The organism is Pseudonocardia sp. Ae505_Ps2, from assembly GCF_001932425.1.
Taxonomy (GTDB): Bacteria; Actinomycetota; Actinomycetes; order Mycobacteriales; family Pseudonocardiaceae; genus Pseudonocardia.
In genome coordinates, this window is the sequence record NZ_MCIP01000001.1 from 513,925 (window position 1) to 624,008 (window position 110,084).

Here is a 110,084-nt window from a genome sequence, read left to right on the forward strand (position 1 = left end):
CCGCTATGGACCAGCGACGTGCGGCCGGGCCGCGAGCACGACACCCGCTGCGCCCGTACCCACCCCGGGCTGCTCGAGGGCCTGGCCGCGTTCACCGACGACACCCACGCCGCGCTGGGCGACCTCGGCTACGAAGGCGAAGCCGACCGGCTCACCGTGCCCATCAAACTCGCCCCCGGCCGCGGGCAGACGGTCAACCAGCGCACCGTCAACACCCTCCACTCAGCCCTTCGTGCTCTGGCCGAACGCGGAAACGCCCTGCTCAAGACCACCTTCGCCGCGTTGCGGCGAGTCACGCTATGTCCCTGGCGCACCGGCGCGATCACCGCAGCTGCGCTCGTACTACTCCACACCGAGTACGACCGCACGACATGATCAACCCGCTACTGAGAACACCTCAATGAGTTCTACGAGACAATCCGACTCGATGACCCCGACTTCCGGGTACTGGACGCTAACGACGTATACGAATCCCTAGTTGATCGACAAATCATCCATCCTTTTTACGATAACGATAGCTACATCGACCCGACAATAGTAGTGGCCGAGCATGGCGTCTATTCGGCCGCAATCGAGTTAGGTGAAGGCGCCCGCGCGGCTCGGGTCGTCCTCAGAGCCACAGGCTCTCTGAGCGTTCCCGAGTTAGTTCTTGACCTAGTTCGCGAAACCGAGTTTGCACGCGGCCTAGACGTTTCCGATTGGCATGTCGCTTCGACATCAGACCTGAAGCGCACAATCGAGACTCCTCCAGATGCCGAGGATTTCATCGCCGTGGTCGCAGGAAGTACGAACAACTTTGAGTATCAACTGCCCGCTTCACCTAAGTTCTTCGTGGGGAGACGCGAGGCCATACGACAGGCGGGTGAGGTCTTCGCCAAGTCGGGAAGTGTCATCGTTCTCAACGCACAATCTGGCTGGGGAAAAAGCTCCTTGGCGCTAAGACTTAAGAAGATGACAGAAGATTCAGGAGGTGCCGCGCTTGTCGTAGACACAAGAACCGTCGCTACGACCCGGTTCGTCAGCAGTGTGCTACGAAAGTTTGGCGAGCAGGCCGCTATCGACGGCTACGTAGAGCTACCTTCGAAGCCGTCGTGGGCGTCGCTTACCAGTAGCCTGCGGACGCTATCCGACAGCACCTGGCTTAACCGCGGGCCATTGTTCCTAATGTTCGACCAGTTCGAAAACGTCTTCCGAGATGAGGCCCTCGCCAGGCAATTCCGCGATCTCGCTCTCGGCGTACAAGAGCTAGACATTCCACTTACCGTTGGCTTCTCGTGGAAAACCGACTATGTTGGATGGACAGAAGGTTACCCGTATCAACTTCGTGATGAGATCCGCGGATCAGCGCACGTCATTACGCTCCCGACGTGGGGGCCACGAGACGTCGAGACGCTTCTCAGGAGACTAGAGAAGGAATCCGGTCAGCGACTAAGTCGCGAATTGCGTCAGCGCCTGCGCGAGTATTCGCAGGGCCTGCCCTGGCTGTTCAAGAAGCTCGCAGGACATCTCCTGCGAGAGATTGAGTCAGGCGTAACGCAGGAGCAACTATTGTCTGAAGCCCTAAATGTTCAAACCCTGTTCGAAGCCGACATGGCGGAGCTAAGCCCTCACGAACGCGAAGCCCTAAAGTATATCGCCCGCTTTGCTCCAGTCAATGTAACCGATGCAATGGATCGAGTTTCGGCAGATATCGTTCAGTCCCTAATCAATCGCCGCCTTATCGTGTCAGTTGGTGAACATCTAGATACCTATTGGGACATCTTCCGAGACTTCATCACAAGCGGTCGAGTACCAATTGAAGACTCCTACATCCTGCGACAGGCTCCCGTTTCAGTAGCCCGTCTCCTACGAGAGCTCGAAAAAGACGGGGGCGACAGCTACGTTGTTGAGGTCGCCGAACGATTCGGGACAAGCGAGAATGCAGTCTGGAATCTCGTACGAGAACTTCGCCTGATGGGCATTAGCTCCTACGAGCCCAACCGGGTGAGCTTCGTCGATAGCGTCCGAAACGCAAGCGACCGCGACTCAGCCATTCGGACGCTGGTCGGCCAAGCACTTCGGCGGCACCGCGCTTACACTACTTTCCTAGAGGCAGCTGAGCGCTCCGGCGGGCGACTCACATTTGAAGCCTTCGCCAGGAAACTTCAGGATGTATTCCCAGCGGTCGCTGTTTCTCGCGACACGTGGGTATCCTACGCGCGCGTGTTCACTTATTGGTTCGAGGTTGGCGGCCTGGCTGTAATTGAAGGCAAGTCGGCAAAAGTGCCCACTGATGGCCATGTGGCGCAAACTGAGCTTCTGAACCGTGTCAGCAAAATGAAGACACGTGGCTCGTTCCCAACCAGCAGCCCAGGACCTAGCGTAGCGCTCCTGAAGGCGCTTAAAGAAGCGCCTAGGCCCGTCACTCAGCTATCTAAGAGAGAATTGGTATCGCTGCGTGACCTACTCCGGCTCGGTGCGATAACCGAGGGACTTGATGGACTCCTTGAAGTGTCGCGCCCTGAGCTGATCGAGAACGGCAAGATTCATGAAGAGGCACTCCAGAACCTTCTTCGGCAAATGCCTGGCGGTGACGCAGCATGGATACATCTGGCAGACGACCCTGCGGCGACACCCCAATTGATCGGCGAACACATAAAGAAGGCGCTTGGCGCCGCGTGGTCGAGAGCAACGACCATCTCGGTTGGTAAACACTTTCGCGGCTGGGTCAGGTTTGCAGGTTTGGTGACGTCGACACGGCGTAAGCCTCAGGCGATTAACCCTGACCGAGAGGGACTCTTCTAGCGGAAACGCAACGCCTTCTCGCATAGTCCTGTCATCCCGCTGTCCTGGCCAGCACTTTGCGGGAGCGTGCGGTGTCAACCCGGAACCCTCGATCCCGCAAGTTGACCACTACACAACAGATGGCGGCGCAGGGGGCAACCACCGGCGGGATCGAGGCGCGCGGAGCGCGGGGTTGACGCCGTTCGTGCCCGTGAAGACGATTGCGGCCAGCGGGGACGACCACTCACACCGTCTCATTCCCACCCTGCCGGCGCGTAGCCGGCGGCCCCGAGGTCCGCTCCGCCCGGAGGCCGTCAGGCCGGAGGTCGCGGAGCGGTTGCCGTCCGGCCGAGTCCGGCCCCGCGCCCCGGTGGGGCGCGGCTTGAAGACGTATAGAAAGTTCTCACCACCCGCACACCGCACCCGCCCGACCAGGCCGAACCCGCCCCGCGCTCCCGCGCCGAGTCTCAGCTGATGCTTGACACCAACGCTGCCTGAGACCGGCTCAACCGGTAGCGTGTCGAGAGTCAGCAAGGACTCCTGCACGCTCTAGAATTGGTGTCAGTGGAATCGTCAGAATCGCCACCGCGCACGACCAAGCGTGGTGAGCGCACGGTCTATGACAGCGAATGGCTCCAAGTGAGCCTCGCTGATATCGAGCCGCCCGACGGACGACGATTCGAGCACCACGTCGTGCACATGAAGCCTGTCTCCATCGCCGTCCTCGTCGATGACTCGGACCGTGCCCTGATGCTGCACCGGCACCGTTGGGTCACCGACGAGATCGGGTACGAGTTCCTGGGTGGCCTGATCGAGCCCGGTGAGGACCCGGCCGACACTGCACGCCGCGAGGCCGAGGAGGAGGGCGGTTGGCGTCCCACCGGCCCCCCGCAGCACCTCGCCTCGTTCCAGCCGCTGCCCGGGATGGTCGACTCCCCCACCCACCTTTACCTGTGGCGCACCTTCGACCACATCGGAGAACCGTCCGACCTGGAAGAAGCCGGCCTCCTGGAGTGGGTCCCGCTGACCGAGCTGCCCGCTCTCGTGGCAGGGAACCGGCTCCTCGGTGCAGGCACGTTGATCGCCGCACTCCAGCTCCTCGCCCGGCAGGCCGGGGTGGAGTTCACGCCAGGAGCCGAGTGACCCGGTCGATCCTGCGGAGCTGCCGGATCGAGCCCGTCCGCCGCGCCAGGTCCCGCGCCACCCGTGCGTGCTCCAGGGACGACACCCGCTCTCCCCGCACCGCGTAGGACTGCGCAACGTCGCAGTGCAGGGACGCAGTCGCCCGCACCGACATCCCCGGCGTCCTCCCCAGCGCGCTCAACAGGGCGTCCAGCGCCCCGGAGTCACCGAGACCGGCCAGGACGTTGCCCCGCCACCTCGCGAGCTGCCAGTCGTCGAGGGACACGTACGGGACAGCGCTGTTGTCCGGCTCCGCCGGCATCGCCTGCTCGGCCAGCCTCAGCGCCTCTCGGCAGCCCACCTGATCACCCGTCGCGGCCAGGGCCTCCGCCTCGGCTGCGTGCAGCCACGCCCCCAGCAACCCCGGCACCTTCGACCCTGCGGCTGACCTCGCCGCCTGCACGAGCTGCAGAGCAAGCTCCGGACGCTCGACGTCGAGCAGGTCGTAGGCCTGTTCGCCCATCGCGTGCGAGAGCAGCGCAGGATCTCCGGACTCCCGGCCCGCGGTCTTGGCGAGATCGTGCAGCGTCCACGCCCCGCTGGTGTCGCCGGAGTTGAGCACCTGCCAGCCGTGCAGCGCCGCGACATCGGCCAGCACCCCGGCGAGCTGCTGCCGTTCGGCCTCGCTGATCACGTGGGACATCAGGTCACGCACCGTCGTGACCAGGGTGCCGGTCTGCTCGATCACCATCTGCGACCCGAGCTGCTGGTCGAGCCGACGCAGCCCGTCCACCTGCTGCTGGAGCCCGGACACGGTGACAACGTCGACGACCGCCGCCTGGTCCAGCATCAGTTCGAGCCCCTGGGCCGGGGCCACCGACAACGGCGCAGGCGCCGCATCCGGGAACCCGAGTTCATCGGCGGTCCGTCCGAACAGGTCGCAGAGAAGCTGCCGGTAGTGAGGTGTTCTCAGTAGCGGGGTGGCAGGTCGTGGCGACACGCCGAGGGTGGTGAGATGAGCGGGAACGGGGCAGGACCCCGGTAGATCGGTTCGGTCCAGCACAGATCGACACCGTCACCGAGGTCCTGCATGTCTGATCCTGTCACCTACACCGCTGTCCTCCCGATCGGGGAGCGCACCGTGGCCTATCTGGCGCGGCTCCTGGTCCTTCAACGCCGTCGACGTGGCACCCGGCGGCGGGCGTTGACCCCGTTCGCCCAGGCAGTGCTGGTGATCCGCTGGTTCTGTGATGCTACCCGGGTCCGATGTTCGGCCGGTGACAACGCGATCAGCACTGCAACGGCCTACCGTTACCTGCACGAAGGCATCGACGTCCTCGCCGCGGCCGCACCCGGCCTGCACGGAGCCCTGCTCGCCGCCCGCACAGCCGGGCACACCCACGTGAATCTCGACGGCACCCTGATCGCCACCGACCGGTGCCGCGCGCTCGGCCTCACCCCCGGGGTCGACCTGTGGTGGTCGGGCAAGCACCGCCGCCACGGCGGGAACATCCAGGTCCTCACCGCACCTGATGGATGGCCGCTATGGACCAGCGACGTGCGGCCGGGCCGCGAGCACGACACCCGCTGCGCCCGTACCCACCCCGGGCTGCTCGAGGGCCTGGCCGCGTTCACCGACGACACCCACGCCGCGCTGGGCGACCTCGGCTACGAAGGCGAAGCCGACCGGCTCACCGTGCCCATCAAACTCGCCCCCGGCCGCGGGCAGACGGTCAACCAGCGCACCGTCAACACCCTGCACTCAGCCCTTCGTGCTCTGGCCGAACGCGGAAACGCCCTGCTCAAGACCACCTTCGCCGCGTTGCGGCGAGTCACGCTATGTCCCTGGCGCACCGGCGCGATCACCGCAGCTGCGCTCGTACTACTCCACACCGAGTACGACCGCACGACATGATCAACCCGCTACTGAGAACACCTCAGTGCCCGGGCTTGCGCTTGCCGCGCTCCCAGTCCGACACCATCTGCTTCAAGCTCGCCCGGCTGACGCTCAACGCCGCCCCGCGCGACTCGGCCAGACGCAACAGACGTCCCGCGAGCTGGTCCTGTGTCCAGCCCTGGGCCTCACGCGCTCCCCGCAGCGCTGAGCTCATCACCGGTCTCCCTCGTCTTCGGGTTCCGCGCTTCTCATTGTGCCTGGTCAACGCGGTAAACGGAACGGTAAACACGAAGCTGTTTACTATCGTGAATTTACGGCCCTACGTGCTCGCTGGTGTTCTTGTCTGGCACACCCCGTCCGGGGTGAGCGAACTGCCAAGTTGATCCCCAGAAGGAGCACAGCAGTCATGCAGTTGATTCTCGACACCAATGCCATGCGTTTCCAGGCGTCCGGCGGATTCGAGCCGCGTCTGGACAAGGACGGTGTCCACCGTCGGGACAAGAGCGGTGGCACGAACCACCCCCTGTGGGCCGTCAAGCTCGTGGCCTGGAGTGACGGCGACGCGGAGACGATCCTGGTCACGGTGGCGGCCGACAACCCGCCCAAGGTCGATCAGGGTCAGTTCGTGTACGTGGACCGTCTGCAGGCGATGCCGTGGGTTCAGAACGGCAACTCGCGGGTGGCGTTCCGTGCCAAGTCCGTCCTTCCCGAGGGAAACACCGGCGCGTCCAAGTAGGCCGCGATTCCGGTCCCGATCTCTGCGGAAGGGATGAGTGAACGATGTCCGACAACAACGGCACCACGGTCACCGTGACTCCGATGGCGGAACGGCACGAGCCGTACCGCGCACCGGAAGCAAACATCTCGAAGGTGCACGACGCGATCTGCGGATCGCACTATTCCGTCGTGTTCGAGGCCGCTCACCAGGCCTCCAAGTTCGCCATCGAGGCGAACTCCTCGCAGGTCGACACGGCCACGAGGCTCGGGCACCTGGTCGACATGACCGAGTGCCTGGAGATCGCACTGACCCACGTCGGTCAGTGGAAGGCGGCGATGTCACACCGCCTGCACGTCGAGGACGAGCGCAACTCCGGCTCCGGCTTCTAGCCGGTCTACCCGGACTCGCCCGATGAAGGGCAGAGGTGGACACGGGACCGCCGAGGTTTCCCGACCACATACGCGGCCCCGCGTCCGCCTCTGTTCGCCCTTCCACCCCGGTTCAGCCAGAGCAGTCGGAAGGACTGATCGATGATGGCACGCACCTCACGTGCGCAAGGCCGCTCCGGCGGCCGGAACTCGTCCCGGACCTCGTACCGGAGCGGGACGATCGAGATCTTCACCCGCCCACACCAGAACCCGTACCTGCGGGTCGTGGGCTGGATCATCCGCTTCCGAGCGGAACTGACCTGCATCGCCGTGATCCTGACGATCACGTTGGTCCTGCGGGACCACATCGGCCCCGCGAACACCGCCCTCGCACTGGGCTTCGTCACCGTCATGGTGATCGGTATCCCGGCATCTCGCCGGTACATCACCGCCCGCTGCTGGGCCGTGACGACTCGCCATCGGATGCGGGCCTGCTTCGGCCAGACCCGGACCATGACCCACGACGGCAAGATGCCGCTGCTGCTGTGGTCACGGCCGTCCCCGGTCGGGGAACGCGTGCGAGTGTGGCTCCCGGCCGGGCTCTCGGTCAAGGACATCGACCAGGTCACCGACCGGATCTCCACCGCCTGCTGGGCCCGCACCACCCGGGTCACCCCGGTCCGCGCCCAAGCAGCACTCGTCGTCGTGGACGTCGTCCGCCGCGACCCGCTCACCGTCGGAGACATCGTTCCGACCGGTATCCACGACCTCGCCGACCTCGCTGCGGTCGACGCTGACGAGCACATCACGCCCGAGGACACCGGCAACGTCGTCGCCCTGCCCTCCCGCGACACCCTCACCGGCGCCCGCACCACGGCGCCCACCCCACCGGCCGAGAAGAAGCCGGGACGCACCAGCGGCAAGAACGCCACCGCGCGTCGGCCCGCCGACGACGAGGACGCCGACCCGAGCCTGTAGCGCTCACCTGACCCGCCGCCCGGCGGGCCGGACCTCGGCGACCACACCCGCACACGCACCGCGCATCCACGCCGAGTGAAGGACACCGCCATGACGATCCTCAACCGCCGGCGCACCCGCCGGAACCGACCTGGCGGCCCGCGCTCGATCTACGACCCGATCAGCTTCGGCATCGACGAGAACGGCGACCCGGTCGAGGTCACCCTGATGTACCGCAACCTGCTCGACGGCGGCGAACCCGGCTCCGGGAAGTCTTCGCTGCTCAACACCATCATCGGCCACGCGGCACTCTGCACCGACGCCCGGCTGTGGCTCTTCGACGGCAAGATCGTCGAACTCGGACTCTGGCGCCCGGTCGCCGACGTGTTCGTCGGCAACTCCATCGGCCTCGCACTCGACAAGCTCCGCGAACTCCAGTCCGAGATGGACATCCGATACACCCAGCTCGACGCCGCCGGACGACGCAAGATCGTCCAGACCGACGGCCTCGACGTCATCCTCTGCGTGATCGACGAACTCGCCTACTACTCGGTCACCATCGGCACCAAGGACGAGCAGGAAGAGTTCCGCACCCTCGTCCGCGACCTCGTCGCCCGGGGCCGCGCCGCCGGAATCATCGTCGTCGCCGCCACCCAACGCCCGTCCGCCGACATCATCCCGACCAGCCTGCGGGACCTGTTCGGCTACCGCGTCGCCTTCCGCTGCACCACCGATTCCAGCTCCGACATCATCCTGTCCGTCGGCTGGGCCAAGGAAGGCTTCTCCGCCAAGGACATCCGCCCCGAGGACCGGGGCGTGGGCTGGCTGCTCGCCGAAGGCGGAATCCCTCGCCGGTTCAAGGCCGCGTACCTCACCGATGCCCACATCCGCGCCGTCGTGAACGCCGCCCGTCGCCTCCGCGACAACGCGCCCGGCGATCCCGCCGCATAAGCGCGATCCCGCAATTCCACCCACCCGCCGAATAGCACCGCTATTCGTGACCCAGGAGAAGTGTGCCCAGATGAAGAACGACATCCGTCACCTGCTCATCGCCATTCCGTTCGTCGCCGCCACGACCGGCCTCGTCCTCGCCGCCCGCAACACCCTCGGCGAAGCCGCCCCGCTGGTCCTGCTGATCGGCTTCCTCATCACCCTGCCCGTCCTGCTGACCCTGGTCGCCCTGACCGACCGGCTCACCTCGTCGCACCGGACACGCATCGCCCTGAGCGACCGCCACGACACCGAGGCAAGCACCCGGGCCCCCTACGCCGGAGCCCTCCGGTGACCGCGCCGACCGTCAAGACCGGCTTGACACCCGAGCGCCCCACCCACCGCCCCGGCAGCCGCACCCGCCGGATCTGCGAGAACGACGACTACGCCGCCTTCACCCGCTGCATCGTCACCGCCCACGGCCGCCGCATCGGCCACGGCGACATCGAGGGACTCACCGACCTCGCCCGCCTCGCCGAGGACATCGACACCGCCATCCGCCACGCCGTCACCGGACTGCGCGCAGCCGGCTTCTCCTGGGCCGACATCGCCACCCGCCTCGGCACCACCCGACAGGCCGCCCACCAGCGCTACGGCACCGGAGGTGCACCGTGATCCGCGCCGTCACCTGCTACGCGATCACCTGCGACATCTGCTCGTCTGAGTACGACACCGACGGCATCGAGGAACGCCCGCTGCACTTCGAGACCGCCGAGCAGGCGATACAGCACATCACCACCGACGGCTGGACCGCCGACGACGGACGCCTCATCTGCCGGTCCTGCGTCCTGGGACGCAACCGCGCCCGCTGCGTCTTCGAGGGCCACATCTGGTGCCACTGGACCCCCTGCCACTGCCGGGGCCTCATCCCCGACCACGCCCTGTTCGGCTGCGACCTCTACCGCTCGTGCCTGCGTCCCGGATGCGACGCCCACGAGACCACCACCCTCGCCGCACTCCCGACCACCGACGACGCACCTGGTCGTTGACGGCGACCCCGCACCCCCGACCCGCCCGGCCGGGGGTGCCCGGTGACCGCCAACCACCCACCAGAGCAAGGAGAACCGCCATGACCGCCACCCTCGACACCCCGACCGACCGCCACGACGTCAGCACCGAGCAGCCGTTCCTGACCGCCGCCGAGTACGTCCTCACCGCCCGACAGCTCGTCCTCGCCCTGGCCGCACACCTCGCCCGCTACGGCGACACCCTCGCCGTCAAGGTCGTCGACCCGCTCTCCGCCATCGACGCCGTCATGCGGTTCGACGGTGGGGACCTCCACACCTGGACCACCAGCCGCACCCCCGACGACATCGCCGCCATCCGCGCCCGCGCCGAGCACATCGCCCGCGACTACTTCGGCCACGCCTTCCCGGCCGTCCCCTGGTAGCCGCCCATGACGACCACGACGACACCCCGACCACCAGGATTCACCACCACCCGCACCGCACTCCTGCGCCGTGCCGGATCCCGCGACCACCGACGCTGGCTCGACCACACCGCCGCCACCCGCGGATGCGTCCGCCCCGTCCGACTCACCGGCGAACTCCACGACGTCGACACCACCACCGGCGCCATCACCCGCACCCGCCACACCAACGAGCTGCCCGACGGAGTCATCTACGTCCCCTGCGGCGACCGCCGCGCCAGCGTCTGCCCACCGTGCGCCGAGACCTACCGCGCCGACACCTACCAGCTCATCCGCTCCGGCCTCGTCGGCGGCAAAGGCGTCCCCGACACCGTCGCCGGACACCCCGCCGTGTTCGCCACCCTCACCGCACCGTCCTTCGGCCCCGTCCACACCCGCGTGGTCAACCCCCGCACCGGACAGGTCCGCCCCTGCCGCCCGCGCCGCAACGCGACTCCCTGCCCTCACGGGCGCCTGCTGACCTGCACCCAGCGCCACACCGAGTCAGCGGCCTGTCTCGGCCGGCCGCTGTGCCTGGACTCCTACGACCACGCCCACCACGTCGTCTGGAACGGCTGGGCCGGCGAACTCTGGCGCCGCACCATGATCGCCCTCAACCGGGCGCTGCGGCCCCTCGCCAAGCCCCACGGCACGAAGCTGCGCGTCTCCTACGGCAAGGTCGCCGAGTACCAACGCCGCGGCGTCGTCCACTTCCACGCCCTCATCCGCCTCGACACCGTCGACCCAGACGACCCCGATGCGATACTCCCGCCGCCGGACACCATCACCCCGGCCCACCTCGCCGAGCTCGTCGCAGGCGCCACCCGGGCCACCGGCTTCGACACCCCGTCCTATGCCGACACCGGCCACACCTGGCCGATCACCTGGGGCCCACAGACCGACATCCGCGCCGTCACCCACGGACTCGACTCCGGCGCGATCACCTCCGACGCCGTCGCCGCGTACCTCGCCAAGTACGCCACCAAGGCCACCGAACCCGCCGGCCTCCCCATCACCGGACGGCTCACCGCCGACCTCGTCGAGCATTACGCCGACGCCCACACCCACCTCGGCCGCCTCATCGCCTACGCCCGCCAGCTCGGCACCCGACCCGCCGACTGGACCAGCGACGACGACCGCGCCACCTGGCACGACACCTACGGCCGGCTCGAGCGCTGGACCCACATGCTCGGCTTCGGCGGCCACTTCGCCACCAAGTCCCGGCGCTACTCCACCACCCACACCCGGCTGCGCGCCGAACGCCGGACCTGGCGCCGCACCAGCCGCACCGACCACTGGCGCCGCCACCACGGCGACGACGACCAGGACCTCGACGACACCACCCTCGTCGTCTGCCGCCTCACCCTCGCCGGGATCGGCTGGAACAGCACCGCTGACGCCCAGCTCGCCGCCGACGCCGCAGCACGCGCCCGCGAGCACCGCGCCCTGGCCCGCGAGGAACGCACCACCAGCAGGGAGAGCCACTAGCAACCACCAGGAGGACAACCGTGAACGACCAGCCCGAACCCATGTGGACGATCGAGGACGTCTCGCGCTACCTGCGCATCCCCGTCGAAACGCTGTACCAGTGGCGCCGCAAGAAGCAGGGCCCGCCGGCCTGCAAGATGGGCAAGCACCTGCGCTACGACCCAGCAGGTGTCCGCGACTGGTTCACCGCTCACGCGGCCTGACCCGTGGGGCACGTCCAGGACCGCTGGTACCGCCCGGAGGTCGACCCCACGACCGAGAAGGTCCGCAAGGTCAAGACCTCGATCCACGGCAAGGGCCAGCGCTACAAGGTCCGCTACATCGACCCGGATGGCGTCGAACGCTCGCGCACCTTCCCCGACCGCTGCAAGAAGGAGGCTGACGACTTCCTCGTCGAGGTCGAGTCGGCCAAGCGCGAGGGCAAGTACGTCAGCGTCAGCGCAGGAAAGATCAGCTTCAAAGCTCACGCCGAGAACTGGCTGAAGGGCCAGTCGACCGACCGGGCCACCCGGGGCGCGCTCCGCAGCCGTCTCGACGCCCGCATCTACCCGTTCTTCGAGAAACGCCCGCTCAACTCGATCACACCCGCGATCGTTCGGAACTGGCTCGGAGAACTCGACGACCGCGGCTACAGCGCCAACTACCGGACCGTGCTGTTCACGATCGTCTCGTCGGTGCTCGACTCCGCCGTCGAGGAACGACTGATCACCCACAACCCGTGCAAGGCGCAGACGATCAAACGCCCGACCTCGTCGGCGAGCAACATCGTCATCTGGCCTCGCACACGGCTCAACGCGATCGAGCAGCACATCAGCGACCGATTCCGGCTCGCCGTGATCATCGGAGCGGGTTGTGGTCTGCGCCAGGGCGAGATCCTGGGACTCAGCACCGAGGACATCGACCGCGACTCCATGGTCGTCCATGTCCGCCGTCAGATCCGGATGGTCGAACGACGAATCGTGTTCGCGCTTCCCAAGGGCGGAAAGACGCGTGTCGTCCCGCTGTCCGGCGCGGTCCTCGACCACATCACCGCGCACCTGGACGGCTTCCCGCCATCAACGATCACGTTGCCGTGGGATAACCCCGACGGGGAGCCGGTCACCACCGACCTACTGATCACCGGGGAAGACGGCCGTCTCTACAGCGGAGACCTCTTCAACAAGGTCGTCTGGCAGGGCGCCTTCCGGTCCGCCGGCCTCGTCTACCGCAAGCGTGCCGACGGGATGCACGCACTGCGCCACTTCTACGCCTCGACCCTGCTCTCGCAGGGCGTGTCCGTCAAAGAGCTGGCGGCCTACCTCGGCCACAGCGACCCTGGCTTCACACTGCGGACGTACACCCACCTCGTGCCGTCCAGCTACGAGCGCGCCCGTGCCGCCATCGACGGGGTCCTCGGTCGTTCGTCGTCGACCTCGGACGGCCCCGAGACGGCCTGATCATGGTCGCCCCGGGGTCCGCAGCAGGGCTCAGGGCCCCGTACACCTCACTTGAGCAGCGAACGCGCCATCACCATGCGCTGGATCTGGTTGGTGCCCTCGTAGATCTGCGTGATCTTCGCGTCGCGCATCATGCGCTCGGCCGGGAAGTCACGGGTGTAGCCCGCGCCGCCGAGCAGCTGGACGGCGTCGGTGGTCACCTGCATCGCGGTGTCGGAGGCGAAGCACTTGGCGGCCGAGGAGATGAAGCCGAGTCCGGGCTCGTCGCGCTCGGCGCGCGAGGCGGCGACGTAGCAGAGCTGGCGGGCGGCCTCGACCTTCATCGCCATGTCGGCGAGCATGAACTGCAGGCCCTGGAACTCGGCCAGGTGCTTGCCGAACTGCTTGCGCTCCTTCATATACTGCGTCGCGACGTCGAGCGCGCCCTGGGCGATGCCGACGGCCTGCGAGCCGATGGTCGGACGCGTGTGGTCCAGGGTGCGCAGCGCGGTCTTGAATCCGGTGCCCTCGGCACCGATGATCCGGTCCGCCGGGATGCGGGCGTCCTCGAAGTGGATCTCACGGGTGGGCGAGCCGTGGATGCCGAGCTTGCGCTCCTTGGTCCCGACGACGAAGCCCGGGTCGTCGGAGTGCACCACGAACGCCGAGATCCCGTTGGCCTTCTTCTCCGGGTCGGTCACCGCCATGACCGTGTACCAGGTCGACTCGCCGGCGTTGGAGATCCAGCACTTGGTGCCGTTGAGCACCCACTCGTCGCCGTCGCGGCGGGCGCGGGTCTTCATCGACGCGGCGTCGGAGCCGGCCTCGCGCTCGGACAGCGCGTAGCTCACCATGGCCTCGCCGGAGGCGACCGACGGGAGAACCTGCTTCTTCAGCTCGTCCGAGGCCGACAGCAGGATCGGGGTCAGCCCGAGCCCGTTGACCCCCGGGATCAGCGACGACGACGCGCAGACCCGCGCGACCTCCTCGATCACGATGCAGCCGGCGAGCTCGTCGGCGCCCTGGCCGCCGTACTCCTCGGGGATGATCACGGCCTGGAAACCGGCCTTGACCAGCGCGTCGCGCGCCTCGACGGGGTACCGGCCCTGCTCGTCGACCTCGGCGGCGTGCGGGGCGATCTCCTTCTCCGCCAGGTCCCGGACCGCCTCGCGGAGGGCCATGTGCTCGTCGCTGAGCCGGTAGCTGTCGAACTCGCTGTTCATACCGCCCATGCTAACGGCACTCCGTGCCACAGGCCAGGGGACCTTGCTACCCTCCGTGCCATGGCGACCAGCACGCGGCGCGGGCGTTCCCCCGAGGGGCGCGCCGAGGTGCGGAGGGACCTGGTCGCGGCGGCCGCGCGGCTGTTCACCGAACGCGGCTACGACGACACCACGGTGGACGACATCGCCGCCGCCGCGGGCGTCGGCCGCCGGACCTTCTTCCGCTACTTCCGCGGCAAGGAGGACGCGCTGTCCCCCGACCACGAGCGCGGGCTGGCCCGGATCAGCGAGGTGTTCGACGGCGCGCACCCCGACGAGCCGCTGCCGTCGCTGGCACTGCGTGCCGCGGAGACGGTGTTCGAGCTCTACACCGAGGACCCCGAGGTCGCCCGGCTGCGGTTCGCGCTGGTCGGCTCGGTGCCGGCGCTGCGCGACCGCGAGGCCGCGTCGGTGCACCACTACCGGCGGCTGTTCACCCGCGAGCTCACCGCGCGCCTCGGCGACCGCCCCGACGGCGAGCTGCGCGCCGCGGTGACGGCCGCGGCACTGGTCGCGGCGCACAACCAGGCGTTGCGCCGCTGGCTGGTCGACGGCGCGCGCGACGCCGACCTGCCCGGCGCCGTCGACCACTTCCGGCGGGTCGCGCCGATGCTGCCGCTGGAGGACGCGGACGAGCCGGCCGCGGCGCCCGACCTGGAGGACGTGACCCGGCGCCTGGAACGCGCGGCACGGACCCTGGAGCGGGAGTCGACCCGGCGGACGGGCTGAGCGGCCGCCGGGGCCCGCGATCGCGCGCCGGCCGGGAGTGCGCGGTCACCAGCACCCGCCCCGCAGTACCGCCACGTCGAGCACCACACCGGCGGCGCACGCCCCGGGGCATCGCCGTGGGGACCGGTCACGCCCGGACCAGGTCCGGACTCGGTGGTCCGACCCGCCGCCGGGCGTCCGCGACGACGGCCAGGGCGAGCCCGCCGGTCAGCACGGCCAGCAGTCCGACGGCACCCCAGGTGAGCCCGTCCGGGTGCACCAGCGGCTGCCCCCGCAACGCCTGCCACGTCGTGATCGCGAAGACACCGGTCACCCCGAGCACGGACACTCCCGTGAGTCGGGCCCGCACTCCCGGGTCCCGCAGCCAGACCACCCGGGCCGCCGCGAACCCCAGCGCCGACGCGAACAGCACCAGCACCTGGATCGCATGCAGGCCGACGAAGTGCGGCACCCGCAGGTCGCCCCCGGTGACGCTCCAGTTCGTCAGGGGCATGCCACCTCCGTCGGGCGTCCCCACCCCGTGCGCACCCGCGAGGGTGACCGGGCGGCCGTACGCGTCGGGCACCGTCCGGCTCGGACCGGCACCGGCGATCCCGAACGCGACCGCCATCCCGCCCGTCGCGAGCAGCAGCCCGGCCCGCAGCGCCCGGGTCAGCGCGACGTCGCCGACCCGCTGGAACAACAGCATCACCGCGATCACCAGGCTGACCCCGAACAGTCCGACGACACCGCTGGAGAAGACCTGTTGACCGATCGCGTTGACCGGGTCGGTGTTCTGGTTGAAGTGGCTGTAGGTGCCCCGCGCCGCGGCGAGGACGATGAACCCGACGTCGACGACGCCGGTGGCGGCGAACGCCGTACCGAGCCACCACATCGTGCGGCGGGCCCGCGGCAGCATCGGGACGAGTGCGCCGAGCGTCAGACCGTAGACGGCGAACGAGACGCCGAACTTCAGCGGCTTGGCCCAGACGGACTCAGCGAGCAGGGTGCGGTCGTCGACGACGAGGCCGACCGCGGCGACCGCGGCGACGGCGGCCATCAGAACGGACATGACGAGCAGTGGCCGGTGCCAGGACGGCGGTTGCGGCTCGGTGGTGTGGCGCACGGATCCCCCTCGGCCGGCACGGTGTGTGCCGTGTCACCGAGCGTGTCGGAGCCCGTAGCCGGTCTCATCGGGGACCACCCCGAACCCGGGCCGGGGTAGCCGATCCGGGACCCCGGGAGTGTCGATCCGGACGAACCCCGGACATGCGTGATCCCCGGGCCGCACCGGGAGTGCGTCGACCGAACCGGACAGCGTTCGGACCCGGGGATCACGGGTGACCGTCGGGAACTCGCCGGCACCACACCGGCTTCCACGACCGCCTCTCCGACGGGTTCTCCCCGCCGGAGCAGAACGTGGTGCTAGCTGACGGCCACCTCACGTGTCCTGCTGTAGCTCATCTGCTGGACCACCTCCTCTCCCGTGTGCCCACACCGTACGCACGGGGTCCAGCGGCCCGCCACCGCAATTTCAGCGGCTCTCGCGGGCGGTCACGCGCAGCGCCGCGTCCTTGTCCAGGACGCTGCGTTCGAGGTCGGCCTGGAACTCCACCATCGCCTGCCGGAGCCGCTCGTCGCCGGCGCCGAGGATGCGTACCGCGAGCAGCCCGGCGTTGCGCGCGTTGCCGACCGCGACGGTCGCCACCGGCACACCGGCGGGCATCTGCACGATCGACAGCAGCGAGTCCAGACCGTCGAGGTACTTCAGCGGCACGGGCACGCCGATGACCGGCAGCGGCGTCGCGGCGGCGACCATGCCGGGCAGGTGCGCGGCGCCGCCCGCCCCGGCGACGATCGCCTGCAGGCCGCGGTCGGCGGCCGAGGCGGCGTAGTCGAGCATCCGCTGCGGAGTGCGGTGCGCGGAGTAGACGCCCACCTCCCACGGCACGCCGAACTCGTCGAGCGCGGCGCCCGCGGCGCCCATCACCGGCCAGTCGGAGTCGCTGCCCATGATCACGCCCACGCGCGGGGAGCCGGTCTGCGTCATCGAGGTCCTTCCGGGGAGTGCGGGGAGCGGGGATCACCGGTGTGGGCGGACCAGCCGTCCGCCCACGTCGCGGTGGCGAGCCACCCCGCGGCGAGCTCCGCGCGGGTGCGCACGTCGCTCTCGTCGCGACCGAGGATCGTCACGTGGCCGATCTTGCGCGCCGGGCGGCCGTCCTTCGCGTAGAGGTGCACCTTCGCCTCGGGGAAGCGCGCGAAGCAGTGGTGCAGCCGCTCGTCCATGCCCATCGCGGGCTCCTGCGCCGCGCCGAGCACGTTCGCCATCACCGCGACCGGGGCGACCGAGGCGGTCGAGCCGAGCGGGTAGTCCAGCACCGCGCGCAGGTGCTGCTCGAACTGCGAGGTGACCGAGCCCTCGATCGTCCAGTGACCCGAGTTGTGCGGGCGCATCGCCAGCTCGTTCACGACGACCTCGCCGGGCGCGGTCTCGAACAGCTCGACCGTCATCAGCCCGACGACGCCGAGCTCGGCCGCGATCCGCAGTGCCAGCTCCTGGATCCGCGCGGCGTGGTCCGGGTCGAGCCCGGGGGCGGGCGAGGTGACCCGGGCGCACTGGCCGTCGACCTGCAGGGTCTCGACGACCGGCCACGCGGCGGCCTGGCCGAAGGGCGAGCGGGCGACGCTCGCGGCCAGCTCCCGGGTCATCGGGACCGCCGACTCGACGAGCAGCGGGGTGCCGGCGTCGAGCAGGTCGGCGACCAGCCGCTCGGTGTCGTCGCCACCGGCGCGCAGGAACCAGACCCCGCGGCCGTCGTAGCCGCCGCGGGTGGCCTTGAGCACGACCGGCCAGCCGTGTTCGGCCCCGAAGGCGGCGACGTCGCCGGGCGCGGCCACCTCGGCGAACGCCGGCACCGGCAGGCCCATCTCCGACAGCCGTCGGCGCATCACCAGCTTGTCCTGCGCGTGCACCAGCGCCGAGGGCGGCGGCCGCAGCGGCACCCCGGCCTCGGCGAGCGGGACCAGCACCTCCTGCGGGACGCCCTCGTGGTCGAACGTGACGGCCGAACAGCCCGTCGCGAGCTCCCGCAGCGCGGCGGCGTCGTCGGGGTCGCCGAGGACCACGTCCGGCGTCACCCGGGCCGCCGGGTCGGTCGGCGACCCGGCCAGCACCCGCAGCGTCTGCCCCAGCGCGACGGCGGCCTGGGCGGTCATCCGGGCCAGCTGGCCACCGCCGACCATGCCGACGACGGGCAGGGCGGTCTTCTGCGCGTCAACCCTCTCCACGAGACCGGGAGCCTAATCTGGCACGATCGATCCCGTGACGGTGGTGGAGGCGACGCTCGCCAGGATCCCCCAGCCGTACCGCGACAAGGCGATCAAACACCGTGAGCTGATCAAGTTCCTGATGGTCGGCGGCAGCACCTGGGTCATCGACACGGTGGTGTTCCTGGTGCTGAAGGCCACGGTGCTGGCCGACAAGCCGGTGACCGCCAAGGTGATCGCGGTGCTGGTGGCGACGATGGTGTCCTACGTGCTGAACCGCGAATGGTCCTTCCGGACCCGCGGCGGGCGGGAGCGGCACCACGAGGCCCTCCTGTTCTTCGTGATCAGCGGGATCGGGGTCGCGGTGTACTCGGCACCGCTGTGGGTCTCGCGCTACGTCTTCGAGCTGCAGGTGCCGTTCGTCTCGCTGGTCGCCCAGGAGTCCGCGGACTTCGTGGCCGGGCAGATCGTCGGCACCCTGGTCGGGATGGCCTTCCGCTGGTGGGCCTTCCGCCGGTTCGTGTGGCCGGACCAGTTCGTGCGGCGTCAGCCCCCGCCCGCCCCGGTGGACCAGGAGCCGCGCCCCTAACGGGGTCCGGTCCGGTCCGGGACCGGCGCGGCGGCGGCGACGTCGTCGGTGCGCGCCGCTGGCAGGTACAGCCGGAACACCGGCGGCCGGGCCCGCGACAGCTCCAGCCGCCCGCCGTCGGCCTCGACCAGCGTCCGGGCCAGCGCGAGCCCCAGACCGGTCGAGGACTGCGCGGAGATGCCGCGGTCGAACACGTGCGGGACCAGGTCCTCCGGGACCCCCGGGCCGGTGTCGGACACCTCGACCAGCAGCGCGTTCTCGCCCTCCCGGGCCGCGATCGTGACGGTGCCCTCACCGTGCTGCAGGGCGTTGTCGACCAGCACCCCGATCGCCTCGCGCAGCCGGGCCGCGGTGACCCGCGCGAGCAGCCCCTCGGGCACCCGCACCCTGAGCGACCGGCCGGCCGCGGTGAGCGGACCGCGCCACTCCCGCTCGGCGTCGGCGACGGCCTCGGCCAGGTCGACCGGCTCGGCCCCGACCGCCCGTGCGGCGCGGGCGGACTCCAGCAGGTCGTCGAGGACGGCGGTGAGCCGCTCGGTCTGCTCCAGTGCCGCGTTGGCCTCGCGGCGGGCGTCCGGGTCGGGGTGGCAGGCCAGCTCGTCGAGGCGCAGCTGCAGCGCGGTGATCCGGCTGCGCAGCTGGTGGGACACGTCCCCGACCAGCGACCGTTCGCGGTGCAGCAGCTGGGACAGCGCGGTCGCCGAGGAGTCCAGCACCTCCGAGACCCGGTCGAGCTCGGCGATGTCGTAGCGGGCCGGGGACCGGCGGAAGTCGCCCGCCCCGAGGCGGGCGGCACGGGCCGCGAGGTCACGCAGCGGGTCGGACAGCCGGCGGGCGGTGTACACCGCGACCCCGGTGCCGACGGTGACGGAGAACCCGACCAGCAGCACGACGACCGCCACCACCTGGGTCTGCTGGGAGCGCATCACCGAGGTCGGCTGGGACAGCTCCATGATCCCGCCGGGCCCGAACGGCAGCGACTCGGTCACCGGCTCGTCGACCCGGTCCACGCCGTAGACGATCGGGGCGGAGTCCGGCGGCACGACGACCAGCCGCGAGTTCGGCGGGATCGCCGCCTCCACCAGCTGTTGCGACTGCGGCCCGGTGCCGTACTCCTCGACGGTCTCGGTGACCTGCTCCAGGCGCTGGGTCAGCTCGGCACGGGTGAAGTCCTCGACGAGCTGCCAGGTCGCGAGCGCGAGCGGACCGCCCAGGAACAGCGCGGTCAGCGCCACCGTCAGCAGGGTGGAGATCAGGATCCGGCGGCGCACGGCGACCTCAGTCCGAGTTGTACCGGAAGCCGACGCCCCGGACGGTGGCGATCCGCTTCTCGCCGCCGATCTTGCGGCGCAGCCACGACATGTGCATGTCCAGCGTCTTCGACGACTTCATGTCCGCGTCGCCCCAGACCGCGTGCAGGATCTCCTCACGCGTCACGACCTGACCGGCGTGGATCATCAGCACCCGCAGCAGCTCGAACTCCTTGTTGGCCAGCGAGACCTCCTCGCCGTCGAGCAGGACACGGCGGCCGGACAGCTCCATCCGCAGCCCGTCCACCTCGACGACGTCCTGGGTGCGGCGGCGCAGCAGCGCCCGCACCCGGGCCAGCAGCTCGGCCAGCCGGAACGGCTTGGACACGTAGTCGTCGGCGCCGGCGTCGAGCCCCACGACGAAGTCGACCTCGTCGGTACGGGCGGTGAGCATGAGGACCGGCAGGTCCGGCAGGGTCGCGCGGACCCGCCGGCAGACCTCCAGGCCGTCCATCCCGGGCAGCCCGAGGTCGAGCACGAGCAGGTCGACCTGGGCACGCGTGACGCGGTCGACGGCGCCCACGCCGTCGGCGACGACGTCGACGTCGTACCCCTCGCGCTGCAGGGCCCGCGACAGCGGCTCGGCGATCGCCGCGTCGTCCTCGGCCAGAACCACTGTGGTCATTTCACCGAGCATAGGGCTCCGGGCCCCGGGCACGGTGGCGGTGCGAGCTGGCATGCTCGCCCAACGTGAACCCCGAGCGATGCGTGCCCGCCGAACCCGGTGACCTGGATCTCGCCCTGCGCCTGGCGGACCTCGCCGACGCGATCACGCTGCCCCGGTTCCGGGCCGCCGACCTGCGGGTGGAGCGCAAGCCGGACCGGACCCCGGTGACCGACGCCGACACCGCCGCCGAGGACGCGATCCGGGCCGCGCTGGGTCATGAGCGCCCGGGCGACGCGATCCTCGGCGAGGAGCGCGGCGGGTCCACCGACACCGCGCACGGCCGCGGCTGGGTGATCGACCCGATCGACGGGACGAAGAACTTCTCCCGCGGGGTGCCCGCGTGGGCGACCCTGATCGCGCTCGTCGTCGACGGCGTGCCGACGGTGGGTGTGGTGAGCGCGCCGGCGCTGCACCGCCGCTGGTGGGGCTCGGCGGGGGCCGGGGCCTGGGCGCGCGACCTGCCGTCGGGGACGCCGAAGCGGATCGCGGTGTCGGGGGTGGCCGACGTCGCCGACGCCTACGTGTCGACCACCAACACCGAGACCTTCCGCACCGACCCGTCCCCGGCGTCGCGGGAGGGTTGGATCGCGCTGACCGAGGCCTGCTGGGAGTCCCGTGCGTTCGGGGACTTCTGGCAGCACGTGCTCGTCGCCGAGGGGGTCGTCGACGTCGCGGTCGAGCCCGCGGCGAACCCGTGGGACCTGGCCGCGCCGGCAGCCGTCGTCGCCGAGGCCGGCGGGCGGCTGACCGACCTGGCCGGGAACCCGACCTGGTCCGGGGGGCACGGCCTGACCAGCAACGGGCTGCTGCACGACGCGGTGCTGGGAGTGCTGCGCGGCTGAGCCCGAGCGGGTGCCCGCGGTCAGGCCGACAGCGCCGTGACCACCCGCGACGGCGACGGCCGGCCCAGGTGCCCGGCCATCCACACGCTGGTGTCGACCAGCTTCGCCAGGTCGGCGCCGTGGTCGATGCCGAGCCCGTCGAGCATCCACACCAGGTCCTCGGTGGCGAGGTTGCCGGTCGCGGACCCGGCGTAGGGGCAGCCGCCCAGGCCGCCCGCGCTGGCGTCGACGGTGGTCACGCCGTGCCGCAGCGCGGCGAGGGTGTTGGCCAGCGCCTGGCCGTAGGTGTCGTGGAAGTGCACCGCGAGCCGTTCGACGCCGACCCCGCGGGCGATGCAGGCGTCGAGCACCGCGCCGACGTGCGCCGGGGTGGCGACGCCGATCGTGTCGCCGAGGGAGAGCTGGTCGCAGCCCATCTCCATCAGCCGGGCCCCGACGGCGGCGGCCTGGTCCGGGTCGACGCCGCCCTCCCACGGGTCGCCGAACACCATCGACACGTAGGCGCGCACCCGCAGGCCCTCGCGCACCGCGCGGGTGACGGTGGGCTCGAACATCGCGAACTGCTCGTCGAGCGTGCGGTTGAGGTTGCGCTTCGCGAACGTCTCGGTGGCCGAGGCGAACACCGCGACGTGGTCGCAGCCCGCCTCGATCGCACGGTCCAGGCCGCGCTCGTTCGGGGTGAGCACCGGGTAGTCGAGGCCGGCGCGGCGGTCGAGCACGGCCAGCAGGTCGGCGGCATCGGCGAGCTGGGGCACCCACCTCGGGTGCACGAAGCTGGTCGCCTCCAGCGTGCGCAGGCCCGCGTCGGCGAGCCGGTCGAGGAACTCGGCCTTCACCGCGACCGGGAGGACGGTCTTCTCGTTCTGCAGCCCGTCGCGGGGGCCGACCTCGTAGATCTCGACGCGTTCCGGGAGCGCAGGGTCGCGCACCGTCGTGGGTAGACCGTTGCTCACAGGGACGCCCTCTCTCGCTGCGGTGCGGGAGCCTCCATCCTGCCCCGCACGGCCGCGTCGGCGTGAGCGCGGCGGGCCGTGTGCTCGCTCGCCTTCTCGTGGCTGCGGCGCCGCTCGGCGAGCAGACCGATCTCGCGGTGCAGCCGGGCCTGGACCCGTTCCACGCCCGCGACGTCGGTGAACCGCAGCCGCTCCCCGGCGACGTCGAGCAGCAGGGTGCCGTGGCCGAACAGCCGTCCCGCGGCGCCGGTCCGGACGCGGACCGAGTCGATGCGGTCGATGGGCACGTCGAGACCGTCGCGGACGAGCAGCCCCTCCCGGACGAGGAACCGCCGGTCGGTGACGACCAGCAGGGTGGCGCGCCAGCGCGCGATCGGCAGCAGCGTCCAGCGCACCGCGACGAGCGCGGCGAGCACCCCGAGCACGAGCCAGGCCCACGGTGCCCACGGCTGCAGCCGGACAACGGCGGCGCCGAACCCGGCGGCGGCGCTCACCCCGACCAGCACCGCGGCCGGGCGCAGACCCAGCCGCCAGTGCGGGTGCCCGAGCAGCACGACGCGCTCGCCCTCGTCGAGAACCCGGTCCAGTGCCCGGTCCAGAGCGCTGTCGGGGGACGCCATGTCCCCACGGTAGGGCGAAGGGCGCCCGCCGCCACCGCGACGCGCGGGGGCTGCGTCGCAGGTCAGCGCAGTGGGTGACTCAGGGCTGGTCGGCCGCGCGCAGATGGACGATGTCCCCGGCCGCCACCGCGACGCGGGCTCCGCCGTCCGGGTGGACCAGCAGCCGGCCCTGCGGGTCGACGTCCTCGGCCGTCCCGACGAGATGGTCCCCGGCCGGGCGCTCCACCCGGACCCGCGAGCCGAGGCTGGCGCAGGCCGACCGGTAGTCGCGGCGCAGGCCGCAGACGTCGGCGTCGCCGTGGGCGTCCCGCCACTGCGCCTCGCGCCGGTACAGGTGCCCCAGCAACACGGTCGCGGTCTCGGCGCGGGTCGCGGTGAACCCGTGCGCGGCCAGCGAGGTCGCGCCCCACGGCAGGTCGGTGGCCGGGGTGGAGACGTTGAGCCCGATGCCCAGCACGATCCCCGGGCCGCCGCCGGAGACCGCGGTCATCTCGGCGAGGATCCCCGCGGCCTTGCCCCGCGTCGTCCCGACGAGCAGGTCGTTGGGCCACTTCAGGGCCACCGGCACGTCCGGGGCGAGCTCGGTGATCGCGTCGGCGAGCGCGACGCCCGCGAGCATCGGCAGCCAGCCCAGCCGGTCGGCGGGCACGCCCTCCGGGCGCCACAGCACCGAGAGCGTCAGCGCCGCCCCGGGCCGCGAGAGCCAGGTACGGTCGAGGCGGCCGCGGCCGCGCACCTGGTCCTCGGCGATCAGCACCGAGCGGTCCGGGGCACCGCGCACGGCCTCGGCCAGCAGGTCGGCGTTGGTGGATCCGGTGGAGGCGACGACGTCGAGCGCCGTCCAGCCCCCGGCGGGACGGAGCACGGCAGTCCGCAGGGCGTACGGGTCCAGCGGATCCCCGTCACCGTGATTCGTCCCGGTCGTCATCACCGCGCACCGTAACGGCACCGCGACCCGCCGGGGCCCGCGGAGGGTGCACGGATCGGTAACGGTGTCCGGGGACGGCCACCCGGTCGGCTGCGTCGGACGTCACGCCCGGACCGACGCTACTTGCGGGTTAGGCTCCGATCTCATGAGCGCCGCAACGGAGCCGATGGCGACCCCGGAAGACGGAAGCGCCGAGCCGGACGTCCACACCACGGCCGGCAAACTCGCCGACCTCTACCAGCGTTTCGAGGACGCGGTCCACGCCGGTTCGGCGTCCGCGGTCGAGAAGCAGCACGCGAAGGGGCGCCAGACCGCCCGTGAGCGGATCGACCAGCTGCTCGACCCCGGCTCCTTCGTCGAGCTGGACGCCCTGACCCGGCACCGGTCCACGAACTTCGGGATGGAGGCCAAGCGCCCGTTCGGCGACGGCGTCGTGACCGGCACGGGCACCATCGACGGCCGCCCGGTCGCAGTGTTCTCCCAGGACGCGACCGTCTTCGGCGGGGCGCTGGGCGAGGTCTACGGCGAGAAGATCGTCAAGGTCATGGACGTGGCCGCGAAGATCGGCTGCCCGGTCGTCGGCATCAACGACGGCGGCGGCGCCCGCATCCAGGAGGGCGTGGTCGCCCTCGGCCTCTACGGCGAGATCTTCACCCGCAACGTGTCGAGCTCCGGCGTGATCCCGCAGATCTCGCTGATCATGGGCCCGTGCGCGGGCGGCGCGGTGTACTCCCCCGCGATCACCGACTTCACGGTCATGGTCGACGAGACCAGCCACATGTTCATCACCGGACCGGACGTCATCAAGACCGTCACCGGCGAGGACGTCGACATGGAGGAGCTCGGCGGCGGCCGGGCCCACAACACCAAGTCCGGTGTGGCCCACTACCTGGCCGGCGACGAGGCCGACGCGCTCGACTACGTCAAGCAGCTGCTGAGCTTCCTGCCGTCGAACAACCTGTCCGAGCCGCCGTCGTTCCCGGCGAGCGAGCCCGTCGAGGGGTCGATCGAGGACGGGATCATCGACTCCGACCGCGAGCTCGACACCCTCATCCCGGACTCGGCGAACACCCCGTGCGACATCCGCGAGGTCATCAACCGGGTCGTCGACGACGAGGACTTCCTCGAGGTCCAGGAGCTCTGGGCGCCGAACATCGTGATCGGGTACGCCCGCGTAGAGGGCCGCAGCGTCGGCATCGTCGCGAACCAGCCGACCCAGTTCGCCGGCTGCCTCGACATCGACGCCTCGGAGAAGGCCGCGCGGTTCGTGCGGACCTGCGACGCGTTCAACATCCCGGTCCTGACCTTCGTCGACGTGCCGGGCTTCCTGCCGGGCACCGAGCAGGAGTGGAACGGCATCATCCGCCGCGGCGCGAAGCTGATCTACGCCTACGCCGAGGCGACCGTCCCCAAGGTCACCGTGATCACCCGCAAGGCCTACGGCGGCGCCTACGACGTCATGGGCTCCAAGCACCTCGGCGCCGACGTCAACATCGCCTGGCCGACCGCGCAGATCGCGGTCACCGGCGCGCAGGGCGCGGTGTCGATCCTCTACCGCAAGGAGCTCAAGGGCCTGGAGGGCGACGAGCTCGCCGCCAAGCGCGCGGAGCTGCAGCAGGACTACGAGGACACCCTCTGCAACCCCTACATCGCCGCCGACCGGGGCTACATCGACGCGGTCGTGCCGCCGTCGCACACCCGCGGCTACGTCGGCCGGGCGCTGCGGATGCTGTCCACCAAGCGGGAGCAGGGCCCGACCCGCAAGCACGGGAACATCCCGCTCTGATGGGCGAGCCGCAGGAGACGCAGGAATCGGCCGAGGCCACCCCGGAGGAGCGCCGCGCGCTGTTCCGGGTCGTACGGGGCACCCCGGACGCCCGCGAGCTCGCCGCGCTGACCGCCGTGGTCGCCGCGGCGGCGAGCGCCGGTGGGCCGCCCGCCCCGCCGCGGACGCCGGACCTGTGGTCGCACCCCGCGGTCCAGCTCCGCGCCCCGCTGCACGCGGGCCCCGGCGCGTGGCGCGCCTCCGGCCTCCCCCGCTGACCCACCTACGCACCACCGGCCGACGCCCGGTCCCCGGCACACCACGGTGCCCGGGGCCGGGCGCGGTCCACCCGGGGGTGGAGGGCGCGCGTCCACCCGGGATCGACCCCGGCGCCGACGCGACGACCGGCCCCGCGGAGAGATCGTTCTCCCCATGGACGCCACCTCCCTCGTCATCACGGTCGCGATCGTCGGCCTGGTCCTCTACAAGCAGTTCCGCGGGCAGTTCGTCGGCGGATCACGGGACGTGAAGCTCCCGCTCATCCTGGTCGGTATCGGGGTGCTCACCCTCGCCCAGGCCCGCCCCGAGGTCACCGCGGCCGGGGTGGGCCTGCTCGCCGCCGAGCTGGTGCTGACGGCCGGGCTCGGGGTGCTGCGCGGGTACGCCTTCCGTCTCGGCACCCGCGACGGCTGGGCGTACCGCAGCGGCTCGGCCGCGTTGCTGGTCGCCTGGGTGCTGACCATCGGGGTGCGGGTCGGTGCCGGGGTGCTCGGCGGGGCCGTCGGCGCCGGACTGTTGCTGTCGACGTCGTCGGCGCTGGTCTTCGGCGGGAGCCTGCTGGTCCAGAGCCTGGTCCTGCGTCACCGGGTGGACGCGGCCGGGCTGCCGGTCCGGCCGGCCGAGCCGCGCCGTGCCCGCACGGTGGCCTGACCGGCCCGCCTGGCCCGGCTGCTGTGTCAGAGTGAAACGGTGAGCACGCCCACCGCCCGCGCGGCCCGTCGCGTCGAGGCCGACCGGTCGCCGCTGTTCGGGGTCCCCCGACGGCTGCTGTCACTGGTGTGGCTGCCGATCGTGCTGTTCCTGCTGTACTGGTCGCCGGGCCAGCAGGTCTCGCCGCCCTGGCTCTACGCCGGGCTCGTCCCGGCCGTCGCCGGGTGGGTGGCCTTCGCCCTCTACCGGAACATGCCGCCGGTCGCGACGGTGCTGACCAGCGTCGCGCTCGGCGGAGGCGGGATCGCCCTGCTGGCCGGGTCCGACGGCTGGACCACCTCGGCGGCCTTCCCGATGCTGGCGGTGTTCGTGGCCGCGCTGCGGCTGCCCTACCGGACCGCGCTGTTCGTCGACGTGCCGCTCATCGCGGCCACCACGATCGCCGTCGGTCCCTACGACTCCCTCTGGGAGGCGCTGCTGGTGGTCACCGCGCTGACCGCGATGGTGCTGTTCGGGCTCGGCCGCCGCGACTCGACCCGGCGCCTCGAGGAGCACGAGCAGGCGCTCGTCGCCGATGCCAGGGCCCGCGAGGAGCACGCCCGCGCCGAGGCCATCGCCGACCGCGCCCGGGTCGCCCGCGACGTCCACGACGTGCTGGCGCACTCGCTGTCCGCGCTGGCCGTCCAGCTCCAGGGCGCCCGGCTGATGGCGCTGCGCGACGGCGCGGCGCCGGACACGGTCGCCCAGATCGAACGGGCCCAGCGGCTCGCCTCCGACGGGATCACCGAGGCCCGCCGCGCCGTGCGGGCGCTGCGCGAGGGACCGGCGCCGGTCGACGTCGCCGAGGAGCTGCGCGAGCTCGGCCGGGCGCACCCGGACGCGACCGTCGAGGTCGCCGAGGGGCTGCGGCTCGGCGCGCGGGAGGGCGAGACCGTGCTGCGCACCGCGCAGGAGGCGCTGTCCAACGCCCGCAAGCACGCCCCCGGCGCCCCCGTGACGGTGCACCTGCGCCGCGACGGCGACGGCGCCGAGCTGGAAGTCGTCGACGTCGCCGGGGCGCCGCCGGCGCCCGGTGACGGCGAGGGCTCCGGGCTGACCGGGATGGCCGAGCGCGCGGCGCTCGTCGGCGCCGAGCTGCAGACCGGCCCCACCCCCGACGGCTGGCGGGTCCGGCTCCGGCTGCCCGCCCGTTCCCCGGACCGCGAGAGGATCACGACGTGAGCGACCTGCGGGTGGTACTGGCAGACGACCAGCGGATCGTGCGCGACGGCCTCGCCACCGTCCTGGGCCTGCTCGACGGCATCGAGGTCGTCGGCACCGCCTCGGGCGGCGACGAGGCCCTCGCCCGGGTCGCCGAGCTGGCCCCGGACGTGCTGCTCACCGACCTGCGGATGCCCGCGGGCGACGGCGTCTCCGCGACCCGCCGGGTCCGCGACGAGCACCCGGGCACCGCCGTCGTCGTGCTCACCACCTACGTCGACGACGACGCCGTGGTCGACGCGATCGCCGCGGGCGCCTCGGGCTGGCTGTCCAAGGACGCCGACGCCGAGGCCATCGGCCGGGCCCTGCGCTCGGCCGCCGACGGCGTGTCCACCGTCGACGCCGGCGTGCTGTCCCGGCTGGTCGCCGCCCGCGCGACGACCGCACCGCCGGCGCCGGTCGACCCGCCCGACGGGCTCACCCCGCGCGAGGTCGAGGTGCTCGGGCTGATCGCCGACGGGCTGTCCAACACCGAGATCGCGAGGCGGCTCGTGGTCGGCGAGGCGACGGTGAAGACCCACGTCAACCACCTGTTCGCCAAGACCGGGCTGCGCGACCGCGCCCAGGCCGTCGGCTACGCCTACCGCCACGGCCTGACCGGCCGCTGACCCGGACACCCTCGTGTCCACACCCCCTGGCCGGTAGCCACACCCGTTGCAACGGGTGTGGCTACCGGCCAGGGGGTGTGGATGCCGACGGGGGTCGGGGTCAGTCGGAGGTGCCCGTGGTGGGGGGTGCGGGGGTGTGGCCGTGTCCGTGGCCATGTCCGTGGCCGTGGCCATGGGCCTGTTTGGCGACCACGCCGGCGCCGGGCATCGGGGCGGTACCCCCCAGCTGGATGTCACCGGCCCGCAGCGGGACGTCGTGGTACTTGCCCTCGTGCGCCAGGATCGGCCGCTGGTCCCCGGCGATCTCCGGGTACTTCTCCTCCAGCCGTCGCCGCTGGTCCCAGGTCCGGCGCATCGAGTCGATGTACTCGGAGTTGCCGTTGTAGACCCCGCGCCAGGTCTGGGGCATCTCGTCCTTGGACAGGCCGGGGCTGGCCTGACCGCCGAGCGCGAACCCGGCCGGGACCTTGCTCGTCGCGCCGTCGCCGCAGACCGGGCACGGCGGGGTGTGGGAGTCCGACATGGACGCGAGGTGCTCGAAGCGGGCTCCGCACCCGCACCGGAAGACGTAGATCGGCATCGTGCCGCCTTCGGATCGGCGTCCGCCGGCGGCCCCGCTCGGGAACCGCCGGCGGACGGGGGTCACCAGTTCTGGACGGACTTCGTGAGGATGTCGGCGATGTCGTCCTCGGTCGGGGTCCGCGGGCAGGTCGCGAGCAGCCGCTGCTGCTTCATCGTGCCGGGGACCAGGTCCGGGACGTCGGCCTCGGTGTACCCGACGCCGCCGATGCCGTTCGGGATGCCGATGTCGCGCATCAGCCGGGTCAGGACCCCGGGCAGCTGCTCCCGCGGGTCGTTCACCTTGTCCGCCCGCGGGTCCATCAGCTCCGCGGCCCGCAGGTGCCGCTGCGGCGCGGAGTCGAAGGAGAACCGGAACGCCTCCGGCGCCGTCAGCGACACCGACTCCCCGTGCGGCACCATCGCCTCGTCCTGCGGGTAACCCTGCGGCCGGTAGTCCTTGACCATGCCCGCGATGGGGTAGGCGTTGGCGTGCGGGATGTGCACCCCGGAGTTGCCGAAGCCCATGCCCGCGAACGTCGCGGCCATCATCATGTCCGAACGGGCCTCGACCTCCTCGGCGCCGCGCTGCACCGCCGCCCAGAACGACTTCGCCAGCAACGACATCGCCTTCTCGCACCACAGGTCCGAGACCGGGTTGGAGCCGCAGTAGGTGACCCGCTCCTCGGGCTTCTTCCGGTCGAAGGTCGTGTAGTACCGCGCCGTGTAGCTCTCCAGCGCGTGGCAGGTGATGTCCATCCCGGCGGCCGCGGTGACCTGCGGCGGCAGCGTCATCGTCAGCAGCGGGTCGATGACGGCCAGGGTCGGCCGCAGCCGCCAGTGGCTGATCCCGGTCTTGACCTTCATCGACAGGATGTCCAGCACGCACATCGCGGTGGACTCCGAGCCGGTGCCCGCCGTCGTCGGGATGGCGATCAGCGGCTTGAGCTGCCCCGGCGGCACCTTGGCGTTGCCGATCGGCTTGTTGATGTAGTCCATCAGCTCGCCGGGGTGGCTGGTCAGCAGGTTGATGGCCTTGGCGGTGTCGATCGCCGACCCGCCCCCGACGGCGACGAAGCCGTCCCACGGCCCCTGCGCGCGGGCGTACTCGGTCGCCTTGTTCATCGAGTCGTCGGTCGGCTCGACGTGCACGCCGTCGAAGATCTCGGACTCGATGCCGTAGCGGGCCAGGTTGTCGGCCAGCCGCTGCGGGGCGCCGAGCGCGTTCACGCCCGGGTCGGTCACGATCAGGACCCGCGACACGTCGTAGGCCGACAGCTCGAAGCCGACCTCGTCGATCGCGCCCGCGCCGAACTTCAGCGGCGGCGCGCCCCAGGTGAAGATCGTCTCCTCGGTGAACTCCGGAACCTCGAACGTCATCAGGTGTACGACCCCTCGGGCGCCTTGCGCAGCTGGTGGATCTGCTCGGCGTCGTGGCCGAACACCATCTGCGCGTTCGTCCGTTCCTGGATGCCGCGCAGCTTCTCCACCGAGGAGAACCAGTCCTCCAGGTTGTTCACGATCGCCGCGGGGGCGGCCGGCGGGCCGTAGCTCTCGCCCATGTAGACCGCGTCCGAGGTGAAGATCATCGTGCCGGTGTCGGGGAGGTCGACGCGCATCGACATGCACCCCGGGGTGTGCCCGGGGGTCTGGATCATGCTGACGCCGGGGAGCAGCTCGACGTCGCCGGAGACGATCTCCCAGTCGATGCCCTCGTAGTCGGCCTTGAGGTGGGCGCCGTTGAACGGGCCCTCGAAGCCGAGCGCGAACTCCTTCTCCTTGTCCGAGCAGATCATCTTCGCGTTGGTGTTCGTGAACATCTGGGCGTTGCCCGCGTGGTCGAAGTGCAGGTGCGAGAGCACCACGTAGTCGATCTCGTCGAGTCCGACGCCCATCTTGTGCAGCTGCTTGTCCAGGTACTCGTCGTCGGCGACCTGGTCGTAGGGGAAGAACTCCTGCAGACCGGTCGGCGCCCAGCGCGTCTCCCAGTCCGACGGACAGCTGGTGTCCCACAGCAGCTTGCCCTCGTCGGTCTCGACGAGGACGCAGTGCGTCGGCACCTCCACCCAGTCGATCGGGGAGTCCTTCTCGGACCGTGGCTTGATGCTGACACCGGGCTTGAGGAGCAGGAACGGGAGATTGGTGTGCATCGCCCCGCAGGGGATGACACTGAGCTTGTTCGCCGTGGCCATGAGGAGTCCCTTCGTCGATGGAGGGTTCTGGCAGTTCGTCGCCGGGCCAGTCTCGGGAAGCCGGGGTCGGGCGTCCATGGTCGTATGCGCCTGTCTTGATCGCAGGACATGGCGCGGACAGACATAGGGTCGGGCGCATGAAGCCGGCTCCGCCGTTCCCCGAGCCCAGCCAGGACGCGATCCTGCAGGCCGTCGGGCAGACGGCCGTGGACCTCGCGAACGTCGGCGACCGGGACGTCATGCTCGGCGCCGTCCTGCGCCGCACCCGGGCGCTGCTCGGCGCGGACATGGCCTACTTCAGCCTCAACGACCTGCACTCCGGTACGACCTACATCGAGCTGACCGACGGCGTCCGCACCCCGGAGTACCGCGCGATCCGGATGCCGTTCGGCACCGGGGTGCTCGGTCGCGCGGCGGCCGGCGCGGGCACCGTCGCGACCGCGGACTACCTGGCCGACCGGGCGCTCAACCACCTGTCCGGGATCGACACGATCGTGCGCGGCGAGGGTGTGCGGGCCATCGCGGGCGCCCCCATGCGCCTGGGCGGCCGGGTGGTCGGGGCGCTGCTGGTGGCCCACCGCGCGCCCCGCGTCCTCGGCCCGGCCGCGGAGGCGGCGCTGGAGCACATGGCCGTCCAGGCCGCCGTCGCACTGGAGCAGACCCGGCGCGGCGAGGAGATCCGCCGCCTGCGCACCACCCGCGACGACGGCTCCGCCCCCGGCGCCCGGCTGCGCCTGGAGCACCTCCTGCACCTCGACGAACGCCTGATGGGGGCGATGGCCGGCTCCACCGCCGAGGCGGCCGGGGTGTTCGCGGTGCTCGCCGAGTCGGTCGGGCACCCGCTCTCCCTGCACGACCCGTCCGGGGCGTTGCGCACGGGGCGGCGGCTGCTCACCCCCGAGGAGCTGGCCGGGTGGCGGCTGCGGGCGGCGGTCCGCACCTCCCAGCAGGCCGGCGGCGTCGCGATCGCGCACCTGCCCGGCGGCGGGACCTACGCGCTGCTCGCGATCACCACCGCGGGCGAGCACCTGGCGACGCTGGTCATGGAGGGCGCCGACGACGACGCCGTCGCCCGGCTGGCGCACGCCTCGGCGTTCATGACGGTCGCGCTGCTGGTCGAGCGGGCGCTGGCCCAGGCCGATGAGGCCGCCCAGACCACACTGGTCGAGGAGCTCGTCGACAGCCGGGTGCCGCCGCGGCCGACGCTGGGGAGCCGGCTCGCGCAGTACGGCATCTCCCCCGACGTCCCGGCGACGGTGCTGGTCGTCGACGTCGACCCGGCCGGTGCGGTGACCGCGGCGCGGGCGGTCCGGGGCCTGGACGGGGCGGGCCGCTGGCTGGTGTCGGTGCACGACGGGCACGTGTGCGTGATCGCCTCCGCCGGGACGACCGGTCCCGGCTGCGCGGGGACCGGGGCGGCCGCACTCGTCGCCGACGGGCTCGCCGCGGCCGGGACACCGGTGCTCGTCGGCGCCGCGCACAGCCCCTCGGGCGGGCCGTCGGACCTGCGCCGGGCGCACACCGAGGCCGCCGACGTCGCCGCCGCGGCCCGCGCCCTGGGCCGCACCACCGGGCACGCGGACTTCGCCTCGCTCGGCGCGGTCGGCGCGGTGATCCGGGACCGGACCGGCACCACGTCGCGGGAGATCGTCGGGCGCCACCTCGGGCCCGTCCTCGACTACGACCGGCGCCGGCGGACCCGGCTGGCCGACACGCTGTGGCACTGGTTCGCCGCGGGCGAGCTGCTCGCCCCGGCCGCCGACGCGCTGTCGGTGCACCCGAACACCGTGCGCCAGCGCCTCGAACGCGTCGACGACCTGCTGGGCCCGGACTGGCGCACCCCGGAGGGGCGGTTCCACCTGCACCTGGCGCTGCGCCTGCACCGGGTCGCCGGGCCGGACCGCAGCGCCGACCCGGCGACGGACCACGGCGCCGCGACGGCGGGCCGGTAGCGTCTGCCGGCGTGCGTCTGGTTCTGGCCTCCGCCTCCCCCGCCCGCCTGTCGGTCCTGCGCGCCGCCGGGGCCGACCCCGCCGTGGAGGTCTCCGACGTCGACGAGGACGCCCTGCTCGCCGCGCACCCCGACGCCGACCCCGCGGCCGTGGTGACGCTGCTGGCCGCGGCCAAGGCCGCCGCCGTCGCCGAGCGGCTGACCGGTGACTGCGTGGTCGTGGGCTGCGACTCGATGCTGCTCGTCGGCGGCGAGCTGGTCGGCAAGCCGCACGACCCGGAGACGGCGCGGCGGCGCTGGAAGGCCATGGCCGGGCGCACCGGGGAGCTGCTGACCGGGCACGCGGTGCTGCGCCTGGCCGGCGGCGCGGTCGCCCAGGAGGCCGAGGGACACGCCGGCACCGGGGTGCGCTTCGCCGAGCCGACCGACGCCGAGCTGGAGGCCTACCTCGCCACCGGCGAGCCGCTGGCGGTCGCGGGTGCGTTCACCCTCGATGGGCTGGGCGGCTGGTTCGTCGAGGGCATCGACGGCGACCCGTCCAACGTGATCGGGATCAGCCTGCCGCTGCTGCGCCGCCTGCTGGGCGCGGTCGGGGTGTCGGTCGTCGACCTCTGGGCGCCGCGCGGCTGACCCGTGTGTGGGTGTCGGGGCACGTGGTTACCCTGCGGCCATGACTGTCGGACACGACCCCGACCCGAAGCTCGCCGAGTACGCCCACCCCGAGCGCCTGGTCACCACCGCCTGGCTGGCGGAGCATCTGGACGACCCCGGGCTGGTGGTCGTGGAGTCGGACGAGGACGTCCTGCTCTACGACACCGGGCACATCCCCGGCGCGGTGAAGGTCGACTGGCACACCGAGCTCAACGACCCGGTCACCCGGGACTACGTCGACGGCACCCGCTACGCCGAGATCATGTCCGAGCGCGGCATCGGCCGGGACACCACGATCGTCGTCTACGGCGACCGGAACAACTGGTGGGCCGCCTACGCGCTGTGGGTGTTCTCCCTGTTCGGCCACGCCGACGTGCGACTGCTCGACGGCGGCCGGTCCACGTGGGTCGCCGAGGGCCGCGAGATGGTCACCGAGAAGCCCACCCCGGCCCGGGCCGACTACCCGGTCGTCGAGCGTGACGACTCCGGCATCCGCGCCTTCAAGGACGACGTCCTCGCCCACCTGGGCAAGCCGCTGGTCGACGTGCGGTCCCCGCAGGAGTACACCGGCGAGAAGCTGCACATGCCGGACTACCCGCAGGAGGGCGCGGTCCGCGGTGGGCACATCCCGGGCGCCGCGAGCGTCCCGTGGGCCCGCGCCGCCGCCGAGGACGGCTCGTTCCGCAGCCGTGCCGAGCTGTCGGCCATCTACGAGCAGGAGCAGGGGCTGTCGGCCACCGACGACGTCGTCGCCTACTGCCGGATCGGCGAGCGTTCCAGCCACACCTGGTTCGTGCTGACCCACCTGCTGGGCTTCGACCGGGTCCGCAACTACGACGGCAGCTGGACCGAGTGGGGCAACGCCGTGCGCGTGCCGATCGTGCAGGGACAGGAGCGCGGGTCCGCGTGAGCGGCGATCCCGGCACACTGCCCCCCGACCTGGCCGAGCTGGTCGAGGACTTCGCCGCGGTCGGCCCGAAGGACCGTCTCCAGCTGCTGCTGGAGCTGTCCCAGGAGCTGCCGGACCTGCCCGAGCGCTACGCCGACACCGCGGACACCATGGAGCAGGTCCACGAGTGCCAGTCGCCGCTGTTCCTCGCGGTCGAGGTGGCGGGCACCCCGGGCGACCCGCCCAGCGAGCGGCCGGTCCACCTGTTCTTCTCCGCGCCGAAGGAGGCGCCGACCACCCGCGGGTTCGCCTCGATCATGGTGACCGGGCTCGACGGGCAGCCCGCCGCGACGGTCCTGGCCGTCCCGGACGACTTCTACACCGACCTCGGCCTCGCCGAGGCCGTCAGCCCGCTGCGGCTGCGTGGCATCGCCGCGATGCTGGCGCGCATCAAGAACCAGGTGCGGGCCGCCACCGGCTGAGGCCCCACGAGCTCACTCCCGCGACAGCCGGGGTCACCGTCGGTGACCCCGGCTTTCCCCGTGCGCGGACCTTCCTCAAGTCCACCTCAAATCGATCACTCTCCAGGGGTGAGCGGGCGCACACTGCTTCGAACGACGAAGTGTCGCTCACCGCAGGGGGTGGTGGAGATGGGCACGAACCTCACCGGGGACACCTGGGGCATCCCGGGCCAGACCTTCCTGGTCCTCTACGTCGTCGCGCTGGTTCTGGTGTCCGGGATCGTGCTGCGCCGGCGGCGGGCGATCGCGCAGGGGGATCCGCGCGGCGCCGGCACCCTCGACAGCAGGCCCGAGGACGTCGCGTACCTCAACGGCGGGCCCGAGCTGGCCGTGTACGCGGCCCTGTCGGCCATGCACGTCGACGGCAGCCTGGTCACCTCCGGCCGCACCACGGGCCAGGTGCGGGCGGGCCGGGTCCCCGGGCACGGCGCGTCGGCGCTGCAGCGCGCGATCCACCGCTGCGCGCAGCGCCTGACCCCGGGCCGGATGCTGGGCACCCACGAGCCGGTCCGCACCGAGCTGACCCGGGCCGCCCAGCGGCTGGAGACCGCGGGGCTGCTGCTGTCCCCTGCCGACCGGGCCCGCTACCGGGCGACCGCCTGGCCGGTCGGGGCGCTCGCCCTCGTCGGTGCGGTCCGGATCGCCGCCGGGCTGGGCGGTGGGCGCCCGGTCGGGTTCCTGCTGGTGCTCGTCGCCGCCACCGCGGTGTTCGCGGCGGTCCTCGCGACGCAGGTGCCCGCCCGGACCCGGGCCGGGGACGCCGCGCTCGCCGCCGTGCGGTCCCGCCACGACGCGCTGTCGCCGTCGATGCGCCCGGACTGGACGGCCGTCGGGCCCGCCGCGGCCGCGCTGTCGGTCGGGGCGTTCGGAGTGGGCGCGATGCTGGCCGCCGAGCCTGCCTTCGCCGAGGAGCTCGCCGCGCAGAAGCTCGGCACGCTCGGCGGGGCGCCCGCCGCGACCGGGGGCAGCTCCTCCGACGGCGGGGGCGCCGGCGGCTGGTCCGGCAGCGACAGCGGCGGCGGGACCAGCTGCGGCGGAGGCGGGAGCAGCTGCGGCGGAGGCGGCGGCTGCGGCGGCTGAGCCTGCGACGGGGGAACCGGATCTGCCGTTCCCGCAGCTGCACCGTGGGGGGTGTGAAGCTGCGGGAACGGCTCGTACGGCGGAGGTGACCGGATGACGGGTGTCCCGGGCGGGACCGGGGTCGGCTGGCGCAGCGGCATCGCGGCCGTCCTCGACGACGTCGACGGCCTCGCCTTCCACGAGGTCGTCGCCGAGTCGCTGCACCCCGACGCGGTCCCGGCGTCGCTGCTGCGCAGGCCGGTCGTCGTGCACGGGGTGCGACTGTCGCCCGGCTCCCCCGAGGGCGTCGACCCGGGGCGGGTCGCCCACCTCGCGGCCTGCGCCGCCGCGACGGGTGCGGCACTGGTCAGCGAGCACATCGCGTTCACCCGGGCGGGCGGGGTCGAGGCCGGGCACCTGCTGCCGCTCCCCCGCACCCGGGAGGCGCTCGACGTGCTCGTCGCGAACGTGGCGGCGACCCGGCCGGAACTGGACGTCCCGCTGGCGCTGGAGCCGATCGCGGCGCTGTTCGACTGGCCCGACGACGAGTTCGACGAGGCGGAGTTCCTGCACCGGCTGCACGACAGGACCGGGGCGCCGCTGCTGCTCGACATCGCGAACACCTACGTCAACGCCCGCAACCGGGGCCGCGACCCACGGGCCGACGTCGACGCGCTGCTCACCGGGCTGCCACCGGGGGCGGTGGCCTACTGCCACGTCGCCGGGCACGCCGCCGACGCGACGGGGCTGCTGCACGACACCCACACCGACCCCGTCCCGGACGCGGTGCTGGCGCTGCTGACCCACACCGTGGCGCAGCTGCCGGTGCCGCCGCCGGTGATGCTGGAGCGCGACGGCCGCTACCCGCCCGCCGCGGAGCTGTGCGCGGAGCTGGACGCCGTGGCGGCCGCGGCCGGGCACGCGTCGCCGTGCCGGACGGGTGCGGACTCCGGCCACGGGGCCGGGACGGTGACCGCGCCCGCCGCGGACGGGACGGGCACGACGTGAGCGGGGACCTCGCGCAACGGCAGGCCGAGCTGGTGGCGGCGCTCGTCGCGGGCGGGGCGAACCCGGCCGGGTTCGACGAGGCGCGGCTGGCCGCGGCCCGGGCCGCCCTGCTGCGCAAGCGGGCCGGGCTCGTCGCCGCGGCGTGGCCGCTGCTCGCCGTCGACGCCGGGACGGACTGGCAGGCCCGGTTCGCCGCCCGCTTCGACGGCGTCGCCCCCTACGGCGCCCAGCGGGAGGGCTGGGACCTGGCCCGCGAGCTGGCGGCCGCCGGTCGGCTCGGTGCGGGCGCCCGACGTGAGCTGGCCGCGCGCGAGGCGGCGCTGCACTACGACGGCCGGACCGCCCCGCGGCCCCGCGGCCGGGTCGCACGGTGGTGGCACCGGTCACGCCTGGACCGATCACGAACGGGGTCTCGGGGCTCGGACGGGTGAGGGCGTTGCCATCACCACATTCCCCACCGGTAATTTCCCGGCCCGCGGCTCCTACACTCCCCGGTAACCCTGCGCCGGAGCATCGGGCCGGCGCCGTGACCGGAGGAGTTCGACCGTGCCCGCACTGCGCAAAGTGCTCGTCGCCAACCGGGGAGAGATCGCCGTACGCGTGATCCGAGCAGCGAAGGACGCGGGACTGGAGAGCGTCGCCGTCTACGCCGACCCGGACCGGGACGCGATGTTCGTGCGTCTCGCCGACGAGGCCTTCGCGCTGGGCGGCTCCACCGCCGCCGAGTCCTACCTCGACATCGAGAAGGTCATCGGTGCCGCGAAGCAGTCCGGCGCCGACGCGATCCACCCCGGCTACGGCTTCCTGTCGGAGAACGCCGACTTCGCCCAGGCCGTGATCGACGCCGGCCTCACCTGGATCGGCCCGTCGCCGCAGTCGATCCGCGACCTCGGCGACAAGGTGACCGCGCGGCACATCGCCCTGAAGGCCGGCGCCCCGCTGGTGCCCGGCACCAAGGACCCGGTCAAGGACGCGGACGAGGTCATCGCCTTCGCCGACGAGCACGGCCTGCCGGTCGCGATCAAGGCCGCCTTCGGCGGTGGCGGGCGCGGCATGAAGGTCGCCCGGGAGCGCTCCGAGATCGCCGAGCTGTACGAGTCCGCGGTCCGCGAGGCCACCGCCGCGTTCGGTCGCGGCGAGTGCTTCGTCGAGCGCTACCTGGACAAGCCGCGCCACGTCGAGACCCAGGTGCTGGCCGACCAGCACGGCAACGTGGTCGTCGTCGGGACGCGTGACTGCTCGCTGCAGCGCCGCTTCCAGAAGCTCGTCGAGGAGGCGCCCGCGCCGTTCCTGACCGACGAGCAGCGCACGACCCTGTACGAGGCCTCGAAGGCGATCTGCAAGGAGGCCGGCTACTACGGCGCCGGCACCGTCGAGTTCCTCATCGGCCAGGACGGCATGATCACCTTCCTGGAGGTGAACACCCGGCTGCAGGTCGAGCACCCGGTCTCGGAGGAGACCACCGGGATCGACCTGGTCCGCCAGATGTTCCGGATCGCCGAGGGCCAGGAGCTGGACTTCGACGGCGACCCGGAGCCGCGCGGGCACGCCATCGAGTTCCGCATCAACGGCGAGGACGCCGGGCGGAACTTCCTGCCGGCGCCGGGCACCGTCGAGCGGATCTGGTACCCGGCCGGGCCGGGCGTGCGGATGGACGCGGGCGTCGAGGACGGCTCGGTCATCGGCGGCCAGTTCGACTCGCTGCTGGCGAAGCTGATCGTGTGGGGCAGCGACCGGCAGCAGGCGCTGCAGCGGGCCCGGCGCGCACTCGCCGAGTTCAAGGTCGAGGGCATGGCGACCGTGCTCGAGTTCCACCGTCTCGTCGTCGAGGACCCGGCCTACGCCGCCGAGACCCTCGAGGACTTCACCGTGCACACCCGCTGGATCGAGACCGAGTGGAACAACACCGTTCCGCCGTTCGAGGGCGGTGCGGGCGCCGAGGACACCTCCGGCGAGCGGCAGACCGTCGTCGTCGAGGTCGGCGGGCGACGCCTGGAGGTCTCGCTGCCCGGCGACCTCGCCCTCGGCGGAGGCGGCAACGGCGGTAGCCCGGCCAAGGCGGCCCCGCGCAAGCGCGGCGGCAAGGGCGGCGGCGGGGCGAAGGCCTCGGGCGACGCCGTCACCGCGCCGATGCAGGGCACGATCATCAAGGTCGCGGTCTCCGAGGGCGACACCGTCGAGGTGGGGGACCTGATCGTCGTCCTCGAGGCGATGAAGATGGAGAACCCGGTCACCGCGACGAAGGCCGGTACCGTGACCGGCCTGGACGCGGAGCAGGGCTCCTCGGTCACCCAGGGCACCGTGATCTGCGAGATCAAGGACTGACGCGGTGCCCGTCCCGGTGCTCGACCCGGTGCTCGACCCGGTCGAGATCAACGCCGGGGCCTGGTACCTGCGCGGGCTGCGGCACGACGGCCGGGTGGACGACCGCCCGGCCGTCGCCGCGTCCTGCCGGGACCCGGAGATCCGGCGCTGGCGCAACCGGCCCGACCCCGCGGCCCCGGACTTCGACGCACGGGTGACCGCGCACGTCGCCGACCGGATCGACGGCTGGGCCCGCGGCACCCGCTGCGCCTGGGCCGTCGCCGAGCCGACGACCGGGGAGATGCTCGGCGAGATCACCCTGGAGCACCTCGACCTGGCCCACGGCACCGCGGAGCTGCGCTGCTGGACGCTGCCCGCCGCCCGCGGACGCGGCCTGGCCCGCACCGCGGCCGGGGCGGTCGTGCGCTTCGCCTTCGGCGGGCTCGGGCTGCACCGCGTCACCTGGTGCCACGCCGAGCCGAACCGGGCCTCCGCCGCCGTCGCCGCGGCGCTGGGGTTCGTGCCGGAGGGCCGGCTGCGGGAGGCGTGGACCGTCGACGGCGAGCGGGTCGACGTCGTCGTGCTGGGGCGGCTGGCGGACGAGGGCTGACCCGGTCCGGCACGCTCACCCTCCGCGGTCCGTGGCGACGGGGCCGTGGCGACGGGCGGTGCCGAGCGGGTCACGGCCCGTTGACCGGCACGCCCGGCCGTTCTAGCGTCCTCGGTGTGTCGCGCACGCCGTCCGGCGCCCGCGGCATGCACCGAGCAGTACCCACGACAACTCCACAGCCGACCCGTGTGCCCGATCCACGGGGCCCGGAACTACCGCCACGCGGAGTACCGCGCCGCGGATCCGCTCACCACGCAGGCCCTGCCGCGCCGTGAGCCGTCCCAGTTCGACCGAGACGTCACAGGATCCGTCATGCCCCCAGAGTTCGACCCCGCGTCGCCGACGTTCCACGTCACGACGCACGTCCACACCGACGGCCCGATCCCGGGCCCGCACTCCCTGCTCACCCTGACCTCCTCCGCGTACGGCGCGGGCGGGGTCCTGATCGGCACCTTCACCGCCAACCTCCGGGAGCTCCCGGGGGCCACCCTGCACCCGACCGCGCTGGCGACCTGGCGCACCCGGGCGGAGGACTGGCTCCTCACCCGGCGGGCCTCGCGCCCACCGGGCCAGGTCTCGAACGAGTACGCCGCCTGGGTCACCGACCTGGGCGGACGCGCGTTGTTCGTCACCGCCCCGGAGGACCCGGACCACCTGTTCGTCTACTGGTACCTGCAGCGTTTCGCAGGCCGGTGGCCGTTCGCGGGGACCGTTCCCGCCCACGACGGGACACCACGGCCCTGGGCCCCACCGCCGTGCCCGCTCCGCGGGTGCGCTCCGGTCGAGGTCCCGGCCCCGGCCGAGGTGACGGCGGCCTGACCGCGACGCACACCCCCGTCCGCACCGGTACCGACCGGCCGCGGACGGGGGTGTCGTCGTGTGCGGGCTTCGCGATCGCGACCGGTCCCCGCCGAACCCCCGCGGCGACGACCGGTGCCGGCCTAGCGTGTGCCCGTCCGTGATCCGCCCGTCCGCACCGGAGGCCGACGTGCCCAACATCTCCCCGGACCTGCGCGTCGACCCGGCGGCCCCGGCCGGGGCGGCGGAGGCTCTCGACCGGGCCGCGTCCCGGCTGGCCGCCGCGCTGCGCACCCTCGACGCCGACGCCCGCCGGGTCGAGCCCTGGCTCGGTGACCCGGCCAGCGCCGAGGCCGCCGCCCGCTACGCCGTCCACGCCGCGGACGGCCCGGACGCGGCGATCGGCCGGCTGCACACGGTGCACACGGAGCTGCTGCGGGCACGCGACGCGGCCGCCGCCACCGGTCGCGCCTACACCCGCACCGAGGAGTCGACGACGGACGCGCTGAACGGCAGCGCCCGGTGACCGCGCCGCGCTGGGCGGGGCTCGGCCACGCCGAGATCGCCGCGATGGTGGCGGCCGGTCCGGGCCCCTCGGCGTCGGCCGGGGCGGAACGGGCGTGGCGCGACGCCGCGGCCGCGCTCGCCGACGTCCACCGCGAGCTGTCCGGCCAGGTCCGCGGTCTGCCGGGGGGATGGTCCGGCACGGCCGCGGACGGCGTCACCGTGGCGCTCGGGACCCTCGACGGCTGGGTCGTCTCCGCCACCGCCGACGCCGAGCGCACCGCCGACGCACTCGCCACCCAGGCCGGGCTCGCCGCGGACCTGCGGGCCCGGATGCCGGCCGCCGCGGCCCCGACACCGCCGGAGACCGCACCCGTGGGCCCGGCCCTGCTCGACGACTGGGCGGCCGCCGACCTCGCCGCGGGCAACTCGGCCGGTCGGGCCGCGGAGCTCATGATCCGCTACGACGACGACACCCACGCCACCGGCGCACCGTGGACCGGCTGGGGCGCGGCCCCGGTCGTGACCCACGACGGCACCGCGGCCGCCTCCCCCGCCGTCCCGGCCCCGCCCCCCGGCGGGCCCCCGCACGGCACCGGCGGCGCCGGCGGCGACGCGGGTCCGGTCCCGGTGGACGGCGCGGGGTCGGGGACGACGGTGTTCGCGGGGATCGGCTTCGGCGGGCTCACGGCGGCGGTGCTGACCGGGAACGGACGGGCCGGGGTGCCCGGTGCGCGACCGATCGACGTCGGCGGGCCCTCCGCCGGGCGGGACCCCGCGGACGCCGCCGCGACCGACGACCCCCGCACCGGCGGCACCCCCGCACCGGACACCGCCCCCGGGACCGGTGACCCCGAGACCGGTGACTCCGGGGCCGCTCCGGCGTCCCCGGCGGGCGACGCCGGCACCCCGGGCGACCGCGGTGGCCCCGACGACGGCGGCACGGCCGTGACCGCCGCGGTGCTCGCGGGCGGGGCGCTCGGTGGCGCCGGGATCCTGATCGGCGCCACGATCCGTGGGGAGCGGCAGGCCCGGGACGGGCGGAGCCCCTCCGGCGACGGCGACACCACCGGCCGCGGGACGCCACCCGGTGACGGCACCCCACCACCCGGTGGCAGCACACCACCCGGTGGCGACACTCCGCCCGTTGGCGACGCACCACGTACGGGCGACACACCACACCCTGACGACGCCCGGGACCGACCGGGCGACACGACGCCCAGCGGAGCCGAGCACCGCCCGCCCTCCGGCGACGCGACGACCAGCGGCACCCGCGCCCCCAGCGGCGTGCCGGCCACGGGTGCCGCGGACGGGGTGCCGCCGTCGACGCACGACGGCCCCGTCCCGGACGCCACCGGCGATCCCGCCCCGCACGGCGCGACGCCCACCGGGCCCGACGACCCCACGGCCGGCGGCGGCGCGCCGGACCGGCCCACGACCGACGGCCCGACCCCCGGGAGCCCGGCGGGCGCCCAGCCCACCGGCCCCGACACCACCCACCCCCACGTCACCGAGCCCCACGTCACCGAGCCCCGCATCGCCGACCACGCCGTCGCCCCGCACTGCCCCACTCCCGCGGGGCCCCCGGGCCCGGCCCACCACGCCGTCACCACCGGCGACCTCGCCGTCCCCCACCTCGACGCCACGCACGGTGCCGCCACCCACGGCCGCTACGCCCTACCGCCGGTGCCGCCGCACGGCGACCCGGCCGGCGTGCCGGTGGGCGCGGTTCCGGCCGCCCCGCCGCCGGTCGCGGCTGCCGTAGGCGCGCCCGCCGACCTCCGGGTCCCGGCCTGGCGCCTCGTCGCCGACCGGCACGCCGTCCCCGACGACCCCCTGGAGCAGCCCGATGCCCGACCCGACCCCGGCGTCCTGCGTCCCGAGGCCCGGTGGCGGGGCCGTGGCTGAGCCCGCGCCCTGGATCCCGTCGGTGCCGTTCGTGCTCACCGGCACCGAGTTCGACGTCGTCTGGGAGCACCTGGGACTCGGCGCCACACCGGTGGCGCTGCGGCTCCCCTCCCCCGGGCGCACCCGCGAGGAGCGGCGCCGGGTCGTGGCGGCCGGCGTCGCCGGGCTGCGCGCCCGCGGCCTCGCCGGTCCGGCCGGACCCGACCCCGCGCTGGTGCGGCTGCTGACCCTGCTCACCCGCCCCGACCGTCACCTGGAGGTGCGCGGCCGGTTCGACGACGGCCCGCTGCGCGCGGTCGCCGCCGAACGCGACGGCGACGGCGTCCTCGCCGTCCACACCGGAACGGCCGTCACCGTGACCGCGGCGGGATCACCGGCGTTCGCCGCGGTGTCGGCCCTGCCCCGGCGCGCGCCGGGCCCCGGGCCCGCCGTGACCCTGCCCACCGCCGAGCTGGCCCGCGTCCTCGACGGGGACGCACGCACCGACCCCGGCACCGCCGGGGACGACGAGCAGCGGGCCCGGCTCGCCTCCCTGCTCGCCGGGCCCGCGCACCGTGCGCAGATCTGTGCCGTCCGGCACGACCACTGGGGCAGCCCGGCGCGGCTGCCGGGGCACGTCGCCGTCGTCGACACGCCGCGGGGTCGCTACCGGCTGACCCGCGGGACCGGCGCGCACGGCGGACCCGAGTGGTCCACCCTCGCCCCCGCGGGCGACGGCGAGCTGCGCGACCGGTTCGCCGAGCTGTTCAGTCCAGGTCGGAGTGCTGCATGAGCTGACGGCCCGCCTCGGTGATCGACCCGGACAGCGACGGGTACACCGAGAAGGTGTGGGCCAGGTCGTCCACGCCGAGCCCGTTCTGGACCGCCATCGCGATCGGCAGGATCAGCTCGCTCGCGACCGGCGCGACCACGACACCGCCGATGACCACACCGGACGCCGGACGGCAGAACAGCTTCACGAAGCCGCGGCGCAGTCCGCGCATCTTGGCGCGCGGGTTGGTCGACAACGGCAGCATCACGGTGCGGGCCGGGACCTCGCCGGAGTCGATCGCGTTCTGGCTGATCCCGACGGTCGCGATCTCGGGCCGGGTGAACACGTTCGCCGCGACGGTCCGCAGCCGGATCGGGGACACGCCCTCCCCGAGCGCGTGCCACATCGCGATCCGGCCCTGCATGGCCGCGACCGAGGCGAGCATGAGCACGCCGGTGCAGTCGCCCGCCGCGTACACACCCGGCTCGGAGGTGCGCGAGACCTTGTCGACCGGGACGAACCCGCCGCGGTCGGTCTCGACGCCGATCTTCTCCAGGCCGAGCTCGGCGGTGTTGGGGATCGACCCGACGGTCATCAGGGCGTGCGAACCCTCCACGACGCGACCGTCGGACAGGGTGACCCGGACGCCGTCGCCGGTGTTCTCGACGGAGTCGGCGCGCGCGTGGGCGAGGATCTCCACCCCCCGGTCGGCGAACACCTCCTCCAGCACCGCGGCGGCGTCGGCGTCCTCGTGCGGGAGGACCCGGTCGCGGCTGGAGACCAGGCTGACCCGGCAGCCGAGCTCGACGTAGGCCGAGCAGAACTCGGCGCCGGTCACGCCCGAGCCGACGACGATCAGGTGCTCGGGCAGCTCGTCGAGGTCGTAGAGCTGACGCCAGTCGAGGATCCGGTCGCCGTCCGGACGAGCCGAGTCCAGCACCCGCGGGGTGGCCCCGGTCGCGATGAGGACGACGTCGGCGACGAGGTCCTCGACGGTCCCGTCGGCGTGCGTGGCGGTCACCTCGTGCGCGGCGCGGGCCTCCGCGGGCCCAGCGAACCGCGCGGTGCCGGCGATGATCCGGACGCCCTCGTTCTCCAGCCGGGCCCGCACGTCGGCGGACTGGGCGAGGGCGAGGGACTTGACCCGCTCGTTGACCGCGGGCAGGTCGACCGCGGAGTTGCCGCGGTCCACCAGGACGCCGAGGTCCTCGGCACGGTGCAGGTCGACCCGGACGGCCGCGGAGGAGATGAAGGTCTTCGAGGGGACGCAGTCGTAGACGACGCAGGCGCCGCCCATCCCGTCCCGCTCGACGACGGTCACCTCGCTGCCGTGCTGTGCCGCGACGAGTGCGGCCTCGTAACCGGCCGGTCCGCCGCCCATGATGACGATGCGGGTCACGGGAGATCCCCCTGGAGAAGTCGGTGGTGGTGGACCGGCAGGCGGTCCCGCCCGCCAGCGTCGACGGGGCTCACAGTACGCGTGTCCCATCGTTACGACCGGGCGGGTCGAGGCCCCGTCGGGCTCCCCACTACCCTGCATGCGTGCCGCTGTATGCCGCGTACGGGTCGAACATGGACCCCGAGCAGATGAAGGAGCGCGCCCCGCACTCGCCGATGGCCGGGACCGGGTGGCTCCAGGGCTGGCGGCTGACGTTCGGCGGCGAGGACTACACCTGGGAGGGCGCGCTCGCCACCGTGGTGGAGGAGCCGGGCTCGCAGGTGTTCGTCGTGCTCTACGACGTCCCCGAGCACGACGAACGCCAGCTCGACCGCTGGGAGGGCGGCGAGCTGGGCATGCACAAGAAGCTCCGGCTGCGCGTCGCCACCCTCGACGGCAGCGTCCTCGCGTTCATCTACGTGCTGAACGCCTACGAGGGCGGGGAGCCCTCGGCCCGCTACCTGGGCGTGATCGCCGACGCCGCGGAGACCGCGGGCGCCCCGGACGACTACGTGAACGAGCTGCGCAGCAGGCCCAGCCGCAAGTCCTCGCCCGGCAACCACTCCTGACCGGGCCCACCGGCCGACGAGAACGGCCCGGCCTCCGCACGTGCGGAGGCCGGGCCGTCGTCGTTCACCGCGGGAGGCGGTGGGTCGGTGGGTGCGTCAGTGGCTCAGGAGGCCGCCTGTGCCAGCGCGGACAGCGCGGCCTGGACCAGCACCCGCGAGCCGAACGGCAGGGCCCGCTCGTCGAGGTCGAAGGTCGGCTGGTGGATGTCGCGCTGCTTGCCGGTGCCCGACCACACCCCGAGCCGCGCCATGGCGCCCGCGGAGTGCTCCAGGTACCAGGCGAAGTCCTCGCCGCCGGAGGACTGCTCGGTGGAGGCGTCGGCGGCCTCGCCGCCGACGGTCACCGCGGCGTCGCGCAGCATCCCGGTGGACACCTCGTCGTTGACGACCGGCGGGACACCGCGGACGTGGTCGAGCACGTAGCCGACACCGGTGGGGGCGAGCACGGCCGCCACGAGCGCCCGCAGCTTCTCCTCGAGCTCGGTCCAGGTCGCGTGGTCGGCGGTGCGCAGGGTGCCGCGCAGCAGCCCGGACTGCGGGATCGCGTTCGCCGCGTCCCCGGCGTGCACCGCACCCCAGGTCAGGACAGTGCCCGAGCGCGGGTCGACGTGGCGGGTCAGCAGCAGCGGCACCTGGGTGGCCAGCAGCCCGAGCGCCTGCACGAGGTCGGCGGTCAGGTGCGGGCGCGAGGTGTGCCCACCCGGTGAGGTCAGCCGGACCTCGATGAGGTCACAGGCCGAGGTGATCGGCCCGACCCGGGTGCCGAGCCGCCCGACCTCCAGACGCGGGTCGCAGTGCAGCGCGAAGATCCGCTGCACACCCTCCATCACGCCCTGGCCGACGGCGTCGAGCGCGCCGCCCGGCTGCACCTCCTCGGCCGGCTGGAACACCAGCCGGACCCGGCCGGGCAGCGACGGCGCGGACTGCAGCGCCAGGGCCGCACCCAGCAGCATCGCGGTGTGCGCGTCGTGCCCGCAGGCGTGCATGACACCGGGCACCTCGGAGGCGAACGGGAGACCGGTCTGCTCCTGCAGCGGCAGCGCGTCCATGTCCGCGCGCAGGGCGACCAGCGGCTCGCCGTACCCCACCTCGCAGACGACGCCGGTGCCGTCGGCGAGGGTGCGCGGCTCCAGGCCCGCCCGCACCAGGGTCTCCGCGACCCGCGCGGTCGTGAGGTGCTCGCGACGGGCCAGCTCGGGCTGGGCGTGGATGGCGCGGCGCCAGCCCACGATCTCGCCCTTGTGCGCCCGCATCCACGACTCCAGCCAGGCCGGACCCGTGCCGACGCCGAGATCGTCGACCGCGAGATCGGTGATCTCCGGGAGCTCGGTGCGGGTCTGCAGCGCAGTCACCTTGTCCTCCTCGTACTGGCCTCCGGCCGGAACGGCCCGCCTGCCCGCGGTCGACGCGGACGGCGATCGGTCGTGTCCCACCACTCATGATGGTGCTCACCCGTCCGGCGGTGTTCCAGTCGAAATCGTCCGTTCACGCCTCCGCGCGGCAAGGGGTCGACGGGGTGCTGCCAGCGGGTTCACCTCCCCAGGTGAACGGGCTCGGGCGACCGCTCCTCCCGTCGGCGAACGGGCGTCCTCGCCGTTCACCGGCGGTTCGGGCGCCCGTCACGGGACGCGTGGCCGACGACGACACCGGACCGCGGCCGGAACGCCACCGGACCGTGACCGTCGGCACGCCCGGCCCGCCGTGGCCGCCGTCCGCCGTCCGGACCGGCCGGCGCCGTCACCTACCGTCACTCCTGCGCACCGGCGGTGACGATCACGGCCGGAGGCGGTGTGCGGGGACGGGCCGCGCGGGCACGATGGAACAATCGGCGCCGTGTCCGTTCCCGAGGGCGAGGTCCAGCGCCGACAGTTCGCCGGGCGGTACCGCGTCGACGGTCCGCTCGGGAGCGGCGCGATGGGCACCGTCTGGTCGGGTTTCGACGAGGTCCTGCACCGCCGCGTCGCGCTCAAGGAGCTGAAGATCCCCGACGGCATCCCGGCCGGGGAGAAGCTGGAGCTGCGGGAACGCATCATGCGGGAGGCCCGGGCGCTGGCCGGGCTGTCGCACCCCAACGTCGTGACCGTCTTCGACGTGCTCGACTCCGGCGGCGACGAGCCGCTGGTGGTCATGGAGCTGGTGCCGTCGAAGAACCTGGCCGCGGCGATCACCGAGCTGGGCAGGCTCGACGCCGCGCAGGCCGGCGTCGTCGGGCACGGCACCGCGGCGGCGCTGCGGGCCGCGCACCGGGCCGGGATCACCCACCGCGACGTCAAGCCGGGCAACGTCCTGATCTCCGACGACGGCCGGATCAAGCTCACCGACTTCGGCATCGCCCGCAACGAGTCCGACGCGCCGATGACCTCCGCGGGCCTCGTGCTCGGCTCGCCCGCCTACATCGCCCCCGAGGTCGCCGCGGGCCAGCCGGTCACCCCGGCCGCAGACCTGTGGGGCCTCGGCGCGACGCTCTGGGCCGCCGTCGAGGGCCGCCCGCCCTACGACGTCGACGGCGACCCGGTCCGCACCATCACCGAAGTCGTCGACGGCCCCGTCCCCGTGCCGACGGTCACCGGCCCGGTCGCCGAGGTCATCGCCGGGCTGATGGTCAAGGAGCCCGCCGCCCGCATGCCGCTCGACGAGGTACGGGCCCGGCTGCGCCCGCTGCTCGCCGACCCCGACGACCCGATCTTCCCCGGCTCCCCGGACGTGCCGACCGTCATGGCGCGGGTGCCGGCACCGCCCGGTGGGACCGCGGCCCCGCCGCGGGTGCCCGCACCGGCACCGCCCGGCCCGCTCGGGCCCACCGGGACCGGCACCTACGGCCGCTCCCCGGTCGCCGACCCCGTGCCCGCACCGGCACCGCCGCCCGCGGAGCGCCCGCGTCCGGCCCGGCCGTCGTCGCGGGGGGCCGCGCCCGCCCGGGTCGCGGCGACCGGCCCGACCACCGTGCTCGGTGCCGTCCCGCTGGTGCTCGGCGGCGCGCTGCTCGTGCTGCTCGGCGCACTCGCCGGGTTCACCGGGGTCCGCGCGCTGGCCGGCCAGGAACCGCTGTCGACGGTCACCGTCGCCACCGACCGGTCGCTGCGCACCACCTACCCGGACCCACTCGGCTTCACCGTGCCGGTCCCCGACGGCTGGACGCAGTTCCGCTCACCCACCCCGGACGGGTCGGTCGTCGTCCGCTTCGTCAGCCCGGACGGCCGTCAGGAGCTGTCGGTCCGCGCGGCCACCTCGGTGCAGGCCGTCACCGACGCGCTCACCCCCGAGGCGCTGGGCGTCGACCCGGTCGAGGCCGGGCCGGTCGAGCAGCTGCCCGACGGCTCCAGCCAGGTCGCCCTCACCACCGGCAGCGGCAGCGCGCAGCGCAGCACGCTCATGCGCATCGTCCCCGGCCGCGACCGGCAGGGCGGGGTCTGGGTCCTGCAGCTGACCTCCCCCGCCGGGCGCGCCGAGGACGCCGTCGCGGGCCTGTTCGACGCCGTCGCCTCGGGCTTCCGCGCCACCCCGGGCTGAGCCGGCCACGGCGCCGGCGCCCCCTAGGCTGGCGCCCATGGCCGACACCGCCGACCCCACCGCTCGCGCCCACGACGCCGCCGCCGAGCTCGCCCGCCGCACCGGCACCGACACCCACGACGTGGCGGTGGTCCTGGGCTCCGGCTGGCGCCCGGCCGCCGACGTGCTCGGCACCCCCGACGCCGAGGTCCCGATGGCCGAGCTGCCCGGCTTCGTCGCGCCGTCCGCGGTCGGCCACGGCGGCACCGCCCGCTCGCTGCGCATCGGTGACACCCGGGTGCTGGTCCTGCTCGGGCGCACCCACCTCTACGAGGGCCACGGGATGGACCCGGTCGCGCACGGCGTCCGCACCGCCGCGGCGGCCGGTGTCCGCACGGTCGTGCTGACCAACGCGGCGGGCGGCATCACCGAGGGCCTGTCGGTCGGGCAGCCGGTGCTGATCGCCGACCACCTCAACCTCCTCGCCCGCTCGCCGCTGCAGGGCGCGCACTTCGTCGACCTCACCGACGCCTACTCCCCCCGGCTGCGCGCCGCCGCCCGCGAGCTGGACCCGTCGCTGGTCGAGGGCGTCTACGCCGGGCTGCCCGGCCCGCACTTCGAGACCCCGGCCGAGATCCGGATGCTGCGCACGCTGGGCGCGGACCTGGTCGGCATGTCCACCGTCGCCGAGACGATCGCCGCCCGCGCCGCCGGCCTGGAGGTCGCCGGGATCTCGCTGGTCACCAACCTGGCCGCGGGCCTGTCCGGGCAGCCGCTGAACCACCAGGAGGTCCTCGACGCCGGCGCCGCCGCTGCGACCCGGATGGGCTCGCTGCTGCGCGACCTCGTCGGCCGCGTCTGATGGTGCTCCCGGGACCGCTGCGCGACGCGGCGCTGCGCTGGATCGCCGACGACCCCGACCCGGCCACCCGCACGGAGCTGCAGCGCGTCCTGGCCACCGCGATGGCCGGGGGCGACGGCGCCAGGGAGGCGGTCGACGACCTGGCCGACCGGCTGTCCGGGCCGCTGCGCTTCGGCACCGCCGGGCTGCGCGGGCCGGTGCGGGCCGGGCCGTCGGGGATGAACGTCGCCGTCGTGACCCGGGCGACCGCAGGGCTCGCCGCCCACCTGGCCCGGACCGCGGGCACCGGCCGGGTCGTCGTCGGCCGGGACGCCCGGCACGGGTCCGCCGCGTTCGCCGAGGCCACCGCCCGCGTGCTGACCGGCGCCGGGTTCACCGTGACCCTGCTGGACGGCCCCGTCCCCACCCCGCTGGTGGCGTTCGCGGTGCGGCACCTCGGCGCGGTCGCCGGGATCGCCGTGACCGCCTCGCACAACCCGCCCGCGGACAACGGCTACAAGGTCTACCTCGCCGACGGCGCGCAGCTCGTGGGCCCCGACGACGCCGCCATCGAGGAGGCGATCACCGCCGCACCGCCCGCGGTGTCGGTCCCGCTCGGTCCGCTGCCGGACCCGGCGGAGGTCACCGGCGCCTACCTCGACCGGATCGCGACGCTGCCGGCGAACACCGGGTCGCCCGCGCCGCGGATCGCGCTCACCCCGATGCACGGGGTCGGCGGCGCGACCGCGGTCGCCGCGCTCGCCAGGGCCGGGGTGCACGACGTCGCCGTCGTCGCGAGCCAGGCCGTGCCCGACCCCGACTTCCCGACGGTCGCCTTCCCGAACCCGGAGGAGCCCGGCGCCACCGACGCGCTGCTCGCGCTGGCCGCCGAGAGCGGCGCGGACCTCGCCGTCGCGCTGGACCCGGACGCGGACCGGTGCGCGCTCGGCGTCGCCTTCGGTGACGGCTGGCGGATGCTGTCCGGCGACGAGACCGGCGTGCTGCTCGGCGACCACCTGCTGCGGACCGGGACCACGCCGGACCCGCTGGTCGCGACGACCGTGGTGTCGTCGTCGATGCTCGCCCGCATCGCCCGGGCCCGCGGGGCCCGGTTCGCCGAGACCCTCACCGGCTTCAAGTGGATCGTGCGGGCCGGTGCCGGGCTGGTCTTCGGCTACGAGGAGGCGATCGGGCTCTGCGTCGACCCCGACGGCGTCCGGGACAAGGACGGCATCTCCGCCGCCGTCGTCGCCGCGGACCTGGTGCGCGGGCTCGCCGCGGCCGGGTCGTCGGTGCCACGGCGGCTCGACGAGCTGGCCGCGGAGTTCGGCGTGCACGCCACCCGGGGCGTCTCGATCCGGATGGCCCCCGCCGAGCGCGACGCCGCCGTCGCCCGGCTGCGCGCCGCGCCCCCGGCCGGTTGGGAGGCCGACCGCCCGGCCCCCGACGTGCTGCGGCTGCGCCGCCCCGGGACCCGGGTGGTGATCCGCCCGTCGGGGACCGAGCCGAAGCTCAAGGCCTACCTGGAGGTCGCCCTGGACCCCACCGGCGACGTGGCCGCGGTGCCGGCGTCGCGGGCCGTCGCCGCGGAGCGCCTGGCCGCGGTGCGCGCCGAGGTCGACGGGATGCTCGCCGAATGAGCGCCCGCCTGCTCCTGGTCCACCACACCCCGTCCCCCGCGACCGCGGAGCTGCTCGCCGAGGTCCGCGCGGGAGCGGCCGACCCGGACATCACCGGGGTCGAGGTCGTCGCACGCGCCGCCCTGGCCGCGACGGCGAGCGACCTGCTCGCCGCCGACGCCGTCGTCCTCGGGACGCCGGCGAACATCGGCTACATGTCCGGCGCGCTCAAGCACTTCCTCGACCAGGTCTTCTACGTCTGCGCCGACGACACCCGCGGCCTGCCCTACGGGCTGTGGGTGCACGGCGGCTCGGACACCTCGGGTGCGACCCGCTCGGTGACGACGATCGCCGAGGCGATGGGCTGGACCGCGGCGGCCGTGCCGGTCGAGGTCGCCGGCCCCCCGGACGCCGCCGCCCGGGCCGCGTGCCGCGAGCTGGGCGCCGTCGTGGCCGCGACCGTCATGCCGGAGGACTGACCCCGGTCACCGGCGCCCGGTGGCGGGCCGGACCCCGAGGTGCGCCTCGATCCGGTCGGCCCACATCGACGCGATCGTGCGGTAGGCGTCCGGTCCGGCGTGCAGGCCGTCCGCGGTCCGCCCGGCGGGGAACAGGGCGGCGGTGTCCACGAACTCCACCGAGTGGCCCGCCGCCCGGTGCGCCGCGGCGACGCGGGGCAGGTACTCGGCCAGCCGCGCCCGCTCGGCCCGCTGCTTCGGCAGCGGTGCCCACACCCCGGCCATGATCACGTGGGTGTGCGGTGCGGCCGCGAACACGCGGTCCAGCAACCGGTCCAGGCTCGCCGCCGTCGCCCGTGCGCCGGCCCCCTGCAGCAGGTCGTTGGTGCCGGCGTGCAGCAGCACGACGTCCGGCTGCGCGGCCAGCACCCAGCCACCCGTCATCGGCACCATCCGGGCCGCCGTCCAGCCGGAGCGGCCCTCGTGGTCGGTGTCGGGCAGCGCGTCCGGGCCGGAGCTGCGGGAGCCGACGTAGTCGACGCGGACGCCGTCGGCAGCGAGGCGCTGCCACAGCGGGAGGCGGTAGCCGGCCGTCGCCGGACTCCCCACCCCGACCGTCGACGACGCGCCCAGCGGCATCACCCGCACCACCCCGGGATCGTCGACGGCGGCGGGCACCTCGACGTCCTCCGGCCGGTCCGCCGCGGGCAGCGCGGACAGCGCGACCGCCACCACCGCCGCCACGACCCCGGTGAGGACGCGCCGGGAGGGCCTCACGGCCGGCTCAGACCGCGCCGAACTGGCGGTCCCCGGCGTCGCCGAGGCCGGGGACGATGAACGCGGAGTCGTTGAGCCGTTCGTCGATGCTGGCGGTCACCATCCGGACCGGCAGCCCGGACGCGCGCAGCCGCTCCACCCCCTCCGGCGCGGACAGCGCGCAGAGGATCGTCACGTCGTCGGCGCCGCGGCGGGTTAGGAGCTCCACGGTGTGCACCATCGAACCGCCGGTGGCCAGCATCGGGTCGAGCACGAACACCGGCCGGCCGACGAGGCTGTCGGGGAGCGACTCCATGTAGGGCACCGGCTGGTGGGTCGTCTCGTCGCGGGCCATGCCGACGAAGCCCATCTGCGAGTCCGGGATCAGGTTCAGCGCGGCCTCGGCCATCCCCAGCCCGGCCCGCAGCACCGGGACCAGCACCGGCGGGACGGCGAGCCGGTGGCCGACCGTCCGCGAGACCGGGGTGTGGATCCGGTCCTCGGTGAGCGGCGCCGCGCGGGTGGCCTCGTAGACCAGCATCAGGGTGAGCTCGCGCAACGCCGCCCGGAAGGTGGCGTTGTCGGTGCGGGCGTCCCGCATGGTGCTGAGCCGGGCCCGCACGAGCGGGTGGTCGACGACGATCGTGTCCACGGGCGCACAGCCTACGGCGGTCCGGCCCCCGGGAGATCCCCCGTGCGGAGGCGCCCGGCCCACCGATCCGGTGCCGTCACCCGCTGCGGGCGGACCCCGCCCGCCGGGACGCGCCGCGCATCCTGCGACGATGCCGTCCCGTGACCGGAAGGACACCGGGACGTCATCCACGAACGTTGACACTGGTTCGTGTCACGGTTCACGAAGCGTGAGAAGCAGCCGCTCACCGACGAGTGACGCCAGAACCGGCCGGATGCACCCTCTCGTCCTGCCGGGTGAGGCCGGGGACACCCTCGCAGACCTTGCGTGACAGCCGATCTCCGCACCGACCCGTGATCACCAACGGTGTCCGGCCGAGCACGTCTCGTTCCCCGGATCGCGTGACCGACCGCGAGGAGTGCCACGATCAGCACACGGGGTCGCCGATCTCGCGATTCACCTGACCCGAACGGGTGGTATGGCCGAAACGGTGTCACATCGAGGGCACCGCCGACGCTGTACTAGACAACAAGGAGGTGATCCGATGCCGGAGAACACGACTTCCGAGGAGCAGACGTTGATCGCTGCTGCCGAGAAGCTCACGCAGTGCGACGGATACGTCGTTCTGGCGGTGGACCCGCAGACCGGGGAGGTGGACGCACACGGCCCGTTCGACGGGATGACGGCGACCATCAAGGCCGATCAGCTGCGCCGCGACTTCGACCGGGGTGGACTCGAGGACGTGTCCATCGGAGTGGTCCGACTGCACTCCCAGGCCTGACCCCGCAGGACCGTGATCCGCCGGGCCGGCGACACCCGAGGTGGTGGGACCGGCCGGCGGAAGGACGCGACGATAGGCTCGCCCCGTGGCAAGCGACATCGTCCCGATCCGGCTCGCTCTCACCCGGGGCGACGTGGTCACCCTGTGGGCTCCCCCCTGGCGCGAGGACGGCGAGGAGTGGGAAGCCTTCCTCGGCGACGACGAGCACGTGTTCGTCTTCGACGAGGTGGCCGGTCTCGCCGCGTTCGTCCGGACCGCGCCCGAGCACGACCTGGTCGACCACCCCGCGTGGTCCGCGGTCCCCGGTCTCGCGGTCGCCGAGCTGACCCCCGACGCCGTGCACCGGTACGACCTGGTGGGTCTGCCGGAGCTGGCCGCCGCCGACCCCGACGCGGCGACCGTGCAGGAGCTGCACGAGACCGTCTCGATCGTCCGGTCGCTGGCCGACGTCTGCGACCTCACCGACGTGATCGCCGCGCTCGACGGCGAGCCCACGTTCGCGCTGCTGCGCGAGGGCGAGCAGGCCTTCGCCGGGCGTGACGGGGCCCGGCGCTGGACCGCGCTGTCCGAGGCGATCGCGACGCACTGGGACGGGATCGTGGACGCCGTCGACGACCTCGTCGCCACTCCGGAGATCGACGCCGGCGCGCTGGACAAGGCGCGGGCCGAGGAGCAGGAGCTCCGCGACCGCCTCGCCGAGCAGCCCCTCGACGACGACGAGGCCCTCGAGGCCGCCGCGCTCGCCGCGGGCACCGACGACGCCGACGCCGCCGAGGACGAGCCGACCGGCTTCTGGGCCGAGGTCGGCATCGACCCGATCCGCATCGAGATCGGCGACCGCTCCGTGGTCAGCCTGCGCTGCTACCTCGACGACAAGCCGGTCTTCCTCGGCTCCGACGGCCGGATCGACGTGTTCGACTCCGAGCGCGCGCTGTTCCGGGCGCTGGCCGACCGGGAGCACCCCGCCGTCACCGGGACCGACCTGACCGCGGCCGTCACCTTCGCCGAGGTGCTCGACGCGGCCGCCGTCGGCGAGCTCGACGGCGGCGTCGAGGACATGAACACCTACGTGCTGACCGGGATCGGCCAGGACCTCGCCGACGGCGTGCTCGACCTCGACCCGGTCCAGCTCGACCTGGCCACGGAGCTGCTGACCGACGTCGGCGAGTGGGCCGGGGACCCCGAGCCCGCCGAGGCCCTCGCCGAGTCCAGCAGCCTCGGCTGGCTCGTGTCGTTCGTCGTGCGGCCGGACCCGACCCGGATGGCACCCAGCCCGCCGTTCACCCAGGAGGCGCAGGCCTGGGGCGAGCTCGTCGCCGGGCTCGAGGCCCGGCTGCGGGAGCACTAACGGGACAGGGCGTCGTACCCGGGCTTGATGACGTCCTCGATCAGCGCCAGCCGCTCGTCGAAGCCGATGAACGCCGACTTCATCGCGTTGACGGTGAACCAGCGCAGGGTGTCCCAGCCGTAGCCGAAGGTCTCGGCCAGGTCGTACATCTCGCTGGTCATCGTGCAGCCCGACATCAGCCGGTTGTCGGTGTTGACCGTGACCCGGAACCGCAGCGCGGTGAGCAGCCCGATCGGGTGCTCGGCCAGCGACGTCGCGGCCCCGGTGTGGACGTTCGACGTCGGGCACATCTCCAGCGGGATCCGGCTGTCGCGGACCCAGGCGGCCAGCCGGCCCAGGCGCGGCGGCTCGCCCTCGCGGACCTCGATGTCGTCGACGATCCGCACGCCGTGGCCGAGGCGGTCGGCGCCGCACCACTGGATCGCCTCCCAGATCGACGGCAGCCCGAACGCCTCACCGGCGTGGATGGTCACGTGCGCGTTCTGCTGGCGGACGTACTCGAAGGCGTCGAGATGGCGGGTGGGTGGGAAGCCCTTCTCGGCGCCGGCGATGTCGAAGCCGACGACGCCGGCGTCGCGGTGCCGAACCGCCAGCTCCGCGATCTCCCGCGACCGCGCGGCGTGCCGCATCGCGGTGAGCAGGGTGCCGATCCGGATGGTGTTGCCGGCCGCCGCGGCGCGGGCGGTGCCGATCCGGAACCCGTCGAGGACGGCGGCGATGACGGTGTCGAGGTCCAGGCCGCCCTCGACGTGCAGCTCGGGGGCGAAGCGGACCTCGGCGTAGACGACGCCGTCGGCGGCCAGGTCCTCGGCGGCCTCGGCCGCCACCCGGGTCAGTGCCTCGCGGGTCTGGAGCACCGCGACGGTGTGCCCGAAGGTCTCGAGGTAGCGGACCAGCGAGCCGGAGTGGGCGGCGCCGAGGAACCAGGCCGCGAGCTCGCCGGGGTCGGTGGTGGGGAGCTTGTCGTAGCCGTACTCGCGGGCCAGGTCGATGACGGTCCCGACGCGCAGGCCGCCGTCGAGATGGTCGTGCAGGAGCACCTTGGGAGCGCGGCGGACGGTGTCGGGGGTGACCGGGGCGGGACCGGTGGGATCTGCCACTCGCGCACCGTACCGAGCGGCGTGGCGCGCGACGACCGGCGCCCGGACCTGCCATGATCGGCACTCGATCCGGGCGCGGAGACATGCCCCGGACGGCTCAACACAACACCGTCCGTCGACCCTCGTCCGGCGGTCGCTACCCTCTGGGCACTCCCCACTTGGCTCAGAGGAAGCGCAGCAGGTGCCATGAGCGACACTTCGAACCTCTCGTTCGACCGGATGCGCGGCATGCTCATGCGGGCGGCCGAGATCCGTGACAGCGAACAGCAGCAGATCTTCGACTCCCTCGACGAGATCCACGCCCGGCTGGCGGCCCTGGACGCCATCGGCACCGTGCGCAAGAAACTCACCGAGCTCCCCGACCGGACCGAGCTGAACGTCCTGGCCGAGCGCCTCGACGAGACGGTCTCCAAGCTCGACAACACCGAGATCGTGCTCGGCGCGATCACCCGGGCCATCGAGTCCCTGCCGGACAAGCTGGCCAAGCCGATCGCCCAGCTCGACGGGCGGCTGGACGGCATGGGTGGGCGCCTCGAGGGCGTCTCGGGCCGGATGGACGGCCTGGACGACCGCCTGGGCGGCCTGCACAAGCGCCTCGACGACCTCGACAACCGGCTCGACCGGCACGAGATGCGGCTCGACGCGATGCCCAACGCCGTCGCCTCCCCGATCAAGGAGCGCATCGACGGCGTCGAGCGTCAGGTGCGCGAGCAGCTCGACGCGGCCGTGCACTCCTTCGAGGAGACCGGCGAGGGCCTGCGCAACCTGCTGGGCGACACCTCGGTGGGCCTGCACCGCCGCCTGGAGGACCTGGCCCAGCGCCCGGCCGTCGACCCGACCCCCGCGTTCGACGCCCTCACCGAGCGGCTGGAGGCCCTCTCCGCCCGTCTGGAGGAGGTCGGCACGCGGCTCGACTCGGTCGAGTCCGGGCTGGACGGCAAGCTGACCGACCTGGACGGGTCGGTCAAGGAGCGGGTCGGCAAGCTCGGCGGGTCCCTCAAGGACCGCCTGGGCGAGCTCGACGGCTCGGTCACCGAGCGGCTGACGTCGCTGTCGGAGGCCGTGGACGGCCGGTTCGACGCGCTCGGCGAGAGCGTCGACGGGAAGCTCGACAAGCTCACCGGCGACGTCGACACCCGCCTCGACAAGCTGACCGGGGAGGTCGACACCCGCCTGGAGAAGCTGACGGGCGACGTCTCCACGCTCTCCGCCGGCGTCGACGACCGGCTGGCCGGCATCGACACGGTGCTGCGCGACCGGCCGGACACCGGCGCGGTCACCGACCTGGTCACCAAGGCCAACGCCGAGTCCGAGCGCCGCAACGCCAGCCAGCTCGACGAGGCCATGGCGACCTTCGCGGAGCTGATCATGGGCCGGGGTGGGCAGTACGCCCAGCAGGCCCCGCCGCCCCCGCCCCGCCCGGCCCAGCGCCGTGGGCGAGCGAAGGTCGCGGTGAAGAGCCAGAACGGTGCCTCCGCCGCCGACCTGGTCGGCGACGACCCGGACGACTGAGCCCGCGCGCCGTCCGCGCGCACGACGACCACGGCGACGCCGCGTCCCGCTCCGGGGCGCGGCGTCGCCGCGTCCGGCCCCGGCATCCCCGCCGGGCTCTTCTCTGTCCCCCGGCCTGGATCTCGGCCCCGCCCGGCACCCGGCCCCGCGCCACGGCCGTAGGCGCACCGGAGGGACGCGGCGGGGGACGTACTGGAGAGGACGCGCCGGGGACATGCCCGGGACACGCGCGCCGGGGACGAGGGCGCGCCGGGGAACGGGTGCCGCCCCGGGTCAGCGGCGGGCGAAGCGCCGGAAGACGGCGTCGAGTTCCCGGACCCTCAGCACCTGCATCGCGACCACGGCCAGGGGCAGGGCGATCAGCGTGCCCCCGACCAGCAGCGTCCAGGCCCGGGCGACGTCCGGCCAGTCCGCGAGCGCCGGGTCCACGAGCCGCGTGATCCCCCAGGCGACGACGGCCGCGGCGGCCGAGGCGAGGGCCACCCTCGCCAGGCAGGCCAGCACCTCACCGGAGCGGGCCCGGCCGAGGCGACGACGCAGCAGCCACTGCCCGAGCGCGGCACCGCCGACGAACGAGAGCCCGTTCGCCGCGGCGAGGCCGAGCACGACCTGCTCCGGCGGGAGCAGCAGCGGGCACGCCAGCAGCAGCGGGATCTTGACCCCGACCATGCCGACCTGGATCAGGGTCGGGGTGCGGGAGTCGGTCATCGCGTAGAACACGCGCATCTGCAGCATGGTGACCGCGTAGGGCAGGAGCCCGAACGCCGACCATGCGACGGCCTGGCCGAGGCGTTCCGCCCCGGCCCCGCTGCCCGCGCCGACGGAGAACAGCGCGGTGCCCAGGGCCGGGCCGAACGCCGTCATGACGGCCGCGATCGGCACGAGCCCGACGGTGGACAGGCGGGCGCCGAGCGAGCGATCGGTGACGACCTGGTCGACGTCGCCCTTCGCCGCGGCCCGGCTCATCCGCGGCATGAGCGCGGTCAGCAGCGACACGCCGAGCACGCCGTAGGGGACCTGGAGCAGCAGCCACGCGTTCATGTAGGTCGCGACCGACCCCTCGGACGCCGAGGCGGCGACCCGGGTGGTCACGATGTAGCCGGCCTGCCCGACCAGCACGTAGGCGACGATCCACAGGGCCATCCCGCCGGCCAGCGACAACCGCGGGTCCCAGCCCCACACCGGGCGGTAGCGGAACCCGATGCTGCGCATGAAGGGGATCAGGACCAGCGCCTGCACGACGATGCCGAGCGTCGTCCCGATGCCCAGCACCAGCAGCTTCGGGTCGCCCATCCGGACCGGGTCGACCGAGATCTCCCCCGGCACGAGGACGTAGACCACGAGCACGCCCAGCATGACGACGTTGTTGAGCACCGGCGCCCAGGCGAACGGCCCGAACACCTGCTTCGAGTTGAGGACCGCGCCGAGCAGCGCACCGATGCCGTAGAAGAAGATCTGCGGCAACAGCAACCAGGCGAACGCCGTGGCCAGCGCCGGGTTGGCCTGCCCGTTGTCCCCCGAACCGAGGTAGAGCCTGGTCAGCAGCGGGGCGGCGGCCATCGCGATCAGGGTCGCGACCAGCAACGCCGCCCCGACGACGGTCAGCAGCCGCCGGGTGAACCGTTCGCCGCCGTCGGCGTCCTCGGACTGGGCGCGGACCAGCACCGGGATCATCACGCTGGTCAGGACCCCGCCGAGCAGCAGCTCGTAGACGATGTTCGGCAGCGTGTTCGAGATCGTGTAGGAGTCGTTGACGACCGCGAAGCCCAACACCGCGACCAGCGCGAGGTTCCGGACGAAGCCGGTGATCCTGCTGACCAGGCTCGCGATCGCGATCATGCCGGAGGAGCGGACGAGCGACCCGGTGCGCTCCGTCCCGCCGGACGGCGTCGAGGCGGCGGAGCCGTCCGCGGATGTCCCCGGGACCGGTGCCCCGCCCCCGGGGGCGTCCCCGGTCGACGCGGTGCCGTTCGACGACGTTCCCGGGCCCACGGCGGCGCCGTTCAGGGGCGCCGGGGGCCGGCCACCCGTCGGTCCGGCAGGAGAGCTCGGGTCGGCGACCGGTCCCAGTGGGGTCGTCGGCTCCCCCGGGTCGGGGACCCGGCCGGATCCGAGCGGACGGGTCACCTCGGCGGCGCCCTCGGGAGGCGTCCGCGGGGTCCGTCGGGGGTCCGCGCCCATCACCGGTCGGGGCAGCGGCTCGTGCCGTACCACCGCGGGGTGGGGCGCCCGCTCCGCCGCTCGTCGGTCCTCACGCATCGTGGTCCATCGTGCCGGATCGGAATCGTCGTGCCGACGCCCGCCCGGTCCCGTGCCGTCCTGCGCCGTCCTGTGCCGTCCCGTCCTGGGCCGTCGTGTGCCGTCGTGTGCCGTCCTGGGCCGTCACCCACCGGTGGGCGCACCCGCCCGGCGGCACGGCGCAGCCGCGGGCGTGTCGCGGCCCACGCGAGGCGGCCGGAGGCGGGCCGGGGCCGCACCGTGCGTCGCCGCGACGCAGGATGGCCCGGTGACCACTCCCGCACCCGCCGCCCCCGTCCGTGTCGAGCGCGACGGCGACGTCGCCGTCGTCCTCGACCGTCCGCCGCTCAACCTCTTCGACGAGTCCGTCTTCGCCGGGTTCGAGCGGGCCGTGGCCGAGCTGGTCGCGCTGACCGCGCCCGGCCGCGCCGACCGCGCCCGCGCCGTGCTCCTGGAGGCCCGCGGCCGCGTGGTGTCGGCCGGGGTGCAGGTGGAGACGTTCCGCGACATCGCCGAGGGCCCCGACCCGGTCGGGGAGGGCACCGCGCTGTGGGCCCGGCTGATCCGGCTCGCCCAGACCCTGGAGGACCTGCCCGTACCGACGGTGTTCGCCGCGCACGGCCTGACCCTGACCGCCGCCTTCGAGCTGGCCCTGGCCTGCGACCTGATCGTCGCCGCCGAGCAGGCGTCGTTCGGGCTGGTCGAGATCGTCGTCGGGCTCACGCCCTCGATGGGCGGCCCGCAGCGGCTCGCCGAGCGCGCCGGCCCCACCCGGGCGAAGGAGCTGGTGTTCGGCGGTGAGCGGTATCCGGCCGCTCGGCTGGAGCAGTGGGGCGTGGTCAACCGGGTGCTGCCCGACGAGGGGTTCGCCGAGGCCGCCCGGGAGTACGCGCGTCGTCTCGCCGCGGGCCCGACGGTCGCGCACGCCGCCACCAAGCAGCTCGTGTCGACCGCGGTGCGCGACGGCGTCCGCGCCGCCGACGCGGTACTGCCCCAGGTCTCCGGGCCGCTGTTCGCGAGCGAGGACCTGCGCGGTGCGGTGGCCTCGTTCCTCGCCGACGGTCCCGGACGGGCGACCTACCGGGGTCGGTGACGCCCGCCCGGGAGACCCGGCCGCCGTCCGGGGACCGCACGACGCCCGGCCGGGCGGGTCAGCCGCCCCGGCGGACGTCCAGCACCAGGTCCCGCTCCGGCGGCGGGTCCGCGGTGATCAGCAGCGCCGCGCCGGCGAGCAGCCGCCGGGCCGCCGGGAGCCGGTCGGCGTCGTCGGTGTGCAGCTCGGCCAGCGGTGTCCCGGCGCGGACCTCGTCGCCGGGGCCGACCAGCAGCCGGACCCCGGCCCCGGCCTGCACCGGGTCCTCCTTGCGGGCGCGCCCGGCCCCGAGCTTCCAGGCCGCGGTGCCCACGGCGAGCGCGTCGGCACCGGTGAAGGTGCCGGACCGCTCGGCGACGACCGTCTCGACGTGCGCGGCCACCGGCAGCGGCGCGGACGGGTCACCGCCCTGCGCGGCGATCATCCGCTCCCACACGTCGTGGGCGGCGCCCGAGGCGAGCACCGCGGCCGGGTCCGCGTCGGGCAGACCGGCGAGGGCGAGCATCTCGGTGGCCAGCGCGACGGTGAGCGACACGAGGTCGGCGGGCCCCCCGCCACGCAGCACCTCGACCGACTCGGCGACCTCCAGGGCGTTGCCCACGCAGCGGCCCAGCGGGCGGGACATGTCGGTGAGCAGCGCGGTGGTCGGCAGGCCGTGGGCGGCGCCGATCGCGGTCATCGTGTCGGCGAGCTCCCCGGCGCGCGGCAGGGTCTTCATGAACGCCCCGGACCCGACCTTCACGTCGAGGACCAGCCCGCCGGTGCCCTCGGCGAGCTTCTTGCTCATGATCGAGCTGGCGATCAGCGGGACGGACTCGACGGTGCCGGTGACGTCGCGCAGCGCGTAGAGCCGCCGGTCGGCGGGGGCGAGCGTCGGCGTCGTCGCGCAGACGACCGCGCCGACCTCGCGGAGCTGCTCGGCGATCTCGTCGGTGGTCAGCGACGCGCGCCAGCCGGGGATGGCCTCCAGCTTGTCCAGGGTGCCGCCGGTGTGGCCGAGCCCGCGCCCGGACAGCTGCGGCACCGCGGCCCCGCAGGCCGCGACGAGCGGCGCCAGCGGCAGCGTGATCTTGTCGCCGACGCCACCGGTGGAGTGCTTGTCGACCAGCGGGCGTCCGACGTCGCCGAAGTCGAGGACCTCACCGGAGTCGATCATCGCCTGGGTCCAGTGCGCGATCTCGCCGGGCTCCATGCCGTTGAGCAGGATCGCCATGGCCAGCGCGGCCATCTGCTCGTCGGCGACCTCACCGCGGGTGTAGGCGTCGACCACCCAGTCGATCTGGGCCTTCGACAGCGTGCGGCAGTCGCGCTTGGCGGCGATGACCTCGACCGCGGAGAAGCTCACGGCAGGTCCTCCGGGCCGAACGCGTCGGGCAGCACCTCGGTGAACGGCAGCACCCCGCGCGGGGTGTCGCAGAGCAGGGTGGCGCCGCCGAACTCGTGGAGCACCTGGCGGCAGCGGCCGCAGGGCATGAGCAGGTCGCCGTCGCCGGAGCGGCAGGCGACCGCGAGCAGCCGCCCGCCGCCGGACAGGCGCAGCTGCCCGGCGAGGGTCACCTCGGCGCAGACGCCGAGGCCGTAGGAGGCGTTCTCGACGTTGCAGCCGGTGACGACCCGCCCGTCGTCGACGAGCGCGGCCGCGCCGACGTGCAGCCGGGAGTAGGGCGCGTAGGCCCAGGCCGCGGCCTGCACCGCGGCGGCCCGCAGGGCGTCCCAGTCCGGGACGGGCGCGTCGGGCCGCATCATGTCCGCGCCCGCTCCGGACGGTCCCCCACCTGCCATCTAGCGTCCTTCCCCGCGCCGGTACGGCTCGCCGAGCCGGGCCGGTGGCCGTAGTCGTTGCGAGGCCGCCGCGAGCACGATCAGCGTCACCAGCTGCGGGGCGTAGGAGGCGAACTCGCTCGGCACGGTGTCGACCGACCAGTAGATCGCGTACACCAGCAGCCCCGCGACGAGCGCGACGGCGGCGGCGGTCCACATCCGGCGGATCGCCCACAGCACCGCGACGACGACCGCGACCAGCGTCGCGCCGTAGAGCAGCGCGTGCACCGCCTCGCCCCCGGCACGCAGCTGCAGGCCGTCGACGTAGCCGAACAGCGCCGAGCCGACGAGCAGCCCGGCCGGCCGCCAGTTGCCGAAGATCATCGCGGCGAGACCGATGTACCCGCGGCCGCCGACCTGGTTCTCCAGGTAGCCGAGCTGGCCGGGGTTGAGCACCAGCGCCGCGCCACCGAGCCCGGCGAGCGCGCCGGAGATCGTGACGGCGACGTACTTGTGCAGCACGACGTTGACACCGAGCGACTCCGCGGCCACCGGCGACTCGCCCGCACTGCGCAGCCGCAGCCCGAACGCCGTCCGCCACAGCACGAGGTAGCTCACCGGGACCAGCGCGACCCCGATGATCAGGATCGGCGTCAGACCGGTGACCAGCCCGGACAGCAGCCCGGCGAGGTCGGAGACGAACACCCGTTGCTGGGCCTGCAGCGCCGCGAGGCCGTCGGAGACCCCGGGGATCGAGAACTCGGTGAACCCCTGCAGCCGCGGGGACTGGCGCGGGTTCTGCGAGACCGGCGTGAACACCAGCGTGGCCAGGTACTTCGTCAGGCCAGTGCCGAGCAGGGTGATCGCGACGCCGGAGACGATGTGGTTGACGTTGAACGTCACCGTCGCGACGGCGTGCAGCAGCCCGCCGAGCGCGCCGAACACCAGCCCGCCGAGCATCGCCGCCCACGGGCCCCACTGGTAGCCGGCCCAGGCCGCGCCCCAGGTGCCGAGCACCATCATGCCCTCGAGGCCGATGTTGATGATCCCGGCGCGTTCGGCCCAGAGGCCGCCCAGGCCGGCGAGCAGGATCGGCAGCCCGAGCCGGACCGCGGCGGACGCGGTGCCGCCGGAGGTCAGCTGGGTCTGGCCGGTCAGCGTCACCGTGATCGCCAGGACCGCGACGAGCGCGGCCGCGATCAGCGCCGACCGGGCCCAGCCGGGCAGGGTCCGCGCACGTTCTCCGACCGCGGTCACGACGACACCTCCGCGGGTTGCGGTGCGGGAGCCGCGGCGGCGACCCGCCGTTGCTCGGCCCGCCGCTCGACCCGGCGGACGATCTCGTAGGCGACGACCACCGACAGCACGATCAGGCCCTGCATGATCAGCACGATCTCCCGCGGGATGCCGACGACGTCGAGCGCCACCGCGGACTTGTCCAGGAACGCCCACAGCAGCGCGCCCAGCGCGATGCCGACGGGGTGGTTGCGTCCCAGCAGCGCGATCGCGATGCCGGTGAAGCCGTAGCCCTGCGGCGAGGACAGCGTGTAGGCGTGGTCGCGCCCGAGCAGCTCGGGCAGCCCGACCAGCCCGGCGACGGCGCCGGAGAGCAGCAGCGCGACGACGATCGTGCGGCGCGCGTTCACCCCGCCGGTCGCGGCGGCCGTCGCCGACTCGCCCGAGGCGCGCAGCTCGAAACCGAACCGGGTGCGCCCGAGCAGGAACCAGTAGCCCACGCCCAGCGCGGCGGCGACGAACACCATCCCGAAGATCTCGCCGTTGCCGACCCCGATGCCGGGGAACCAGCCCGACTCCGGGATCGGCGGGGTGGTGATGTTGTTGCCCCGCAGCTCGCCGAAGGTCTCGGCGCGGATCAGGTAGGCGATCAGCCCCGTGGCGATCGCGTTCAGCATGATCGTCGAGATGACCTCGGAGACCCCGCGGTAGGCCTTGAGCAGCGCCGGGATCGCGACCCAGGCCGCACCGGTCAGCAGCGCCACCACCATGATCAGCACGGTGTGCAGGACCGGCGGGAGCGCCACCGTCCCGCCGACGATCGCGGCGACGCAGGCGGCGACCCGGAACTGGCCCTCCACACCGATGTTGAACAGCCGCATCTGGAAGCCGATCGCGACGGCCAGCGCGGCGAGGTAGTAGACGGCGGCGGAGTTCACGGTGTCCACGACGACCGTGCCCGACCCGACCTGCCCGAGGATGGTCGTGACCGCCGTCCACGGCGACGCCCCGCTGATCACCAGCGCGACCCCGCACAGCAGGGCGGCGACCGCGATCGCCAGTACGGGCGCGACGACGGCGCCCCGCAGCCGGCTCACGTGGCTGCTCCGGTCATCTTGGTACCCAGCTCCTCGGGGGTCACGGTCGCGGGATCGGCGGTGCCGACCAGCCGCCCGCCGGAGATGACGGCGAGGGTGTCGGACAGGCCGATCAGCTCGTCCAGGTCGGCCGAGACCAGCAGCACCGCGAGCCCGGCGGCCCTGGCCCGACGCAGCTCGGCCCAGATCCCGGCCTGCGCGCCCACGTCGACGCCACGGGTCGGGTGGGCCGCGATGAGCAGCACCGGGTCGCCGGACAGCTCCCGTCCGACGACGAGCTTCTGCTGGTTGCCGCCGGACAGCGCGGCGGCCATGACGTCGATGCCGGGGGTGCGGACGTCGAAGTCGCGCACGATCCGCTCGGTGTCGGTGCGCGCGGCGGCGGTGTCCAGCAGCCCGCGCCGGGCGATCGGCGGCCGGGACTGGAACCCGAGGATCCGGTTCGCCCACAGCGGCTGCTCGCCGAGCAGGGCGTGGCGGGACCGGTCCTCGGGGACGTAGCCGATGCCGGCCTCGCGGCGGGACATCGTCGACGCCGCCGAGATGTCGGTGCCGTTGAGCAGCACCCGGCCACGGGCGTGCCTGCGCATGCCCATGACCGTCTCGACGAGCTCGGTCTGGCCGTTGCCCTCGACGCCGGCGATGCCCAGCACCTCACCGGCGTGCACGACGAGGTCGACGCCGTCGAGCAGGTCGCGGCCGCCGTCCGGGCTCGGCAGCCCCAGCCCCTCGACGCGCAGCACCTCCCGGTCGGTCACGGTCGAGTCGCGGGTCTCCGGCGAGGGCAGCTCCGAGCCGACCATCATCTCCGCCAGCTCGCGGTTGGTGACGGTCCGCGGGTCCGCGGTGCCCACCGTGCGGCCGCGCCGGATCACGGTGATCCGGTCGGCGACCGCGCGGACCTCGTCGAGCTTGTGCGAGATGAACAGGAACGTGTAGCCGTCGCCCTGCATCGCGCGCACGGTCGCGAACAGCTCGTCGACCTCCTGCGGGACCAGCACCGCGGTCGGCTCGTCGAGGATCACCGTGCGGGCACCGCGGTAGAGCACCTTGAGGATCTCGATGCGCTGCCGGTCTGCGACGCCGAGGTGCTCGACGAGCGCGTCCTGCCGGGCGGCGAGCCCGACCGTCGCGGACAGCTCGGCGATCCGCGCGCGGGCCGCCTTCCCGATGCCGTGCAGGCGCTCGGCACCGAGCAGCACGTTCTCGGCGACCGTCAGGTTGTCGGCCAGCATGAAGTGCTGGTGGACCATCCCGATCCCCGCGGCGATGGCGTCGGCGGGGCTGCGGAAGTGCGTGTCCGTCCCGTCGACGACGATCGTGCCCTCGTCGGGCGTCTGCATCCCGTAGAGGATCTTCATCAGGGTCGACTTGCCGGCCCCGTTCTCGCCGCAGAGGGCGTGGACCTCACCGTGGGTGACGGTGAGGTCCACGCCGTCGTTCGCGACGACGCCGGGGAACCGCTTGGTGATCCCGCGCAGTTCGACCGCGTGGCGCTCCTCGGTCACTTCGTGGACTTGACGTCGATCTGTCCGGCGATGATCGCGGCCTTGTACGCCTCGAGCTGCGGGACGATGTCGTCGACCTGGCCACCGGAGGTGGAGTAGCCGACACCGTTGTTGGCGAGGTCGAACCGCGCCGGGAGCTGGGCGACCGTGTTGCCCGCGACCGCGTTGACGTAGTCGTAGACCGCCACGTCGACCCGCTTGATCATCGACGTCATGATCGTGTCGCGGACCTGGGTCAGCTGCGGCGAGTTGTACTGGTCGGAGTCGACGCCGATCGCCTTCTTCTGCGCGGTCTGCGCGGCGGCGAAGACACCCTGGTTCGACTGGCCCGCCGCGGCGAAGGAGATGTCGGCACCGCCGTCGTACTGGCCGGAGGCGATCTCGGTGGCGCGGGTGGCGTCGTTGAAGCCGGTGAAGTCACCCGCCGGGGAGATGTAGGCCGACTCGACGTCGATGCTCGGCGCGACGGCCTTGGCGCCCTGCGCGTAGCCGGCGTCGAACTTCTGGATCAGCGGGTTGTCGACGCCGCCGATGAACCCGACCTTGCAGGTCGAGGTCTTCAGCGCCGCCGCGGCACCGACCAGGAACGAGCCCTGCTCCTCGGCGAAGACCAGCGGCTTGACGTTCGGCAGCTCCACCGTGTCGTCGTCGACGATGGCGAACTGGACGTTCGGGAACTCGGTCGCGACGGTCTTCACGCCGGTGGCGTAGTTGAAGCCGACCGCGATGATCGGGTTGAACCCGCTCTGGGCGAGCTGGCGCAGGCGGTTGGTGCCGGCGTCCTCGCTCTCGCCCGCCTGGGCGGTGGCCTCACGCGTGTTGGCCTTCTGCAGGCCCAGCTCGGCGACGGCGCGGTCGAGCCCGGCGGCAGCAGCGTCGTTGAACGAGGCGTCGCCGCGGCCGCCGATGTCGTAGGCGAGCCCGACCTTCAGCCTGCTCGCGTCCGCCTTCGGGGCCTCCGGCGCCGGCTGGGCCGACGCGGCCGGGACCGACGGCGGCGCGACGCGCTCGCACTCCCCGGCCTGGGCCCCGCCGCCCCCGCCCGTGTCGCGCGCGCACCCCGCGAGCGTGAGTGCCGCCGCGGCCACGAGCGCGATCGCGGTCGCGTACCGGCCCCTGCCTCCGATGCGCTGGTTGATCCGCACGAGGTGTCCTCCCCCTCCGGCGCCACCGGTCGGCGGCGCGTGTCCGGACGGGACCGTAACTGCTGGACAACGGTTTCGGCAGAACTCGAAACACGGCCGTGACGCGGAATCGTCGAGCGGTTGACGGACGGTACCGTCCGCGCACCCGGACGATCTTGTACCGGGAGGTGACCGCTGTCGTCGAGGAGGACCGATGGATCGCGCGGAACGTACGGTGCAGGCGCCGCCGGAGCGGGTGTGGGAGCTGGTCTCCGACATCACCCGGGCGGGTGAGTGGAGCCCGGAGGCCACCGGGGGGGCGGTGGCGGGGCGACGCGACCGGGCCCGCGGTGGGTGCGCGATTCACCGGCGGCAACCGGCACGGCCGGATCCGCTGGTCGACGCACTGCCGGGTCACCGAGTGCGAGCCGCCGCACCGGTTCACCTTCGTCGTGACCGAGTCGCGGACGGCCTGGGGCTGGATCCTGGAGCCTGCGGGCGACGGGGCGACGACCGTCGTCGCCTGGCGGGAGAAGGTCGGCGAGGCGGCGCTGCCGGTACGGCTGCTGCAACGCAGCGGGATCCTGGGCCGGGACCGCGAGACCCTGATGCGCGACGGGCTGGAGCGCAGCCTGGACCGGGTCAAGGAGATCGTCGAGCAGTGACCCCTGACCACTGAGCACTGAGCTGGGCACTGAGCTGGGCACTGGGCTGGGCACTGGGCACGACCGGCGGCCGGGCATGATCGCCAGGAGTGGAGCGCGGGACGCAGTGCACTCGCCGGGGCGCTCCACTCCTGGCGATCATCGTCCGGAGGCCGCGGCGCGCAGTGCCGGTCCCCGGCGGTCCGGTGCGACGACGTGCGGCGGTGGGCCATGCTGCACCGGTGACCGCCTCCCCAGGACGTGCATGCCGTGCCACGCCGCTCGCGCTCCTCGTGGTGGTGCCGCTGCTCGTGGTGCTGACGCTGCTCGGACACCCCGGGACCGCGGCCGCCGCCTCCGGGACCGCGGCGGCCCCGAGCGGGGTGCCCGGCGCCGCGACGGTCACCGCGACAGCAGGATGTCCGGGCCAGGACGCCCCGCCCGGTCCGCCCGCTCGGGAGGAGACGGCGCCGGTCACCCCGCTGCCCGTGCCGTCGCCGGCGGTCGGCGGGCTCGACGGCTGCGGTGACGCCCACGCCGGGTCGGTGCCGCCCCCGCCCGTGGGGGTGGCGTCCTACGTGGTCGCCGATCTCGACTCCGGTGCCGTGCTCGCCGCCCGGGCCCCGCACGCGCGGGAACGTCCGGCGTCGACGATCAAGCTGCTGCTCGCGCTGGTCGTCGACGAGCGGCTGCCGATGGACCGGGTGGTCGTGGGCACCACCGAGGATGCGAACGTCGACGGCAGCCGGGCCGGGATCGGCCCCGGTGGGCGCTACACCGTCGACCAGCTGCTGCACGGGCTGCTGCTGTCCTCGGGCAACGACGCCGCGAACGCCCTGGCCCGCGAGCTGGGCGGCGTCCCGGCGACGCTGGCGGCGATGCGTGAGGAGGCCGCCGGCCTGGGTGCACTCGACACCCGCCCCGCGACGCCCGCCGGTCTCGACGGCCCGGGGATGTCCTCCTCGGCCTACGACCTGAGCCTGCTGCTGCGCGCCGCGTTGGAACGGCCGCGGATCGCGGCCGCGCTGACCACCCGGAACATCCCCTTCCCCGGGTTCGCCGACAAGCCCGGCTTCCTGCTCGGCAACGACGACCGGCTGCTCGGCACCCCCGGCTTCCTCGGCGGGAAGAACGGCTTCACCGACGCCGCCCGGCACACCTTCGTCGGCGCGATGGAGCGCGACGGGCGACGCCTGGTCGTCGCCGTGGTGCGCGGCGAGCAACGGCCGGTGCGGATGGTCGACCAGGCCCGGGCCCTGCTGGACTGGGGCTTCGGCGCCCCGGCCACCGGGATCGGGACGCTGGTCGAGCCCGGCACCACCGGTTCCGCCGACGGCTCGGGAACGACCCCGGGCGTCGCGGCCCCCGCCGGCGGTGCCGACGGCGCGACATCGGCGTCCGGAGGAGGCGCGGACGGGGCGACGGGGCGCACCGACGAGGCGACGACGGCCGACGCCCCGGATCCCGCGGGCGCCCCGCCGGTTCCGGCCGCGGTGCTGGTCGGCGGGGTCGCCGCGCTCGCCGGCGTCGGGGCGCTGGTGGCCGCGCGGCTGCGCCGGGGTCGTTGACCCGGGCCCGGACGACGATCTGCGGACGCACGGACCACCGCGGCGGCCTGGGGACTCTCCTCCACGCACCGTTCGCCGGCTGGACGTTCGTCGGGCCCCGCCCGGGATCCCACTCCTGATCTCCCCGGCACCCCGGGGCCGGGCGCGGGACGCGGGGGCGCCTGGTGCGTAGTCGCTTACCGGGTAAGCGAGTTCGTGGGGCCCCGTCCCCACAGCCCCGCGGACGACCCGCACGACGGCCACCGTGCCGCAGGCGGCGCCGCGCCCGAGCCGGCGCCGCACCGGTGAGCGCCGTCCGCGGTCAGCGCCCTACCCGGTCAGCGCCGTCGGCGCCCCAGGACCCGCAGGCCGAGCGCTCCACCGATCAGGCCCGCGGTCAGCAGGCCCGCCGAGGCCAGCGCGCCCGGACCGTCGCGGACGACGTACTGCGGCCGGATGATCGCCGGGGCGGGCAGGTCGCGGGGACCCTGGTCGTTCTCCTCGGCGCTGGCGGCCCAGGCGGTGACGAACAGCAGGAACCGGGAGGTGAAGAAGATGAAGATGAGCAGACCGAGGATCGACCCGAACGCGGCCCCGGCCGGTGAGGCGCCGATGGTCGCGAGGTAGACGACCATGACGCGCTGCAGGATGGCGAACCCGATCGCGCCGAGCAGCGCCGCCTTCACCGCGCTGCGCAGGGTGACGGGCTCGCGCGGGAGCCGCGCGATCACCCACAGGAAGACCAGCCAGTTCCCGCCGATGCCGACCAGGAACGACAGGACGCTGAGCAGGAACCGGGCCCAGCCCACGTCACCGAGACCGACCAGGCCGAGCAGCGACGAGCCGAGTGCCCCGGTCACCGAGGCGATCGCGAAGGACGCCACCAGGGCGAGCCCCAGACCGACCAGGGCGAGCAGGTCGAACGCGAGCCGCTTGATCATCGGTGGGGCTTCGTCGCGCTGACCCCACTGCTCGGTCAGCGCCTCGCGCAGGTTGCTCATCCAGCCGATGCCGGAGTACAGCGCACCGATCAGACCGACCGCGCCGATCGCGCCAGCGCGGTTGATCGCGGTGTCGACGACCTGCCCGAGCGTCTGGCCGAGGTCGCCGGGAGCGGCGCTGGTGATGCCGTCCCGCAGCTGCGCCACCAGATCCGGGTTCCCCCGCAGCACGAAACCGGCGATCGCGAAGCCCACCATCAGCAGCGGCACCAGCGCCAGGATCGAGAAGTAGGTGATCGCCGCGGCGTAGTGGTCGCCGTGGTTCTCGGTGTAGCGCTCCCCCGCCCGCACCAGGTGGTCCAGCCACGGATGCTTCTCCCGCTGGCGGTCGAGGAAGGTGTCGGTCTCCTCCTCGTCGGTCTCCAGCCGGTGCGCGATCGTGGCGGCGCGGTTCTCGGCCATCATTCCCCCGGTTCGGTGGTACTCCCCGCCCCGGGCGCGCGGCTCAGACGGGCGGGAGGAACCCGATCCTCTCGTGAACCGCGGCCAGTGTCGCGCCGGACACCTCACGCGCACGGGTGGCACCGCGGGCGAGCACCCGGTCGAGTTCGGCCGGGTCGGCCAGATAGCCGTTCACCTTCTCCGCGAACGGCTCCGCGAACGCGGCGACGATCTCGCCCAGGTCCTTCTTCAGGTCGCCGTAGCCGCGGCCGACGTACTCGGCCTCGACCTCGGCGACCTTCCGGTCGGTCATCGCCGCGTTGATGGTGAGCAGGTTCGCGATGCCCGGCTTGTTCTCCGGGTCGAAGCGGATCTCGCGCTCGTTGTCGGTGACCGCGGAGCGGATCTTCTTCGCCGAGGTCCGCGGCGGGTCGAGGAGCTCGACGATCCCGCTGGGCGACGACGCCGACTTGCTCATCTTCGCCGTCGGGTCCTGCAGGTCGTAGATCTTCGCCGTGGCCTGCGGGATGTGGGGCTCGGGCACCCGGAACGTCTCGCCGAACCGGTGGTTGAACCGCTGCGCGAGGTTGCGGGTCAGCTCCAGGTGCTGGCGCTGGTCCTCGCCGACCGGGACGCGGTCGGCCTGGTAGAGCAGGATGTCCGCGGCCTGCAGGATCGGGTAGGTGAACAGCCCGACCGTCGCCCGGTCGGTGCCCTGCTTGGCGGACTTGTCCTTGAACTGGGTCATCCGGCCGGCCTCGCCGAAGCCGGTGATGCACTCCAGGATCCAGGACAGCCGCGCGTGCTCCGGCACGTGCGACTGCACGAACAGCGTGCAGCGGTCCGGGTCGAGCCCCAGCCCGAGGAGCTGCGCGGCCGCGACCCGGGTCCGCCGGGCCAGCTCGGCCGGGTCGTGCTCCACCGTGATCGCGTGCAGGTCCACGACGCAGTAGAACGCCTCGTGGTCGTCCTGCAGGGCCACCCACTGCCGCAGCGCACCCAGGTAGTTGCCGAGGTGGAACGAGTCGGCCGTGGGCTGGATCCCGGACAGCACCCGGGGACGGTGGGCGTCGTTCATGCCCGCCATCGTTCCCTACCGTCGGTCATCTCGGGCGCACCGGGGACACCGGGGACACCGAGTCCCTGGCGAACGCCCGCCCGCACTGCTCGCAGTCCAGCCGCACACGGAGCGGCTGCCCGCAGGCCCGGTGGCGGATCGTGAAGTCGATCGGGGCGCCGTCCGCGCCGCACCAGCGGTGCGACCACTCGACCAGGCAGGCGTGGATCGGGAAGCAGGCGCGTCCCTTGTCGGTGAGGCGGTACTCGCCGTCGCCGCTGCGGCTGAGCACCCCGAGCCCGACGAAGCGGCGCAACCGGTCCGACAGCACCTCCGGGGAGATCGCCAGCTCGTGGGCGAAGCAGCTGAACGCCCGGACGCCGGTGAGTGCGGCGCCGATGACCGCGGCGCCCCACCGGTCGCCGATGATCTCCATGGCGCCGGGGAGGAAGGAGAGCGGGTCGGCGGGCAGCGTGCCGCGGGTGCGCCGCGGGTGCCGGCGGGCCAGCACATCCAGTCCCGGTGCCCACGGCTCGCGCTCGACCTCGGTGTCCCGCGGGCCGACCTCGCCGCCGCAGGTAGCGCAGCACACCCGCACCCGGGTGGGGCGCCCGCAGTCGCGGTGCACGATCTCGGGCAGCGGGACCTCGCGCGGGACCCAGGTCTTCTCCCAGTCCCAAGTGCAGATCAGCAGCTTCCAGATGTCCCCGCCGCGCTCGGTGAGGACGTAGCCGCGGCGCTCACGGCCGCCGTCGGCGTAGCTGCAGGTCTCGAGCAGGCCCGCCTCGACGAGCCCGCGCAGCCGCGCCGACAACGTCGCGTCGGAGATGTTGAGGGTCTCCCGCCACCCCGCGTACCGGCTGACCCCGAGGAACGCACGCTGGAGGATCAGCAGCGTCCAGGTGTCGGCGAGCAGGCCGAGACCGCGCCCGACGGCGCCCAGTTGCTGCGGCCGCACCCGCTCGCCTCCCTTGACCCCGGACTGCGCAAGATCGTACCGTTGTCTCACTCTGCCGATCGAAGTCGCACCCGGGTGTGTGACCGTCGGCGGGGTGGGCCGGATCCGGGGGGTCGGCCCACCGGCCGGGGCGGACGTCCTGCGGCAGCGCGGTGAGGGGGCTGCGTCAGCTGCGGGGCGTCGTCCCGGTCAGCACGTCACCCGTTCTCCCGGCTCCCCCGGCCGTTCTCCCGCTCCGGCTCCTCGGGCTGCGGGGCGGCCTCGTCCCCCACCGCCTCGGCCGTCACCGCCTCGACGCTCACGACGCCCTTGTCGAGGTCGATCGGGCCCAGCCGCCACTGCTGCCCGCCCTGCGCGGCGTCCGAGTCCTCGTGCATCCGCTTCCGCGGGAACATCTCTCCGAGCACACCCATGCCGCCACCGTACGGCGATCGGCGGCCGGGCCGGTCCCACGCGGCCGAGGGCGACGCGGGACCGGCCGGGCTCGAACCAGGCCCGGGCCGGAGTCAGGCCGGGGTCAGGCCGGGGTCAGCGGCAGCATCCGCGGCCCGTCGCCCGACGCCGGGGTGAGCACGCGGGGCTCGCCGCGGTAGGTCGTCGTCCGCTGCCGGACCGGGCGACCGGCCGCCGCGGCGATCGCGGTGAGCTCGGCGACCGAGCGCTCGGAGCCGTTCTCCGAGCCGGCCATCCGGGAGATCGTCTCCTCCATCAGCGTGCCGCCCATGTCGTCGGCGCCCCCGGCCAGGATGTCCGCGGCGAGGTCGTCGCCGAGCTTCACCCAGGAGCACTGGACGTGGTCGATCCGTCCGTGCAGCGCGAGCCGGGCGAACGCGTGCACCGCCCGGTTGTCGCGCTCCGTCGGACCCGGTCGGGCGATTCCGGCCAGGTAGATCGGGGCGTTGTGGTGCACGAACGGCAGCGGCACGAACTCGGTGAACCCTCCGGTGCGGTCCTGGATCGACGCCAGGGTGCGCAGGTGCCCGAGCCAGTGCCGGGGCTCGTCGACGTGGCCGTACATCATCGTCGAGCTGCTCGGGATCCCCAGCTCGTGTGCGGTCGAGACGACCTCGATCCACTGCGACGCCGGCAGCTTGCCCTTGGTCAGGACCCAGCGGACCTCGTCGTCGAGGATCTCGGCGGCGGTGCCCGGGATCGAGCCGAGCCCGGCGGCCTTCAGCTCGGTCAGCCACTCCCGGATCGACACGCCGGCCTTCGCGGCGGCGGAGACGATCTCCATCGGGGAGAACGCGTGCACGTGCATCCCGGGCACGGCCGCGGTGACCGCGCGGACCAGGTCGGCGTAGAACGACACCGGCAGCTGGGGGTCGATGCCGCCCTGCACACAGACCTCGGTGGCGCCGTCGCGGGCGGCCTCGGCGGCGCGCTGGGCGACCTCGTCGAGCGAGAGCCGGAAGGCGTCGGCGTCGCGCTCGCGCTGGGCGAAGGCGCAGAACCGGCAGCCGACGTAGCAGACGTTCGAGAAGTTGATGTTCCGGTTGACCACGTAGGTGACGTCGTCCCCGTTGACCTGCCGGCGCACGTCGTCGGCGAGGTCGAGCAGGGTGCGCAGCGCGGGCCCGTCGGCGGTCAGCACGGCCATCGCCGCGTCGGCGTGCGCCGGGTCGAGCAGCGCAGCCGGGTCGGACGCGGCCAGGTCCAGCCCGGCCCGGACGTCGGAGTCGAGCCGCTCCGGCGCCGCCCCGTGCCCGGCGCGCTGGTGCTCCAGCTCGGCGGCCACCTCGTTCCAGTCGCCGTAGACGTCACCGAAGTCGCTGCGTCGGTCCTCGGTGCGCCCGGTGGTGTCGATCGTGGAGTTCAGGTCGGTGCGCCCGGTCGAGGCGAACCCGCCGTCGGGCTCCTGCCACGCCCGCCCCTCCACGACGGCGTCGGGCCGGGCGAGCCCGTCCGGTCCGGACAGCGCGGCGACGTGGCCGTGCAGCCGCGCGTCGATCCACGGCGACCCGGCCCGCACGTACTTCGGGTAGGCGGTGAGCCGCTCCCGCAGCGTGAAGCCCTCGGCCGCGGTGATCGCGGCCAGCTCGTCGACGGCCGGCCACGGCATCTCCGGGGACACGTGGTCCACCGTCACCGGGGAGACACCGCCCCAGTCGTCGATCCCGGCGCGCAGCATCAGCGCCTGCTCGTCGCCGACGAGGTTCGGCGGGGCCTGCAGCCGCACCTTCGGGCCGAGCACCAGCCGGGCGACGGCGATCGTCGCGGCGAGGTCGTGCAGGTCGGCGTCGGGGTCGTTCGCCATCGCGGTGTCCGGCTTCGCCCGGAAGTTCTGGACGATCACCTCCTGCACGTGCCCGTGCGCGCGGGCCGCCGAGCGGATCGCGAACAGCGACTCGGCCCGCTCGGTGCGGTTCTCCCCGATGCCGATCAGGATGCCGGTGGTGAACGGGACGCCGACGCGGCCGGCGTCGGTGAGGGCGCGCAGCCGGACCGCGGGCTCCTTGTCGGGGCTGCCGAAGTGCGGGCCGCCCTTCTCGAACAGCCGCTGCGAGGTCGTCTCCAGCATCATCCCCATGCTGGCCGCGACCGGCTTGAGCCGGGTCAGCTCCTCCCAGCTCATGACGCCCGGGTTGAGGTGCGGCAGCAGCCCGGTCTCCTCCAGGACGGCGATCGCGCACGCCCGGACGTAGTCCAGCGTCGAGTCGTAGCCCCGCGCCTCGAGCCACTCACGAGCCTGCGGCCAGCGGTCCTCGGGGCGGTCGCCGAGGGTGAACAGGGCCTCCTTGCAGCCCTGCGCGGCGCCCTGACGGGCGATCTCGACGACCTCGTCGCGCTCCAGGTACATGTCCTCGAGCCTGTGCGGGACGGTCGCGAACGTGCAGTAGTGGCAGCGGTCGCGACAGAGCCGGGTCAGCGGGATGAAGACGTTGCGGGAGTAGGTGACGACGCCGGGGCGGCCCTCCTCGACGAGTCCGGCGTCGCGGACCCGGCCGGCGTGGCCGAGCAGCTCCTCCAGGTGCTCACCGCGGGCGGCGAGCAGCACCGCGGCCTCGGTGACGTCGAGGGTCGACCCGTCGCGGACCCGGCGCAGGGCCCGGCGGAACGCGGAGTCCGAGGGGACCGGCTCGGCGGGCGCGGGGGTCGGGAGGGGTACCGGCGGGACGGCCTCGGCCGGGACGGGGGCGGCAGGAGTATCGGCCATGCCACCCACACTAGGTTTCGCGGAACACCGCAGCGACCGTCCGTTTCCCGGCGATGGATCACGCCCGGTACGGGAATAGGGCTCAGGCGACCTCGGCGGGCGTGCCGCCGGTGACGGCGACGAGCTCGTCGAACGTCGTCGGGAACACCGAGCGGGCCACCCCGCCCGCCGCCCAGACCCGGTCGAACCCGCCCAGCGCGACGTCGACCAGGGTGCGGACCGGCGCCGGGTGCCCGACGGGGGCGACCCCGCCGATGACCTGCCCGGTGGCCTCACGCACGAACTCCTTCGACGCCCGTCCGACCCGCTGCGCGCCGACCAGGGCCGCGACCCGGTCGGTGTCCACCCGGTGCGCGCCGGAGGTGAGGACGAGCAGCGGGGCGCCGTCGGCGTCGAAGACCAGCGAGTTCGCGATCTGGCCGACCTCGACCTCCAGCGCGGCGGCCGCCGCGGCGGCGGTGGTCACCGCGTCGGGCAACAGCACCAGGCCCGCGATCGACGCGGGATCGGCACCGGCCCGGCGCAGCGCCTCCTTCACGGCGGCGACGCGGGGGTGGTCGGCGGGGTGTTCGACGCTCGGGCTCACCCGGGACATCCTGCCCGCACCGCGCCGCGGCCGCTGCCGGGTTCCCCGGAGGTTCCTCGTCAGCGGTTCCTCAGAGGACGGCGAGGACCAGCAACACGACGACGACCACGGCCAGCACCCCGGCCACGCCCAGCAGGATCCAGCGGTTGCGGCCGAGGTCCCCACCCTGGGACCGGGGCCGGGCACCGCGTTCGAACAGCTCGGCGGCCCGGTCGTGGGTCGGGCGGTCGGCCGGGTCGTCGGCGGTGAGGCCGTCCAGGACCGTCGCGAGCGCGCTGCCCGCCGGCGGGCGCGGGCCCACCGCCTCGCGCAGGACGACGCCGAGACACCACAGGTCCGCGGCCGGGGTGTCGGCGCCCTCGGGAGCGGCGGGCGCACCGGTCCCGCCGGGGCGCGGGCCGACCGCGCGGGCGAGACCGACGTCGGTGAGCAGGGCGCGGCCCTCCGCGGTGATCAGCACCGCGTCGGCGTCGAGCCCGCCGTGGGTGCCGCCGTCGGCGTGCACCGCCCGCAGCGCGGCCAGCACGTCCCGCCCGACCAGCACGACCTGCCGGGGCGACGGCGGCTCCGCCTCGACGACCGCGCCCAGCGGCCGTGCGTCCGGGTGCTCGGTGACCAGGTACTCGCGCATGTCCCCGGCCGAGGACCGGTCGGTGACCAGGTCCAGCACCCCGACGACCGACGGGTGCCGCAGCCGTCCGGCCGCCCGGACCTCGGTCAGCAGCCGCTCCCGGACCCCCGCGACCGGGGGCAGCGCGATCTCGGTGACGGCGACGGTGCGGCCGGTGATGCGGTCCTCGGCGCGGTGGGTCGGCCCGAAGCCGCGGCGGCCCAGCTCGTCGAGCAGCAGGTAGCGGCCGCCGACCATCCGTCCGGCGATCACACGGCCCCCAGCCGGACGACGACGGGGGCGTGGTCGGAGAAGCGCCGGTCGTGCGCGGGTGCCCGGTCCACGACGGCCTCGTACGCCGCGTCGGCGAGCCCGGGCGTGGTGAGCAGGTGGTCGATCCGCCACCCGGTGTCGTTGTCGAAGGCCCGCCCGCGGTAGCTCCACCACGAGTACGGCCCGTCGACGCCCGGGTGCCGTTCGCGCACCACGTCGCGCCAGCCGTGTTCGAGCAGCTTCGCGAACCACTCCCGCTCGTGCGGCAGGAAACCGGAGTTGCGCCGGTTCCCGCGCCAGTTGCGCAGGTCCAGCTCGGTGGGCGCGATGTTCCAGTCCCCGCCGACGACCATCTCCCGGCCGGTCGCGGCGCACCGGTCGAACGCGGTGCGCAGGTGGTCGCCGAACGCGGCGCAGAACGCGTCCTTGGCGTCCTGCTTCGGTGTGCCCGCCTCACCCTTGGGCAGGTACAGCGAGGCCACGGTGAGCCCACCCGGCAGGTCCACCTCGAGATAGCGGCCGTCGAGGTCGGTCGCAGGGTCGGTGCTGTTGCTCGCTCCGCGGGCTCCGCTCGGGAGACCGATCCGTACGGCCTCCGGCTCGTCACGGCTCAGCACGGCGACGCCGTTGCGCCCCTTCGCCGTCAGCGAGGGCGCCAGCCGCAGGTGCCAGCCGCCCGCGTCGAGCGCGGCCAGGAAGGCGGCCGGCAGCTCGTCGGGCAGGGCCCGGACCTCCTGCAGGCAGACCGCCCGCGCGTCGGTCGCGGCCAGCCACTCCAGCAGCCCCTTGGTGGTGGCGGCACGGACCCCGTTGACGTTGACCGTGGCGAGGGCGTTCACGCCGTCTACTGTGCCGCACCCATGATCACGCTGCGCGACGGGTTCAGCACCGGCTGCCCGGGGTCGCGGCGACGGAGTCCACCGGGACCCACTGGTTCTGCTCGGTGAGCTTGCGGAAGCCGCCGTCGACGATCGTCTCGGCCGCGACCTCGGTGCCGACCGGCAGCGTGCGGACCGGTGCCGCCGAGTTGCCGGGGGCCGCGCGCACCGTGACCTGCTCGCCCTGCACGACGACACGGCAGCCGGTCGTCTCCAGATCGCCCGTGACACCGCCGTAGGCGAGTGCGACGGCCGTCAGGCCGACACCGATGAGCCCCACCAGCGGCCAGCCCCTCAGGAGGGACTTCCGGGTGAGCCCGAAGACCTTCGCCACCGTGGTTCCCCTCCCGTCGGACGCTGCCGCCGACCACGGTAGCCGGTCCGCGGCCACGGGCTCGACCATCACGGGGGTGTCGGGCCGGTTACTCCTACGGGCGTGCGGAGCCGGTGAACAGATAGCGTGTGGCCCAGTCAGCGGGTCGCCGCGCCGGGGACCCGCCCGGTCGTCCCGGGCCCGTCCGCCGGCGCCGTCGCGGCCCGCTCGCTGGACACGGCAGCACACACGACGAGCCGAGGCAGGCCTGAGGACGCGATGAAGCTCACCTACACGTACACCGACGAGGCGCCGGCGCTGGCGACCCACTCCTTCCTGCCGGTCATCGAGGCGTTCGCCGGACAGGCCGGGGTCGACGTGGAGACCCGCGACATCTCCCTCGCCGCCCGGATCCTGGCGAAGTTCCCGGACCGGCTGACCGAGGCCCAGCGCGTCCCGGACTCGCTGGCCGAGCTGGGCGAGCTGGCGAAGACCCCGGACGCCAACATCATCAAGCTGCCGAACATCTCGGCGTCGATCCCGCAGCTCAAGGCGGCCATCACCGAGCTGCAGGGTGCCGGCTACGACGTACCGGACTACCCGGAGAACCCGCAGACCGAGCAGGAGAAGGCGGCCCGCGCCGCCTACGACTCGGTCAAGGGCTCCGCGGTCAACCCGGTGCTGCGCGAGGGCAACTCCGACCGCCGCGCCCCGCTGTCGGTGAAGAACTTCGCCCGCAAGCACCCGCACTCGATGGGCGCGTGGAGCCCCGACTCCACCAGCCACGTCGCCACCATGGACGAGGGCGACTTCCGCCACTCCGAGACCTCGTTCACCGCCGCCGGTGACGGCGCGGTCCGCATCGAGCACGTCGCCGCCGACGGCACCGTCACGGTGCTGAAGGAGAAGATCGCGCTGCTGGACGGCGAGGTGTTCGACGGCGCCGTCATGCGTCGCGAGGCACTGCGGGCCTTCCTCGCCGAGCAGGTCGCCGACGCCAAGGCCAAGGGCGTGCTGTTCTCGGTGCACCTCAAGGCCACGATGATGAAGGTCTCCGACCCGATCATCTTCGGGCACGCCGTCCGCGCCTACTTCGCCGACGTCTTCGACTCCTACGGCGACGACCTCGCCTCCGTCGGCGCCGACCCCGACGACGGTCTCGCCTCGATCCTGACCGCGCTGGAGAAGCTGCCCGCCGACAAGCGCGAGGCGATCGAGAAGGCCATCACCACCGCCTACGAGACCGGCCCGGCCCTGGCCCAGGTCGACTCCTCGCGCGGCATCACCAACCTGCACGTCCCCAGCGACGTCATCATCGACGCCTCGATGCCGGCCGCCATCCGCTCCTCCGGGAAGATGTGGAACGCCGACGACGCCCTGCAGGACACCAAGTTCGTCATCCCGGACTCGTCCTACGCCCCGCTCTACGACGAGACCGTCAAGCACTGCCAGGCCAACGGCGCCTTCGACCCGACGACGATGGGCACCGTCCCGAACGTCGGCCTGATGGCGCAGAAGGCCGAGGAGTACGGCAGCCACGACAAGACCTTCGAGATCGCCTCCGCCGGCACCGTGCGCGTCGTCGACGCGGCCACGGGCGAGGAGAAGCTGTCGCACGAGGTCGGCGAGGGTGACATCTGGCGCGGCTGCCAGACCAAGGACGCCCCGATCCGCAACTGGGTCGGGCTGGCCGTCGAGCGGGCCCGGGCCACCGGCTCCCCCGCCGTCTTCTGGCTGGACTCCGCGCGCGCCCACGACGCGCAGCTGATCGCGAAGGTCGAGAAGTACCTGGGCGAGCACGACACCGACGGCCTGACCATCGAGATCCTCCCGATCGCCGAGGCCACCCGCTACACCCTGGAGCGGACCCGCAAGGGCGAGGACACCATCTCGGTCACCGGCAACGTGCTGCGCGACTACCTCACCGACCTGTTCCCGATCATGGAGCTGGGCACGTCGGCGAAGATGCTGTCGATCGTCCCGCTGATGAACGGCGGCGGCCTGTTCGAGACCGGCGCCGGTGGGTCCGCGCCGAAGCACGTGCAGCAGCTGCAGAAGGAGAACCACCTGCGGTGGGACTCCCTCGGCGAGTTCCTCGCGCTGGCCGTCTCGCTGGAGATGCTGGCGTCGAAGACCGAGGAGCCGCTGCGGGCGAAGCTGCTCGGCCAGACCCTCGACGAGGCCACCGGCAGGCTGCTGGAGAACGGGAAGTCGCCGTCGCGCAAGGTCGGGGAGCTCGACAACCGCGGCAGCCACTTCTACATCGCGCTGTACTGGGCGCAGGCCCTCGCCGCGCAGACCGAGGACACCGAGCTGGCCGCGATCTTCGCCCCGCTCGCCGAGAAGCTCGCCGCCGCCGAGGACACGATCGTCGGTGAGCTGAACGCGGTCCAGGGCGACCCGGTCGACCTGGGCGGCTACTACTACGTCGACCGCGCGAAGACCGACGCGATCATGCGGCCGAGCGCCACGTTCAACGCGGCGATCGACGCCTTCGCCGGCAAGTAGCCCCACCGGCGACGGCCCGTCCCCCGCTACCGGGAGGGCGGGCCGTCGCCGTGTCGGGACGACCACCATCCGTGGACCCGTTCGCGACACCACACCGCCGTCCGGGTGGCCGGAGGGTGATCGTTGCGATCATCGAGTGATCATGAGCGACGCCGTGGGCGACGTCACTGACCCGTCCGGCGCAACCCCGGTCACGGTCCGACCGTACTCGCCGGTACAATTACGTTAGCTATGATCATCATCGCCCTGCCCCGCACCAGCCCGACCGGGCCGCGCTCCCCCGCCCCGTCGGGCGCTCCGGTGCGAGTACCGCGGGCGACGAGCACCGGCCCCGGCCGTCCGGGCAGCAAGCGCCCCGCCGGCCCACGCCGGCCACCCACCAGGCGTCCCGCCGGGCCCGAGACGACCGGCGGCAGCCGGAGCTGAACCCGGCCCGGACCGGGGCGGGGTCAGCTGATCGTCAGCGAGCCCTGCGTGATCGTCAGCGCGAGCAGCAGGACGACGACGCCGAACCCGCCGTACACCAGCGCGTCGGCGTAGCGGCCGCGGATCGCGAGCAGCCCGACCCGGTCCGGCGGCAGCGCCACCCGCAGCCCCGCGGCGACCAGCATCGCCACCGCCAACGCCGCGGACCCCTCGCGCCAGTGCTCGGTCACCACCCGCTGCAGACCGACCAGGGACACCCCGAGGACGACGAGCAGCGGCCAGTGCGCCCGCAGCCGGGCCCGCAGACCGTGCCCGGAGCGGGTCTCCACCATCACTGCCCCCTGCTGTCCGTCACTCCGACAAGCTCCGCTCGGCGGCCTCGACGACGTTCGTCAGCAGCATTCCTCGGGTCATCGGCCCCACACCACCCGGCATCGGCGCCAGCAGTCCGGCGACCTCGGCGACCTCGGGGGCCACGTCACCGACCAGACCCAGGTCGGTCCGGGTCACCCCGACGTCGAGCACCGCGGCGCCCGGCTTGATCTGGTCGGCGGTGATGAGCCCGGCCCTCCCCGCGGCGGCGACGACGACGTCGGCCTCCCGCAGGTGCGCCGTCAGATCCCGGGTGCCGGTGTGGCATAGGGTGACGGTCGCGTTCTCCGAGCGGCGGGTCAGCAGCAGCCCCAGCGGGCGGCCGACGGTCACGCCGCGACCCACCACGACGACCCGCGCCCCGTCCAGCTCGACACCGAACCGGCGGCACAGCTCGACGATGCCGCGCGGGGTGCACGGCAGCGGTCCCGGCTCGCCGAGGACCAGCCGGCCCAGGTTCGTCGGGTGCAGGCCGTCGGCGTCCTTGCCCGGGTCGACCCGCTCCAGCGCGGCGCCGGCGTCGAGGCCGCCCGGGAGCGGGAGCTGCACGATGAAGCCCGTGCAGGTCGGGTCGGCGTTCAGCTCGTCGATCGTGTCCTCGACCTGCGTCTGGCTCGCGTCGGCGGGGAGCTCACGCTGCAGCGAGGTGATCCCGACCTTGGCGCAGTCGCGGTGCTTGCCGCGCACGTAGGCGTGTGACCCGGGGTCGTCACCGACCAGCACCGTGCCCAGGCCGGGGGTCACCCCGGCGGCGGTCAGCTTCTCGACACGGCCCCGCAGGTCGTCGAGCAGCTCCGCCAACGTCGCCTTGCCGTCCATCACGCGTGCGCTCACCCGGGCATCCTCTCAGGCAGCGCCCGGGCCGGTCGAACCTGACCGGAGGACGCCCGCGTGCCGGGCGGGTAGGGGACGCCGCCCCAGCGACCTGCGACGACGGTCCGATCGCGTGCAACCGGGGCACAGGCCGGGGTCTGGCCGTACGGAGGGGCGATGAACGATCTCCATGAGAGGAGAATCACACCACCGGTGCACGGCCGGTCATGAACTCGACGAGGAGTTTTCCATGAGCGTGGAGAGCGACACCGCGGGAGCACAGGCTGCTGCCCCGCCCGCCCCGGCAGCAGCCGCCCCGGCAGGCAACCCGGCCCTGATGGGTCTCATCTGCTTCCTGCCGTCCGGCATCACGCTGGGCCTGTGGTTCGTGGGCTATCTGGACACCACCGCGCTGCCCGGCGGCATGATCCCGATCCTGACCTTCTCGGCGGGCCTGTTCCTGTTGCTGTCGGCCATGGCCGCGCTGCGCGTCGGGGACAGCGTCACCGCCGCGATCTTCGCCGTCTTCTCCGCGTTCTGGACCAGCTTCGGCGTGCTGCTCATGGCGCTGAACAACGGCTGGATCATCGACGCCGGGACCGGGCAGGCGCTGTCCACCGAGCAGGTGGGGTCGATCCAGTCGACCTACCTGCTCTCCTTCACCCTGGTGTTCGTCCTGCTGACTCTGGCGACGCTGCGGCTGCCGCTGATGTTCACGATCGGCTTCGTGCTCGTCGACATCACCTTCGTACTGGCCTACATCGGCGTGACCGCGGGCAACGCGAGCTTGTTCCCGATCGCCGGGATCGCGACGTTCGCGTTCTGCCTCGTGTTCGCCTACATCCTGTTCGACGCGTTCGGCCAGACCCTGGGCGGACGCGCGATGTCGATGGGCGGACCGCTCGTCAGGTCCTGACCCCGTCGCGGCCCACCCGCGGGCCCCGCCGGTTCCTCCGGCGGGGCCCGCGGTGTGCCGCCCGGTCCCGGTGTCGGCCGCGGGCAGGACGGTCAGCGGAAGTCCCGGGACGCCACCTTCACCGCCAGCGGCATCCGCTGCAGTCGGTCGGCCAGCAGGTTCAGCACGCCCTCCGGGCTGCGTTCGAGCCGGCCCCGGACCAGCAGCGCGGCACTCCCCAGCGCCACCGACCGGTAGCGCGCCCACAGTCCCTCCGAGCAGGTCACGTTCAGCATCCCGGACTCGTCCTCGAGGTTCACGAACGTCACCCCGCCCGCCGTCGCCGGGCGCTGGCGGTGGGTGACCAGTCCCCCGACCAGCACCCGGGCCGGGGTGTCCGGGCCGGCGCGGCGGCCCACCTCGTCGAGCCGGTCGATCCGGACCGCACCGAGCGCGTCGAGGTCCGCGCGCAGGTGCTGCACCGGGTGGCTGTCCGGGGAGACGCCGGTGGCCCAGACGTCGGAGACGGTCAGCTCCGCCTCGGTCATCCCCGGCAGCGCCGGCGCGTCGAATCCGGCGGCGGTGCCCGGCAGGTGCTCGGGCCGCACGCCCGCGACGACGCCCGCCGCCCACAGCGCCTCCCGCCGCTCCACCCCGAAGCAGCCGAACGCGCCGGCCGTCGCCAGCGCCTCGGCCTGCGGGCCGGTCAGCCGGACCCGGCGGGCCAGGTCGGGCAGGTCCGCGAACGGCCCGCCCGCGTCGCGCTCGGCGTCGATGACCCCGGCGAGGTCCGCACCGACGGTGCGGACGCCCGCCAGACCCAGCCGGACCGCCTGGCCACCGGTGCTGTCGTCGTCGGGCTCGAGGACGGCGTCGGCCCGCCCGGCGTTCACGTCCGGCCGGTGCACCCGCACGCCGTGCCTGCGGGCGTCGGCCACCAGCGACTGCGGCGAGTAGAAGCCCATCGGCTGGGCGTTGAGCAGGCCCGCACAGAACGCCGCCGGGTGGTAGAGCTTGAACCACGCCGAGTAGTAGACGAGCGCGGCGAAGCTGATCGAGTGGCTCTCCGGGAACCCGAAGTTCGCGAAGGCCAGCATCTTGGTGAAGATCCGTTCGGCGAGCTCGCCGGTGATCCCGTTCGCGGCCATCCCGTCGTAGAACCGCTCCCGCAGCCGCTCCATCCGCTCGGTGGACCGCTTGGACCCCATCGCCCGGCGCAGCTCGTCGGCCTCGGCCGCGGTGAACCCCGCGACGTCGACGGCGATCTGCATCATCTGCTCCTGGAACAGCGGGATGCCCAGCGTCTTGTGCAACGCAGGCTTGAGCAGCGGATGGTCGTGCTCCCAGGTCTCGAGCTCGTTGCGCCGCCGGATGTAGGGGTGCACCGAGCCACCCTGGATCGGGCCGGGCCGGATCAGCGCGACCTCGACGACCAGGTCGTAGAACTTGCGTGGGCGCAGCCGCGGCAGGGTGGCCATCTGGGCGCGGGACTCCACCTGGAACACCCCGACCGAGTCGGCGCGCGACAGCATCGCGTAGACCTCCGGGTCGGACTCGCCGATCTCGTGCAGCTCGATCCGCTCGCCGGTGACGGTCTCGACCAGGTCCACCATCAGGTGCAGCGCGGTGAGCATGCCCAGCCCGAGCAGGTCGAACTTCACCAGCCCGGCCGCGGCGCAGTCCTCCTTGTCCCACTGCACGACGGTCCGGTCGGCCATCCGCGCCCACTCCACCGGCACGACCTCGGACACCGGCCGGTCGCAGATGACCATGCCGCCGGAGTGGATGCCCAGGTGGCGGGGCGCACCCAACAGCTGCCCCGCGAGGTCCAGCAGCAGCGGCGGCATCTCCTGCGGGAGCTCGCTCGCCTCCAGGGCGTGCCAGCGTTCGACGCGTCTGCTCCAGGCGTCCTGCTGGCCGGGTGAGAACCCGAGCGCGCGGGCGGTGTCCCGGATCGCCGACCGCGGCCGGTAGGTGATGACGTTCGCGACCTGTGCGGCGAACAGCCGGCCGTAGCGGCGGTAGACGTACTGGATCGCCTCCTCGCGGCGACCGGACTCGATGTCGAGGTCGATGTCGGGGTAGCCGTCGCGCTCCGGGGACAGGAACCGCTCGAACAGCAGCCCGTGCCGGACGGCGTCGACGTTGGTGATGCCCAGCGCGTAGCAGACCGCCGAGTTCGTGGCCGAGCCCCGGCCCTGGCAGAAGATGTCCGACCGGCGGCAGAAGTCGACGATGCCGTGGACGATCAGGAAGTAGCCGGGGAAGTTCTTCGCCTCGATGATCTCCAGCTCGCGCTGCACGGTGTACGCCGCGAACGGGTTCTCGTCATAGCTGCCATAACGCTCCATCCGGCCGCGTTCGGTCAGCACCCGCAGCCACGTCGTCTCGGTGTGCCCGGCCGGGACGTCGAACGGCGGCAGGTCCGGCGCCACCAGGTGCAGCTCGAACGCCAGCTCCCGGCCCAGCTCCGCCGCGCGTTCCACCGCGCCGGGGTGGCGCTCGTCGAACCGCAGGGCCATCTCCTGCCCGGACCGCAGGTGCGCGGTGCCCGCCGCGGGCAGCCAGGGGTCGATCTCGTCGAGGCTGCGCCGGGCCCGGACCGCGGCGACGGTCGCGGCCAGCGGGGCCCGGTCGGGGGTGGCGTAGTGCGCACCGGTCGTCGCCACCGTCGCGACCCCGGCCCGCTCGGCCAGCGCGGCCAGCACGTCGTTGCGCTCGGTGTCGCCGGGCTCGCCGTACACGGTCAGCTCGACCCGCACGTTCTCCGCACCGAAGCACGCGACCAGCCGGTCCAGCTCCGCCGCGGCGGCCGCCGGGCCCGAGCGGTCCAGGGCCCGGCGCACCGCGCCCTTGCGACAGCCGGTGAGTACGACGACCTTCCCCGCGGTGTCGGCGACGACCTCGTCCGGGTCGTAGACCGGCCGGCCCTTCTCCCCGCCCCGCATCTGCGCGGTGGAGATGGTGCGGCACAGCGCGCGGTACCCGTCGGGGCCGCGGGCCAGCAGCAGCAGGTGCTCGCCCTCGGGGTCGGCGACGCCGTTCTGCGGCGCGGTCAGCCCGGTGCTCAGCTCGGCTCCGAACACCGTGCGCACCCCGAGCGCGCGGGCCGCCTCGGCGAACCGCACGACCCCGTACATGCCGTCGTGGTCGGTGAGTGCGACCGCCTCCAGCCCCAGTTCGGCGGCGCGTTCGACCAGCTCCTCCGGAGCGCTCGCGCCGTCGAGGAAGCTGAAGTGCGAATGACAGTGCAGCTCCGCGTACGGCACGACGCCGGGCCCTGCCGGGCGCAGGCCCTCGGGCGGCTCGTAGGGGTCGCGGTGGACGGACCAGGCGGGGGCGTCCCCGCCGTCGGCCTCCGGGCCGCCGCGCAGGCTCGCGCCGTCGCGCACGGGCCGGCCCGACAGCGCGCTCTCCAGCTCCGCCCAGGGGACGTCCGGGTTCTGCCAGCCCATCCGTGCACGGTACTCGAACATGAGTTCGAACGTCGAGTGCCGGGTTCCGCGGACGGGCGTCGCCGTGCGGGCCGGCCGGCTGCTCCCCAGCGCCGGTCGGCCCCGCACGGCGGATCCGGGCTCCGGCGCGGCACACCGGCCGCTCCCCAGCGCCGGCCCGCGGGCCACCCGGACGTACCCATCCGGTGCCGGCAGGTGGTTCGTGGACCGCCCCGCCGACATCTCCGAGTCCACCAGCCGAACCTGTGGAACGACTGAGACCCCGGTGTGGATCGACCGAGGATCACCGCGGCCCGGGTCGCGCCGGGCCGTACCGTCGTGTTCGTGACGCCATGTCGTGATCGTCGGTTCACCGCACGACCACGCCCGATGACGGATGCTGGTCCGACGCCGCGGCACCCGACCGGTGCCGCGCACGCACCGAGCAGCGCCGGACACCCGGCGCGGACGAGGCCCGGCACCGGGCCGGACGACAGGGGTGGCTCCATGGGACGGGCGAGCACGACGGGGGGCCGGTACCGGCCGCGGCTGGGGAACCGGCTGGTCAGGGTCGCAGCGGCCGGGGTGGCCGTCGTCGCGCTCGCGGCCTGCGCGGACGTCCCCGCGGCACCGGGCTCCGCGACGATCGGCGCTGCCGGCGGCGGGGGCCAGGCCGCCGCACAGGGCGATCCCGGCCTCCCGCAGCGGCTCGCGGCCGCGGTCGGCGGCGACGGCGCCTACGCCCACCTGCAGCAGTTCGAGAAGCTCGCCGACGCGAACGCCGGCAACCGCGCCGTGGGCACCCCCGGGTACGACGCGGCCGTCGACCACGTCGTCGGGACGCTGCGCGCGAGCGGGTTCACGGTGTCGACACCGTCGTTCGAGGTGCGGACCTTCTCCGCGGGCGACGCGCGGCTGACCGTGGCCGGCGCCCCCGTGACGACCGAGGTGCTCGGTTTCTCCCCCGCCACCCCGCCCGGCGGGCTGACCGCGCCGCTGTCGCTGCGCCCGCGCACCCCGCAGGACCCGACACCGGGCTGCGAGGCGGCCGACTACACCGGCATGCCGGCCGGGGCCATCGCCGTCGTCGAGCGTGGGACCTGCGAGTTCGGGCAGAAGTCCCGGCTCGCGGGCGCAGCGGGTGCGGTGGCGGTGATCGTCATCAACACCGAGGACGCGGCCCTGCCCGCCACCCTCGGCGACACCCCGGGGGTCATCCCGACGGCGTCCGTGACGAAGTCCGCCGGGGCCGCCCTGCGCGACGGCCAGCAGGCCTCGCTCGTGCTCGACACCACGATCCGGCAGCAGACCTCGCGGAACGTGATCGCCGAGACCACCACCGGTGACCCGGCCAGGGTCGTGGTCGCCGGGGCCCACCTCGACAGCGTCCCCGAGGGCGCCGGGATCAACGACAACGGCAGCGGCAGCGCCGCCCTGCTCGAGATCGCGCAGAAGCTCGGCGGTTCCCCGCCGGTCGGTCAGAAGGTGCGCTTCGCGTGGTGGGGCGCCGAGGAGATCGGCCTGGTCGGCGCCACGAAGTACGTCGAGGGCCTGTCCGAGGCCGACCGCGCGCGGATCGCGCTGTACCTCAACTTCGACATGGTCGGCTCGCCGAACCCCGGCTACCTCGTCTACGACGGCGACAACTCCGACGGCCTCGGCGGCGAGGCCGGCCCGCCCGGTTCCGACACTGCGGAGCGCGTCCTGACCGAGGCGCTGGTCGGGGCGGGCGTGAACGGCCCCGAGGGCACCGCGTTCGACGGGCGCTCGGACTACGGCCCGTTCATCGATGCCGGCATCCCGGCCGGTGGCCTGTTCACCGGCGCCGAGGAGCGGAAGACCCCGGAGCAGGCGCAGAAGTGGGGCGGCACGGCGGGGCAGTCCTACGACCCCTGCTACCACACACCCTGCGACCGGCTGACCAACATCGACCGGACCGCGTTGGACCGGAACGTGACGGCGATGGCCTCGGCGATCGGCCGGTTCGCGGTCGACCTCACCGGGGTCCCACAGCGCTGACCCGGCCGCGCCGGGCCCCGCTCCGGCCGCGTGGGCAGCGCTGTCGGCACGACGGTGCCGCCTGCGGTGCCCGCCGTCGGCCGGTGGCTCAGTCGTAGACACCGGTCACCTCCCAGCGGCCGCCGCGGCGCACGAGCAGCAGGGCCGCGCCGTCGGCGAGCACGACCTGCAGCCGGACCGCGGGCCCGGGGCCGTCGGGGTCCCACCAGCGGGTGTGCACCGGCCAGGGCCCGGCCCAGCCGGTGACCTCCCGGTCCGGGTCACCGCCCGCGACCCGGTGCGGGACGCCGTCGAGCAGGTCCGGCGCGGCCAGGTGCACCTCGGTGCCGTCCGCGGCGAGCAACCGGACCGGGACCGGGTCCGGGGGCACCGTCGCCGGCGACGGTGCCGGGAGCCGGCCGGGCCAGGTCGCCGGGGGGTCGGCAGGGGGACGACGGCCGGGGGCGCGGCGGTGGTGCTCGGTCCCGGCCCGCCCACCGCCCGGACCGGCGACTGGGCCTGCCGACCCGGCCGGGGCGGTGGTGCGCTCCCCGGCTCCGCGACCAGCGGGCGCCGTCACCGCCGGGCCCGCCGCTGACCGTGGCCGGACACTGCTCGACCCGACCGCCGTCCTGGGCAGCACCGTCCCGGGTGCGGCGGCGCCCGGGCGGGCGGCCACCGTCATCCGCCCCGGGACGAGGGCCGCCCCCGCGGGGTCCTCCTGCCCGGCGCCCCCGACGGGTCCCCCTCCACCGTCCGCCGCGGGGACCGCGGGCCCCGGGCGGGCGGGCTCCGCGGTGTCCTCGACGACCCGTTCGTCGCCCCACCGCACCAGCCGCACCCGCTCGCCCGGGTCGCGGCCACCCGTCGGGACCGCGGTGAACACCGCCTCCGGCCCGAGCAGCGCCTGCACCCGGACCAGGGCCCGCCCGGCCCGCTCGTCGCCCTCGCCGACGTCGCCCCACAACCCGCGCTGCAGCGCCCCGGCGACCACGGTGTCCTCCGGCGTGAGCCGCAGCGCGACCAGCGTCCCGGAGCCGCCGCGCCCGAGCCACGAGTCGAGCTGCCAGCGCACCCGGTCGACCGTCCCGGACGGGGTCAACGGCTCGGCGCACCGCCAGACCCGCAGCAGCTCCTCCCCGCTCTCGGTGCGTGCGTGCACCCCCAGCCGGGTGCAGGCCAGGCCGTGACCGGCGAGCGCGGTGTGCAGCCGGGTCGCGAGCGCCCGCGCGGCGAAGGCGGCCGCGTCGACCCGGTCCACCGGTGGATCCAGCTCGACCGCCGCGGCCAGCTCCTCCGGCGGGACCCGGCGCGCGGGCGGGCGGGGGTCTCGCCCGCGGGCGAGCCGGTGCGCGGCCACCGCGTCGGCGCCGAAGCGCGAGGCCACGTCGGCCTCCGACAGCGACGCGAACGCCCCCAGCGAGCGCAGCCCCAACCGGCGCAGCAGGTCCACCAGCGCAGCCCGGTCGACGTCGGGGTCCCGGTCCAGCTCGGCGACCTCCAGCGGCGCGAGGAACTCCGCCGACCGCCCCGGCGGCACCCCACGCCCCCGGCGGGCGGCGAGCTCGGCGGCGAACATCCCGTCCGCGACGCCGATCTGGCACTCGGTCCCGGCGTGCAGCGCGACCTGGTCGATCAGCCGCTCCACCGCGGCGCGCTCCCCGCCGAACCAGCCGACCGGACCGCGCGCGGACAGCACCAGCAGCCCCGGCCGCACCACCTCGACGCCGGGGGCGAGCGCCTCCACCGCGGCGACGACCGGCTCGAACAGCCGGGCGTCGCGCCCCGGGTCGGGGGCGAGCACCACGAGCTCCGGGCACCGGGCCTGCGCCTCCCGACGCCGCAGCCCCCGGCGGACGCCGTGCCGGCGGGCCGTCGCCGAGCAGGCCAGGACCCGGTTGGCGTGCAGGACCGCGGCCGGCCGGTCCGCCGGGACGTGCGCGGCGCGGGCGGCCGCGGTGACCGGCCAGTCCGGGGACCAGACCGCCAGCACCCGCGGGTCGGGCTCCGCCCGCCCACCGTCGCCCGGGCCGGCTCCGCCGCGCACGCTCGCGCTGCCGCCCGCGCTCCCGACGGGGCCCGCGTCCGCCCTGCCGACCGCACCCGTCACGCCGCCCGCCTCCGTCGTACCGGACGTGCTCATCCCGCCGCCCGGGCCACGGGGCGCGCAACCGGGGCCTCGCCCACCGCCGGCCCGTGGACCGCGGGGACCGACGGCACCGAGGCGATCGCGGGCACCGACGGCGCCACCGGGACCGAGGGCGTCACCGGGGCCGGGGCGACCGTCCCGCCGGGCCCGGGGAGGAGCACCTCCACCCCCCGGCCGGCCGGGCCGATCCCGCGCCCCTCCGCCCGGACCTCGACCCGCCGGGACCGCAGCCGCCCCGTCCCGCGACCGACGCCCTCCCAGCGCGGACGGGTGCAGTGCAGCCGCAGGTCGGCCCCCGGCCACCCGCCGAGCGCCAGCAGCACCGCGCCCCGCTGCCGGGTCCGCGCGGCGAGCCGCTGCCGGTCACCGGCCCGCAGCCCGGCCCGCTCCGGCCCGGCCACGACCACTAGGTCCAGCCCGTCCAGCAGCGCCGCGGTCACCCCGACCAGGTCCGCACCGGGGTCGGGGACCAGCGCCAGCCGGTCCAGCCGCACGCCCGCCTCCGCCGCGGCCGTCGCGCCGAGTCCGGGGCGGCCGACCACACCCGCCCACGCGCCCTCCGCGGACGCGGCGGCCAGCAGCGCGAACAGCAGCGACCCCGCACCGGATCCCACGCCCACCGCCACGGTGGATCCCCGCCGCAGGCCCCCACCGGGCAGCAGACCGGCCAGCGGCCCCGGCACCGGCAGCAGGTCCGCCTCGCTCACCGGACGCGGCTCGACCGTCCCGACCCTGCGGGCCGGGGCCTCCGGCTCCGGGCAGGGCCCCGCGGGCCCCGACCGGGACCGCTCCAGGCCCGCCCGGGTCTCCGTCCGGTGCAGGACGTGCCGGGCCCGGGCGAGCCGCTCGGCGGCGGAGCCTGCCGAGGACCCCGGCCCCCCGGCCGGGCCCCGCGCCCCGGGCAGCGGCTCCCGCCCGCCCCCGGGGACACGGGACCCGGCTCCGACCACCGGCCCGGACCCCTCCGGACCGGTGTCGGCCCCGACGTCGGCGCCGGCTCCCCCACCGGCACCGCCGATCACCCGGCCGACCGCCGCCGCTCCCCCGACGACGACCGGCCCCTCGCCCGCACCGACGCGCACCGCAGTACCTCCCCGCCACACACCGCGCCACGGCCGAACGGCCGCGACCTCGCCCGGCGCGCCGCGGGGAAGGCGACGCGTGCTCGAACTGATGTTCGAAGCATAGGGCCCGTGCCGCCGCTCCGCATCCCCCGGGTGGGGGTGGCGACGACGACGGGAGGACCGTCGCACGCACCCCTGACATTCTCGGCCGGAAGACCCTCCGAGCTGCTCCGAACGCCGACGGCCCGGGACCGCGCGAGGCGGTCCCGGGCCGTCGGGTGGATCGGTGGGTCAGCAGCGGGTCAGTGGGCGAAGTGCCGTGTCCCGGTCAGGTACATCGGCACGCCCGCCTTGGCGCAGGCCGCGACGACCTCCTCGTCCCGGACCGAGCCGCCGGGCTGCACGACGGCGGCGACACCGGCGTCGAGCAGCACCTCCAGCCCGTCGGGGAAGGGGAAGAACGCGTCGGAGGCGGCGACCGCGCCGCGGGCCCGGTCCCCGGCCCGGGTCACGGCGAGCTTCGCCGCGTCGACCCGGTTGACCTGGCCCATGCCGACGCCGACCGCGGCGCCGTCGTGGGCGAGCAGGATCGCGTTGGACTTCACCGCGCGGCAGGCGCGCCAGGCGAACGCCAGGTCGTCGAGCACCTCGGGGGCCACGGCGTCGCCGGTGACGAGCTTCCAGGCGGCCGGGTCGTCGCCGTCGGCGTCGACGAGGTCGCGCTGCTGCACCAGCAGCCCGCCGGAGATCGGGCGCAGCTCGGTGCCGGTGCGGGCGGCGCCGTCGGGGATGCGGAGCACGCGGACGTTCTTCTTGCGCGCCAGCACCTCCAGCGCGCCGTCGGCGTAGCCGGGGGCCACGACGACCTCGGTGAAGATCTCGGCGACCTGCTCGGCCATCGCGACCGAGACCTCGCCGTTGACCGCGATGACCCCGCCGAACGCCGACACCGGGTCGGTGGCGTGCGCCTTGCGGTGGGCCTGCGCGACGTCGGCGCCGACCGCGATCCCGCACGGGTTGGCGTGCTTGATCACCGCGACCGTCGGGCGGTCCCCGTGGTCGTGCGCGGCGCGCCAGGCGGCGTCGGCGTCGACGTAGTTGTTGTAGGACATCTCCTTGCCGTGCAGCTGCTCGGCACCGGCGAGGCCGGAGCCGGTGCCGTCGGTGTAGAGCGCGGCGGACTGGTGCGGGTTCTCGCCGTAGCGCAGCGGGCGCTCGCGGGTCCAGGTGGCGCCGACCCACTCGGCGGAGGCCTCGTCGTCGCCGGTGGGGAACTGCTCGCCCATCCAGGTCGCGACCGAGACGTCGTAGGCGGCGGTGTGCCGGAAGGCGTCGGCGGCGAGCCTGCGGCGGTCCTCCACGACGAAACCGCCCGCGCCGACCTGCTCGAGCACCCAGGCGTAGCGCGACGGGTCGACGACGACCGCGACGCTCTCGTGGTTCTTCGCCGAGGCCCGCACCATCGCCGGGCCGCCGATGTCGATCTGCTCGACGGCCTCGTCACGGCTCGCGCCGGACGCGACGGTCTCGCGGAACGGGTAGAGGTTCGACACCAGCAGGTCGAACGGCGCGATGTTCAGCTGCTCGAGCTGGGCGAGGTGCTCGGGCTTGCGGGTGTCGGCGAGCAGCCCGGCGTGCACCCGCGGGTGCAGGGTCTTGACCCGGCCGTCGAGGCACTCGGGGAACCCGGTGACCTCCTCGACGGGGGTGACCGGGACGCCGGCGTCGGCGATCCGCTGGGCGGTGGAGCCGGTCGAGACGATCTCCACCCCGGCGGCGTGCAGCCCGGTGGCCAGGTCGAGGAGACCGGCCTTGTCGTAGACGCTGATCAGGGCCCGGCGTACCGGCCTGCGCTCACTCACTGTTCACCTCGTGGGGTTGGGCGGCGGTGGCGAACCGTCGCACGGTCGCGACCAGCAGCCGTCGTTCCTCGGTCTTGATGCGCTCGTGCAGGGAGGTCTCGTCGTCGCCCGGGAGCACGGGGACCTCCGCCTGTGCGAGCACCGGTCCGGTGTCGAGCCCGGCGTCGACCTCGTGCACGGTCGCGCCGGTGACGGGCACCCCGGCGGCCAGCGCGTCCCGGACGGCGTGCGCGCCGGGGAACGCCGGCAGCAGGGCCGGGTGCGTGTTCAGCATCGGGCATCCGAGCGCGTCCAGGAAGGCCGGGGAGACGAGCTTCATGAACCCCGCCCCGACGACGAGGCCCGGCCGGTGCGCGAGGACGGCCGCGGCGAGCGCGGTGTTCCAGGCGTCGCGGCCGGCGTGGTCGGCGACCCGTTCGACGAAGGTGGGGACGCCGGCGGCACGGGCCCGGTCGAGCCCGGCGGCACCCGGGCGGTCGGCCCCGACGGCGACGACGGCGAACCCGGCGTCCGCAGTGTCCGCAGTGTCCGCGGCGTCGAGCAGTGCCTGCAGCAGGGTCCCGCTCCCGGAGACGAGGACGACGACCCGCAGCGCCTCGTGCCGCTCCTGCGCGCCCACCGTGTCCCTTCCTCGCCGGTCCGGGCCGCTCCACGGCCCCTGGCCAGGGTAGACGCGCCCTCCGACGGCGACGGCGCCCGGTGCGGTGGCCCGGGTCACCCGGCCCTGGTCGTGGGCCGCGACGGGTCAGTCGGCCCTGTCGGCCCTGCGGTCCCGGTCGGCCCTGTCCGCCACGTGGTCGCCGCGGTCGCGGTCCCGTTCGGTGGGGCCCTCGTCCGCGGCGCCGCGGCGGGAGGCCGTGCGCCCGGCTCCGTCGGGCTCCTCGTCGGAGACGGCGTGGCGGTGGGGATGGACGTCGCCGTGCTCTCCGTCGTCGTCCCACGCGGCGTCGACCCGGCGGACGGGTGCCCCGGCGGTGCGACGGCGCTCGACCTGCTCCGCCACCGTCGGGGTGCGACGGCGGTCCCGGGCGGCCCGGGCCCGGTCGACCGCGGTCCGCGGCCGGTCGGTGCCGCCCATCGGGACGTGCCGGGCGAGCTCGGTCCCCGCGCAGGTCAGCACGGCCGGGATCCCGACCAGCAGCAACGCGCAGCCGAGGACCGCCCACGGGTGGAACGACACCGGGTCGTAGGGCCCGCCCGCGAGCGCACCGCCCGCGAGCGCCGCCGGGACCGCCGCCCCGACCGCGACGACCACCGCCGCCGTCGCCGGGGCCGCGACCCGCTCCACGACCGGCGCGTCCTCCCCCAGCGCCCGGCGGCAGGCGATCCCGCCGAGCACCCCCGCGACGACGGGCAGCAGCACGACCAGCACCGCGGCCGTCGGGACGGTGGTGACGGGCAGGACCGCCACGGGCGGGAACGGCGGCAGCGGCCCCGGCTCGGCGCCGAACGGGCCCGATCGGGCGATGCCGACCGACACCCCCGCGCCCAGCGCCCAGGACAGCGCCCCGACCAGGGCGTTCGGCAGGTACCCCACGCTCAGCACCAGCACCCCGAAGCCCGCCCAGGCCCCGGGGGCGATGCGCTCGGCGGTGTCGGCGACGTCCGAGGCGCTCGCGAGCAGCGCCACGGTCAGGACGAGGGCGGCGACCAGCAGCAGCCCGGCGGCCGCGACCCGGGCCCCGGCGAGTGCCGCGCCGGGCCACCCGGCCAGCACCCGCTGCCACGCGGCCGGGGCCCCGCACGCGTGGACGACGCCGATCCCGGCGGCCGTCCCGGCCACCAGCCCGGCCCCGATCATCGAGGCCCAGGGCGCGGTCACGGCCATGTCCCGCGGCAGCAGCGCCCCGGCGAGCACGGCGACCGCGGCGGCGGCCCCGGCCTGGGAGGCGACGACGGCACCGGCGTCGTGCCGGACCCGCCCGCCCAGCCGGAGCACCGCCCAGCGCGAGCAGAAGGCGACCAGCGCGACGACCACCAGCGTCGGCAGCAGCGGCAGCACCCCGAACGGACGCCCGTCCACGGCGACCGGGATGAGGTGCGCGGCCAGCCACAACGGGACGGCGGTGGCGAGTGCCCCGTCCGCGGTGACCTCGACGCCGCCGGTGCCGGTCAGCAGCGCCGCCACCGGGACGAGCATCGTGTACCCGGCGAGGACGGCACCCATCGTGGCCACGAGGAGGATCCGCAGCCGGTCCAGCCCGGTGCCGGTCCCGGTGCCGCGCGTCGGGGTCCGGACGGGGCGGCGGTGCCCCCGCTCCCGCTCCGCGACGGCGGTCGCGCGCCCACCGCGGGACCGCTCGGGTGCGGGCCCGGTGGACCGGGCCCGGGAGGCCGGGCGACCGCGGGCGGGACGGGGCGGGGTGGTGCTCACCCGGTCAGCGTCGCAGCGAACCCCGTCCGGGAGGGGCAGGCACGCCGTGACGTGCCGGGGCCCACGGTCCCGGCAGGTCAGGCGGAGCCGTCACCGCCGGGCCGGAAGGTGCGGGTGGCCTCGGCATCGCCGGTGGCCGGAGGCCCGGGATCCTCGGCCTGCTCACCGGCGGCCGGGGTGGAGCCGGGAATCGCGGAGGGGCGGGTGACGCCCGTGTCCTCGCCCGCCTGGTCCGCGCCCGCCGTGTGGGGGGTGGTCGCGGGCGGGGCCTGCTCGGATCCCGGTGTGCCGGTCACCGCGGCGGCGCGATCGCCGTAGGACACCCCGGAGAAGGCGCCACCCCCGCCGGACGGCGTGTGCGGTGCCGCGTCGGCCTGCGGGCCGCGTCCGCCGCCGACCGCGTGCCGGCCCGCGTCGTCGCCGGTCCGGTCCTGCACCCCGGGCGCCTCGGGCGCGCCGTGGGCCCCGGGCTGGCCCGGGTACTGCCCGACGGCGGGCTGCGACGCCGCGGGCACCGCGCCGGAGGCGCCGTAGGGGGCGGCGCCGTACTGACCCGGTCCGTACTGACCGGCGCCGTACTGACCGGCGCCGTACTGGCCGGCCCCCGGCTGCGCGGCGCCGTGCTGGCCCGCGCCGTGCTGGCCCCCACCGTGCTGTCCTGTGCCGGGCTGCACCCCACCGGGCTGCCCCGGGGCGTACGGAGCGGCGCCGGACGGGGCCCCGTAGGGACTCGCGCCGTACTGGCCCGCGGCGTAGGGGTCCGCCGCGTAGGGCGCAGCACCGGAGGCCGCGCCGTACGGCGCCGCGGCTCCCGGCTGGCCCACGCCGTAGGGCTGCTGCGGCATCCAGGGCGCCTGCTGGCCCGGCGGGACCTGGCCGGGGCCCCAGCCGGGCTGCCCGACGTGAGACGGGCGCTGTGCCCGCGGGGCGGGAGCGGCGACCACGCCGGACAGGAGGAGCTGGGCGTAGAGCAGTGCGGCGCCCGCGAGCAGGGCGACCACGAACACGACCCAGCCCAGCGTGCCGCCGATCGCCGCGGTGCCGGCACCGGCCAGGACCAGCAGCATCGTCAGCGCACCCGTCGTCGACAGGACCACACCCGCGACCAGGGTGCGGCCGGTGCCGGGCAGCAGGGTGAGCGCACCCGCGACACCACCGGCGACGACCATCGCGACCGGGAACAGCCCGGTGGTGACGTCGAAGAAGGTCAGGACCAGCGCCAGCAGGGCCAGCACGGCCCCCGCCAGCACGGCGATCCGCACCGTCGGAGCAGGCGGGGCCTGCTCGGGAGCCGGGGCGGCCCCTGGCTCGTTGCTCGACATGACGACCACTCCCGTGTGACGGACGGACTCGCTGCACCGCACGCTAGCCGATGCCCCCGACACGACCGGGTGAGGCGCACGGGGTGCACACAGCACGACGCGCGGGCGCCGGGAGGAGTTCCCGGGGCCCGCGCGTCGGACGTGCGGAGAGCGCTCCGATCAGGCGGAGAGGATCTCCTTCATCAGGGCGGCGGTCTCGGACGGCGTCTTGCCGACCTTCACGCCGGCGGCCTCGAGGGCCTCCTTCTTCGCCTGCGCGGTGCCGGCCGAGCCGGACACGATCGCGCCGGCGTGGCCCATCGTCTTGCCCTCGGGAGCGGTGAAGCCCGCGACGTAGCCGACGACCGGCTTGGTGACGTTGGCCTTGATGAAGTCCGCGGCGCGCTCCTCGGCGTCGCCACCGATCTCACCGATCATCACGATGGCCTCGGTCTCGGGGTCCGCCTCGAACGCCTCGAGGGCGTCGATGTGGGTGGTGCCGATGACCGGGTCGCCGCCGATGCCGATGGCGGTGGAGAAGCCGAACTCACGCAGCTCGTACATCATCTGGTAGGTCAGCGTGCCGGACTTCGACACCAGGCCGATCTTGCCGGGGCCGGCGATGTTCGCCGGGATGATGCCCGCGTTGGACTTGCCGGGCGAGATGATGCCGGGGCAGTTCGGGCCGATGATCCGGGTCTTGTTGCCCGTGGCGACCGCGTGCGCCCAGAAATACGCCGAGTCGTGCACCGGGATGCCCTCGGTGATGACGACCGCGAGCGGGATCTCGGCGTCGATGGCCTCGATGACCGCGTCCTTGGCGAACTTCGGCGGGACGAAGATGACCGACACGTCGGCGCCGGTCTCCTTGATCGCCTCCTCGACCGTGCCGTACACGGTGACGTCCTTGCCGCCGACCGTGTGCGTGGTGCCGGCCTTGCGGGCGTTCACACCGCCGACGATGTTCGTCCCGGCCGCCAGCATCTTGGTGGCGTGCTTGGTGCCCTCGCCACCGGTGATGCCCTGGACGATGACCTTGCTGTTCTCGTTGAGGAAGATCGACATGTCTCAGGCTCCAGCGTTCGCGAGCTCGGCGGCCTTGGCGGCCGCGTCGTCCATCGTGCCCACCACGGTGACGAGCGGGTGGTTCGCGTCGGCGAGGATCTGACGACCCTCCTCGACGTTGTTGCCGTCCAGGCGGACGACCAGCGGCTTGGTGGCCTCGTCGCCCAGGATCTTGAGGGCCTCGACGATGCCGTTGGCCACCGCGTCGCACGCGGTGATGCCGCCGAAGACGTTGACGAAGACGCTCTTGACCTCGTCGTCGCCCAGGATGACGTCCAGGCCGTCGGCCATGACCTGCGCCGAGGCGCCGCCGCCGATGTCGAGGAAGTTGGCGGGCTTGACCCCGCCGTGCGCCTCGCCGGCGTAGGCGACGACGTCGAGGGTGCTCATGACGAGCCCCGCGCCGTTGCCGATGATGCCGACCTGGCCGCCGTCGAGCTTGACGTAGTTGAGGCCCTTGGCCTTGGCCTTCGCCTCGAGCGGGTTCTCGGTGCGCTCGTCGACCAGCTCGGCGTGCGCCGGGTGCCGGAAGTCCGCGTTGGCGTCGAGGGTGACCTTGCCGTCGAGGGCGATCACCTTGTCCTGCGGGTCGCGGACCAGCGGGTTGACCTCGACCAGCGTCGCGTCCTCGGAGACGAAGGTCTCCCAGAGCTTCACGATGACGTTCGCGGCCTCGTCGGCGACGGCGGCCGGGATCTTGCCCGCGGCGACGATCTCGTCGGCCTTGGCCTTGTCGACGCCGGCGATCGGGTCGATCGCGATCCGGGCCAGCGCGTCCGGCCGCTCGACGGCCAGCTGCTCGATCTCCATGCCGCCCTCGGCCGAGCACATGGCCAGGAAGGTGCGGTTGGACCGGTCCAGCAGGAAGGAGAAGTAGTACTCCTCGGCGATGTCGCTGGCCTCGGTGACCAGGACCTGGTGCACGGTGTGGCCCTTGATGTCGAGGCCCAGGATGGCCTCGGCCTTCTCCTTGGCCTCGTCGGCGTCCTGCGCCAGCTTCACGCCGCCGGCCTTGCCCCGACCACCGGTCTTGACCTGCGCCTTGACCACGACGGCGGTGCCCAGCTCGGCCGCCGCGGCCGCCGCGTCGGCGGCGTTGTCCACGGTCCGGCCCGGCAGCACCGGGACTCCGTGCGCGGCGAAGAGGTCCTTCGCCTGGTACTCGTAGAGGTCCACTCGGCTCTCCCGCTCCACTTCGCTCTCGCCGCGACCGGCGCGTCCCCGGCTCGTTCCCCGGGCGCGCCCCGCACAGGTGGCGGGCGGCAGCGGTCGCGGACGTCGGTGATGCTGCGTCGGGGAGCCTAGCCACGCCGCGCGCACCGGTCCTGACCTGGGCCGGTGACCGCAGTCACCCTGTCGGCGCAGTGCTCGATTCAGATGGACCGTCCGAGTGATCGGGACCACGGATCGCTCCGCGAGACAGCGGAATCCTGTGACCTGCCTTACCTTTCGACTATGGCGACGTCGCTACCCGGAGGCGCTCGCCTGCACGCGATCGCCGACGGGGCGCTGTCGACAGTGACGGCCGCGACGTCCGATCTCGCGCAGGCGGCGGGCTACGCCGCGCGAACATTCACCTCGCGTGCGGGCCTGCGCGGGCTGGCGCTGGAGGGCGCCTGGCTGGCCGCGCACCTCGCGCTGTACCCGATCGGACTGGCCGAGGAGACCGTCCGCCCGCAGGGCCACTGGCGCACCGACAGCCTGCCGCCGGTCAAGCGGAGCCTGGTCGTCGCCGACCCCGCCGCGGCCGGGACGCCGATCCTGCTGGTGCACGGGATCATGGACAACCGCTCGGTGTTCACCGTGTTCGCCCACGAGCTGCGCCGGCGCGGCTTCGGCGTCGTGCACGCCATCAACTACAGCCTGCTCACCGACGACGTCCGCACCGCGGCGCACGAGCTGCGCGGCCACGTCGAACGACTGCGCGAGGCCACCGGGTCGGACCGGGTGCACATCGTCGGGCACTCCCTCGGCGGCGTGATCGCCCGCTACTACGTGCAGCGGATGGGGGGCGACGCCGTCGTCGACACCCTGGCGACGCTCGGCAGCCCGCACGCGGGCAGCAACCTGGCCCGGCTCGCGCCGCTTCCGCTGTGCCGCCAGCTCCGCCCCGGCTCGCCGATCCTGCGTGAGCTGGACGAACCGGCCCCCGGCTGCCGGACCCGGTTCCTGGTGGTCTGGTCACGGATGGACGAGATCATCGTCCCGCAGCGGAACTCCCGGCTGCGCCACCCCGACCTCGACGTCACCGAGCTGGAGCTCGACGACGTCGGCCACCTCGCCCTGCCGGTGGACCGGCGCACCGTGCACTTCGTGGCGAGCACGCTGGCCCGCGGCGAGGCGGAGCGCCGCGAGCACGACCGGGTGCGCGACCGGAGGCTGCGCGGGTCGCTGCGACTGGTCGGACGGCACGCGGCGCAAGGCGCCTGAGGGACCGGTCCGCGCGGGGGAACGGGGCTCCTCCGTTCGCCGTCGCGTCGATGACCGCCCGACCGGTCGCCGATGATCCACGACCGTCCGCAACGGCGCGATGGCCCGCCGTTGCCGCTCGGCGAGGCCCGGGTTACCGTCGCGTTGTCCACGTCACGGACCGGTCACGGTGATCGGTGTCGCCCCGAACGACACCATCCCCCGACGGAGCCCCCACTCCGACGATCACCGCCGAACGGCCCGCGGCGCCCTTGACCACCAGAAGGGCAGTCTTGTCGCGCCACCGCTCCCCCAGCGGCGCCACGCGACCGGAGGCCCGGCCCGGCACGCTCCCCCCTGTGCCGCTGGCCGGTCACCGGCTCCCGGCGCTCCCGGCTCCCCCGCCGGTGGTCTCGCGCACCCGGGTGACCGTCGCCGCGGCGGCCGGCGGTGCGCTGGTCGCGGCCGGTCAGACGGTCGCCGGGGCCCTCGGGGTGCCCGGCTGGGGCGGTGAGGCCTCGGTCGAGGAGTCCTACGCCCGGCTCGCCGCGTCGGCGATGCTGCCGGTGTCCGGCGACACCCGCCCGGCCGACACGACCGCCCCGCTGGACACCTCCGCGATCGGCGGGGAGCAGCTCAGCGCGCAGGCCGCGTCGCTGCCCGACCTGGACGCCACCTCGAAGGTCGACGTCGCCAACCTGACGAAGGCCGCCCGGATGGGCCGCGAGGCCGCCAAGCTGGAGCGGGCCGTGACGACCGCGATGTCGCACGGCGCCCCGAAAGCCGTGTTGTACGACGGCGAGGCGTTCGTCCTGCCGACGGCGGGCCGGTTCACCTCCGGCTTCGGCGCCCGCTGGGGCGTGCAGCACAAGGGCATCGACCTCGCCGCCCCGATCGGCACCCCGATCTTCGCCCTCACCGACGGCGTCGTGGAGAAGTCCGGTCCCGCCAGCGGCTTCGGGATGTGGGTGGTGCTCAAGCACCCCGACGGCACCAGCACCGTCTACGGCCACATCAACCGGTCGTTCGTGCAGGAGGGCCAGCAGGTCAAGGCCGGCGACGAGATCGCCGAGGTCGGCAACCGCGGCCAGTCCACCGGCCCGCACCTGCACCTCGAGGTGTGGGAGCCGGACGGCACCAAGATCGACCCGCTGCCGTGGCTGGCCGCGCGCGGTCTCGACGTCACCGCCGCGACGGGCTCGCGCGACGCCTGATCGCCGGGCACCGCTCCCCCGACCCGCCCGGACGGGTCAGAATGGCCGGGTGGGGGACGAGGCGGGGTACCGGGTGGGGGACGACGAGCGGCGGGCAGTGGACGCCCGGCTGCAGCGCGCGCACAGCGAGGGACGGCTGTCCCTGCCCGAGTACGAGGAGCGCTCGGCCACGGCCTGGGCGGCCCGCACCCGCGCCGACCTGGAGCCGTTGACCCGCGACCTCCCGGCCGACACCGCCGGGACGCCCACCGCCGCCGTCGAACGGGCGCCGACCGGGGCCCTCCGGGCACCGGCCGGGGAGTTCGCCGCGGCCGCCGGGCGACGCGCCGGCGGGATCCTCGCCGCGGTCGCGGTGGCCGTCGCCGCGGTCTGGGGACTGGCGCAGGTCGTGCCGATCACCGAGGGACTGACCGTGTTCGGGTCCCGCACCGTCGGGGCCGAGGCCGGCGACCGGGTGGGCGGGGTGACGGTGTTCGGCTCGACGACGGTCCTCGTGCCCGAGGGGACGCGGGCGGACGTCTCCGGGTTCACCGTGTTCGGCTCGACCGAGTGCCCGACGGCGTGCGCCGCGCCCGGCGACCGGACGGTGGACGTGCACGTCGTCGGGGCGTTCGGGTCGGTGAAGGTCCTGACCCCGGCCGAGGCCGCGGTGCAGGACCGCGACGACGACTGAGGTCTACAGCTTCTGCATCGGGACGCCACCGATCAGCATCAGCCGGACCGTCCCGCCCGAGCCGAAGTCGATCGTCACCGTCGCGCGCGGGCCGATGCCGTCGGCCGCGACGACCGTGCCCAGGCCGTACTTGTCGTGGTTGACCCGGTCCCCGACGTCGAGGTTCAGCGTCTGGTTGTTCAGCGACCGCTCCGGGACCTTCCAGCTCCCGCGGTCGGTCGCCTGCGGACGCTTCCCGAACCCGAACCGCCCGACCGGCGCCGACGGGCGCTGCGCGGCGAGCTGTTCCTCGCTGCGCCGCCAGTCGAGCAGCGACGGGGGCACCTCGTCGAGGAAGCGCGACGCCGGGTTGGTGCTGGGCTGCCCGAACGCGGACCGCACGATCGCCCGGGACAGGTAGAGCCGCTTCTCCGCGCGGGTGATCCCGACGTAGGCCAGCCGGCGCTCCTCGGCGAGCTCCTTGGGATCGCCGAGGGTGCGCAGGTGCGGGAAGATCCCGTCCTCCCAGCCGGTCAGGAAGACCACCGGGAACTCCAGACCCTTCGCCGTGTGCAGGGTCATCATCGTGACCACGCCGGAGTCGTCGTCGGGGATGGAGTCCGCATCCGCGACGAGTGCGACCCGCTCCAGGAACGCGGCCAGCGAGCCGGGCTCCGGGACACCGTCGGGGGTGTCGTCGTAGGTGTCGGCCTCACCCTCGGGTGCCGCGCCGTCGGGTGCCACGCCCTCGGGTGCCGCGCCGGATCCGATCGCGCCCCCTCCGTCCGCGGCGAGGTCGGTGACCGCGGCGTCGCCCGCGAACTCCCGCGCCACCGTGACGAGCTCGGCGAGGTTGTCCATCCGGGTGCCGTCCTGGGGGTCCTCCGAGGCCTGCAGCTCCTCCAGGTAACCGGTCCGCGCGTAGACGGCCTCGAGCACCTCGGCGGTGTCGTCGCCGCGGTCGACGAGCTCGCGCAGCTCGTCGAGCATGCGCACGAACCCGGCGATGTTCTTCTGCGAGCGGGTCGCCAGCGCGGGGAGCCGCTGCGGCTGTTCGGCGGCGGTGCGCAGCGCGCGGGCGAACGAGGTGCGCTCGCGCTCGGCGTACTCGGCGACGACAGCCTCGGCCCGGTCCCCGATGCCGCGCTTGGGCACGTTGAGGATGCGGCGCAGGCTGACCGTGTCCTCCGGGTTGGACAGCACCCGCAGGTAGGCCAGCGCGTCGCGGATCTCGCGGCGCTCGTAGAACCGCACCCCGCCGACGACCTTGTAGGGCAGCCCGACCCGCAGGAACACGTCCTCGAAGACACGGGACTGGTTGTTGGTCCGGTAGAAGACCGCGATGTCGGAGTTGCGGTACTCGCCGGTGTCGACGAGCCGGTCGATCTCCCGGGCGACGAACGACGCCTCGTCGTGCTCGTTGTCCGCGACGTACCCGACGACGCGCTCACCGTCGCCCGAGTCCGACCACAGCCGCTTGTCCCGGCGCTCCGGGTTGCGGGCGATCACCGCGTTCGCCGCGGACAGGATGGTCTGGGTGGAGCGGTAGTTCTGCTCCAGCAGGATGGTCCGCGCGTCGGGGAAGTCCTGCTCGAACTCGATGATGTTGCGGATGTTCGCGCCGCGGAAGGCGTAGATCGACTGGTCCGAGTCCCCGACGACGCACAGCTCGCCGGGCCGGCCGTTCGCCGTCGCCGGGGCGACGAGCTGGCGGACCAGCTCGTACTGCGCGTGGTTGGTGTCCTGGTACTCGTCGACCATCACGTGCCGGAAGCGGCGCCGGTAGTACTCGGCGACGGCGGGCAGCCTATCCAGCAGCGAGACCGTCTCCATGATCAGGTCGTCGAAGTCGAAGGCGTTCGCCTGGCGCAGCCGCGACTGGTAGACGCCGTAGACCTCGGCGATGCGCCGCTCGTGGTCGGTGGCGGCGCGCTCGGCGGCCTCGTCCGGCGAGACCAGCTCGTTCTTCAGGTTGGAGATCTGGGCGGCCAGTGCCCGCGGGGCGAACTTCTTCGGGTCCAGCTCCAGGTCGCGGCCGACGATGCCGACGAGGCGACGGGTGTCGTCGGCGTCGTAGACGGAGAAGGCGCTGCGCACGCCGAGGTGCTTGGCCTCGCGGCGCAGGATCCGCACGCACATGGAGTGGAAGGTGGACACCCACATCGGCCCGGACCGCCGCCCGACGAGGGCGTCGACGCGCTCCTTCATCTCGGCCGCGGCCTTGTTGGTGAAGGTGATCGCCATGATCTCGCCGGGATGCACCCCGCGCTCGGCGAGCAGCCAGCCGATCCGGTGGGTGAGCACCCGGGTCTTGCCCGACCCCGCGCCGGCGACGATCAGCAGCGGCGAACCCGCATGGGTCACGGCCTCCCGCTGACGGTCGTTGAGGCCTTCCAGCAGGCGGCGGCCCTGGGCCGTCGTCGGCTCGGCAGCGGCGGAAGGGCCCGTCCCGGGGAGTTCGAACAGCGCACTCATCGTGTCGAACACGGTACGCCGGGGGTCCGACAGAGCCCGCTCCGGCGTCGCCGGTCCCCGGGAAGCACGGCGACCCGGTGCGCCGGGTGGTCTACACTCGCCGCGTGGCACACGACGGGCGATTTCGCTACGGGTACCGGACCCCGGTTCCCGCTGCGCCGCCCGTCTGAGCCCAGACGCCACCCGCACGCCCCGGAGTCCGACGGACCCGGGGCGTTCGTACGTCCTCGGTCCCGACGGCCCGTGACCGAGACGAGGAGACCATGACCGTGACCGATCCCGCAGCCCCGCAGCCCCGCTCCGGCACGAGCACCGAGGTGCGCACCGGAGCCGACCCCGAGATCGAGCAGCTGCGCCGGGAGATCGACCGGCTCGACGCCGAGATCCTCGACGCGATCCTGCGCCGCACGGAGGTCTCGAAGCGCATCGGCGCCGCCCGCATGGCCGCGGGCGGACCGCGGATCGTCTACAGCCGGGAGATGGCGGTGCTCGACCGGTTCGCCGACCTCGGACCCGAGGGGCGCGAGCTGGCGATGATGCTCCTGCGGCTGGGCCGTGGACGCCTCGGCGGCCGCTGACCCCTGGTGCGACACCCGGTCGCGTCCGGCGACCGGGTAGAGGTGACGACCGTTCGGCGATTCACGCACAGTGCACAGCGCGACACGCCGGCGAGCGCCCCACCTGGGGTTCAGGTCAGGTCACCCTTGCGCAGGGGTTGCCTTCCGAGGCAACGAGCAGGCCGAGCGGTCGGATACGGCCGATGAACGGGAACCGCCCGAAAGGGTTACCTGCGACGAGCGGAGGGTGATCACTTGGGAATCAAGCGCTCCTTCCGGTACATCTTCCCAGGTCGAAATGACCCGAAGGAGGACGTGCGGCCGTGACCGACACACCTGCCGGAGCCCCGCTCCCCGGCGCCCCCGGCGCCACCGGGCCCCGCGACGTGGTGAGCGTCGCCGAGCTACTGGCGCGCCACTCGCGCGCGTCCCACGCCTCTTCCGACGGAGCGGGCCCGCTCACCGGGCCCGTCCTGTCCGTCGGCGACCTGCTGCGCCGCGAAGGGCGTCCCCCGGTGGCCGAGGGTGCCTCCGCCGACGCCGCCTCGGCCGGTGACATCGCCGCCGCGGGCGCCCCGGGCGGCTGGCCGGACATCGACCTCCCGCAGCCCCGCTCCGCGGCCGTCGCCGACGGCTGGACCGGCCGTCAGGTGTCCGGGCGCCGGCGCGCCGGTGTGGTCGCCGGCGCGCTGCTCGCCGCGGGCTCCGTGCTCGGCGCCGCCCTCTACAACGGCGTCGGCACCGAGAACTCCGACGCGCGCGCCGCCGCCGACGGCCTGTTCCCCGGCTTCGGCCTGCCCACCGCGGGCACCCCGGACACGCTGCCCGCCCAGTACCTCCCGGCGAACGTGGCGCTGAGCTCGCCGCTGCCGGACGCACCCGCCCCCGGTGCCACCGACTGGATGGCAGTCGCCTTCGGCCCGCAGCAGCCGGTCCAGGCGGCCGCGGCCAGCCGTACCCCGGGCACCGCAGCCGGTCCCGCCGCCGCGGTCCCCGCGCCCCGCACGCCCTCGACCGGCAACCCGGGCACCGGATCTCCGTCGTCGCCGACGGTCCCGGGGCCGCGCGGTGCCGGCGGCACGGGCTCGCCGCTCGCGCCGATCGTCGCGCCGATCAACAACCCCGACCGGGCCCCCGCCGGCAACCTGCTCGAGCCCGTGACGGGCACCCCGCCGTCGCGCGGCGGGACCAGCACCGGCCCGCTCCAGGACGTCACCGAGAACGTCCGCCCGGTCGGCAACGCCGTCGGCGGCGTCGTCGCCCCGGGCGCGCAGGCCGCGGCACCGGTCGGCAGGGCCGTCGGCGGTGCCGTGTCCCCGGTCACCGAGGCCGTCCGCCCGGTGACGGACGCGGTCAAGCCGGTCACCCGGCCCCTCACCGACACCCTCGAACCGGTGACGACGCCGGTGCTCGGCGCGCTGTCGCCGGTCACCGAGCCCGTGCTCGACAGCACCAAGCCGCTCACCGGGCCGATACTGAAGGCCGCCGAGCCGGTCACCGGGCTCCTCGACACCTCGGCCAAGAAGCCCGACACCGGTTCCTCGTCCGAGGAGGCCACCCAGCCGCTGCAGGCCGTCACGAAGCCCGTGGGGCAGGCGGTCAGCACGGTGACCGAGCCGGTCGGGAGCGCCCTGTCCGGCGTGACCGAGCCGGTCGGCGGGGTGCTCGGCGGTGTCACGAAGGGCGCCGGCGGGCTGCTGGGCGGCTGACGCCCTCCCACGACGACGGCCCCGGCCCCCGCACACGCGGAGGCCGGGGCCGTACGCCGTTCCGGTGCCGACGCTCCTTCCGGCACGCTCCGGTCGCTGCGCGACCTACACGAGCCTCCTGTCGGTGCCGATGCTCCTTCCGGCTCGCTCCGGTCGCTGCGCGACCTACACGAGCCTCCTGTCGGTGCCGACGCTCCTTCCGGCTCGCTCCGGTCGCTGCGCGACCTACACGAGCCTCCTGTCGGTGCCGACGCTCCTTCC

100 protein-coding genes and 3 pseudogenes are annotated in these 110,084 nt (G+C 73.9%); 56 read left to right on the plus strand and 47 right to left on the minus strand.

Annotated elements, in window-relative coordinates; genetic code table 11:
• From Ae505Ps2_RS02210 to Ae505Ps2_RS02220, 3 genes are all read left to right on the plus strand, one after another.
• A partial coding sequence (locus Ae505Ps2_RS02210) for a transposase family protein (RefSeq protein WP_249265208.1) occupies positions 1-375 on the plus strand: 375 nt, incomplete at its 5' end.
• A 165-nt stretch (positions 376-540) separates the two neighbouring features.
• Positions 541-2,784 carry a hypothetical protein gene (locus Ae505Ps2_RS30830; RefSeq protein WP_139320118.1) on the plus strand — a complete coding sequence of 748 codons (2,244 nt, stop codon included), beginning with the start codon at positions 541-543 and terminating at the stop codon, positions 2,782-2,784.
• Between the two features lie 678 nt (positions 2,785-3,462).
• Positions 3,463-3,906: an NUDIX hydrolase gene (locus Ae505Ps2_RS02220; RefSeq protein WP_349289815.1), complete on the plus strand. Its 444-nt coding sequence runs from the start codon at positions 3,463-3,465 to the stop codon at positions 3,904-3,906.
• On the opposite strand, the gene Ae505Ps2_RS02225 is transcribed toward Ae505Ps2_RS02220, so the two are convergent.
• Positions 3,887-4,762 carry a hypothetical protein gene (locus tag Ae505Ps2_RS02225; RefSeq protein ID WP_075553375.1) on the minus strand — a complete coding sequence of 292 codons (876 nt, stop codon included), beginning with the start codon at positions 4,760-4,762 and terminating at the stop codon, positions 3,887-3,889. The genes Ae505Ps2_RS02220 and Ae505Ps2_RS02225 overlap by 20 nt on opposite strands.
• A 213-nt stretch (positions 4,763-4,975) precedes the next feature.
• Here Ae505Ps2_RS02225 and Ae505Ps2_RS02230 point away from each other — a divergent pair, with 213 nt between their 5' ends.
• A complete protein-coding gene (locus tag Ae505Ps2_RS02230; RefSeq protein WP_075553319.1) occupies positions 4,976-5,800 on the plus strand; it encodes a transposase family protein in 825 nt (274 codons plus the stop codon).
• A 22-nt stretch (positions 5,801-5,822) separates the two neighbouring features.
• On the opposite strand, the gene Ae505Ps2_RS30835 is transcribed toward Ae505Ps2_RS02230, so the two are convergent.
• Entirely contained in the window at positions 5,823-5,999 is a 177-nt protein-coding gene (locus Ae505Ps2_RS30835) for a helix-turn-helix transcriptional regulator (RefSeq protein ID WP_139320119.1), read from the minus strand.
• Positions 6,000-6,188: 189 nt separating this feature from the next.
• Between Ae505Ps2_RS30835 and Ae505Ps2_RS02235 the strand changes: the two genes are divergently transcribed.
• From Ae505Ps2_RS02235 to Ae505Ps2_RS02285, 11 genes are all read left to right on the plus strand, one after another.
• The gene (locus tag Ae505Ps2_RS02235) at positions 6,189-6,518 is read left to right on the plus strand and encodes a hypothetical protein (RefSeq protein ID WP_075298844.1); all 330 of its coding nucleotides are present in this window, start codon (positions 6,189-6,191) and stop codon (positions 6,516-6,518) included.
• A 44-nt stretch (positions 6,519-6,562) separates the two neighbouring features.
• Positions 6,563-6,889, plus strand: coding sequence for a hypothetical protein (locus Ae505Ps2_RS02240; protein ID WP_075333860.1), 327 nt, complete (start codon positions 6,563-6,565; stop codon positions 6,887-6,889).
• Positions 6,890-7,030: 141 nt separating this feature from the next.
• Positions 7,031-7,846: a hypothetical protein gene (locus Ae505Ps2_RS02245; RefSeq protein ID WP_075333861.1), complete on the plus strand. Its 816-nt coding sequence runs from the start codon at positions 7,031-7,033 to the stop codon at positions 7,844-7,846.
• Between the two features lie 90 nt (positions 7,847-7,936).
• Positions 7,937-8,776 carry an FtsK/SpoIIIE domain-containing protein gene (locus Ae505Ps2_RS02250; RefSeq protein ID WP_075310326.1) on the plus strand — a complete coding sequence of 280 codons (840 nt, stop codon included), beginning with the start codon at positions 7,937-7,939 and terminating at the stop codon, positions 8,774-8,776.
• Positions 8,777-8,822: 46 nt separating this feature from the next.
• The gene (locus Ae505Ps2_RS02255; protein WP_139318930.1) at positions 8,823-9,110 is read left to right on the plus strand and encodes a hypothetical protein; all 288 of its coding nucleotides are present in this window, start codon (positions 8,823-8,825) and stop codon (positions 9,108-9,110) included.
• The gene (locus tag Ae505Ps2_RS02260) at positions 9,107-9,430 is read left to right on the plus strand and encodes a hypothetical protein (RefSeq protein WP_198932224.1); all 324 of its coding nucleotides are present in this window, start codon (positions 9,107-9,109) and stop codon (positions 9,428-9,430) included. Before Ae505Ps2_RS02255 ends, Ae505Ps2_RS02260 begins: the two co-directional genes overlap by 4 nt.
• On the plus strand, positions 9,427-9,804 hold the full coding sequence (locus tag Ae505Ps2_RS02265; RefSeq protein WP_075310323.1) for a hypothetical protein: 378 nt from the start codon (positions 9,427-9,429) through the stop codon (positions 9,802-9,804). The genes Ae505Ps2_RS02260 and Ae505Ps2_RS02265 overlap by 4 nt, the downstream gene beginning before the upstream one ends.
• A gap of 80 nt (positions 9,805-9,884) precedes the next feature.
• Positions 9,885-10,205, plus strand: a complete 321-nt coding sequence (locus Ae505Ps2_RS02270; protein ID WP_075310322.1) for a hypothetical protein — start codon at positions 9,885-9,887, stop codon at positions 10,203-10,205.
• Between the two features lie 6 nt (positions 10,206-10,211).
• Entirely contained in the window at positions 10,212-11,711 is a 1,500-nt protein-coding gene (locus tag Ae505Ps2_RS02275; protein ID WP_075553376.1) for a replication initiator, read from the plus strand.
• 41 nt (positions 11,712-11,752) lie between these two features.
• Positions 11,753-11,914 (plus strand): helix-turn-helix domain-containing protein, encoded by a 162-nt coding sequence (locus Ae505Ps2_RS02280; RefSeq protein ID WP_075312812.1) that lies wholly within the window; start codon positions 11,753-11,755, stop codon positions 11,912-11,914.
• A 3-nt stretch (positions 11,915-11,917) separates the two neighbouring features.
• The gene (locus Ae505Ps2_RS02285) at positions 11,918-13,147 is read left to right on the plus strand and encodes a site-specific integrase (protein ID WP_075333864.1); all 1,230 of its coding nucleotides are present in this window, start codon (positions 11,918-11,920) and stop codon (positions 13,145-13,147) included.
• 47 nt (positions 13,148-13,194) lie between these two features.
• Here Ae505Ps2_RS02285 and Ae505Ps2_RS02290 read toward each other — a convergent pair whose 3' ends face one another.
• On the minus strand, positions 13,195-14,349 hold the full coding sequence (locus Ae505Ps2_RS02290; RefSeq protein ID WP_075310318.1) for an acyl-CoA dehydrogenase: 1,155 nt from the start codon (positions 14,347-14,349) through the stop codon (positions 13,195-13,197).
• A 60-nt stretch (positions 14,350-14,409) separates the two neighbouring features.
• On the opposite strand from Ae505Ps2_RS02290, the gene Ae505Ps2_RS02295 reads away from it, so the two are divergent.
• Positions 14,410-15,117: a TetR family transcriptional regulator gene (locus Ae505Ps2_RS02295; RefSeq protein WP_075310316.1), complete on the plus strand. Its 708-nt coding sequence runs from the start codon at positions 14,410-14,412 to the stop codon at positions 15,115-15,117.
• A gap of 127 nt (positions 15,118-15,244) precedes the next feature.
• Here Ae505Ps2_RS02295 and Ae505Ps2_RS02300 read toward each other — a convergent pair whose 3' ends face one another.
• The 3 genes from Ae505Ps2_RS02300 to Ae505Ps2_RS02310 form a co-directional block, all read right to left on the minus strand.
• The gene (locus Ae505Ps2_RS02300; protein WP_212567602.1) at positions 15,245-16,222 is read right to left on the minus strand and encodes a hypothetical protein; all 978 of its coding nucleotides are present in this window, start codon (positions 16,220-16,222) and stop codon (positions 15,245-15,247) included.
• A 408-nt stretch (positions 16,223-16,630) separates the two neighbouring features.
• Complete coding sequence (gene purE / locus Ae505Ps2_RS02305; protein ID WP_020625222.1) at positions 16,631-17,146, minus strand: 5-(carboxyamino)imidazole ribonucleotide mutase; 516 nt, start codon at positions 17,144-17,146, stop codon at positions 16,631-16,633.
• Positions 17,143-18,387 carry a 5-(carboxyamino)imidazole ribonucleotide synthase gene (locus Ae505Ps2_RS02310; RefSeq protein WP_255407942.1) on the minus strand — a complete coding sequence of 415 codons (1,245 nt, stop codon included), beginning with the start codon at positions 18,385-18,387 and terminating at the stop codon, positions 17,143-17,145. The genes purE and Ae505Ps2_RS02310 overlap by 4 nt, the downstream gene beginning before the upstream one ends.
• Before the next feature lie 34 nt (positions 18,388-18,421).
• On the opposite strand from Ae505Ps2_RS02310, the gene Ae505Ps2_RS02315 reads away from it, so the two are divergent.
• Positions 18,422-18,955, plus strand: coding sequence for a GtrA family protein (locus tag Ae505Ps2_RS02315; protein ID WP_020625224.1), 534 nt, complete (start codon positions 18,422-18,424; stop codon positions 18,953-18,955).
• On the opposite strand, the gene Ae505Ps2_RS02320 is transcribed toward Ae505Ps2_RS02315, so the two are convergent.
• Positions 18,952-20,226, minus strand: a complete 1,275-nt coding sequence (locus Ae505Ps2_RS02320) for a HAMP domain-containing sensor histidine kinase (protein ID WP_020625225.1) — start codon at positions 20,224-20,226, stop codon at positions 18,952-18,954. The genes Ae505Ps2_RS02315 and Ae505Ps2_RS02320 overlap by 4 nt on opposite strands.
• 7 nt (positions 20,227-20,233) lie before the next feature.
• Positions 20,234-20,890, minus strand: coding sequence for a response regulator transcription factor (locus Ae505Ps2_RS02325; protein WP_043279754.1), 657 nt, complete (start codon positions 20,888-20,890; stop codon positions 20,234-20,236).
• A gap of 65 nt (positions 20,891-20,955) precedes the next feature.
• On the opposite strand from Ae505Ps2_RS02325, the gene Ae505Ps2_RS02330 reads away from it, so the two are divergent.
• Complete coding sequence (locus tag Ae505Ps2_RS02330; protein WP_051050249.1) at positions 20,956-21,774, plus strand: inositol monophosphatase family protein; 819 nt, start codon at positions 20,956-20,958, stop codon at positions 21,772-21,774.
• A gap of 20 nt (positions 21,775-21,794) precedes the next feature.
• Here Ae505Ps2_RS02330 and Ae505Ps2_RS02335 read toward each other — a convergent pair whose 3' ends face one another.
• From Ae505Ps2_RS02335 to Ae505Ps2_RS02345, 3 genes are all read right to left on the minus strand, one after another.
• A complete protein-coding gene (locus Ae505Ps2_RS02335) occupies positions 21,795-22,727 on the minus strand; it encodes a hydroxymethylglutaryl-CoA lyase (protein WP_075310312.1) in 933 nt (310 codons plus the stop codon).
• Positions 22,724-23,347: a PH domain-containing protein gene (locus Ae505Ps2_RS02340; RefSeq protein WP_075310310.1), complete on the minus strand. Its 624-nt coding sequence runs from the start codon at positions 23,345-23,347 to the stop codon at positions 22,724-22,726. The genes Ae505Ps2_RS02335 and Ae505Ps2_RS02340 overlap by 4 nt, the downstream gene beginning before the upstream one ends.
• Positions 23,348-23,426: 79 nt before the next feature.
• Positions 23,427-24,275, minus strand: a complete 849-nt coding sequence (locus Ae505Ps2_RS02345) for a biotin--[acetyl-CoA-carboxylase] ligase (RefSeq protein WP_075310308.1) — start codon at positions 24,273-24,275, stop codon at positions 23,427-23,429.
• A gap of 145 nt (positions 24,276-24,420) precedes the next feature.
• On the opposite strand from Ae505Ps2_RS02345, the gene Ae505Ps2_RS02350 reads away from it, so the two are divergent.
• The 5 genes from Ae505Ps2_RS02350 (at position 24,421) to Ae505Ps2_RS02370 (ending at position 28,838) form a co-directional block, all read left to right on the plus strand.
• Positions 24,421-26,061, plus strand: a complete 1,641-nt coding sequence (locus Ae505Ps2_RS02350) for an acyl-CoA carboxylase subunit beta (RefSeq protein ID WP_075553377.1) — start codon at positions 24,421-24,423, stop codon at positions 26,059-26,061.
• Positions 26,061-26,318 carry an acyl-CoA carboxylase epsilon subunit gene (locus Ae505Ps2_RS02355; RefSeq protein WP_075310306.1) on the plus strand — a complete coding sequence of 86 codons (258 nt, stop codon included), beginning with the start codon at positions 26,061-26,063 and terminating at the stop codon, positions 26,316-26,318. Before Ae505Ps2_RS02350 ends, Ae505Ps2_RS02355 begins: the two co-directional genes overlap by 1 nt.
• A gap of 154 nt (positions 26,319-26,472) precedes the next feature.
• Positions 26,473-26,970: a hypothetical protein gene (locus Ae505Ps2_RS02360; protein WP_075310304.1), complete on the plus strand. Its 498-nt coding sequence runs from the start codon at positions 26,473-26,475 to the stop codon at positions 26,968-26,970.
• A gap of 39 nt (positions 26,971-27,009) precedes the next feature.
• On the plus strand, positions 27,010-28,191 hold the full coding sequence (locus tag Ae505Ps2_RS02365; RefSeq protein WP_075310302.1) for a histidine kinase: 1,182 nt from the start codon (positions 27,010-27,012) through the stop codon (positions 28,189-28,191).
• Entirely contained in the window at positions 28,188-28,838 is a 651-nt protein-coding gene (locus Ae505Ps2_RS02370) for a response regulator transcription factor (RefSeq protein WP_020622457.1), read from the plus strand. The genes Ae505Ps2_RS02365 and Ae505Ps2_RS02370 overlap by 4 nt, the downstream gene beginning before the upstream one ends.
• Positions 28,839-28,938: 100 nt before the next feature.
• On the opposite strand, the gene Ae505Ps2_RS02375 is transcribed toward Ae505Ps2_RS02370, so the two are convergent.
• The 3 genes from Ae505Ps2_RS02375 to Ae505Ps2_RS02385 all read right to left on the minus strand — a co-directional run bounded on the left by Ae505Ps2_RS02375 (position 28,939) and on the right by Ae505Ps2_RS02385 (position 31,588).
• Complete coding sequence (locus Ae505Ps2_RS02375; protein ID WP_075312806.1) at positions 28,939-29,418, minus strand: zinc ribbon domain-containing protein; 480 nt, start codon at positions 29,416-29,418, stop codon at positions 28,939-28,941.
• Between the two features lie 62 nt (positions 29,419-29,480).
• A complete protein-coding gene (locus Ae505Ps2_RS02380; RefSeq protein WP_075553378.1) occupies positions 29,481-30,776 on the minus strand; it encodes a hydroxyacid-oxoacid transhydrogenase in 1,296 nt (431 codons plus the stop codon).
• Positions 30,776-31,588, minus strand: a complete 813-nt coding sequence (locus Ae505Ps2_RS02385; protein ID WP_075310296.1) for an N-acyl homoserine lactonase family protein — start codon at positions 31,586-31,588, stop codon at positions 30,776-30,778. Before Ae505Ps2_RS02385 ends, Ae505Ps2_RS02380 begins: the two co-directional genes overlap by 1 nt.
• A gap of 137 nt (positions 31,589-31,725) precedes the next feature.
• Between Ae505Ps2_RS02385 and Ae505Ps2_RS02390 the strand changes: the two genes are divergently transcribed.
• The 13 genes from Ae505Ps2_RS02390 (at position 31,726) to Ae505Ps2_RS02450 (ending at position 44,563) form a co-directional block, all read left to right on the plus strand.
• On the plus strand, positions 31,726-33,540 hold the full coding sequence (locus Ae505Ps2_RS02390) for a helix-turn-helix domain-containing protein (protein ID WP_075333868.1): 1,815 nt from the start codon (positions 31,726-31,728) through the stop codon (positions 33,538-33,540).
• A gap of 11 nt (positions 33,541-33,551) precedes the next feature.
• Positions 33,552-34,169, plus strand: a complete 618-nt coding sequence (locus Ae505Ps2_RS02395; RefSeq protein ID WP_075310292.1) for a Maf family protein — start codon at positions 33,552-33,554, stop codon at positions 34,167-34,169.
• 40 nt (positions 34,170-34,209) lie between these two features.
• On the plus strand, positions 34,210-35,100 hold the full coding sequence (locus tag Ae505Ps2_RS02400) for a sulfurtransferase (RefSeq protein ID WP_075553379.1): 891 nt from the start codon (positions 34,210-34,212) through the stop codon (positions 35,098-35,100).
• On the plus strand, positions 35,097-35,561 hold the full coding sequence (locus tag Ae505Ps2_RS02405; protein WP_020622450.1) for a SufE family protein: 465 nt from the start codon (positions 35,097-35,099) through the stop codon (positions 35,559-35,561). The genes Ae505Ps2_RS02400 and Ae505Ps2_RS02405 overlap by 4 nt, the downstream gene beginning before the upstream one ends.
• Before the next feature lie 168 nt (positions 35,562-35,729).
• The gene (locus Ae505Ps2_RS02410; RefSeq protein WP_075554160.1) at positions 35,730-36,680 is read left to right on the plus strand and encodes a TIGR04222 domain-containing membrane protein; all 951 of its coding nucleotides are present in this window, start codon (positions 35,730-35,732) and stop codon (positions 36,678-36,680) included.
• A 93-nt stretch (positions 36,681-36,773) separates the two neighbouring features.
• Entirely contained in the window at positions 36,774-37,667 is an 894-nt protein-coding gene (locus tag Ae505Ps2_RS02415; RefSeq protein ID WP_075310288.1) for a DUF692 domain-containing protein, read from the plus strand.
• Entirely contained in the window at positions 37,664-38,098 is a 435-nt protein-coding gene (locus Ae505Ps2_RS02420) for a hypothetical protein (protein WP_139318929.1), read from the plus strand. The genes Ae505Ps2_RS02415 and Ae505Ps2_RS02420 overlap by 4 nt, the downstream gene beginning before the upstream one ends.
• A 115-nt stretch (positions 38,099-38,213) precedes the next feature.
• A complete protein-coding gene (locus tag Ae505Ps2_RS02425; protein ID WP_075310286.1) occupies positions 38,214-39,992 on the plus strand; it encodes an acetyl/propionyl/methylcrotonyl-CoA carboxylase subunit alpha in 1,779 nt (592 codons plus the stop codon).
• A gap of 4 nt (positions 39,993-39,996) precedes the next feature.
• Positions 39,997-40,581, plus strand: coding sequence for a GNAT family protein (locus tag Ae505Ps2_RS02430; RefSeq protein WP_139318928.1), 585 nt, complete (start codon positions 39,997-39,999; stop codon positions 40,579-40,581).
• Between the two features lie 312 nt (positions 40,582-40,893).
• Positions 40,894-41,400: a hypothetical protein gene (locus Ae505Ps2_RS02435; protein WP_051050033.1), complete on the plus strand. Its 507-nt coding sequence runs from the start codon at positions 40,894-40,896 to the stop codon at positions 41,398-41,400.
• Between the two features lie 139 nt (positions 41,401-41,539).
• On the plus strand, positions 41,540-41,905 hold the full coding sequence (locus Ae505Ps2_RS02440; RefSeq protein ID WP_075310284.1) for a hypothetical protein: 366 nt from the start codon (positions 41,540-41,542) through the stop codon (positions 41,903-41,905).
• Positions 41,902-43,791, plus strand: a complete 1,890-nt coding sequence (locus Ae505Ps2_RS02445) for a PPE domain-containing protein (protein ID WP_075553380.1) — start codon at positions 41,902-41,904, stop codon at positions 43,789-43,791. Before Ae505Ps2_RS02440 ends, Ae505Ps2_RS02445 begins: the two co-directional genes overlap by 4 nt.
• Entirely contained in the window at positions 43,784-44,563 is a 780-nt protein-coding gene (locus Ae505Ps2_RS02450) for an ESX secretion-associated protein EspG (protein WP_170917005.1), read from the plus strand. Before Ae505Ps2_RS02445 ends, Ae505Ps2_RS02450 begins: the two co-directional genes overlap by 8 nt.
• Here Ae505Ps2_RS02450 and Ae505Ps2_RS02455 read toward each other — a convergent pair.
• On the minus strand, positions 44,538-45,941 hold the full coding sequence (locus Ae505Ps2_RS02455; protein ID WP_020624004.1) for an NAD(P)H-quinone dehydrogenase: 1,404 nt from the start codon (positions 45,939-45,941) through the stop codon (positions 44,538-44,540). The two genes, Ae505Ps2_RS02450 and Ae505Ps2_RS02455, sit on opposite strands and share 26 nt — an antisense overlap.
• 143 nt (positions 45,942-46,084) lie before the next feature.
• On the opposite strand from Ae505Ps2_RS02455, the gene Ae505Ps2_RS02460 reads away from it, so the two are divergent.
• A complete protein-coding gene (locus Ae505Ps2_RS02460) occupies positions 46,085-46,549 on the plus strand; it encodes a gamma-glutamylcyclotransferase (protein WP_020624005.1) in 465 nt (154 codons plus the stop codon).
• A 104-nt stretch (positions 46,550-46,653) separates the two neighbouring features.
• Here Ae505Ps2_RS02460 and Ae505Ps2_RS02465 read toward each other — a convergent pair whose 3' ends face one another.
• Positions 46,654-47,901 carry an amidohydrolase gene (locus Ae505Ps2_RS02465; protein WP_075312800.1) on the minus strand — a complete coding sequence of 416 codons (1,248 nt, stop codon included), beginning with the start codon at positions 47,899-47,901 and terminating at the stop codon, positions 46,654-46,656.
• A 481-nt stretch (positions 47,902-48,382) separates the two neighbouring features.
• Here Ae505Ps2_RS02465 and Ae505Ps2_RS02470 point away from each other — a divergent pair, with 481 nt between their 5' ends.
• The 4 genes from Ae505Ps2_RS02470 to Ae505Ps2_RS02485 are packed head-to-tail and all read left to right on the plus strand — an operon-like array spanning position 48,383 to position 52,977.
• Entirely contained in the window at positions 48,383-50,059 is a 1,677-nt protein-coding gene (locus Ae505Ps2_RS02470) for a serine/threonine-protein kinase (RefSeq protein ID WP_249265209.1), read from the plus strand.
• A gap of 37 nt (positions 50,060-50,096) precedes the next feature.
• Positions 50,097-50,900 (plus strand): purine-nucleoside phosphorylase, encoded by an 804-nt coding sequence (locus tag Ae505Ps2_RS02475; RefSeq protein ID WP_075310278.1) that lies wholly within the window; start codon positions 50,097-50,099, stop codon positions 50,898-50,900.
• Positions 50,900-52,519 carry a phospho-sugar mutase gene (locus tag Ae505Ps2_RS02480; RefSeq protein WP_075310276.1) on the plus strand — a complete coding sequence of 540 codons (1,620 nt, stop codon included), beginning with the start codon at positions 50,900-50,902 and terminating at the stop codon, positions 52,517-52,519. Before Ae505Ps2_RS02475 ends, Ae505Ps2_RS02480 begins: the two co-directional genes overlap by 1 nt.
• Positions 52,516-52,977 carry an NAD(P)H-dependent oxidoreductase gene (locus Ae505Ps2_RS02485; RefSeq protein ID WP_075310274.1) on the plus strand — a complete coding sequence of 154 codons (462 nt, stop codon included), beginning with the start codon at positions 52,516-52,518 and terminating at the stop codon, positions 52,975-52,977. The genes Ae505Ps2_RS02480 and Ae505Ps2_RS02485 overlap by 4 nt, the downstream gene beginning before the upstream one ends.
• A gap of 6 nt (positions 52,978-52,983) precedes the next feature.
• Here the strand turns inward: Ae505Ps2_RS02485 and Ae505Ps2_RS02490 are convergent, their stop codons facing one another.
• Both Ae505Ps2_RS02490 and upp read right to left on the minus strand, forming a co-directional pair.
• Positions 52,984-53,733, minus strand: a complete 750-nt coding sequence (locus Ae505Ps2_RS02490; protein ID WP_075310272.1) for a GDSL-type esterase/lipase family protein — start codon at positions 53,731-53,733, stop codon at positions 52,984-52,986.
• A gap of 7 nt (positions 53,734-53,740) precedes the next feature.
• Positions 53,741-54,364 (minus strand): uracil phosphoribosyltransferase, encoded by a 624-nt coding sequence (gene upp / locus Ae505Ps2_RS02495; RefSeq protein ID WP_020625437.1) that lies wholly within the window; start codon positions 54,362-54,364, stop codon positions 53,741-53,743.
• Between the two features lie 523 nt (positions 54,365-54,887).
• Here upp and Ae505Ps2_RS02500 point away from each other — a divergent pair.
• Both Ae505Ps2_RS02500 and Ae505Ps2_RS02505 read left to right on the plus strand, forming a co-directional pair.
• Positions 54,888-55,124 (plus strand): hypothetical protein, encoded by a 237-nt coding sequence (locus tag Ae505Ps2_RS02500; RefSeq protein ID WP_010230125.1) that lies wholly within the window; start codon positions 54,888-54,890, stop codon positions 55,122-55,124.
• 85 nt (positions 55,125-55,209) lie between these two features.
• On the plus strand, positions 55,210-56,472 hold the full coding sequence (locus Ae505Ps2_RS02505) for a primosomal protein (RefSeq protein WP_075310270.1): 1,263 nt from the start codon (positions 55,210-55,212) through the stop codon (positions 56,470-56,472).
• Here the strand turns inward: Ae505Ps2_RS02505 and Ae505Ps2_RS02510 are convergent.
• Positions 56,469-57,572 carry an adenosine deaminase gene (locus tag Ae505Ps2_RS02510; protein ID WP_020625439.1) on the minus strand — a complete coding sequence of 368 codons (1,104 nt, stop codon included), beginning with the start codon at positions 57,570-57,572 and terminating at the stop codon, positions 56,469-56,471. The two genes, Ae505Ps2_RS02505 and Ae505Ps2_RS02510, sit on opposite strands and share 4 nt — an antisense overlap.
• 186 nt (positions 57,573-57,758) lie before the next feature.
• Here Ae505Ps2_RS02510 and Ae505Ps2_RS02515 point away from each other — a divergent pair, with 186 nt between their 5' ends.
• Positions 57,759-59,084: a hypothetical protein gene (locus Ae505Ps2_RS02515; RefSeq protein ID WP_075310268.1), complete on the plus strand. Its 1,326-nt coding sequence runs from the start codon at positions 57,759-57,761 to the stop codon at positions 59,082-59,084.
• A gap of 273 nt (positions 59,085-59,357) precedes the next feature.
• Here the strand turns inward: Ae505Ps2_RS02515 and murJ are convergent, their stop codons facing one another.
• On the minus strand, positions 59,358-61,343 hold the full coding sequence (gene murJ, locus Ae505Ps2_RS02520) for a murein biosynthesis integral membrane protein MurJ (RefSeq protein WP_075553382.1): 1,986 nt from the start codon (positions 61,341-61,343) through the stop codon (positions 59,358-59,360).
• Positions 61,344-61,590: 247 nt separating this feature from the next.
• Here murJ and Ae505Ps2_RS02525 point away from each other — a divergent pair, with 247 nt between their 5' ends.
• A complete protein-coding gene (locus Ae505Ps2_RS02525; protein WP_075310264.1) occupies positions 61,591-62,415 on the plus strand; it encodes an enoyl-CoA hydratase/isomerase family protein in 825 nt (274 codons plus the stop codon).
• 58 nt (positions 62,416-62,473) lie between these two features.
• On the opposite strand, the gene Ae505Ps2_RS02530 is transcribed toward Ae505Ps2_RS02525, so the two are convergent.
• From Ae505Ps2_RS02530 to Ae505Ps2_RS02555, 6 genes and pseudogenes are all read right to left on the minus strand, one after another.
• Positions 62,474-63,760 carry a thymidine phosphorylase gene (locus tag Ae505Ps2_RS02530; RefSeq protein ID WP_075333874.1) on the minus strand — a complete coding sequence of 429 codons (1,287 nt, stop codon included), beginning with the start codon at positions 63,758-63,760 and terminating at the stop codon, positions 62,474-62,476.
• On the minus strand, positions 63,757-64,158 hold the full coding sequence (locus Ae505Ps2_RS02535) for a cytidine deaminase (protein ID WP_060714343.1): 402 nt from the start codon (positions 64,156-64,158) through the stop codon (positions 63,757-63,759). Before Ae505Ps2_RS02535 ends, Ae505Ps2_RS02530 begins: the two co-directional genes overlap by 4 nt.
• A gap of 39 nt (positions 64,159-64,197) precedes the next feature.
• Positions 64,198-65,433, minus strand: coding sequence for an ABC transporter permease (locus tag Ae505Ps2_RS02540; RefSeq protein ID WP_075333875.1), 1,236 nt, complete (start codon positions 65,431-65,433; stop codon positions 64,198-64,200).
• Positions 65,430-66,509, minus strand: a complete 1,080-nt coding sequence (locus tag Ae505Ps2_RS02545; RefSeq protein WP_020627201.1) for an ABC transporter permease — start codon at positions 66,507-66,509, stop codon at positions 65,430-65,432. The genes Ae505Ps2_RS02540 and Ae505Ps2_RS02545 overlap by 4 nt, the downstream gene beginning before the upstream one ends.
• A pseudogene (locus Ae505Ps2_RS02550) lies at positions 66,506-68,015 on the minus strand (ABC transporter ATP-binding protein); the annotation flags it as partial. The gene Ae505Ps2_RS02545 and the pseudogene Ae505Ps2_RS02550, both read right to left, overlap by 4 nt.
• Positions 68,014-69,162 carry a BMP family ABC transporter substrate-binding protein gene (locus Ae505Ps2_RS02555; RefSeq protein ID WP_083695272.1) on the minus strand — a complete coding sequence of 383 codons (1,149 nt, stop codon included), beginning with the start codon at positions 69,160-69,162 and terminating at the stop codon, positions 68,014-68,016. The pseudogene Ae505Ps2_RS02550 and the gene Ae505Ps2_RS02555, both read right to left, overlap by 2 nt.
• A 193-nt stretch (positions 69,163-69,355) precedes the next feature.
• Between Ae505Ps2_RS02555 and Ae505Ps2_RS33040 the strand changes: the two are divergent.
• From Ae505Ps2_RS33040 to Ae505Ps2_RS02565, 3 genes and pseudogenes are all read left to right on the plus strand, one after another.
• Positions 69,356-69,409 (plus strand): annotated as a pseudogene (locus tag Ae505Ps2_RS33040) (SRPBCC family protein); the annotation flags it as partial.
• An 82-nt stretch (positions 69,410-69,491) separates the two neighbouring features.
• Entirely contained in the window at positions 69,492-69,806 is a 315-nt protein-coding gene (locus tag Ae505Ps2_RS02560) for an SRPBCC family protein (protein WP_249265404.1), read from the plus strand.
• Positions 69,807-70,027: 221 nt separating this feature from the next.
• On the plus strand, positions 70,028-71,353 hold the full coding sequence (locus Ae505Ps2_RS02565) for a serine hydrolase (RefSeq protein ID WP_075310256.1): 1,326 nt from the start codon (positions 70,028-70,030) through the stop codon (positions 71,351-71,353).
• A gap of 317 nt (positions 71,354-71,670) precedes the next feature.
• Here the strand turns inward: Ae505Ps2_RS02565 and yhjD are convergent, their stop codons facing one another.
• The 9 genes from yhjD to Ae505Ps2_RS02610 all read right to left on the minus strand — a co-directional run bounded on the left by yhjD (position 71,671) and on the right by Ae505Ps2_RS02610 (position 80,567).
• On the minus strand, positions 71,671-72,735 hold the full coding sequence (yhjD, locus tag Ae505Ps2_RS02570; RefSeq protein ID WP_083696184.1) for an inner membrane protein YhjD: 1,065 nt from the start codon (positions 72,733-72,735) through the stop codon (positions 71,671-71,673).
• A 43-nt stretch (positions 72,736-72,778) separates the two neighbouring features.
• Positions 72,779-73,792 carry a tryptophan--tRNA ligase gene (gene trpS, locus Ae505Ps2_RS02575; protein WP_075310254.1) on the minus strand — a complete coding sequence of 338 codons (1,014 nt, stop codon included), beginning with the start codon at positions 73,790-73,792 and terminating at the stop codon, positions 72,779-72,781.
• A gap of 25 nt (positions 73,793-73,817) precedes the next feature.
• Complete coding sequence (locus tag Ae505Ps2_RS02580; RefSeq protein WP_139318926.1) at positions 73,818-74,729, minus strand: winged helix-turn-helix transcriptional regulator; 912 nt, start codon at positions 74,727-74,729, stop codon at positions 73,818-73,820.
• A gap of 197 nt (positions 74,730-74,926) precedes the next feature.
• On the minus strand, positions 74,927-75,142 hold the full coding sequence (locus Ae505Ps2_RS02585; protein WP_075310250.1) for a hypothetical protein: 216 nt from the start codon (positions 75,140-75,142) through the stop codon (positions 74,927-74,929).
• 104 nt (positions 75,143-75,246) lie between these two features.
• Positions 75,247-77,886 (minus strand): bifunctional FO biosynthesis protein CofGH, encoded by a 2,640-nt coding sequence (locus Ae505Ps2_RS02590; protein WP_075333877.1) that lies wholly within the window; start codon positions 77,884-77,886, stop codon positions 75,247-75,249.
• 82 nt (positions 77,887-77,968) lie between these two features.
• Positions 77,969-78,481, minus strand: coding sequence for a YbaK/EbsC family protein (locus Ae505Ps2_RS02595; protein WP_051050060.1), 513 nt, complete (start codon positions 78,479-78,481; stop codon positions 77,969-77,971).
• 61 nt (positions 78,482-78,542) lie between these two features.
• Positions 78,543-79,355, minus strand: coding sequence for a protein kinase (locus tag Ae505Ps2_RS02600; protein ID WP_075310246.1), 813 nt, complete (start codon positions 79,353-79,355; stop codon positions 78,543-78,545).
• The gene (locus Ae505Ps2_RS02605) at positions 79,352-80,194 is read right to left on the minus strand and encodes an exodeoxyribonuclease III (RefSeq protein WP_075310244.1); all 843 of its coding nucleotides are present in this window, start codon (positions 80,192-80,194) and stop codon (positions 79,352-79,354) included. Before Ae505Ps2_RS02605 ends, Ae505Ps2_RS02600 begins: the two co-directional genes overlap by 4 nt.
• 43 nt (positions 80,195-80,237) lie before the next feature.
• On the minus strand, positions 80,238-80,567 hold the full coding sequence (locus Ae505Ps2_RS02610) for a hypothetical protein (protein ID WP_139318925.1): 330 nt from the start codon (positions 80,565-80,567) through the stop codon (positions 80,238-80,240).
• A gap of 258 nt (positions 80,568-80,825) precedes the next feature.
• Between Ae505Ps2_RS02610 and Ae505Ps2_RS02615 the strand changes: the two genes are divergently transcribed.
• Entirely contained in the window at positions 80,826-83,054 is a 2,229-nt protein-coding gene (locus Ae505Ps2_RS02615; protein WP_075310240.1) for an NADP-dependent isocitrate dehydrogenase, read from the plus strand.
• Between the two features lie 449 nt (positions 83,055-83,503).
• On the opposite strand, the gene Ae505Ps2_RS02620 is transcribed toward Ae505Ps2_RS02615, so the two are convergent.
• A complete protein-coding gene (locus Ae505Ps2_RS02620) occupies positions 83,504-83,812 on the minus strand; it encodes a DUF3017 domain-containing protein (protein ID WP_043276732.1) in 309 nt (102 codons plus the stop codon).
• Between the two features lie 19 nt (positions 83,813-83,831).
• Positions 83,832-84,686 (minus strand): bifunctional methylenetetrahydrofolate dehydrogenase/methenyltetrahydrofolate cyclohydrolase, encoded by an 855-nt coding sequence (locus Ae505Ps2_RS02625; RefSeq protein ID WP_075310238.1) that lies wholly within the window; start codon positions 84,684-84,686, stop codon positions 83,832-83,834.
• Positions 84,687-84,915: 229 nt separating this feature from the next.
• On the opposite strand from Ae505Ps2_RS02625, the gene Ae505Ps2_RS02630 reads away from it, so the two are divergent.
• Positions 84,916-85,581: a GPR1/FUN34/YaaH family transporter gene (locus tag Ae505Ps2_RS02630; RefSeq protein WP_075310236.1), complete on the plus strand. Its 666-nt coding sequence runs from the start codon at positions 84,916-84,918 to the stop codon at positions 85,579-85,581.
• A 92-nt stretch (positions 85,582-85,673) separates the two neighbouring features.
• Here Ae505Ps2_RS02630 and Ae505Ps2_RS02635 read toward each other — a convergent pair whose 3' ends face one another.
• Entirely contained in the window at positions 85,674-89,015 is a 3,342-nt protein-coding gene (locus tag Ae505Ps2_RS02635; protein WP_075312792.1) for an error-prone DNA polymerase, read from the minus strand.
• Positions 89,016-89,501: 486 nt separating this feature from the next.
• Here Ae505Ps2_RS02635 and Ae505Ps2_RS02640 point away from each other — a divergent pair, with 486 nt between their 5' ends.
• Positions 89,502-91,013 (plus strand): M28 family peptidase, encoded by a 1,512-nt coding sequence (locus tag Ae505Ps2_RS02640; RefSeq protein ID WP_084786186.1) that lies wholly within the window; start codon positions 89,502-89,504, stop codon positions 91,011-91,013.
• Between the two features lie 790 nt (positions 91,014-91,803).
• Here Ae505Ps2_RS02640 and Ae505Ps2_RS33045 read toward each other — a convergent pair.
• The 8 genes and pseudogenes from Ae505Ps2_RS33045 to sucC form a co-directional block, all read right to left on the minus strand.
• Positions 91,804-92,985: pseudogene (locus Ae505Ps2_RS33045) on the minus strand (DNA polymerase Y family protein); the annotation flags it as partial.
• Between the two features lie 146 nt (positions 92,986-93,131).
• Positions 93,132-94,223 carry a hypothetical protein gene (locus Ae505Ps2_RS33050; protein ID WP_075310230.1) on the minus strand — a complete coding sequence of 364 codons (1,092 nt, stop codon included), beginning with the start codon at positions 94,221-94,223 and terminating at the stop codon, positions 93,132-93,134.
• A gap of 284 nt (positions 94,224-94,507) precedes the next feature.
• Complete coding sequence (gene purH / locus Ae505Ps2_RS02655) at positions 94,508-96,067, minus strand: bifunctional phosphoribosylaminoimidazolecarboxamide formyltransferase/IMP cyclohydrolase (RefSeq protein ID WP_075310228.1); 1,560 nt, start codon at positions 96,065-96,067, stop codon at positions 94,508-94,510.
• Positions 96,060-96,686 carry a phosphoribosylglycinamide formyltransferase gene (gene purN / locus Ae505Ps2_RS02660; RefSeq protein WP_075310226.1) on the minus strand — a complete coding sequence of 209 codons (627 nt, stop codon included), beginning with the start codon at positions 96,684-96,686 and terminating at the stop codon, positions 96,060-96,062. Before purN ends, purH begins: the two co-directional genes overlap by 8 nt.
• Before the next feature lie 126 nt (positions 96,687-96,812).
• Positions 96,813-98,441, minus strand: a complete 1,629-nt coding sequence (locus tag Ae505Ps2_RS02665; protein ID WP_075553383.1) for a DUF6350 family protein — start codon at positions 98,439-98,441, stop codon at positions 96,813-96,815.
• Positions 98,442-98,518: 77 nt separating this feature from the next.
• Positions 98,519-99,763: a DUF5336 domain-containing protein gene (locus Ae505Ps2_RS02670; RefSeq protein WP_139318924.1), complete on the minus strand. Its 1,245-nt coding sequence runs from the start codon at positions 99,761-99,763 to the stop codon at positions 98,519-98,521.
• Between the two features lie 159 nt (positions 99,764-99,922).
• Positions 99,923-100,807, minus strand: coding sequence for a succinate--CoA ligase subunit alpha (sucD, locus tag Ae505Ps2_RS02675; protein ID WP_020623374.1), 885 nt, complete (start codon positions 100,805-100,807; stop codon positions 99,923-99,925).
• Positions 100,808-100,810: 3 nt separating this feature from the next.
• A complete protein-coding gene (gene sucC / locus Ae505Ps2_RS02680; protein ID WP_255407945.1) occupies positions 100,811-102,001 on the minus strand; it encodes an ADP-forming succinate--CoA ligase subunit beta in 1,191 nt (396 codons plus the stop codon).
• A 261-nt stretch (positions 102,002-102,262) separates the two neighbouring features.
• On the opposite strand from sucC, the gene Ae505Ps2_RS02685 reads away from it, so the two are divergent.
• From Ae505Ps2_RS02685 to Ae505Ps2_RS33955, 3 genes are all read left to right on the plus strand, one after another.
• The gene (locus Ae505Ps2_RS02685) at positions 102,263-103,237 is read left to right on the plus strand and encodes an alpha/beta fold hydrolase (RefSeq protein WP_020623376.1); all 975 of its coding nucleotides are present in this window, start codon (positions 102,263-102,265) and stop codon (positions 103,235-103,237) included.
• Positions 103,238-103,575: 338 nt separating this feature from the next.
• A complete protein-coding gene (locus tag Ae505Ps2_RS02690; protein ID WP_249265210.1) occupies positions 103,576-104,430 on the plus strand; it encodes a M23 family metallopeptidase in 855 nt (284 codons plus the stop codon).
• A 49-nt stretch (positions 104,431-104,479) separates the two neighbouring features.
• On the plus strand, positions 104,480-105,103 hold the full coding sequence (locus Ae505Ps2_RS33955; RefSeq protein ID WP_075310216.1) for a DUF1707 domain-containing protein: 624 nt from the start codon (positions 104,480-104,482) through the stop codon (positions 105,101-105,103).
• A gap of 3 nt (positions 105,104-105,106) precedes the next feature.
• Here the strand turns inward: Ae505Ps2_RS33955 and Ae505Ps2_RS02700 are convergent, their stop codons facing one another.
• Positions 105,107-107,557, minus strand: a complete 2,451-nt coding sequence (locus tag Ae505Ps2_RS02700) for a UvrD-helicase domain-containing protein (RefSeq protein WP_075329817.1) — start codon at positions 107,555-107,557, stop codon at positions 105,107-105,109.
• Between the two features lie 317 nt (positions 107,558-107,874).
• On the opposite strand from Ae505Ps2_RS02700, the gene Ae505Ps2_RS02705 reads away from it, so the two are divergent.
• Complete coding sequence (locus Ae505Ps2_RS02705) at positions 107,875-108,135, plus strand: chorismate mutase (RefSeq protein WP_149663792.1); 261 nt, start codon at positions 107,875-107,877, stop codon at positions 108,133-108,135.
• A 302-nt stretch (positions 108,136-108,437) separates the two neighbouring features.
• On the plus strand, positions 108,438-109,823 hold the full coding sequence (locus tag Ae505Ps2_RS02710) for a hypothetical protein (RefSeq protein WP_075553384.1): 1,386 nt from the start codon (positions 108,438-108,440) through the stop codon (positions 109,821-109,823).
• The last annotated feature ends 261 nt before the right edge of the window (positions 109,824-110,084 follow it).

Excerpts from the sequence above, each read along its gene's own strand:
- Ae505Ps2_RS02585 (WP_075310250.1), bottom strand. The coding sequence starts at position 75,142 with ATGGGTGTGCTCGGAGAGATGTTCCCGCGGAAGCGGATGCACGAGGAC.
- Ae505Ps2_RS02340 (WP_075310310.1), bottom strand. The coding sequence starts at position 23,347 with ATGGCGTCCCCCGACAGCGCTCTGGACCGGGCACTGGACCGGGTTCTC.
- Ae505Ps2_RS02595 (WP_051050060.1), bottom strand. The coding sequence starts at position 78,481 with ATGTCCCGGGTGAGCCCGAGCGTCGAACACCCCGCCGACCACCCCCGC.
- sucD (WP_020623374.1), bottom strand. The coding sequence starts at position 100,807 with ATGTCGATCTTCCTCAACGAGAACAGCAAGGTCATCGTCCAGGGCATC.
- Ae505Ps2_RS02345 (WP_075310308.1), bottom strand. The coding sequence starts at position 24,275 with ATGACGACCGGGACGAATCACGGTGACGGGGATCCGCTGGACCCGTAC.
- Ae505Ps2_RS02270 (WP_075310322.1), top strand. The coding sequence starts at position 9,885 with ATGACCGCCACCCTCGACACCCCGACCGACCGCCACGACGTCAGCACC.
- Ae505Ps2_RS02280 (WP_075312812.1), top strand. The coding sequence starts at position 11,753 with ATGTGGACGATCGAGGACGTCTCGCGCTACCTGCGCATCCCCGTCGAA.
- Ae505Ps2_RS02535 (WP_060714343.1), bottom strand. The coding sequence starts at position 64,158 with ATGCGGCCCGACGCGCCCGTCCCGGACTGGGACGCCCTGCGGGCCGCC.
- Ae505Ps2_RS02380 (WP_075553378.1), bottom strand. The coding sequence starts at position 30,776 with ATGACGTTCGAGGTTCCGGAGTTCACCGAGGAGACGATCTTCACCTGG.
- Ae505Ps2_RS02240 (WP_075333860.1), top strand. The coding sequence starts at position 6,563 with ATGTCCGACAACAACGGCACCACGGTCACCGTGACTCCGATGGCGGAA.
- Ae505Ps2_RS02390 (WP_075333868.1), top strand. The coding sequence starts at position 31,726 with ATGAAGCCGGCTCCGCCGTTCCCCGAGCCCAGCCAGGACGCGATCCTG.
- Ae505Ps2_RS02400 (WP_075553379.1), top strand. The coding sequence starts at position 34,210 with ATGACTGTCGGACACGACCCCGACCCGAAGCTCGCCGAGTACGCCCAC.
- Ae505Ps2_RS02410 (WP_075554160.1), top strand. The coding sequence starts at position 35,730 with ATGGGCACGAACCTCACCGGGGACACCTGGGGCATCCCGGGCCAGACC.
- Ae505Ps2_RS02220 (WP_349289815.1), top strand. The coding sequence starts at position 3,463 with ATGAAGCCTGTCTCCATCGCCGTCCTCGTCGATGACTCGGACCGTGCC.
- Ae505Ps2_RS02590 (WP_075333877.1), bottom strand. The coding sequence starts at position 77,886 with ATGGCCGATACTCCTGCCGCCCCCGTCCCGGCCGAGGCCGTCCCGCCG.
- Ae505Ps2_RS02620 (WP_043276732.1), bottom strand. The coding sequence starts at position 83,812 with ATGGTGGAGACCCGCTCCGGGCACGGTCTGCGGGCCCGGCTGCGGGCG.
- Ae505Ps2_RS02355 (WP_075310306.1), top strand. The coding sequence starts at position 26,061 with ATGGGCGAGCCGCAGGAGACGCAGGAATCGGCCGAGGCCACCCCGGAG.
- Ae505Ps2_RS02295 (WP_075310316.1), top strand. The coding sequence starts at position 14,410 with ATGGCGACCAGCACGCGGCGCGGGCGTTCCCCCGAGGGGCGCGCCGAG.
- Ae505Ps2_RS02515 (WP_075310268.1), top strand. The coding sequence starts at position 57,759 with ATGAGCGACACTTCGAACCTCTCGTTCGACCGGATGCGCGGCATGCTC.
- Ae505Ps2_RS02230 (WP_075553319.1), top strand. The coding sequence starts at position 4,976 with ATGTCTGATCCTGTCACCTACACCGCTGTCCTCCCGATCGGGGAGCGC.
- trpS (WP_075310254.1), bottom strand. The coding sequence starts at position 73,792 with ATGAACGACGCCCACCGTCCCCGGGTGCTGTCCGGGATCCAGCCCACG.
- Ae505Ps2_RS02485 (WP_075310274.1), top strand. The coding sequence starts at position 52,516 with ATGAGCGCCCGCCTGCTCCTGGTCCACCACACCCCGTCCCCCGCGACC.
- Ae505Ps2_RS02415 (WP_075310288.1), top strand. The coding sequence starts at position 36,774 with ATGACGGGTGTCCCGGGCGGGACCGGGGTCGGCTGGCGCAGCGGCATC.
- Ae505Ps2_RS02635 (WP_075312792.1), bottom strand. The coding sequence starts at position 89,015 with ATGGGCTGGCAGAACCCGGACGTCCCCTGGGCGGAGCTGGAGAGCGCG.
- Ae505Ps2_RS02290 (WP_075310318.1), bottom strand. The coding sequence starts at position 14,349 with ATGAACAGCGAGTTCGACAGCTACCGGCTCAGCGACGAGCACATGGCC.
- Ae505Ps2_RS02700 (WP_075329817.1), bottom strand. The coding sequence starts at position 107,557 with ATGAGTGCGCTGTTCGAACTCCCCGGGACGGGCCCTTCCGCCGCTGCC.
- Ae505Ps2_RS02475 (WP_075310278.1), top strand. The coding sequence starts at position 50,097 with ATGGCCGACACCGCCGACCCCACCGCTCGCGCCCACGACGCCGCCGCC.
- yhjD (WP_083696184.1), bottom strand. The coding sequence starts at position 72,735 with ATGGCCGAGAACCGCGCCGCCACGATCGCGCACCGGCTGGAGACCGAC.
- Ae505Ps2_RS02685 (WP_020623376.1), top strand. The coding sequence starts at position 102,263 with ATGGCGACGTCGCTACCCGGAGGCGCTCGCCTGCACGCGATCGCCGAC.
- Ae505Ps2_RS02245 (WP_075333861.1), top strand. The coding sequence starts at position 7,031 with ATGATGGCACGCACCTCACGTGCGCAAGGCCGCTCCGGCGGCCGGAAC.
- Ae505Ps2_RS02480 (WP_075310276.1), top strand. The coding sequence starts at position 50,900 with ATGGTGCTCCCGGGACCGCTGCGCGACGCGGCGCTGCGCTGGATCGCC.
- Ae505Ps2_RS02670 (WP_139318924.1), bottom strand. The coding sequence starts at position 99,763 with ATGTCGAGCAACGAGCCAGGGGCCGCCCCGGCTCCCGAGCAGGCCCCG.
- Ae505Ps2_RS02360 (WP_075310304.1), top strand. The coding sequence starts at position 26,473 with ATGGACGCCACCTCCCTCGTCATCACGGTCGCGATCGTCGGCCTGGTC.
- Ae505Ps2_RS02385 (WP_075310296.1), bottom strand. The coding sequence starts at position 31,588 with ATGGCCACGGCGAACAAGCTCAGTGTCATCCCCTGCGGGGCGATGCAC.
- Ae505Ps2_RS02275 (WP_075553376.1), top strand. The coding sequence starts at position 10,212 with ATGACGACCACGACGACACCCCGACCACCAGGATTCACCACCACCCGC.
- Ae505Ps2_RS02630 (WP_075310236.1), top strand. The coding sequence starts at position 84,916 with ATGAGCGTGGAGAGCGACACCGCGGGAGCACAGGCTGCTGCCCCGCCC.
- Ae505Ps2_RS02350 (WP_075553377.1), top strand. The coding sequence starts at position 24,421 with ATGAGCGCCGCAACGGAGCCGATGGCGACCCCGGAAGACGGAAGCGCC.
- Ae505Ps2_RS02500 (WP_010230125.1), top strand. The coding sequence starts at position 54,888 with ATGCCGGAGAACACGACTTCCGAGGAGCAGACGTTGATCGCTGCTGCC.
- Ae505Ps2_RS02435 (WP_051050033.1), top strand. The coding sequence starts at position 40,894 with ATGCCCCCAGAGTTCGACCCCGCGTCGCCGACGTTCCACGTCACGACG.
- Ae505Ps2_RS02250 (WP_075310326.1), top strand. The coding sequence starts at position 7,937 with ATGACGATCCTCAACCGCCGGCGCACCCGCCGGAACCGACCTGGCGGC.
- Ae505Ps2_RS02640 (WP_084786186.1), top strand. The coding sequence starts at position 89,502 with ATGGGACGGGCGAGCACGACGGGGGGCCGGTACCGGCCGCGGCTGGGG.
- Ae505Ps2_RS02375 (WP_075312806.1), bottom strand. The coding sequence starts at position 29,418 with ATGCCGATCTACGTCTTCCGGTGCGGGTGCGGAGCCCGCTTCGAGCAC.
- Ae505Ps2_RS02235 (WP_075298844.1), top strand. The coding sequence starts at position 6,189 with ATGCAGTTGATTCTCGACACCAATGCCATGCGTTTCCAGGCGTCCGGC.
- purE (WP_020625222.1), bottom strand. The coding sequence starts at position 17,146 with ATGACGCAGACCGGCTCCCCGCGCGTGGGCGTGATCATGGGCAGCGAC.
- Ae505Ps2_RS02325 (WP_043279754.1), bottom strand. The coding sequence starts at position 20,890 with ATGACCACAGTGGTTCTGGCCGAGGACGACGCGGCGATCGCCGAGCCG.
- Ae505Ps2_RS02615 (WP_075310240.1), top strand. The coding sequence starts at position 80,826 with ATGAAGCTCACCTACACGTACACCGACGAGGCGCCGGCGCTGGCGACC.
- murJ (WP_075553382.1), bottom strand. The coding sequence starts at position 61,343 with ATGCGTGAGGACCGACGAGCGGCGGAGCGGGCGCCCCACCCCGCGGTG.